Annotated in this window: 120 protein-coding genes and 1 tRNA gene (2 of these 121 cut by a window edge); 76 read left to right on the forward strand and 45 right to left on the reverse strand. The window is 58.7% G+C overall.

Annotated elements, in window-relative coordinates:
• Together ACR0LI_RS02495 and moaA are read right to left on the reverse strand one after the other, a co-directional pair.
• Positions 1-1,117, reverse strand: the 5' portion of a protein-coding gene (locus ACR0LI_RS02495) for a 3-deoxy-D-manno-octulosonic acid transferase (RefSeq protein WP_480490600.1). 182 nt of this gene lie to the left of the window's left edge; only the first 1,117 of its 1,299 coding nucleotides appear in the window; its start codon is at positions 1,115-1,117; its stop codon lies off the left edge, out of view.
• Position 1,118: 1 nt separating this feature from the next.
• On the reverse strand, positions 1,119-2,126 hold the full coding sequence (moaA, locus tag ACR0LI_RS02500; RefSeq protein ID WP_171631101.1) for a GTP 3',8-cyclase MoaA: 1,008 nt from the start codon (positions 2,124-2,126) through the stop codon (positions 1,119-1,121).
• A 91-nt stretch (positions 2,127-2,217) separates the two neighbouring features.
• Between moaA and ACR0LI_RS02505 the strand changes: the two genes are divergently transcribed.
• Positions 2,218-2,649, forward strand: coding sequence for a hypothetical protein (locus tag ACR0LI_RS02505; protein WP_171631103.1), 432 nt, complete (start codon positions 2,218-2,220; stop codon positions 2,647-2,649).
• On the opposite strand, the gene ACR0LI_RS02510 is transcribed toward ACR0LI_RS02505, so the two are convergent.
• From ACR0LI_RS02510 to glmU, 4 genes are read right to left on the reverse strand one after another with little or no spacing between them, the layout of a single operon-like run.
• A complete protein-coding gene (locus ACR0LI_RS02510; protein WP_171631105.1) occupies positions 2,637-3,323 on the reverse strand; it encodes a DNA alkylation repair protein in 687 nt (228 codons plus the stop codon). The two genes, ACR0LI_RS02505 and ACR0LI_RS02510, sit on opposite strands and share 13 nt — an antisense overlap.
• 5 nt (positions 3,324-3,328) lie before the next feature.
• A complete protein-coding gene (locus tag ACR0LI_RS02515; protein ID WP_171631107.1) occupies positions 3,329-3,871 on the reverse strand; it encodes a pyridoxamine 5'-phosphate oxidase family protein in 543 nt (180 codons plus the stop codon).
• Between the two features lie 3 nt (positions 3,872-3,874).
• A complete protein-coding gene (glmS, locus tag ACR0LI_RS02520; RefSeq protein ID WP_171722947.1) occupies positions 3,875-5,698 on the reverse strand; it encodes a glutamine--fructose-6-phosphate transaminase (isomerizing) in 1,824 nt (607 codons plus the stop codon).
• Positions 5,699-5,701: 3 nt separating this feature from the next.
• Positions 5,702-7,054, reverse strand: a complete 1,353-nt coding sequence (glmU, locus tag ACR0LI_RS02525) for a bifunctional UDP-N-acetylglucosamine diphosphorylase/glucosamine-1-phosphate N-acetyltransferase GlmU (RefSeq protein ID WP_480490594.1) — start codon at positions 7,052-7,054, stop codon at positions 5,702-5,704.
• A 134-nt stretch (positions 7,055-7,188) separates the two neighbouring features.
• On the opposite strand from glmU, the gene ACR0LI_RS02530 reads away from it, so the two are divergent.
• From ACR0LI_RS02530 to ACR0LI_RS02540, 3 genes are all read left to right on the forward strand, one after another.
• Entirely contained in the window at positions 7,189-7,860 is a 672-nt protein-coding gene (locus tag ACR0LI_RS02530; RefSeq protein WP_480717960.1) for an HAD-IA family hydrolase, read from the forward strand.
• A 39-nt stretch (positions 7,861-7,899) separates the two neighbouring features.
• The gene (locus tag ACR0LI_RS02535; RefSeq protein WP_480717961.1) at positions 7,900-9,090 is read left to right on the forward strand and encodes a DegT/DnrJ/EryC1/StrS family aminotransferase; all 1,191 of its coding nucleotides are present in this window, start codon (positions 7,900-7,902) and stop codon (positions 9,088-9,090) included.
• Between the two features lie 164 nt (positions 9,091-9,254).
• Positions 9,255-10,418 (forward strand): isovaleryl-CoA dehydrogenase, encoded by a 1,164-nt coding sequence (locus ACR0LI_RS02540; protein ID WP_171115013.1) that lies wholly within the window; start codon positions 9,255-9,257, stop codon positions 10,416-10,418.
• A gap of 52 nt (positions 10,419-10,470) precedes the next feature.
• Here ACR0LI_RS02540 and ACR0LI_RS02545 read toward each other — a convergent pair whose 3' ends face one another.
• Positions 10,471-11,073 carry an OmpW/AlkL family protein gene (locus ACR0LI_RS02545; protein WP_480717962.1) on the reverse strand — a complete coding sequence of 201 codons (603 nt, stop codon included), beginning with the start codon at positions 11,071-11,073 and terminating at the stop codon, positions 10,471-10,473.
• Between the two features lie 205 nt (positions 11,074-11,278).
• Between ACR0LI_RS02545 and ACR0LI_RS02550 the strand changes: the two genes are divergently transcribed.
• From ACR0LI_RS02550 to ACR0LI_RS02715, 34 genes are all read left to right on the forward strand, one after another.
• Complete coding sequence (locus ACR0LI_RS02550; protein ID WP_480717963.1) at positions 11,279-12,736, forward strand: AMP-binding protein; 1,458 nt, start codon at positions 11,279-11,281, stop codon at positions 12,734-12,736.
• Positions 12,733-13,650 carry a hypothetical protein gene (locus ACR0LI_RS02555; RefSeq protein ID WP_480717964.1) on the forward strand — a complete coding sequence of 306 codons (918 nt, stop codon included), beginning with the start codon at positions 12,733-12,735 and terminating at the stop codon, positions 13,648-13,650. The genes ACR0LI_RS02550 and ACR0LI_RS02555 overlap by 4 nt, the downstream gene beginning before the upstream one ends.
• Positions 13,647-15,251, forward strand: a complete 1,605-nt coding sequence (locus ACR0LI_RS02560) for a carboxyl transferase domain-containing protein (protein WP_480717965.1) — start codon at positions 13,647-13,649, stop codon at positions 15,249-15,251. The genes ACR0LI_RS02555 and ACR0LI_RS02560 overlap by 4 nt, the downstream gene beginning before the upstream one ends.
• A 1-nt stretch (position 15,252) precedes the next feature.
• Positions 15,253-15,678 (forward strand): ASCH domain-containing protein, encoded by a 426-nt coding sequence (locus tag ACR0LI_RS02565; protein WP_209832585.1) that lies wholly within the window; start codon positions 15,253-15,255, stop codon positions 15,676-15,678.
• Between the two features lie 5 nt (positions 15,679-15,683).
• Positions 15,684-17,618: an acetyl/propionyl/methylcrotonyl-CoA carboxylase subunit alpha gene (locus ACR0LI_RS02570; protein ID WP_480717966.1), complete on the forward strand. Its 1,935-nt coding sequence runs from the start codon at positions 15,684-15,686 to the stop codon at positions 17,616-17,618.
• 78 nt (positions 17,619-17,696) lie between these two features.
• Positions 17,697-18,548, forward strand: a complete 852-nt coding sequence (locus ACR0LI_RS02575) for a hydroxymethylglutaryl-CoA lyase (protein ID WP_480717967.1) — start codon at positions 17,697-17,699, stop codon at positions 18,546-18,548.
• 1 nt (position 18,549) lies between these two features.
• Entirely contained in the window at positions 18,550-19,332 is a 783-nt protein-coding gene (locus ACR0LI_RS02580) for a crotonase/enoyl-CoA hydratase family protein (protein WP_210092587.1), read from the forward strand.
• Between the two features lie 194 nt (positions 19,333-19,526).
• Positions 19,527-19,892 carry an NADH-quinone oxidoreductase subunit A gene (locus ACR0LI_RS02585; protein WP_050602775.1) on the forward strand — a complete coding sequence of 122 codons (366 nt, stop codon included), beginning with the start codon at positions 19,527-19,529 and terminating at the stop codon, positions 19,890-19,892.
• Positions 19,883-20,416: a NuoB/complex I 20 kDa subunit family protein gene (locus tag ACR0LI_RS02590; RefSeq protein WP_010442777.1), complete on the forward strand. Its 534-nt coding sequence runs from the start codon at positions 19,883-19,885 to the stop codon at positions 20,414-20,416. The genes ACR0LI_RS02585 and ACR0LI_RS02590 overlap by 10 nt, the downstream gene beginning before the upstream one ends.
• Before the next feature lie 11 nt (positions 20,417-20,427).
• Positions 20,428-21,033: an NADH-quinone oxidoreductase subunit C gene (locus ACR0LI_RS02595; RefSeq protein ID WP_480490583.1), complete on the forward strand. Its 606-nt coding sequence runs from the start codon at positions 20,428-20,430 to the stop codon at positions 21,031-21,033.
• Positions 21,033-21,206, forward strand: a complete 174-nt coding sequence (locus ACR0LI_RS02600; protein WP_010442775.1) for a hypothetical protein — start codon at positions 21,033-21,035, stop codon at positions 21,204-21,206. Before ACR0LI_RS02595 ends, ACR0LI_RS02600 begins: the two co-directional genes overlap by 1 nt.
• The gene (locus tag ACR0LI_RS02605; RefSeq protein ID WP_256368965.1) at positions 21,206-21,331 is read left to right on the forward strand and encodes a hypothetical protein; all 126 of its coding nucleotides are present in this window, start codon (positions 21,206-21,208) and stop codon (positions 21,329-21,331) included. Before ACR0LI_RS02600 ends, ACR0LI_RS02605 begins: the two co-directional genes overlap by 1 nt.
• The gene (locus ACR0LI_RS02610; RefSeq protein WP_171631140.1) at positions 21,331-22,554 is read left to right on the forward strand and encodes an NADH-quinone oxidoreductase subunit D; all 1,224 of its coding nucleotides are present in this window, start codon (positions 21,331-21,333) and stop codon (positions 22,552-22,554) included. Before ACR0LI_RS02605 ends, ACR0LI_RS02610 begins: the two co-directional genes overlap by 1 nt.
• Complete coding sequence (locus tag ACR0LI_RS02615; RefSeq protein WP_480717968.1) at positions 22,551-23,027, forward strand: hypothetical protein; 477 nt, start codon at positions 22,551-22,553, stop codon at positions 23,025-23,027. Before ACR0LI_RS02610 ends, ACR0LI_RS02615 begins: the two co-directional genes overlap by 4 nt.
• Positions 23,027-24,184, forward strand: a complete 1,158-nt coding sequence (locus ACR0LI_RS02620; RefSeq protein WP_480490580.1) for an NADH-quinone oxidoreductase subunit E — start codon at positions 23,027-23,029, stop codon at positions 24,182-24,184. The genes ACR0LI_RS02615 and ACR0LI_RS02620 overlap by 1 nt, the downstream gene beginning before the upstream one ends.
• 30 nt (positions 24,185-24,214) lie before the next feature.
• Positions 24,215-24,436 carry a DUF5337 domain-containing protein gene (locus ACR0LI_RS02625; protein ID WP_171115038.1) on the forward strand — a complete coding sequence of 74 codons (222 nt, stop codon included), beginning with the start codon at positions 24,215-24,217 and terminating at the stop codon, positions 24,434-24,436.
• A 12-nt stretch (positions 24,437-24,448) separates the two neighbouring features.
• Positions 24,449-25,747: an NADH-quinone oxidoreductase subunit NuoF gene (gene nuoF / locus ACR0LI_RS02630; protein WP_209832595.1), complete on the forward strand. Its 1,299-nt coding sequence runs from the start codon at positions 24,449-24,451 to the stop codon at positions 25,745-25,747.
• A gap of 5 nt (positions 25,748-25,752) precedes the next feature.
• A complete protein-coding gene (locus ACR0LI_RS02635) occupies positions 25,753-26,169 on the forward strand; it encodes an MAPEG family protein (protein WP_171115040.1) in 417 nt (138 codons plus the stop codon).
• Between the two features lie 37 nt (positions 26,170-26,206).
• On the forward strand, positions 26,207-26,557 hold the full coding sequence (locus ACR0LI_RS02640) for a hypothetical protein (protein ID WP_171631153.1): 351 nt from the start codon (positions 26,207-26,209) through the stop codon (positions 26,555-26,557).
• Between the two features lie 98 nt (positions 26,558-26,655).
• Positions 26,656-27,060: a DUF5333 domain-containing protein gene (locus tag ACR0LI_RS02645; RefSeq protein ID WP_480717969.1), complete on the forward strand. Its 405-nt coding sequence runs from the start codon at positions 26,656-26,658 to the stop codon at positions 27,058-27,060.
• Positions 27,061-27,065: 5 nt separating this feature from the next.
• Positions 27,066-29,087 (forward strand): NADH-quinone oxidoreductase subunit NuoG, encoded by a 2,022-nt coding sequence (gene nuoG, locus ACR0LI_RS02650; protein ID WP_480717970.1) that lies wholly within the window; start codon positions 27,066-27,068, stop codon positions 29,085-29,087.
• Positions 29,084-29,302 (forward strand): hypothetical protein, encoded by a 219-nt coding sequence (locus tag ACR0LI_RS02655; RefSeq protein ID WP_171631160.1) that lies wholly within the window; start codon positions 29,084-29,086, stop codon positions 29,300-29,302. The genes nuoG and ACR0LI_RS02655 overlap by 4 nt, the downstream gene beginning before the upstream one ends.
• On the forward strand, positions 29,295-30,332 hold the full coding sequence (gene nuoH / locus ACR0LI_RS02660; RefSeq protein WP_152458581.1) for an NADH-quinone oxidoreductase subunit NuoH: 1,038 nt from the start codon (positions 29,295-29,297) through the stop codon (positions 30,330-30,332). Before ACR0LI_RS02655 ends, nuoH begins: the two co-directional genes overlap by 8 nt.
• 1 nt (position 30,333) lies before the next feature.
• The gene (gene nuoI / locus ACR0LI_RS02665) at positions 30,334-30,828 is read left to right on the forward strand and encodes an NADH-quinone oxidoreductase subunit NuoI (RefSeq protein WP_039524264.1); all 495 of its coding nucleotides are present in this window, start codon (positions 30,334-30,336) and stop codon (positions 30,826-30,828) included.
• Positions 30,825-31,235 (forward strand): carboxymuconolactone decarboxylase family protein, encoded by a 411-nt coding sequence (locus ACR0LI_RS02670; protein ID WP_010442761.1) that lies wholly within the window; start codon positions 30,825-30,827, stop codon positions 31,233-31,235. Before nuoI ends, ACR0LI_RS02670 begins: the two co-directional genes overlap by 4 nt.
• Positions 31,232-31,834 carry an NADH-quinone oxidoreductase subunit J gene (locus ACR0LI_RS02675; protein ID WP_171722961.1) on the forward strand — a complete coding sequence of 201 codons (603 nt, stop codon included), beginning with the start codon at positions 31,232-31,234 and terminating at the stop codon, positions 31,832-31,834. The genes ACR0LI_RS02670 and ACR0LI_RS02675 overlap by 4 nt, the downstream gene beginning before the upstream one ends.
• Positions 31,831-32,319: a hypothetical protein gene (locus tag ACR0LI_RS02680; RefSeq protein ID WP_480619819.1), complete on the forward strand. Its 489-nt coding sequence runs from the start codon at positions 31,831-31,833 to the stop codon at positions 32,317-32,319. The genes ACR0LI_RS02675 and ACR0LI_RS02680 overlap by 4 nt, the downstream gene beginning before the upstream one ends.
• Before the next feature lie 4 nt (positions 32,320-32,323).
• Complete coding sequence (gene nuoK, locus ACR0LI_RS02685; protein ID WP_005984024.1) at positions 32,324-32,629, forward strand: NADH-quinone oxidoreductase subunit NuoK; 306 nt, start codon at positions 32,324-32,326, stop codon at positions 32,627-32,629.
• A gap of 6 nt (positions 32,630-32,635) precedes the next feature.
• Positions 32,636-34,786: an NADH-quinone oxidoreductase subunit L gene (gene nuoL, locus ACR0LI_RS02690; protein ID WP_480717971.1), complete on the forward strand. Its 2,151-nt coding sequence runs from the start codon at positions 32,636-32,638 to the stop codon at positions 34,784-34,786.
• Positions 34,786-36,330, forward strand: coding sequence for an NADH-quinone oxidoreductase subunit M (locus tag ACR0LI_RS02695; RefSeq protein ID WP_171167325.1), 1,545 nt, complete (start codon positions 34,786-34,788; stop codon positions 36,328-36,330). Before nuoL ends, ACR0LI_RS02695 begins: the two co-directional genes overlap by 1 nt.
• Positions 36,331-36,345: 15 nt before the next feature.
• On the forward strand, positions 36,346-37,788 hold the full coding sequence (gene nuoN, locus ACR0LI_RS02700; protein WP_480488050.1) for an NADH-quinone oxidoreductase subunit NuoN: 1,443 nt from the start codon (positions 36,346-36,348) through the stop codon (positions 37,786-37,788).
• A 54-nt stretch (positions 37,789-37,842) separates the two neighbouring features.
• Positions 37,843-38,592 (forward strand): biotin--[acetyl-CoA-carboxylase] ligase, encoded by a 750-nt coding sequence (locus ACR0LI_RS02705; RefSeq protein WP_480717972.1) that lies wholly within the window; start codon positions 37,843-37,845, stop codon positions 38,590-38,592.
• Between the two features lie 11 nt (positions 38,593-38,603).
• Positions 38,604-39,383, forward strand: a complete 780-nt coding sequence (locus tag ACR0LI_RS02710) for a type III pantothenate kinase (protein ID WP_171631173.1) — start codon at positions 38,604-38,606, stop codon at positions 39,381-39,383.
• Positions 39,380-41,047, forward strand: coding sequence for a ribonuclease J (locus ACR0LI_RS02715; RefSeq protein ID WP_171631175.1), 1,668 nt, complete (start codon positions 39,380-39,382; stop codon positions 41,045-41,047). The genes ACR0LI_RS02710 and ACR0LI_RS02715 overlap by 4 nt, the downstream gene beginning before the upstream one ends.
• A 10-nt stretch (positions 41,048-41,057) precedes the next feature.
• Here the strand turns inward: ACR0LI_RS02715 and ACR0LI_RS02720 are convergent, their stop codons facing one another.
• Positions 41,058-41,759 carry an NUDIX hydrolase gene (locus ACR0LI_RS02720; RefSeq protein ID WP_171633770.1) on the reverse strand — a complete coding sequence of 234 codons (702 nt, stop codon included), beginning with the start codon at positions 41,757-41,759 and terminating at the stop codon, positions 41,058-41,060.
• Between the two features lie 25 nt (positions 41,760-41,784).
• Positions 41,785-42,183, reverse strand: coding sequence for a DUF983 domain-containing protein (locus ACR0LI_RS02725; protein WP_171115058.1), 399 nt, complete (start codon positions 42,181-42,183; stop codon positions 41,785-41,787).
• Between the two features lie 219 nt (positions 42,184-42,402).
• On the opposite strand from ACR0LI_RS02725, the gene ACR0LI_RS02730 reads away from it, so the two are divergent.
• The 4 genes from ACR0LI_RS02730 to ACR0LI_RS02745 are packed head-to-tail and all read left to right on the forward strand — an operon-like array spanning position 42,403 to position 44,310.
• Positions 42,403-42,873, forward strand: a complete 471-nt coding sequence (locus ACR0LI_RS02730; RefSeq protein ID WP_171631177.1) for an EF-hand domain-containing protein — start codon at positions 42,403-42,405, stop codon at positions 42,871-42,873.
• 6 nt (positions 42,874-42,879) lie between these two features.
• On the forward strand, positions 42,880-43,497 hold the full coding sequence (locus tag ACR0LI_RS02735; RefSeq protein WP_480717973.1) for an RNA polymerase sigma factor: 618 nt from the start codon (positions 42,880-42,882) through the stop codon (positions 43,495-43,497).
• Entirely contained in the window at positions 43,487-43,840 is a 354-nt protein-coding gene (locus tag ACR0LI_RS02740) for a hypothetical protein (RefSeq protein WP_171631181.1), read from the forward strand. Before ACR0LI_RS02735 ends, ACR0LI_RS02740 begins: the two co-directional genes overlap by 11 nt.
• Complete coding sequence (locus ACR0LI_RS02745; RefSeq protein WP_480488042.1) at positions 43,837-44,310, forward strand: periplasmic heavy metal sensor; 474 nt, start codon at positions 43,837-43,839, stop codon at positions 44,308-44,310. Before ACR0LI_RS02740 ends, ACR0LI_RS02745 begins: the two co-directional genes overlap by 4 nt.
• Before the next feature lie 5 nt (positions 44,311-44,315).
• On the opposite strand, the gene ACR0LI_RS02750 is transcribed toward ACR0LI_RS02745, so the two are convergent.
• A complete protein-coding gene (locus tag ACR0LI_RS02750) occupies positions 44,316-45,716 on the reverse strand; it encodes a diguanylate cyclase (RefSeq protein ID WP_480717974.1) in 1,401 nt (466 codons plus the stop codon).
• An 88-nt stretch (positions 45,717-45,804) separates the two neighbouring features.
• On the opposite strand from ACR0LI_RS02750, the gene ACR0LI_RS02755 reads away from it, so the two are divergent.
• The 5 genes from ACR0LI_RS02755 (at position 45,805) to ACR0LI_RS02775 (ending at position 50,179) form a co-directional block, all read left to right on the forward strand.
• The gene (locus ACR0LI_RS02755; RefSeq protein ID WP_171631188.1) at positions 45,805-46,089 is read left to right on the forward strand and encodes a DUF3572 domain-containing protein; all 285 of its coding nucleotides are present in this window, start codon (positions 45,805-45,807) and stop codon (positions 46,087-46,089) included.
• A 24-nt stretch (positions 46,090-46,113) separates the two neighbouring features.
• Complete coding sequence (locus tag ACR0LI_RS02760; protein ID WP_171722967.1) at positions 46,114-46,806, forward strand: HAD family hydrolase; 693 nt, start codon at positions 46,114-46,116, stop codon at positions 46,804-46,806.
• A 118-nt stretch (positions 46,807-46,924) separates the two neighbouring features.
• Positions 46,925-48,484 carry a trimethylamine methyltransferase family protein gene (locus ACR0LI_RS02765; RefSeq protein WP_171722968.1) on the forward strand — a complete coding sequence of 520 codons (1,560 nt, stop codon included), beginning with the start codon at positions 46,925-46,927 and terminating at the stop codon, positions 48,482-48,484.
• A 118-nt stretch (positions 48,485-48,602) separates the two neighbouring features.
• Positions 48,603-49,190: a heme NO-binding domain-containing protein gene (locus ACR0LI_RS02770; protein WP_480717975.1), complete on the forward strand. Its 588-nt coding sequence runs from the start codon at positions 48,603-48,605 to the stop codon at positions 49,188-49,190.
• Positions 49,187-50,179, forward strand: coding sequence for a GGDEF domain-containing protein (locus ACR0LI_RS02775; protein ID WP_210092572.1), 993 nt, complete (start codon positions 49,187-49,189; stop codon positions 50,177-50,179). The genes ACR0LI_RS02770 and ACR0LI_RS02775 overlap by 4 nt, the downstream gene beginning before the upstream one ends.
• A gap of 37 nt (positions 50,180-50,216) precedes the next feature.
• On the opposite strand, the gene ACR0LI_RS02780 is transcribed toward ACR0LI_RS02775, so the two are convergent.
• The 8 genes from ACR0LI_RS02780 to ACR0LI_RS02815 all read right to left on the reverse strand — a co-directional run bounded on the left by ACR0LI_RS02780 (position 50,217) and on the right by ACR0LI_RS02815 (position 57,790).
• Complete coding sequence (locus ACR0LI_RS02780) at positions 50,217-50,915, reverse strand: CbiX/SirB N-terminal domain-containing protein (protein ID WP_171631209.1); 699 nt, start codon at positions 50,913-50,915, stop codon at positions 50,217-50,219.
• A 61-nt stretch (positions 50,916-50,976) separates the two neighbouring features.
• Complete coding sequence (locus ACR0LI_RS02785; protein WP_480488032.1) at positions 50,977-51,909, reverse strand: AEC family transporter; 933 nt, start codon at positions 51,907-51,909, stop codon at positions 50,977-50,979.
• Positions 51,910-51,963: 54 nt separating this feature from the next.
• Positions 51,964-52,761 carry an MBL fold metallo-hydrolase gene (locus ACR0LI_RS02790; protein ID WP_171631213.1) on the reverse strand — a complete coding sequence of 266 codons (798 nt, stop codon included), beginning with the start codon at positions 52,759-52,761 and terminating at the stop codon, positions 51,964-51,966.
• A complete protein-coding gene (locus ACR0LI_RS02795; protein WP_480717976.1) occupies positions 52,758-53,564 on the reverse strand; it encodes a TatD family hydrolase in 807 nt (268 codons plus the stop codon). Before ACR0LI_RS02795 ends, ACR0LI_RS02790 begins: the two co-directional genes overlap by 4 nt.
• Positions 53,561-54,682, reverse strand: coding sequence for a DNA polymerase III subunit delta' (locus tag ACR0LI_RS02800; RefSeq protein WP_209832624.1), 1,122 nt, complete (start codon positions 54,680-54,682; stop codon positions 53,561-53,563). Before ACR0LI_RS02800 ends, ACR0LI_RS02795 begins: the two co-directional genes overlap by 4 nt.
• 3 nt (positions 54,683-54,685) lie before the next feature.
• Positions 54,686-55,312: a dTMP kinase gene (tmk, locus tag ACR0LI_RS02805; protein ID WP_209832626.1), complete on the reverse strand. Its 627-nt coding sequence runs from the start codon at positions 55,310-55,312 to the stop codon at positions 54,686-54,688.
• Positions 55,309-56,475 carry a D-alanyl-D-alanine carboxypeptidase family protein gene (locus ACR0LI_RS02810; protein WP_480717977.1) on the reverse strand — a complete coding sequence of 389 codons (1,167 nt, stop codon included), beginning with the start codon at positions 56,473-56,475 and terminating at the stop codon, positions 55,309-55,311. Before ACR0LI_RS02810 ends, tmk begins: the two co-directional genes overlap by 4 nt.
• 16 nt (positions 56,476-56,491) lie before the next feature.
• Positions 56,492-57,790: an SPOR domain-containing protein gene (locus ACR0LI_RS02815; protein ID WP_480717978.1), complete on the reverse strand. Its 1,299-nt coding sequence runs from the start codon at positions 57,788-57,790 to the stop codon at positions 56,492-56,494.
• Between the two features lie 202 nt (positions 57,791-57,992).
• On the opposite strand from ACR0LI_RS02815, the gene ACR0LI_RS02820 reads away from it, so the two are divergent.
• Positions 57,993-58,082, forward strand: a tRNA-Ser gene (locus tag ACR0LI_RS02820).
• Between the two features lie 162 nt (positions 58,083-58,244).
• A complete protein-coding gene (locus ACR0LI_RS02825) occupies positions 58,245-58,370 on the forward strand; it encodes a hypothetical protein (RefSeq protein ID WP_256368966.1) in 126 nt (41 codons plus the stop codon).
• An 87-nt stretch (positions 58,371-58,457) separates the two neighbouring features.
• Here ACR0LI_RS02825 and ACR0LI_RS02830 read toward each other — a convergent pair whose 3' ends face one another.
• The 3 genes from ACR0LI_RS02830 to ACR0LI_RS02840 all read right to left on the reverse strand — a co-directional run bounded on the left by ACR0LI_RS02830 (position 58,458) and on the right by ACR0LI_RS02840 (position 60,851).
• On the reverse strand, positions 58,458-59,024 hold the full coding sequence (locus ACR0LI_RS02830; RefSeq protein WP_171631227.1) for a TetR/AcrR family transcriptional regulator: 567 nt from the start codon (positions 59,022-59,024) through the stop codon (positions 58,458-58,460).
• Entirely contained in the window at positions 59,015-60,091 is a 1,077-nt protein-coding gene (locus tag ACR0LI_RS02835; RefSeq protein WP_480717979.1) for a flavin monoamine oxidase family protein, read from the reverse strand. The genes ACR0LI_RS02830 and ACR0LI_RS02835 overlap by 10 nt, the downstream gene beginning before the upstream one ends.
• Before the next feature lie 91 nt (positions 60,092-60,182).
• Entirely contained in the window at positions 60,183-60,851 is a 669-nt protein-coding gene (locus ACR0LI_RS02840; RefSeq protein WP_480717980.1) for a cupin domain-containing protein, read from the reverse strand.
• Between the two features lie 600 nt (positions 60,852-61,451).
• On the opposite strand from ACR0LI_RS02840, the gene ACR0LI_RS02845 reads away from it, so the two are divergent.
• The 4 genes from ACR0LI_RS02845 to ACR0LI_RS02860 all read left to right on the forward strand — a co-directional run bounded on the left by ACR0LI_RS02845 (position 61,452) and on the right by ACR0LI_RS02860 (position 66,135).
• A complete protein-coding gene (locus ACR0LI_RS02845; RefSeq protein ID WP_480717981.1) occupies positions 61,452-62,402 on the forward strand; it encodes an ABC transporter substrate-binding protein in 951 nt (316 codons plus the stop codon).
• A gap of 78 nt (positions 62,403-62,480) precedes the next feature.
• Complete coding sequence (locus tag ACR0LI_RS02850; protein ID WP_480717982.1) at positions 62,481-63,518, forward strand: quaternary amine ABC transporter ATP-binding protein; 1,038 nt, start codon at positions 62,481-62,483, stop codon at positions 63,516-63,518.
• The gene (locus tag ACR0LI_RS02855; protein WP_171631236.1) at positions 63,511-65,100 is read left to right on the forward strand and encodes an ABC transporter permease; all 1,590 of its coding nucleotides are present in this window, start codon (positions 63,511-63,513) and stop codon (positions 65,098-65,100) included. Before ACR0LI_RS02850 ends, ACR0LI_RS02855 begins: the two co-directional genes overlap by 8 nt.
• Positions 65,101-65,154: 54 nt before the next feature.
• Positions 65,155-66,135: an arginase family protein gene (locus ACR0LI_RS02860; protein WP_480717983.1), complete on the forward strand. Its 981-nt coding sequence runs from the start codon at positions 65,155-65,157 to the stop codon at positions 66,133-66,135.
• Here the strand turns inward: ACR0LI_RS02860 and ACR0LI_RS02865 are convergent.
• Both ACR0LI_RS02865 and ACR0LI_RS02870 read right to left on the reverse strand, forming a co-directional pair.
• The gene (locus tag ACR0LI_RS02865) at positions 66,132-67,100 is read right to left on the reverse strand and encodes an agmatinase (RefSeq protein ID WP_480717984.1); all 969 of its coding nucleotides are present in this window, start codon (positions 67,098-67,100) and stop codon (positions 66,132-66,134) included. The two genes, ACR0LI_RS02860 and ACR0LI_RS02865, sit on opposite strands and share 4 nt — an antisense overlap.
• A gap of 73 nt (positions 67,101-67,173) precedes the next feature.
• On the reverse strand, positions 67,174-68,694 hold the full coding sequence (locus ACR0LI_RS02870) for a trimethylamine methyltransferase family protein (protein ID WP_480717985.1): 1,521 nt from the start codon (positions 68,692-68,694) through the stop codon (positions 67,174-67,176).
• Between the two features lie 181 nt (positions 68,695-68,875).
• Here ACR0LI_RS02870 and ACR0LI_RS02875 point away from each other — a divergent pair, with 181 nt between their 5' ends.
• The 5 genes from ACR0LI_RS02875 (at position 68,876) to ACR0LI_RS02895 (ending at position 75,867) form a co-directional block, all read left to right on the forward strand.
• Positions 68,876-71,311: a GcvT family protein gene (locus tag ACR0LI_RS02875; protein ID WP_480717986.1), complete on the forward strand. Its 2,436-nt coding sequence runs from the start codon at positions 68,876-68,878 to the stop codon at positions 71,309-71,311.
• A gap of 90 nt (positions 71,312-71,401) precedes the next feature.
• Positions 71,402-72,373: a LysR substrate-binding domain-containing protein gene (locus ACR0LI_RS02880; RefSeq protein WP_171631246.1), complete on the forward strand. Its 972-nt coding sequence runs from the start codon at positions 71,402-71,404 to the stop codon at positions 72,371-72,373.
• Positions 72,374-72,595: 222 nt separating this feature from the next.
• Positions 72,596-73,204: a carboxymuconolactone decarboxylase family protein gene (locus ACR0LI_RS02885; RefSeq protein ID WP_480619783.1), complete on the forward strand. Its 609-nt coding sequence runs from the start codon at positions 72,596-72,598 to the stop codon at positions 73,202-73,204.
• A 261-nt stretch (positions 73,205-73,465) separates the two neighbouring features.
• The gene (gene ppk2, locus ACR0LI_RS02890; RefSeq protein WP_171722987.1) at positions 73,466-74,389 is read left to right on the forward strand and encodes a polyphosphate kinase 2; all 924 of its coding nucleotides are present in this window, start codon (positions 73,466-73,468) and stop codon (positions 74,387-74,389) included.
• A 119-nt stretch (positions 74,390-74,508) separates the two neighbouring features.
• Entirely contained in the window at positions 74,509-75,867 is a 1,359-nt protein-coding gene (locus ACR0LI_RS02895) for an MATE family efflux transporter (protein ID WP_348539499.1), read from the forward strand.
• On the opposite strand, the gene ACR0LI_RS02900 is transcribed toward ACR0LI_RS02895, so the two are convergent.
• Together ACR0LI_RS02900 and ACR0LI_RS02905 are read right to left on the reverse strand one after the other, a co-directional pair.
• Positions 75,864-76,265, reverse strand: a complete 402-nt coding sequence (locus tag ACR0LI_RS02900; protein ID WP_171631253.1) for a hypothetical protein — start codon at positions 76,263-76,265, stop codon at positions 75,864-75,866. The genes ACR0LI_RS02895 and ACR0LI_RS02900 overlap by 4 nt on opposite strands.
• A gap of 2 nt (positions 76,266-76,267) precedes the next feature.
• Positions 76,268-77,470 carry a pyridoxal phosphate-dependent aminotransferase gene (locus tag ACR0LI_RS02905; RefSeq protein WP_480488004.1) on the reverse strand — a complete coding sequence of 401 codons (1,203 nt, stop codon included), beginning with the start codon at positions 77,468-77,470 and terminating at the stop codon, positions 76,268-76,270.
• A 92-nt stretch (positions 77,471-77,562) separates the two neighbouring features.
• On the opposite strand from ACR0LI_RS02905, the gene ACR0LI_RS02910 reads away from it, so the two are divergent.
• From ACR0LI_RS02910 to ACR0LI_RS02920, 3 genes are all read left to right on the forward strand, one after another.
• Entirely contained in the window at positions 77,563-77,955 is a 393-nt protein-coding gene (locus tag ACR0LI_RS02910) for a helix-turn-helix domain-containing protein (RefSeq protein WP_152458492.1), read from the forward strand.
• Positions 77,956-77,984: 29 nt separating this feature from the next.
• Positions 77,985-78,209 (forward strand): succinate dehydrogenase assembly factor 2, encoded by a 225-nt coding sequence (locus ACR0LI_RS02915; protein WP_170344713.1) that lies wholly within the window; start codon positions 77,985-77,987, stop codon positions 78,207-78,209.
• 77 nt (positions 78,210-78,286) lie between these two features.
• On the forward strand, positions 78,287-78,784 hold the full coding sequence (locus ACR0LI_RS02920; protein ID WP_209832653.1) for a MarR family winged helix-turn-helix transcriptional regulator: 498 nt from the start codon (positions 78,287-78,289) through the stop codon (positions 78,782-78,784).
• A gap of 117 nt (positions 78,785-78,901) precedes the next feature.
• Here the strand turns inward: ACR0LI_RS02920 and ACR0LI_RS02925 are convergent, their stop codons facing one another.
• Both ACR0LI_RS02925 and ACR0LI_RS02930 read right to left on the reverse strand, forming a co-directional pair.
• Positions 78,902-79,603: a DUF1194 domain-containing protein gene (locus tag ACR0LI_RS02925; RefSeq protein WP_171722991.1), complete on the reverse strand. Its 702-nt coding sequence runs from the start codon at positions 79,601-79,603 to the stop codon at positions 78,902-78,904.
• Positions 79,600-80,028 carry a VOC family protein gene (locus tag ACR0LI_RS02930; protein WP_171631261.1) on the reverse strand — a complete coding sequence of 143 codons (429 nt, stop codon included), beginning with the start codon at positions 80,026-80,028 and terminating at the stop codon, positions 79,600-79,602. Before ACR0LI_RS02930 ends, ACR0LI_RS02925 begins: the two co-directional genes overlap by 4 nt.
• A gap of 175 nt (positions 80,029-80,203) precedes the next feature.
• Here ACR0LI_RS02930 and thyX point away from each other — a divergent pair, with 175 nt between their 5' ends.
• A complete protein-coding gene (thyX, locus tag ACR0LI_RS02935; protein ID WP_152458489.1) occupies positions 80,204-81,112 on the forward strand; it encodes an FAD-dependent thymidylate synthase in 909 nt (302 codons plus the stop codon).
• Between the two features lie 366 nt (positions 81,113-81,478).
• Here thyX and ACR0LI_RS02940 read toward each other — a convergent pair whose 3' ends face one another.
• Positions 81,479-81,685, reverse strand: coding sequence for a cold-shock protein (locus ACR0LI_RS02940; protein ID WP_152458488.1), 207 nt, complete (start codon positions 81,683-81,685; stop codon positions 81,479-81,481).
• Between the two features lie 215 nt (positions 81,686-81,900).
• On the opposite strand from ACR0LI_RS02940, the gene ACR0LI_RS02945 reads away from it, so the two are divergent.
• Together ACR0LI_RS02945 and ACR0LI_RS02950 are read left to right on the forward strand one after the other, a co-directional pair.
• Positions 81,901-82,218 carry an ArsC/Spx/MgsR family protein gene (locus ACR0LI_RS02945; protein ID WP_171631264.1) on the forward strand — a complete coding sequence of 106 codons (318 nt, stop codon included), beginning with the start codon at positions 81,901-81,903 and terminating at the stop codon, positions 82,216-82,218.
• Between the two features lie 40 nt (positions 82,219-82,258).
• On the forward strand, positions 82,259-82,627 hold the full coding sequence (locus tag ACR0LI_RS02950) for a hypothetical protein (RefSeq protein ID WP_171631266.1): 369 nt from the start codon (positions 82,259-82,261) through the stop codon (positions 82,625-82,627).
• 1 nt (position 82,628) lies between these two features.
• Here the strand turns inward: ACR0LI_RS02950 and ACR0LI_RS02955 are convergent, their stop codons facing one another.
• The 5 genes from ACR0LI_RS02955 to thrS form a co-directional block, all read right to left on the reverse strand.
• Positions 82,629-83,147, reverse strand: a complete 519-nt coding sequence (locus ACR0LI_RS02955; protein ID WP_171631268.1) for a DoxX family protein — start codon at positions 83,145-83,147, stop codon at positions 82,629-82,631.
• Positions 83,144-83,905 carry an HvfC/BufC family peptide modification chaperone gene (locus ACR0LI_RS02960; RefSeq protein WP_480487998.1) on the reverse strand — a complete coding sequence of 254 codons (762 nt, stop codon included), beginning with the start codon at positions 83,903-83,905 and terminating at the stop codon, positions 83,144-83,146. The genes ACR0LI_RS02955 and ACR0LI_RS02960 overlap by 4 nt, the downstream gene beginning before the upstream one ends.
• Positions 83,902-84,759 (reverse strand): MNIO family bufferin maturase, encoded by an 858-nt coding sequence (gene bufB, locus ACR0LI_RS02965; RefSeq protein WP_171722993.1) that lies wholly within the window; start codon positions 84,757-84,759, stop codon positions 83,902-83,904. The genes ACR0LI_RS02960 and bufB overlap by 4 nt, the downstream gene beginning before the upstream one ends.
• A 71-nt stretch (positions 84,760-84,830) precedes the next feature.
• The gene (locus tag ACR0LI_RS02970) at positions 84,831-85,133 is read right to left on the reverse strand and encodes a BufA1 family periplasmic bufferin-type metallophore (protein WP_171631275.1); all 303 of its coding nucleotides are present in this window, start codon (positions 85,131-85,133) and stop codon (positions 84,831-84,833) included.
• A gap of 221 nt (positions 85,134-85,354) precedes the next feature.
• Complete coding sequence (thrS, locus tag ACR0LI_RS02975; RefSeq protein WP_171631277.1) at positions 85,355-87,313, reverse strand: threonine--tRNA ligase; 1,959 nt, start codon at positions 87,311-87,313, stop codon at positions 85,355-85,357.
• Positions 87,314-87,523: 210 nt separating this feature from the next.
• Here thrS and ACR0LI_RS02980 point away from each other — a divergent pair, with 210 nt between their 5' ends.
• From ACR0LI_RS02980 to ACR0LI_RS02995, 4 genes are all read left to right on the forward strand, one after another.
• A complete protein-coding gene (locus tag ACR0LI_RS02980) occupies positions 87,524-88,273 on the forward strand; it encodes an alpha/beta fold hydrolase (RefSeq protein WP_171722994.1) in 750 nt (249 codons plus the stop codon).
• Entirely contained in the window at positions 88,273-89,265 is a 993-nt protein-coding gene (locus ACR0LI_RS02985) for an alpha/beta hydrolase (RefSeq protein ID WP_171631282.1), read from the forward strand. Before ACR0LI_RS02980 ends, ACR0LI_RS02985 begins: the two co-directional genes overlap by 1 nt.
• Before the next feature lie 44 nt (positions 89,266-89,309).
• Positions 89,310-89,924 (forward strand): hypothetical protein, encoded by a 615-nt coding sequence (locus ACR0LI_RS02990; RefSeq protein WP_480490765.1) that lies wholly within the window; start codon positions 89,310-89,312, stop codon positions 89,922-89,924.
• 85 nt (positions 89,925-90,009) lie between these two features.
• A complete protein-coding gene (locus ACR0LI_RS02995) occupies positions 90,010-90,720 on the forward strand; it encodes an alpha/beta fold hydrolase (protein ID WP_480490529.1) in 711 nt (236 codons plus the stop codon).
• Here ACR0LI_RS02995 and ACR0LI_RS03000 read toward each other — a convergent pair.
• On the reverse strand, positions 90,717-91,304 hold the full coding sequence (locus ACR0LI_RS03000) for a DUF6151 family protein (protein ID WP_480717987.1): 588 nt from the start codon (positions 91,302-91,304) through the stop codon (positions 90,717-90,719). The two genes, ACR0LI_RS02995 and ACR0LI_RS03000, sit on opposite strands and share 4 nt — an antisense overlap.
• A 5-nt stretch (positions 91,305-91,309) precedes the next feature.
• The gene (gene phaZ, locus ACR0LI_RS03005; RefSeq protein ID WP_171631288.1) at positions 91,310-92,581 is read right to left on the reverse strand and encodes a polyhydroxyalkanoate depolymerase; all 1,272 of its coding nucleotides are present in this window, start codon (positions 92,579-92,581) and stop codon (positions 91,310-91,312) included.
• 111 nt (positions 92,582-92,692) lie between these two features.
• Between phaZ and ACR0LI_RS03010 the strand changes: the two genes are divergently transcribed.
• From ACR0LI_RS03010 to phaR, 3 genes are all read left to right on the forward strand, one after another.
• Positions 92,693-94,495: a PHA/PHB synthase family protein gene (locus ACR0LI_RS03010; protein WP_480490526.1), complete on the forward strand. Its 1,803-nt coding sequence runs from the start codon at positions 92,693-92,695 to the stop codon at positions 94,493-94,495.
• A gap of 130 nt (positions 94,496-94,625) precedes the next feature.
• Complete coding sequence (locus tag ACR0LI_RS03015; protein WP_171228035.1) at positions 94,626-95,072, forward strand: phasin family protein; 447 nt, start codon at positions 94,626-94,628, stop codon at positions 95,070-95,072.
• A gap of 135 nt (positions 95,073-95,207) precedes the next feature.
• A complete protein-coding gene (gene phaR, locus ACR0LI_RS03020) occupies positions 95,208-95,759 on the forward strand; it encodes a polyhydroxyalkanoate synthesis repressor PhaR (RefSeq protein ID WP_171631294.1) in 552 nt (183 codons plus the stop codon).
• Positions 95,760-95,823: 64 nt separating this feature from the next.
• Here the strand turns inward: phaR and ACR0LI_RS03025 are convergent, their stop codons facing one another.
• From ACR0LI_RS03025 to ACR0LI_RS03055, 7 genes are all read right to left on the reverse strand, one after another.
• Positions 95,824-97,038 carry a DegT/DnrJ/EryC1/StrS family aminotransferase gene (locus tag ACR0LI_RS03025; RefSeq protein ID WP_480487983.1) on the reverse strand — a complete coding sequence of 405 codons (1,215 nt, stop codon included), beginning with the start codon at positions 97,036-97,038 and terminating at the stop codon, positions 95,824-95,826.
• A 113-nt stretch (positions 97,039-97,151) separates the two neighbouring features.
• Positions 97,152-98,456, reverse strand: coding sequence for an NAD(P)/FAD-dependent oxidoreductase (locus tag ACR0LI_RS03030; protein WP_480717988.1), 1,305 nt, complete (start codon positions 98,454-98,456; stop codon positions 97,152-97,154).
• Between the two features lie 8 nt (positions 98,457-98,464).
• Positions 98,465-99,823, reverse strand: coding sequence for a glutamine synthetase family protein (locus ACR0LI_RS03035; protein ID WP_171631301.1), 1,359 nt, complete (start codon positions 99,821-99,823; stop codon positions 98,465-98,467).
• Positions 99,823-100,503 carry a type 1 glutamine amidotransferase gene (locus ACR0LI_RS03040; RefSeq protein WP_171723001.1) on the reverse strand — a complete coding sequence of 227 codons (681 nt, stop codon included), beginning with the start codon at positions 100,501-100,503 and terminating at the stop codon, positions 99,823-99,825. Before ACR0LI_RS03040 ends, ACR0LI_RS03035 begins: the two co-directional genes overlap by 1 nt.
• Positions 100,504-100,561: 58 nt before the next feature.
• A complete protein-coding gene (locus ACR0LI_RS03045) occupies positions 100,562-101,881 on the reverse strand; it encodes a glutamine synthetase family protein (RefSeq protein WP_171631306.1) in 1,320 nt (439 codons plus the stop codon).
• 133 nt (positions 101,882-102,014) lie between these two features.
• Positions 102,015-104,201 (reverse strand): xanthine dehydrogenase family protein molybdopterin-binding subunit, encoded by a 2,187-nt coding sequence (locus tag ACR0LI_RS03050; protein ID WP_171631308.1) that lies wholly within the window; start codon positions 104,199-104,201, stop codon positions 102,015-102,017.
• A 3-nt stretch (positions 104,202-104,204) separates the two neighbouring features.
• A complete protein-coding gene (locus ACR0LI_RS03055; RefSeq protein ID WP_171631310.1) occupies positions 104,205-104,669 on the reverse strand; it encodes a (2Fe-2S)-binding protein in 465 nt (154 codons plus the stop codon).
• Positions 104,670-104,810: 141 nt separating this feature from the next.
• Here ACR0LI_RS03055 and ACR0LI_RS03060 point away from each other — a divergent pair, with 141 nt between their 5' ends.
• The 5 genes from ACR0LI_RS03060 to ACR0LI_RS03080 all read left to right on the forward strand — a co-directional run bounded on the left by ACR0LI_RS03060 (position 104,811) and on the right by ACR0LI_RS03080 (position 108,931).
• A complete protein-coding gene (locus ACR0LI_RS03060) occupies positions 104,811-105,413 on the forward strand; it encodes a TetR/AcrR family transcriptional regulator (RefSeq protein WP_480717989.1) in 603 nt (200 codons plus the stop codon).
• Positions 105,414-105,551: 138 nt separating this feature from the next.
• Positions 105,552-106,547 carry a tRNA dihydrouridine(20/20a) synthase DusA gene (gene dusA, locus ACR0LI_RS03065; RefSeq protein WP_480717990.1) on the forward strand — a complete coding sequence of 332 codons (996 nt, stop codon included), beginning with the start codon at positions 105,552-105,554 and terminating at the stop codon, positions 106,545-106,547.
• 15 nt (positions 106,548-106,562) lie between these two features.
• Positions 106,563-107,387, forward strand: coding sequence for a sulfite exporter TauE/SafE family protein (locus ACR0LI_RS03070; protein ID WP_171723005.1), 825 nt, complete (start codon positions 106,563-106,565; stop codon positions 107,385-107,387).
• A gap of 23 nt (positions 107,388-107,410) precedes the next feature.
• A complete protein-coding gene (locus ACR0LI_RS03075; RefSeq protein ID WP_371732212.1) occupies positions 107,411-108,166 on the forward strand; it encodes a hypothetical protein in 756 nt (251 codons plus the stop codon).
• Between the two features lie 36 nt (positions 108,167-108,202).
• Positions 108,203-108,931, forward strand: coding sequence for a SpoIIAA family protein (locus tag ACR0LI_RS03080; RefSeq protein WP_480717991.1), 729 nt, complete (start codon positions 108,203-108,205; stop codon positions 108,929-108,931).
• A gap of 653 nt (positions 108,932-109,584) precedes the next feature.
• Here the strand turns inward: ACR0LI_RS03080 and ACR0LI_RS03085 are convergent.
• The 3 genes in view from ACR0LI_RS03085 to ccmI are tightly spaced (at most 17 nt apart) and all read right to left on the reverse strand, a layout consistent with a single transcriptional unit that may run on beyond the window.
• Positions 109,585-109,818, reverse strand: a complete 234-nt coding sequence (locus tag ACR0LI_RS03085) for a DUF1289 domain-containing protein (protein ID WP_152458393.1) — start codon at positions 109,816-109,818, stop codon at positions 109,585-109,587.
• Positions 109,819-109,835: 17 nt separating this feature from the next.
• Positions 109,836-110,300: a Holliday junction resolvase RuvX gene (gene ruvX, locus ACR0LI_RS03090; RefSeq protein WP_171631328.1), complete on the reverse strand. Its 465-nt coding sequence runs from the start codon at positions 110,298-110,300 to the stop codon at positions 109,836-109,838.
• On the reverse strand, positions 110,297-110,838 hold the 3' portion of the coding sequence (gene ccmI / locus ACR0LI_RS03095) for a c-type cytochrome biogenesis protein CcmI (protein ID WP_171631330.1). It continues 679 nt past the right edge of the window; the window shows 542 of its 1,221 coding nt (coding positions 680-1,221); its start codon lies off the right edge, out of view; the stop codon is at positions 110,297-110,299. The genes ruvX and ccmI overlap by 4 nt, the downstream gene beginning before the upstream one ends.

A 110,838-nucleotide genomic window follows, 5' to 3' on the forward strand; every position in this document is an offset into this window, starting at 1 on the left:
TGATCATCGGCGCGAAAGTTTCAGCAAAATTGAAGTATCCGGGGCCGGTTATCACGGCGGCTCCGGCCTGGGCGGGTTCGAAAGGGTTGTGGCCGCCGATGTTTTTCAGGGAACCGCCCAGGAACACGATGGGAGACAGAGCGTACCATGTGCCGGTCTCGCCCAATGTATCGGCGACATATACCTGGGTTTCGGTTTCGATCGGGGAACTATCTGATCGGAACGCGGCGCTAAGATCGGAGGCGTCCAGTAGTTTTGCGATATCGCAACGGCGCTCTGGGTGGCGGGGGATCAGCAGCAGCAGCAGATCGGGCCAGCGTTCCAGAAGTGATTGATGCGCGGCCAGAACGATTTCCTCTTCACCGGCATGGGTTGAACTGGCGATCCACACAGGTCTGCCAGAAACCTGAGAACCGATGTCATCCAGCGTGCCGTGGTCTATGGGAAGAGGGTCTGACATGGCCTTGAGATTGGTGCCGGGCCGGACGCGGCCGGCAGGGGCACCCATGGCTGTCAGGTTGGCTGCGGTTTTGTCGTTTTGCGTCAGGAACAGGTTGAACTTGTTCAAAACGAACCGCGCTGTTCTGGGGCGTTTTTTCCAACCGGCAACGGACTTGTCCGACAGTCGTGCATTCAGAAGGGCCAGCGGAACGCCGTGTCTGGCGCTTTCGACGATCAACCGCGGCCATATCTCACTCTCGACAAAAACTCCGCCCTCTGGTTGCCAATGGTTCAGAAAGCGCCGGACCGGGCCTGCCGTGTCAAGCGGCGGGAATTGATGCCGTGTACGGGGCGGCAGGCGTTTTCCGATCAGTGCCGCTGAAGTCGGGGTGCCGGAGGTGATCAGAAACTCGGCCTCGGGCAGGCGGTCTGCCAGCCGTCTGATCAGGCTGAGGACCGAAAGGCTTTCACCGACGCTGGCGGCGTGGAACCAGATCAAACGCCCATTTGGTCTGGGCAGGCTGGCATGGCCAAGGCGTTCTTGTTGCCGCTTATCAGGTACGTTTGCTGCACGCAGCTTGTTCCGAACGACCCGCCATATCAGAGGCGCGGCCAGAGACGTTAGGGCGCAGTACACATGGTACAACGCCGTGGGGCGGCCGTCATGATCCGGCATATCAGCCGCCTGTATGGCTCATGTGACGGCTCATCCGGCCATCGACGGCTTGGCGGGAATAGTCGAAGTCATGCCCTTTGGGTTTGAGATTGATCGCAGATCGGATTGCGTCTTCAAGTGGCTGTTCGGTATCGGGATGATCGCGCAGGGCGCCGCGCAGGTCGGCCATGTCTTCCTGACCCAGGCACATGTAAAGCTCGCCCGTGCAAGTCAGGCGAACCCTGTTGCAGCTTTCACAGAAATTGTGCGACAGCGGCGTTATGAAGCCAATTTTCTGGCCGGTTTCCTCGAGCCGCACGTAACGGGCCGGGCCACCGCTGCGTTCGGCCAGATCGGTGACCGAATAGTGGTTTTCGTATTCTTTCCGGACGTCCTTGAGCGACCAGTATTGATCCAGGCGGTCTTCGTTGCCAATATCACCCATGGGCATGACTTCGATCCAGGTCAGATCCATATCCCGCTGGGCGCACCATTCCGTGATTTTGGGAAGTTCGGGCTCGTTGAACCCTTTCAGGGCAACGGCGTTTATCTTGATCCGCAGGCCAGCTTTTTGCGCGGCGTCGATTCCGTTTAAAACCTGTTTCAGGCGACCCCAGCGCGTCACCTTGGCGAACTTGTCATCATCCAGAGTGTCCAGCGAGACATTCACCCGACGCACACCGGCCGCATACAGATCATCGGAAAATCGGTGCAGTTGCGAACCGTTGGTTGTCAGCGTCAGCTCCTTCAATGCACCGCTGTCCAGATGACGTGTCATCGAATTGAAGAACGTCATGATGTTGCGACGCACCAAAGGCTCACCACCCGTAATGCGCAGCTTTTCGACCCCCATTCTGACGAAGGTCGAACACATCCGGTCCAGTTCCTCCAAAGTCAGCAGGTCTTTCTTGGGCAGAAAGGTCATGTTCTCGGACATGCAATACACGCAGCGGAAGTCGCAGCGGTCCGTGACGGAGACGCGGAGATACGTGATGGCGCGGGCAAACGGGTCGATTAGCGGAGCTGTCATGCCATTATAGGTAAAGCTGGAACATGCTCGCGACAAGGGCGAACTGTGCTTTGCGCTGGAACAGCTGGGCGCAGGGTTGTAGGTTTCCGGCATGAAGAAAATACTTGTTTTGACATGCGTAATGACGGCCGGATGCGATGCCGTGCAGTCAACGACTGACCGAGTGTTCGGCGGGGGCGACGCGCCCGCCCAAACGGTGCCTGACACGGAAGCCGGCACCGCAGTTGCCGAAGAGGTGTTGCAGCCCGAACCGGTTTCCGCGCGCCCGAACTGGGTTGGGGCGAAAACCACCATCGCCGGGCTTGGGGATCCGACCACTCCGGGGCGTTGGATGCAGACACCGCTGGTGGACAGCGAAGTTACGGCACGTGTCGTCGTGCCACGAACCGGGGCGCAGGCCTATATTACGTTGGTCCCGGTTCCCGGTCCGGACAGCAGCGGCAGCCGCTTGTCACTGGACGCCATGAGGGCCCTGTTGGTGCCCTTCGACGAACTTGTCGAGCTTGAGGTCTATGTGGACTGATTTTTCAGGTATTTGCCTGCTTCACGGCGGGCAAACGGCTTCATGGCATCACCGTTCTGGTTCAGAAAGGCGATCACGCGTTCTGGGTCATGTTTGGACAGTTCGCGCAGCCACCAGGCTATGGATTTCTGGATGAACCAGTTGCGGTCCGAAACATATCCCGCAGCCCAGCCAAGGATGCGGTCACGGCGGTGCAGATCGTCAGGCTTGGGGTGGTTCTGTTTGGTCCAGGGCAGGGTTGCGACCAAGGCCGCGCGCCGGGTCCACATGTGATCGGACCGGGTCCACAGTTCAACCTCGTCCAACCGTTCGGGATCTGCTGAAAGCCGTTTTTGCATCGCCATGCACGCATGGTCCGCAACGGCCCAGGCATCGAAATCCGGCAGCCAGCTTTGAAGCAAATTCCAAACCGCCCCATCCGGTCGGATGCGTGCCTGAGTCAAAAGCTTGGATGCAGCAAGCCGCCCTTCGTGGATGTTGCTTTGCCATAGCCCGTCCGCCAATGCGACCCGCGCCGGTACGTCCAATTCTTTCCGCCACGCCTTGGTCAGGTCGTTGAGAACCGGGTTCGCGACGCCCAGATATATGCGATCCGCCTTGTGGTAGCTGGCCATCTGGGTCGCCCGCTCGGGGTCACCATGCGCTTTGATCTGATCTAGATATCCACTCAGCATCGGGCTCACATCGGTACGCCGGTTGGCTTTCCATCAATCGTATGGCTGTTCCTTTCCACCCAATACGAGCGGATGTCCTCGTCTGATTTTCCATCCACCCATTTCTGCATCGTATCGCGGTCGGATTGGAATTCCATGAAAGGCACGGCATAGCCGCAAGAGGTCTGCACCATGTCGATCGTCTGGTCATAGATCTGCCGTGCGCTTCGGTGATTTGGGAACAGGCCGGCAAAGTCGTCCCATCCATCATCCCCGACATGCAGGCAACGTGCCGTGCCATAGGTGCGCAGGATCATCGGGCGCGTGGTGAAGGAACACCACATCAGCGTCATCCTGTTGACCTGCAAAAGATGCCCCGCCGTTTCATTGCCACTGCCGGTCAGGTTCATCCAGACGATGCGGTTCGGCCCCAATATCCGCAGCGAATCCATTCCCTTGGGGGAAATATTGACACGACCTTCGGCCCCGGCGGTGCCGACGAAGAACATATGCTGATCTTCGATGAACTTTTGATGCGCTTCCTCAAGCTGCGGGAACTGCTTGGCCATAATTCACTCCACCGTGACCGACTTGGCCAGATTGCGCGGCTGATCCACATCGGTGCCCTTGGCAACCGCCGTGTGATAGGCCAGCAATTGCGCGGGAACCGAATACAGGATCGGTGCAAGACTGGTGTGAACATGCGGCATGCGGATGGTGCTCCAGACTCCGTCGCCGGCCTCGTCAATGCCGTCATCATCAGAGACCAGGATCACCTTGCCCTTGCGCGCCATCACTTCCTGCATGTTCGACACGGTCTTGTCGAACACGGTGTCACGGGGTGCCATGACAACCACGGGCATATGCTTGTCGATCAGGGCGATGGGGCCGTGTTTCAACTCTCCTGACGCATAACCTTCGGCGTGGATATAGCTGATTTCCTTGAGCTTCAGCGCTCCTTCCATTGCCAGCGGATACATCAGGCCACGGCCCAGAAACAGGACGTCGCGCGCCTCGGACAGGCGTTGGGCGGCTTTGCGGATTGCCCGATTCTGATCGAGAGCGGCGTTCAGCACGGTCGGCAACCCGCGCAGAGCGGCGGCATGATCGGCGATGTCCTCACCCGTCATCGTGCCCCGGTCTGCTGCGGCCTTGAGCGCCAGCATCAGCAGCACGCTCAGCTGACAGGTGAAGGCTTTGGTCGAAGCCACGCCGATTTCGACACCGGCATGGATCGGCAAGGCGATATCGCTTTCCCTTGCAATCGAGCTTTCGGGGACATTGACGACCGAAACGATCTTGTCTGCCTTGCCCTCACAGTACCGCAACGCGGCCAGCGTGTCGGCGGTTTCGCCCGACTGGCTGACGAAAAGCGCCAGTGTTCGATCCGTGATAGGAGGCTCGCGATAGCGGAACTCGCTGGCGATATCGACCTCGACCGGCATCTTGGCCAGTTGTTCGAACCAGTATTTCGCGGTCAGGCAGGCGTAAAACGCGGTGCCGCAGGCCACCATGGTCAGACGGTCCAGCTTGCTGAAATCCAGATCGGCATCGGGCAGTGCCACGCGGTCACCACCCGTGGGCAGGTAGGACCGGATCGCCTCTGCCACAACGATGGGCTGTTCAGCGATTTCCTTGGCCATGAAATGCTTGTGCTCGCCCTTGTCCGCGCGCGTATGATCCAGCTTGATCTTGCGCTTTTCCCGGTTGGCCAGCTCACCGGCTTCGTTGCGGATTTCAAGCGACGTTCGCGTCAGAACCGCGCGGTCGCCTTCTTCCAGATATGTGATCTGGTTGGTCAGAGGCGCCAGGGCGATGGCGTCAGAGCCCACATACATCTCACCATCCCCATGTCCGATGGCCAGCGGTGATCCCTTGCGGGCCGCCACGATCAGGTCGTCCTCTCCGTCGAACAGAAAGGCCAGCGCAAAGGCGCCTTCCAACTGGTCGATCGTCTTGAACGCGGCCTCAACCGGGGACAGGCCCGAGTTCAGGTGGTGTTCCGTCATGAGGGCGACCGTTTCCGTGTCGGTTTCGGTTTGGAAATCAACACCATGTTCGGCCAGTTCGGCCCTCAGGTCGCGATAGTTTTCGACGATGCCGTTATGAACGACGGCCACCGGGCCCGCCTTGTGCGGATGTGCATTGTTGACCGACGGGGCGCCATGCGTGGCCCAGCGGGTATGGCCGATGCCGGATTTTCCGGGAAGGGGATCATGCACCAGAAGATCGCTGAGGTTGACCAGCTTGCCAACCGCGCGCCGCCGGCCCAATGCGCCGTCGTTGACGGTTGCAATCCCGGCGCTGTCATAGCCGCGATATTCAAGCCGTTTCAGGGCTTCTACCAGAATAGGGGCGGCCTCGTGCTGCCCCAAAACACCTACTATTCCACACATATCTCAGGCCTTTTTATCGCGGCGAGCCTTTTTCGCCTTCAACATATCAAACAATTTACGTGCATATCCGGGCTTGTTTTCCTGCTTGGCCCGCGCAACAGCCAGCGCATCAGGGTCCACATCCCTGGTCACGACAGTGCCCGTCGCGGTCATCGCGCCGTCGCCCACTGTGACCGGCGCCACCAGCATGGTGTTCGAGCCGACAAAGACATTCTCCCCAATCGTGGTCTTGTGCTTCATCACGCCGTCATAGTTGCAGGTGATCGTGCCTGCGCCGATGTTGGTCGCAGCGCCAACCGAAGCGTCCCCGATATAGCTGAGGTGATTGACCTTCGCGCCTTCGGCGATTTCGGCATTCTTGATCTCGACAAAATTGCCGACCCGCGTGTTTTCGGCCAGTTCGGCACCAGGGCGCAGGCGCGCGTAGGGGCCGACGACAGCGCCCCGGCTGACATGGCAGCCCTCAAGATGCGAAAAGGCGCGGATCGTTGCGCCGCTTTCGACCGTGACGCCCGGTCCGAACACCACATTTGGCTCGATCACCGTATCGCGCCCGACCACCGTATCCGCGGCCAGATACACCGTGTCAGGCGCCATCAAGGTGACACCCAGGTCAAGCAGCTCGGCACGGGCGCGCGCCTGAAATACGGCATCGGCGGCCGCCAGATCAGCGCGAGAGTTCACGCCCAGCGTCTGCGCCTCGTCGCACGCGACTGCGGTCACGTTCAGCCCACGGCGGCGCGCAATTTCAACCACGTCGGTCAAATAGTATTCGCCCGAAGCGTTGTCGTTTCCGACCTCGTCGATCAGCGAAAACAGCAGCTGCGCATTGCAGGCCAAAAGCCCTGAGTTGCAAAATGTTATGGATCGTTCTTCATCCGACGCATCCTTGAATTCGACAATGCGTTCCAGCACGTCGCCATTCATGACCAGCCGGCCATAACGGGCAGGATCGGCTGCTTCAAAGCCAAGAATAACAAGGTCATTCCCGGACCGTGCCTCGATCATCCTCTCCAGCGTGTCGGGCTGCAGGAACGGGGTGTCGCCGTAAAGAACAACCACATCACCTTCGAACCCGCTCAATGCGCTTCGGGCCTGGGCGACCGCATGGGCCGTACCCAACTGGTCTTCCTGCACGGCGATCTGCGCCCCTTCATCCTCGGCCCGTGCAACCTTTGCCACAGCTTCGGACCCGTGGCCGGTGACGATCACGGTATGTTCGGGCGACAGGACAGATCCGGCGCGCATCGCATGGATCAGCATCGGAACCTGAGCGATGGGATGCAGAACTTTGGGAAGGTCCGAATTCATCCTGGTGCCTTTTCCGGCGGCAAGGATGACAAGGGCAGTGGTCATGAATTCGTTTTCTCTTTGTGTTTTGTTGCCGTCCGTTTTATCCGCTGAGGTCAAAGGCGCAAGCCGTTCGGCCATCAAACAAGATTGCCGATTGAAACAGGACACGGCGAAAACCTGCCGAGCAAGGGGGCGAAATGCGCACCGTCATCTTCGATCTGGACGGCACTTTGGCGGATACATCCGGCGATTTGCTGGCGGCCGCGAACCATTGTTTCCGCAAGATGGGGCACGGGGATGTACTGGTCCACGGGCCGGATTCCGGTGTGGCGCTGCGAGGTGGACGCATGATGCTGACCCACGGGCTGAAACGAGTCGGGGCCTATGACGAGGATACGGTGCAGGCCTATTACCCGGTTCTTCTTGAGGCCTACGCGCAGGACATCGACACCCACACCAGTTTCTATCCCGGCGCACTACGGGCGGTCGAGATGCTGAGTGACGCGGGTTACGGTGTGGGCATTTGCACGAACAAACCGGAACATCTGGCCGAATTGTTGCTGACACGCATGGGGGTGCGGGACCGTTTTGCATCTTTGGTCGGGGCAGATACGCTGCCGGTCCGCAAACCGGACCCGGCGCCGTTGCGTGAAGCCGCGCGCCGTGCCGGGGGCGATCCGGACTTGTGCGTGCTGGTCGGAGACTCGGATACTGACCGCAACACCGCCAGGGCGGCGGGCGTTCCTTCGGTGCTGGTTACCTTCGGGCCATCGGGGGATGACATGGCGGCGCTGGAACCCGAAGCCCTTCTGCATCATTTTGATGACTTGCCCGGCCTCGTGCCTGATCTGATCGGTGCGGCAGCCTGAAACCTTGACCGGAACCTTTCGGAGCCTCAGAACAAGACCATGACCGACGTATTCTCTGGCAGCTTTACGCAGCAGGAACCCCTTCCGGAAGAAGCAATCGAAGCGGCACTGGCCGTTCTGCGCCATGGACGTCTGCATCGTTACAATGTCGTCCCCGGAGAGTTGGGGGAAACGGCCCTGCTGGAGCAGGAATTTGCGGCGCAGATGGGGGCCAAATACTGTCTGGCGGTTTCGTCTGGCGGTTACGCTCTGGCCACGGCCCTGCGTGCGGTTGGCGTGCAGCCGGGCGACCCGGTTTTGACCAATGCGTTTACGCTGGCGCCGGTGCCGGGGTCGATTGCCTCGGTCGGAGGGCAGGCAATTTTTGTGGGAGTGACGGAAGAGCTGACCATCGATCTGGATGATCTAGAGGGCAAGCTGGATCAAGCGCGTGTTCTGATGCTCAGCCATATGCGTGGGCATCTGTGTGATATGGACCGGCTGATGCAGATGTGTGACGCGACCGGGGTGATCGTGATCGAGGATTGCGCACACACGATGGGTGCAGCCTGGCGCGGTCAGTTGTCAGGACGGCAGGGCGCGATCGGGTGTTATTCCTGCCAGACCTACAAGCATGTCAATTCGGGCGAAGGGGGCTTGCTGGTCACCGATGACGAGGAACTGGCGGCCAAGGCTACGATGTTGTCGGGGTCCTACATGCTGTACGAACGCCATCTTGCGGCGCCGGGGCCGGACGTGTTCGAACGGATCAAATACACCACGCCCAACGTCTCGGGCCGGATGGACAATTTGCGCGCCGCCATCCTGCGCCCGCAATTGCGGGATCTGGACCGGCAGGTGGAACGGTGGAACGAACGTTATCGCGAGATCGAAGCCGGGTTGCGGGGCACGCCGGGACTGACGATCGTCGAACGGCCCGAAGAAGAAACCTATGTCGGGTCTTCGATTCAGTTCTTGCTGCTGGATTGGGTGCCTGAACGGATAGCCGAAGTCATCAGCCGTTGCGCCGCGCGTGGGGTTGAGCTGAAGTGGTTCGGCGGTGCCGAACCGACAGGATTCACGTCGCGCTATGACAGTTGGCGATATTTCGATAGCGAGCGGATGCCTGAAAGTGACCGCGTTCTGGCCGGCGTTATGGATATGCGCGTGCCTTTGACGTTTTCCCTGGAGGATTGTCGATTGATCGCCCGGATCATCCGGGCTGAGGTGAGCGCGGTTTATCAGTCTTGACCAAGCGGAGTGCGCCTGCGGCGCACGCTCGATCTTTTGAAACGCCGCCCTTTTCGGGGCGGCGTTTTCTGTTTCGGACGCGCTGCCACAAAGATTGACCGGCGGCAGATTCGCTGCTAGAGATTTATTGAACACTTGTTCATTAAAGCGGAGGGAAGACGCAGATGTTCATGGCCACGATGAAATTCGATCTGGGTGAGGATGTGAATGCCCTGCGCGAGATGGTGCATCGCTGGGCGCAGGAGCGAGTCAAGCCGATGGCGGCCGAGATCGACGCCACCAATGCCTTTCCGAATGAGCTGTGGAAAGAGATGGGAGAGCTTGGTCTGCTGGGTGTTACCGTGCCGGAAGAGTACGGCGGTGCAGGCATGTCTTATCTGGCGCATACGATCGCCGTCGAAGAGGTCGCGCGCGCTTCAGCTTCGGTTTCTTTGTCATACGGGGCGCATTCGAACCTGTGCGTGAACCAGATCAAGCTGAACGGCAATGAAGAACAGAAGCAAAAGTACCTGCCGAGGCTTATCTCGGGCGAGCATGTGGGGGCGCTGGCCATGTCGGAACCTTCGGCCGGGTCGGATGTGGTGTCGATGAAGCTGCGCGCCGAAAAGCGGAACGACCATTACCGTCTGAACGGCAACAAATACTGGATCACCAACGGGCCGGATGCGGATACTCTGGTGGTTTATGCCAAGACGGACCCCGATGCCGGATCAAAGGGTATTACCGCATTTCTGATCGAAAAAGAGATGAAGGGTTTTTCAACCTCGCCCCATTTCGACAAGCTGGGTATGCGCGGGTCGAACACGGCTGAGCTGATCTTTGAAGATGTAGAGGTTCCGTTCGAGAACGTGTTGGGCGAAGAGGGCAAGGGTGTTGCCGTGCTCATGTCGGGGCTGGATTATGAACGGGTCGTGCTGGCAGGCATCGGGACCGGCATCATGGCCGCCTGTCTGGACGAAGTGATGCCTTATCTGGCTGAACGCAAGCAGTTCGGCAAACCCATCGGCAGCTTTCAGTTGATGCAGGGCAAGATTGCCGACATGTACACCGCGATGAACTCGGCGCGGGCCTATGTTTACGAAGTCGCCAAGGCGTGTGACCGCGGTGACGTGACCCGGCAGGATGCGGCAGCGTGTTGCCTTTACGCGTCGGAACAGGCGATGGTTCAGGCCCATCAGGCGGTTCAGGCGCTGGGCGGGGCGGGCTTCCTGTCGGATGCGCCGGTCAGCCGGATTTTCCGGGATGCCAAGCTGATGGAGATCGGTGCAGGCACCAGCGAGATTCGCCGGATGCTGATCGGCCGCGAAATGATGAATGAAATGCTCTGAAAGAAAAAACACCCTGCGGACGAGGTAACCGCAGGGCGCTTTGGAAACGGGATCAGAACCGATGGACGTAGGAAACACCGACCAGCCAGGGATCGATTTCCGCGGTGCCGATGGGGGCGCCGTTGAGCGAGACGTCCGAGTCAATGTCGAACCAGCGCACGTTCAGGCGGATCGCCCCGTTGTCGGTGACCATGTAATCCAGACCGGCCTGCAACGAGACGCCGAAGGAGTCATCGACCTTGATGTTGCCCAGGGGCGATTGCTCGTCGAAGAAGATCGTATAGTTGAGACCGGCGCCGACATAGGGTTTCCAGGCGCTGTTGGTCGGGAAGTGATAATTCAGCGACAGGGTGGGCGGCAGGTGCTTGACCGTGGCCGCGTCCGTACCGCCAAGGGCCACGGTGTGTTTGAACGGGGTCGCCGCCAGAAGCTCAATGCCCAGGTTGTCGCGAATAAAGTACTCGGCGGTGAAAATCGGGCGGGTGTCCGCGTCGATCGTCGCTGCCGCACCGGCCAGCGTGCCGTTGTCGGATTTCGGATCCAGATAGCCAACACCGATACCCAGCGTCCAGTCCCCTTGCGACTGGGCCAAAGTCGGAGCCGCCAGGGCGACCAGCGCGGTAGACAGTGTCAAAGCGGCGAGTTTCTTTGTCATATTCTTGCCTTTGGTTATGTTGATGCTCTTGGTTTCGCAAAGGCGGTGTCCGGCCACTCTGATCTGCATCAAGTTTGTGTGATGTGTCCGCCCAAGGTCAGGTCGCGAAGCATCAGGAAAACACGGGGAATTCGCGTTGTTGCACGCTGAGCGCATACCGGGTTTGCGCTCAGGAGGAGGCTGGGACATACCGGACCGGCTGAACATGGCGCAGCAATGTCTGAACCATCCGGGTGATCAGGTGGCGCTTATTGATCTGACCGGATCAGGGCAGCGGCTGACAACCTATGGGCAACTGGCGCAAATGGCTGATGGGATTGCCCGCGCCCTGCTGGCCCGCGTCCGGCCCGGTGATCGGGTCGGAGTGCTGCTGAGTCAGTCACCCTGGTGTGCGGCAGCTCATCTGGCGATCTGGAAGATCGGCGCGATTTCGGTGCCCTTGTTCAAGTTATTCAAACGGGATGCGCTGCGGTCGCGGGCGGGCGATGCAGGCGTTCAGATCGTGCTGACTGATGCTGAAGGGGTGGATTTGCTGGGCGATCTGGCTGAACCTCTGATCGCATCCGAAATTGGCGTGGCCGGTCCTGCGCTGCCCTATGCTGCGACAGGGCCCGAGGATCCTGCCGTATTGATCTACACCTCTGGTACAACCGGCAGCCCCAAAGGCGCACTGCACGGGCATCGGGTTCTGACCGGGCATGTGCCGGGTGTCTCGATCAGCCACAATCACCTGCGCGAAGGAGACTGCCTGTGGACCCCGGCGGATTGGGCGTGGATCGGCGGGTTGTTCGATGTGCTGATGCCGGGCCTTGCGCTGGGCATTCCTGTTGTCGCGGCACGGCTTGAGAAATTCACCCCCGAGGCCTGCGCTGACATCATCGCGCGTGGCGGGGTGCGGAACGTCTTTTTCCCACCAACGGCGCTGCGAATGCTCAAGGCAGCAGATCAGGTGATCCCCGGTCTGCGCTCGGTCGCGTCCGGGGGTGAACCGCTGGGTGCCGAAATGCTGGCATGGGGACAGAAGGCCTTTGGTCTGACGATCAACGAGTTTTACGGCCAGACCGAGTGCAACATGGTCGTATCTTCCTGCGCCGAAGATTTCCCTGTGCGCCCCGGCTGTATCGGCCAACCGGTGCCGGGGCATGAGGTTGCGGTGATTGATGAGGACGGAAACCCGACCGGGGACGAGGGCGACGTCGCCATCCGGCGCGGCTCGGCCTCGATGCTGCTGGAATACTGGAACCGCCCCGAAGCGACCTCCGACAAGTTCCGCGGCGATTGGCTGATCACCGGTGATCGCGGCGTGTGGGAGGGCGACTATCTGCGCTTTGTCGGTCGGGACGATGACGTGATCACGTCCGCTGGGTATCGCATCGGCCCCGCCGAGATCGAGGATTGCCTGCTGACCCACCCAGCTGTGGCGACTGTGGGTGTGGTCGGCAAACCCGACCCGCTGCGGACTGAGATCGTGAAGGCCTATGTGGTGTTGAAGCCGGGTGCTGAGGCGGCGGAGCAGGAGTTGCAGGACTGGGTCAAGGACCGTTTGGCGCACTATTCCTATCCGCGCGAGATAGAGTTTCTGGAGGAACTGCCGATGACCGTGACGGGGAAGGTTATTCGGAAGGAATTGAAGGCGCGGGCGGCAGGGGAGTCAGAGTCATGAAAATTGATGGTTCGGGCGAAGATATGCAGCGTTTTCTGAATGATGTAGATCAAAAGTTTTATTCAGAGTTTGATCCGTTTTATTTCTGGACCTTAGCTGAAAGCTTGAACAAAGCAGTTCCGAGTAACATGCGAATTCAGGATCTGGATTCTGGAGAAGTTCTAAATGAGCACCCCCTTCTCGAAGAGCTTCAGAAATCGCGCGCGCAGTATAAGGAATATGCTACTCACACCATTAGGGCGTTGCGCTATTTTTCTTCTGAAACATTGGTGTTGTTCATTTTATGCGGCTCGGACTTCGGGCCATTTGCTCGAATTGCGTCGGTCATACGAGAGAGGCAGTTGGCCGAGGTGTACAAGGCACTGAGAAATCAGAAAGTGCCCAACGGATTTGAGGTTGCATTGGACGGGCAATCGTTGCCGTTTGAAGATTGGTTGTCTTACCAACTGTTTGGTGCTCCGGAACAGTTGGATGCCGCAACCCTGAGAAACATCCAGAAGTTGATTGAGGAAGAAGTCAATCTGCTTTCGGAGCGTGGTGCAATAAATGCATTTAAGCATGGCAAACCCACGTATTTTGGCCCCGGTGTCGCATTAAGAGTTAAGAATGAAGTTGGTGCTTATAGTTCGCTTAACGAAGTGGTCGATGGGCTGAATTGGGTGGACTGGTGTGAAAGTAAAGACGGGGACTTCTCTGTGGCTTTCGGAACCGAAGAATTGAATTCAGAGCAGGACCTGAAGCGGCTCATGGCTGTCTCTTTACTGCTTCACTCGATTTGTCAGATCAGAATGGCAACTTTGAGAGGGGATACGCAAGTCAATGTGTCTCTCCCAAATGACTTTGAAACGGGGCTTTCTGTAAAAAGGCAGAAGTTCAAATTAGCATTCAGGAGAACGGGAGTGCAGGGCCAATGAAACTCACATCCAAAGCCATGCCCGCATCTGAGGGCTTCAAAGCCAATCGCGCGGCCCACCTCGACGCGCTGGCGCAAATCTCTGCCGCAGCCGAAGCAGCCCGCATGGGGGGCGGTGAGAAATCCCGAGCGCGGCATGAATCCCGAGGCAAGATGTTGCCGCGCAGGCGGGTGGCGAACCTGCTTGATCCGGGGTCGCCGTTCCTTGAAATCGGGGCGACAGCGGCACATGGGATGTATGGCGGTGCCGCGCCCTGTGCTGGGGTGATTGCGGGCATTGGCCTTGTGCAGGGGCAGCAGGTTATGGTTGTGTGCAATGATGCCACCGTGAAAGGCGGCACCTACTATCCGATGACGGTCAAAAAACACCTGCGGGCGCAGGAGATTGCCGAGGAAAACCATCTGCCCTGTATCTATCTGGTCGACAGCGGTGGCGCGAACCTGCCCAATCAGGATGAGGTCTTTCCCGACCGCGATCACTTTGGCCGCATTTTCTACAATCAGGCGCGGATGAGCGCGAAGGGGATCGCTCAGATCGCCGTGGTCATGGGGTCATGCACGGCCGGTGGCGCCTATGTGCCGGCGATGTCGGATGTGACGATCATCGTCAAGGAACAGGGCACGATCTTTCTGGCCGGCCCGCCGCTGGTCAAGGCAGCAACGGGAGAGGTCGTCAGCGCCGAAGATCTGGGCGGCGGCGATGTGCACACGCGCCTGTCCGGCGTGGCCGATTATCTGGCCGAGGATGATGCCCACGCGCTGGCCTTGGCCCGTCGGGCGGTTAAGTCACTCAACCGCCGCAAGCCGCAGACGGTGGACTGGGCCAGCCCCGAAGATCCGGCCTATGACCCCGAGGAAATCCTGGGCGTTATCCCTGCTGATCTGCGCACGCCCTATGACATCCGTGAAGTGATTGCGCGTCTGGTCGATGGGTCTCGGTTCGACGAATTCAAACCGCGCTTCGGCGAAACGCTGGTCACGGGGTTTGCCCATGTCAAAGGCTGTCCGGTTGGGATCATCGCCAATAACGGCGTGCTGTTTTCCGAAGCCGCGCAGAAGGGCGCCCATTTCGTCGAGCTGTGTTCGCAACGCAAAATCCCGCTTGTGTTCCTGCAAAACATCACCGGCTTCATGGTGGGCCGCAAATACGAGAACGAAGGCATCGCGCGCCACGGCGCCAAGATGGTGACGGCGGTGGCGACCACTTCGGTGCCCAAGATCACGATGCTGGTCGGCGGCTCGTTTGGTGCTGGAAACTACGGCATGGCTGGTCGTGCCTATCAGCCGCGCTTTCTGTGGACCTGGCCGAATTCGCGCATTTCTGTGATGGGCGGCGAGCAGGCCGCTGGCGTTCTGGCCACCGTCAAACGCGACGGGATAGAACGGCAGGGTGGCACGTGGTCCGCCGAAGAGGAGGCCGAGTTCAAACGCCCGACGCTGGATATGTTCGAGGAACAGTCGCATCCACTCTATGCCTCGGCCCGACTGTGGGATGACGGCATCATTGACCCGCGCAAGAGCCGCGATGTGCTGGCCCTGTCGCTCAGCGCCGCTCTGAATGCCTCGATCGAGGAGACACGTTTCGGCGTGTTCAGGATGTGAGATGAGCGAGAGTTTGAAAGACATATTAGCCCGTTATCCCGGTGCACAAACCTTCAAATTCGGCGACAACCCCGTGCTGAGTTCAGAGCTTCTGGCCTTGGTCCGTTCTGGCCGTAAAACAGCGACCTGCGACGCGCTCAGAAACTATCCTGATGACAGCCTTGAGATGCCCAAGTCCGGTCGCCGCGATATTGCGCTGAACTGGGATGACACTCCGGCGTTGGTCATTGAAACCGTTGATATTTCGATCCAGCGTTACTGCGATGTGACCGAGGAATTCGCCTTGGCGGAAGGTGAAAATGAAACGCTTGAAGGATGGCGGGAAGATCATCGTCGATATTTCCAACGAAACGGCGACTTTGATCCCGAGATGAAACTCGTGTGCGAACGGTTCCGTCTCGTCGAAGATCTGGCATTGGAAGGGTGAAGGCCATGTTCAACAAAATTCTGATTGCCAACCGGGGTGAGATCGCCTGCCGGGTGATGGAAACGGCTCAGAGCATGGGCGTGTCCTGCGTTGCTGTTTATTCCGATGCGGATGCAGCCGCAAAACATGTTCAGATGGCGGATGAGGCGGTTCATATTGGCGGCCCGGCCCCGGCGGACAGCTATTTGAAGGGTGATGTGATCATTCAGGCCGCGCTGGACACCGGCGCGCAGGCGATCCATCCGGGATACGGCTTTTTGTCCGAGAATCCCGATTTCGTGGATGCCGTGCAGGCGGCGGGGCTGACGTTCATCGGCCCCTCGGCGGATGCGATCCGCAAGATGGGCCTCAAGGACGCGGCCAAGGTTCTGATGGAGAAGGCCGGCGTTCCGGTCGTGCCAGGTTATCACGGCGACAATCAGGACCCCGAGCATCTGGCAGGTGCGGCGGATGCAATCGGCTATCCGGTTCTGATCAAGGCCGTTGCGGGCGGCGGCGGCAAGGGGATGCGCCTTGTCGAACGCCCCGAGGATTTCGCGACCGCGCTCGACAGCGCGCGGGGCGAGGCCCGGACCGCCTTCGGCAATGATGCCGTGCTGGTCGAAAAATTCGTGGCCAAACCCCGCCATATCGAAGTGCAGGTGTTCGGCGATGGTACTCATGCCGTGCATCTGTTCGAAAGGGACTGCTCGTTGCAGCGCCGCCATCAGAAGGTGATCGAAGAAGCCCCCGCCCCGGGCATGACGTCTGAGATGCGCGAGGCTATGGGTCAGGCCGGCGTGCGGGCCGCCGAGGCGATCGGCTATAAAGGCGCGGGCACGGTCGAATTCATCGTCGATGCCTCGGACGGGCTGCGCCCCGACAGATTCTGGTTCATGGAAATGAACACGCGCCTTCAGGTGGAGCACCCGGTGACAGAGGCGATCACGGGGATCGACCTGGTCGAGTGGCAGCTTCGCGTGGCCGCAGGCGAGAGCCTTCCCAAGAAACAGGATGATCTTGCGATCTCTGGCCATGCCTTCGAGGCTCGTCTGTATGCCGAGGATGTGCCGAAAGGGTTCCTGCCCGCGACGGGGACGCTGACTCATCTGGTTTTCCCCGGCACGTGTCGCGCCGATAGCGGCGTTCGCGCCGGGGACACGATCAGCCCGTGGTATGACCCGATGATCGCCAAGGTGGTGGTGCATGGATCGACGCGTGCCGTTGCACTTGAGACGTTAAACCGGGTGCTGCAACAGACCGAAGTTGCGGGTACCGTTACCAATCTGGCCTTTCTGGGCGCGTTGACGCGTCACGAAGGATTTGCCTCGGGCGATGTCGATACGGGGCTGATCGGGCGGGACCTTGAAATGTTGGTGCAGGAACCCGAGCCGTCGGATGTTACCGCGGTCGCGGCTGCGATGACAGCATTGGATCTGGTGGATGTCGATCCGGAAACCGGGTTTTCGCTGTGGGCGCCGCTGCATCGTGCCGTGCATTTGTCCCGTCGCGACGACGTGCTGGATCTGGATGTGCAGGTCGATGGGCCGGATCGCCAGATTTGGCAGATTGGCAAAAACCGCGTCGTTGCGGACCGCACCGCCGGGCGCTGGATGTTGAACGACACGCCGATGCCTCGCGTTGCTGCACAAAACGGGACCCTGACGGTTTTCACCGATTACGGTCAGAGCTTTGACGTCATCGATCCGCTGGACCGCGATACCAGCGCGACCGGCGACACCAATGTGATCGAGGCGCCTATGCCCGGTCTGGTCAAAGCCGTTTTTGCCACAGCGGGACAAACCGTACAGAAAGGCGATCGTCTGGCCATTTTGGAAGCGATGAAGATGGAGCATTCGCTGCTTGCGGCGCGGGACGGGATCGTTGCCGAAGTGCTGGTCGGGGATGGTTCGCAGGTCGAAGCCGGGGCTGCCTTGGTGAGGTTGGAGGAAGAAGCTTGATCTGTACCCGCGCAACGCGGCGTGCCAAGGTCAGACGATATTTGCTTGAAACGACGACAATCCAGAAGGGGGGCGGACATGGGTGAGCTGGTCGAAATCTATGAGGTCGGGCCGCGCGACGGGCTGCAAAACGAAAAACGCGAAATACCGGTCGCGGACAAGATCGCCTTGATCGACTGTCTCAGCCGGGCGGGGTTTCGCCGGATCGAAGTTGCAAGCTTCGTGTCCCCGAAATGGGTGCCGCAGATGGCGGGTTCCGCTCAGGTGCTGGGGGGGATCACGCGTGCGAATGGGGTGCGCTATGCCGCGCTGACGCCGAACATGCATGGCTATGGCGACGCGCTGGCGGCCAGGGCGGACGAGATTGCCGTGTTTGCCTCGGCCTCCGAAGGATTCTCGAAGGCCAATATCAATGCATCCATCGCCGAGTCGATTGAGCGGTTCACGCCGATTCTGGAGGCGGCGCGCCATATCGACCTGCCGGTTCGAGGCTATGTCTCATGCGTGACGGATTGCCCATATGACGGCCCGACGCCGCCCGAAAAAGTGGCTGAGGTTGCTGATCGGCTTTTTGCGCTGGGCTGTTACGAGGTTTCGCTGGGCGACACGATTGGGCAGGCAACTCCGGACAAGGTTGCACATATGCTTCTGGCGGTGCGCGAAAGGGTTCCGGTGACACGGCTGGCGGGGCATTTCCATGACACCAACGGGCGTGCGATCGACAACATCGATGCGGCATTGGCGCTGGGCGTGCGGGTGTTCGATGCAGCCGTGGGAGGGTTGGGCGGTTGCCCCTACGCCCCGGGTGCGGCCGGTAACGTGGCGACCGAGGAGGTTGCGGCACATTTGCATCGGCTGGGATACGAAACTGGCCTGGATATCGACGTTGTTGAAGAGGCCGCGCAGATGGCCAGGGCTTTGCGGGGCTGACATGTTTGAAACGATCACGATCTCGACGGATAGGCGTGGTGTCGCGACGCTCACCCTGAACCGGCCGGAAAAACACAATGCCATGTCGGGGCAGATGATCACGGAATTGACCGACGCCGCATCGCAACTTGGTCAGGATGACGCGGTCCGGGCGGTCGTTCTGGCCGCGGCGGGCAGGACGTTTTGTGCCGGCGGTGATCTGGGGTGGATGCAGGACCAGATGGCGGCTGACAAAAAGACGCGTTTTGTCGAGGCGCGCAAACTGGCCGAGATGTTGCAGGCTCTGAACACGATGCCAAAGCCTCTGATCGGGGCGTTGCAGGGCAATGCCTTTGGGGGCGGGGTGGGCATGGCGGCCGTGTGCGATGTCGCGATCGGGGTCGACAGTCTGATGATGGGGTTGACCGAAACGCGCCTGGGGCTGATCCCCGCAACAATTGGCCCCTATGTCATCGCCCGCATGGGCGAAGCCCGCGCGCGCCGGGTCTTCATGTCGGCCCGTCTGTTCGATGCGTCCGAGGCCGTTGATCTGGGCCTGCTGGCGAAAACCGTGTCGGCAGATCGGCTTTCGGAGGCCGTTGAGGACGAAATTCGCCCCTATTTGTCTTGCGCGCCCGGGGCGGTTGCCTCTGCCAAGGCGCTGGTGCGCGCTTTGGGGCCGCGCATCGACGATGCCGTGATCGATCAGACCATAGGCGAGTTGGTCGAGCGGTGGGAAACACACGAGGCACGCGAAGGGATCGCGGCGTTTTTTGAAAAACGAAAACCTGCATGGAATAAGTAGGTTTTACAAGGTTCCGCCATGCCAATGCCAAACGCCGGTGCTGCGATTCTATGCCGCGCTGTCAAGCGCAGGTTTGATCGCGAAGGGGGCTGTGTTCGGTTGACCCTCTGACCCCGCAGGGATAGAGAATGTCCAGTCAACACGCCAATTGACGGCGCACCCGACAAGACATGTGCGCAGGAAAGGAGCTATTCGTGGAAGACCTGCTGCGGGAGTACCTCCCGATTCTGGTGTTTCTGGCCGTTGCCGTTGGTCTTGGGATCGTCTTGATTCTGGCCGCCGTCGTACTGGCCGTCCGCAATCCCGACCCCGAAAAGGTCAGCGCATATGAATGTGGTTTCAATGCCTTCGACGATGCGCGGATGAAATTCGACGTCCGATTCTATCTGGTCTCGATTCTGTTCATCATCTTCGATCTTGAAATTGCCTTCCTGTTTCCCTGGGCCGTCGGCTTCAAGGACATCAGCGATGTTGGGTTCTGGTCCATGATGGTGTTCCTGGGCGTTCTGACCATCGGCTTTGCCTATGAATGGAAGAAAGGGGCGCTGGAATGGGAGTGATGACAGGTGCCAACACTGCCGGTGTCGACAAGGAAGTCGCCACCCAGGCCCTGAACGCCGAGTTGCAGGACAAAGGTTTCCTGCTGACCTCGACCGAGGACATCATCAACTGGGCCCGGACCGGATCGCTGCACTGGATGACCTTTGGTTTGGCCTGCTGCGCGGTTGAGATGATGCATACCTCGATGCCGCGTTATGATGCGGAACGGTTCGGCATTGCGCCTCGGGCGTCCCCGCGCCAGTCGGACGTGATGATCGTGGCGGGAACGCTGACCAACAAGATGGCGCCCGCGCTGCGCAAGGTCTATGACCAGATGCCCGAGCCGCGCTATGTGATCTCGATGGGGTCCTGCGCCAATGGCGGTGGGTATTACCACTATTCCTATTCCGTCGTGCGTGGCTGTGACCGGGTTGTTCCGGTGGACATCTATGTGCCCGGCTGCCCTCCGACTGCTGAGGCACTGCTTTACGGTCTGATGCAGTTGCAACGCAAAATCCGCCGTACCGGCACAATTGTCCGCTGAGGAGAGAGCTGATGAGCGAAGCACTCAAGGAACTCGGCACGCAGTTGGAAATCAAGCGGTCTGATTGTGTTCTGTCATGGGACGTGACCCACGGCGAGCTGAACGTGGATGTGGCGCCGTCAAACCTTGTGGAATTCGTCGAATTCCTGAAATCCGACCAGAGCTGCAAATTCTCGTCGCTGGTGGATATCACCGGTGTGGATTACCCCGAACGCGCCAAACGGTTCGATGTGGTCTATCACTTCCTGTCGATGTACCAGAACCAGCGCATCCGGCTGCGGGTGTCGATCCGCGAGGATGACATGGTGCCCTCGATCGTCGATGTTCACCCCTCGGCCAACTGGTTCGAGCGTGAGGTGTACGACATGTTCGGCATCCTGTTCTCGGGCCACCCAGATCTGCGCCGCATCCTGACCGACTACGGCTTTCGCGGTCATCCGCTGCGCAAGGATTTTCCGACCACTGGCTATACCGAGGTCCGCTATGACGAGGCGCAGAAACGCGTCGTCTACGAGCCGGTCAGTCTCGTGCAGGAGTACCGGCAGTTTGATTTCATGTCCCCATGGGAAGGTGCGAACTACATTCTGCCGGGGGATGAGAAACAGGAGACCGAATAATGGGTGGCATCTGGTGGCTGATCCTGTCTGCGCTGACCATCATTCCGATGGTGAAGATATTGCCGTTCTTCGGGATCAACAAATACTGGTGCCTGCTGTGTCTGGTTCCCTTTGGCACGATCGCCCTGCTGTGGTGGGTCGGGCTTAAACTGCAAGAGCTGGAGCGCCGCTGATGGGTCTGGGGGAACTGATCGCGTTGGGGGCGCTGGGGGTTCTGCTGGCCGGGGCTGCTGCCAAAGCGGCCGAGGCGGAAAAGGTTCGGGTTCGGGCCGATGCGAAAAAGAAACGAGGGCGTTGATGGACGGCTCAAGATACGATGACGGCAGCACGGACGCGCTGAGCGGAGAACAGAAGATCCGCAACTTTAACATTAACTTCGGCCCGCAACACCCTGCGGCGCACGGGGTTCTGCGTTTGGTGCTTGAACTGGACGGCGAGATTGTCGAGCGCTGCGACCCGCATATCGGCCTGCTGCACCGCGGCACCGAAAAGCTGATGGAAAGCCGAACGTATCTGCAAAACCTGCCCTATTTCGACCGTCTGGATTACGTGGCGCCGATGAACCAGGAACATGCCTGGTGTCTGGCCATCGAAAAGCTGACCGGGGTTGAAGTACCGCGTAGGGGTTCGCTGATCCGGGTTCTGTATTCCGAGATCGGCCGCATCCTCAACCACCTGCTGAACGTGACCACGCAGGCGATGGATGTGGGCGCGTTGACCCCGCCGCTCTGGGGCTTTGAAGAGCGCGAAAAGCTGATGGTGTTCTATGAGCGTGCCTGCGGGGCCCGCCTTCACGCGGCTTATTTCCGCCCCGGCGGTGTGCATCAGGACCTGCCGCCGGAACTGCTGGACGATATCGAGGCCTGGAGTCACGAGTTCCCAAGCGTCCTTGATGACATTGACGGGCTGCTGACCGAAAACCGCATCTTCAAGCAGCGCAACGCCGATATCGGCGTGGTGACCGAAGATGACATCCAGAAATACGGCTTCTCGGGCGTGATGGTGCGTGGATCGGGTCTGGCCTGGGACCTGCGTCGCGCGCAGCCCTACGAGTGCTACGACGAGTTCGAATTCCAGATCCCCGTCGGCAAGAACGGCGACTGCTATGACCGCTACCTTGTCCGCATGGAGGAAATGCGCCAGTCGCTGCTGATCATCCGTCAGGCCATCGCCAAAATCCGCGAGTGCCCCGGTGACGTTCTGGCGCGCGGCAAGATCACCCCGCCAAAACGCTCGGACATGAAGACCTCGATGGAAAGCCTGATCCATCACTTCAAACTGTATACCGAAGGCTTCCACGTGCCGGCTGGTGAGGTCTATGCCGCCGTCGAGGCCCCCAAGGGCGAGTTCGGCGTCTATCTGGTCGCCGACGGCACCAACAAGCCTTATCGCGCCAAACTGCGCGCGCCCGGTTTCCTGCACCTGCAAGCCATGGACCACGTTGCCAAAGGCCACCAACTGGCCGACGTCGCCGCCATCATCGGCACCATGGACGTTGTGTTTGGGGAGATTGATCGGTGAGATGCTTTGCCCTGATTCTGGCCCTCGTGGTTGCCCTACCGGCGCAGGCCGCATCGACTCACCCGACGGCAAAAGTGCTGGAGGTTATGCGGGAAAACGGCTGTCGGCTGGATATTTCGCAAACCGAGGAGGCTTTTTCTGCGCGTGACCTGCGCCCCGAGGATGTCAGCGCCGTGATCAATTCCTGGGCCGAACGGGGGTTGGCTGGTCTGGACGGTCCCGTATTCGAGATTGCGCCTGCGATTTGCGGTGCGCATGGACTTGCGCCCGAGGATACGGCAAGGCGTGCCGACGCCTTATTTGACTTCGTGCGTTTGAATGGGTGCCGTATGGTCGAAGAAGAAGCCGAGATAAAATTGCGTCCCGCCGGTTTTACACAGGCCGAAACGCCTGATCTGATTGCCTTCCTTGTCGAACAAGGTCGCGCGCATCAGAACGCCCCCTATATCATCGTGATCGGAGATGCCTGCTAATGCTGCGCCGTCTGCACCCCGAACAACCCGAAAGCTTTGCCTTCACCGCTGCCAACCAGCAATGGGCCAAAGCGCAGATTACCAAATACCCCGAGGGGCGTCAGGCCAGCGCGGTCATTCCGCTGCTGTGGCGCGCGCAGGAGCAGGAGGGCTGGCTGAGCCGTCCGGCGATTGAATCGGTCGCGGATATGCTGGGCATGGCCTATATCCGCGTGCTCGAGGTCGCCTCGTTCTACTTCATGTTCCAGCTGCAACCAGTAGGATCTGTGGCGCATATTCAGGTCTGCGGCACGACGTCCTGCATGATCTGCGGGGCCGAGGATCTGATCGCGGTCTGCAAGGAAAAGATCGCGGCGAAACCGCATGAACTTTCTGCCGATGGCAAGCTGAGCTGGGAAGAGGTCGAGTGCCTGGGATCCTGCACCAATGCGCCGATGGCGCAGATCGGCAAGGATTACTATGAGGACCTGACCGCCGAGAGCTTTGGCAGGATCCTCGACGATCTGGTGGCGGGCAAGGTGCCGACGCCCGGTCCTCAGAATGGGCGTTACGCGGCCGAGCCGTTGAAAGGGCTTTCCAGCCTGTCCGAATATGAAGCCAGCAAGCCGAAATACAACGCGAGTGTTGAACTGGCGACAGAGCTTGGGGACACGGTCAAGCGTATCGACGGAACCGAAGTTCCGATCCTGACTCCTTGGCTTGGTAAGGATGGCAAAGCCGAAGCTTCCGGTTCCGCTCCTCAACCGCCGAAAAAGCCGGAGCCCGGCAAGACGGCGGCACAACAGAGTGGAACCAAAAAATCTACCCATACCGAACCGGCATCTCCCGAGGGCGCTGCAGCAAAGACGGATGGCCCAGACGTTCAGGAGACCCAGCCTAACACTCTAACCGCGGCACGTGACGGCAAGGCGGATGACCTTAAATTGTTGAAAGGCGTCGGCCCCAAGCTGGAAGAAACGCTAAACGAGCTGGGTTTCTATCACTATGACCAGATCGCGGCCTGGACGCCCGAACATGTGGCCTGGGTCGATGCGCGATTGAAATTCAAAGGCCGGATCGAACGCGATGGCTGGATCGAGCAGGCGACCAAGCTTGCTGCCGGTGAGGAAACCGAATTCGCCAAACGTGCCAAATCCGAGGGCACATACGAAGACTAGACGGATGCCCGTTCCGGGCTTCGGGGGAAGATGGACAAGGACAAGGAACAGGCCATAGCCCGCAAGGGCCGACATATCGGGGTGGTCATCGCCGTGACCATGCTGATCTGGCTTGCGATGAACCTGTTCATTGGCCCCGCGCTGGGTTTGACAACCCGGCATGCGCTGCTGTTTGATTTCGCCGCTCTGGCGGGATTCATCTATGCGGGCGTCAACATTTTTCAACTCTGGCGCATGCGTCAGGACAGCTGAAGGTAACACGCGATGCTGAAGGATCAGGACCGGATCTTTACCAACATCTACGGGATGCATGAACGCACGCTGAAAGGTGCGCAGGCCCGCGGGCATTGGGACGGCACTGCTGGCCTGATTGATAAAGGGCGCGACTGGATCATCCAGACGATGAAGGATTCCGGGCTGCGCGGACGCGGCGGCGCGGGTTTCCCGACCGGTCTCAAATGGTCGTTCATGCCCAAGGAAAGCGACGGGCGCCCGTCCTATCTGGTGGTCAACGCGGACGAATCCGAACCCGGCACCTGCAAAGACCGCGAGATCATGCGCCATGATCCGCATACGCTGATCGAGGGCTGCCTGATCGCGTCTTTCGCCATGAATGCCCACACCTGCTACATCTACCTGCGTGGTGAGTACATCCGCGAACGCGAGGCGTTGCAGGCCGCGATTGACGAGGCCTATGACGCGGGTCTGCTGGGCAAGAATGCCGCGGGCTCGGGCTGGGATTTCGACCTATTTCTGCACCACGGGGCGGGCGCCTATATCTGTGGCGAGGAAACCGCGCTGATTGAAAGCCTCGAAGGTAAAAAGGGCATGCCGCGGATGAAGCCGCCGTTCCCGGCAGGTGCGGGTTTGTATGGCTGCCCGACGACCGTGAACAACGTCGAATCCATCGCCGTCGTACCTACGATCCTGCGCCGTGGGGCGGATTGGTTCGCAGGTTTCGGCCGCCAGAACAACGCGGGCACCAAGCTGTTTGCGATCTCGGGTCACGTCAACAACCCCTGCGTCGTGGAAGAGGCGATGTCAATTTCCTTCGAGGAGCTGATCGAGACCCATTGCGGCGGCATTCGCGGTGGCTGGGACAATCTGCTGGCCGTGATCCCCGGAGGATCCTCGGTTCCGTGTGTGCGCGGTGAGAACATGCGCGACGCGATCATGGATTTCGATTATCTGCGCAACGATCTGGGCTCGGGGCTTGGAACGGCGGCGGTGATCGTGATGGACAAGTCCACCGACATCATCAAGGCGATCTGGCGCCTGTCAAAATTCTACAAACACGAAAGCTGCGGCCAGTGCACGCCCTGCCGCGAAGGCACTGGCTGGATGATGCGGGTCATGGACCGCCTGGTGCGTGGCGAGGCCGAGCTGGAAGAGATTGACATGCTGTTTGATGTGACCAAACAGGTGGAAGGTCACACGATCTGCGCGCTCGGCGATGCGGCCGCCTGGCCGATCCAGGGCCTGATCCGGAATTTCCGTGAAGAAATCGAAGACCGCATCAAGGCTCAGAAATCGGGCCGTATGGGTGCGATGGCGGCGGAGTGATCGGGATGGACATGTTTGCAGAATACAGCCACGCGATTTCATCGGTTGTGCTTTTCACGCTGGTGGTTCTGTTCCTGGCCCCGTTTTCAGCGCTGGCCAAGCAGGGCAAAGGCCTCGCGCCTGGGGCGACCCCTGAGCAGGACTATTCCGACCAGGCCTATCGACTGAACCGGGCCTATCTGAACGGAACGGAAACGCTTCCGGCGTTTGTGGCTGTTGTGACTGCGGCGGTATTGCTGGGCGCCAGCCCGTTCTGGGTCAATCTGCTGGCGTCTGTCGCATTGGTTGCGCGGTTGGTGATGCTGGTGGTGCACATCAAAGGCATAGGCAAGCCGAACAGTGGCCTTCGGTCCGTGCTGTATGTATTGGGCTGGGCCTGCATGTTTGTGATTGGGCTTATGGCATTGGTGGCGGCGTTCTGATGGCGTCCCGGCAGATGAGAACACGAAGAGGGATAGTATGAAGGCCTCAAGAACCCTTGTAGTCCTGCTGGCACTGGCAAGCGTGTCCGCCTGCGGCATCATCAAGCCGTCGGAAGATCGTATTCTGTTCGATGGAAAAGCGTTCAAGGCAAAGGCGAAGGCGGTCGACAAGAAAGCATCGCCAACGGACTTTACCGTTGTGGTAAAGGGTGCGTCCGCATCGCTGGACGGCGCACGTGAGGCCGGCCGTCATGAAGGAACCAAGTTTTGCGTGCAGAATTTCGGGTCTTCGCGGATCGATTGGAAAGTGGGGCCGGACACCGAACCGCAAAACCTGCGCATCAGTGATGATCAATTGACCTTTGCGGGAAAATGCCAACGGCCATGACGCGCGGTTTTGCATATCACGACATGGATTGCCGGCCGCTATTGCCTAGCAAGACCGGACCGGTTCGTTTTGGTGCGTCCAAAACGAAGGGAAAATCCATGTCTATTGCCAAAACACTCGCGCTGGCTGCCTTGGTCACATTGCCTGCCGTTGCAAATGCGAAGCCGCCCTTGAGGGATGTCAAAGAGATCGACGACGAACTCTATTACATCGCCATCGCAAATGAAATTTCGGAATATTGCCCCTCGATCAGCGGGCGTCGATTGAAAGCGATCAGTGTGATGTGGGGGCTGCGCTCCAAGGCGAACAAACTGGGGTATTCGGACACCGAAATCCGCACTTACGTCGAATCGGATGCTGAAAAGGACCGGATGCGCGCCAAGGGCGAGGCGTATCTGGCTTCGAATGGCGTGACCTATGACAACCCCAACACATTCTGCACTCTGGGGCAGAAGGAAATCCAAAGAAACAGCGCCATTGGCGTTTATTTGAGGGCGAATTGAAAGCCATGTCTGACCTCCGCAAGATCAATATCGACGGACAGGAAATCGAAGTCGATGGCGCGATGACCCTGATCCAGGCTTGTGAACAAGCCGGGGTCGAAGTGCCGCGCTTTTGTTATCACGAGCGTCTGTCGATTGCTGGCAATTGCCGGATGTGCCTGGTCGAGGTCGTCGGCGGGCCGCCGAAACCTGCGGCCTCCTGCGCGATGCAGGTGCGTGACCTGCGTCCGGGGCCTGAAGGTCAACCCCCGGTGGTCAAGACGAACTCGCCCATGGTCAAAAAGGCCCGCGAAGGCGTGATGGAGTTCCTGCTGATCAACCATCCGCTGGATTGCCCGATCTGCGATCAGGGTGGCGAATGCGACCTTCAGGATCAGGCGATGGCCTATGGCATGTCCGGATCCCGCTTCAAGGAAGCAAAGCGGGCGGTCGATGATCTGGATCTTGGCCCGCTGGTTGGCACCGCAATGACCCGCTGCATCAGCTGCACGCGCTGCGTGCGCTTCACCACCGAAGTTGCCGGGATAACTCAGATGGGTCAGACCGGGCGCGGTGAGGATGCCGAGATCACCTCGTATCTGAACCAGACGCTGGATTCGAATTTGCAGGGCAACATCATCGATCTGTGCCCTGTCGGGGCGCTGACCTCCAAGCCCTACGCCTTTACTGCACGTCCGTGGGAATTGACCAAAACCGAAAGCATCGATGTGATGGATGCGTTGGGATCGAACATACGCGTCGATACCAAAGGCCGTGAAGTCATGCGTTTCCTGCCGCGCAATCATGACGGCGTGAACGAGGAATGGATCAGCGACAAGACCCGCTTTGTCTGGGATGGCCTGCGCCGTCAGCGTTTGGACAAGCCCTATGTCCGTAAAAACGGCAAGCTGCGCCCGGCCTCATGGTCCGAGGCGCTGACCAAGGCAGCAGAGGCGCTGAAAGGCGCCGAGAAACCCGCCGGTATCGTGGGCGATCTGGCTCCGGTCGAGGCGGCGTTTGCGCTGAAACAGATGATCGAAGGGCAGGGTGGTGTTGTCGAATGCCGTACCGATGGCGCAAAGCTTCCGGCGGGCAATCGTGGCGCTTACGCTGGCACCGCCGCGATTGAAGATATCGACACCGCGGAACGTATCCTGCTGATCGGTACCAACCCACGTGACGAAGCGCCTGTCCTGAACGCGCGCATCCGCAAGGCGTGGGCGCATGGGGCCGAAGTCGCTTTGGTCGGTCCTGCGGTCGATCTGACATATGAGTATCAGCATGTTGGCGATGATCGAACAGCGCTGCAAAAAGTTGTCGACATGGGCGGAGATGATGAGATCAAGGGAAAACGGTCGTTGGTCATCATCGGTCAGGGCGCTTTGCAGGAAGCGGACGGCGCCGCCGTGCTGGCTGCTGCGCAAGCCATCGCGGCCAATACAGAAAGTGGTCTGATCGTTTTGCACACTGCGGCATCGCGCGTTGGTGCGATGGATGTGGGTGCCACGAACGAAGGCGGAATGGACGCGATCAGCGCCGCCGACGTGATCTACAACCTTGGTGCGGATGAGGTCGAGATCGGCGAAGGCGCCTTTGTGATCTATCAGGGCAGCCATGGTGACCGGGGTGCACACCGCGCCGATGTGATCCTGCCAGGCGCGGCCTATACCGAGGAAAACGGCGTGTTCGTAAACACCGAAGGTCGCCCTCAACTGGCGATGCGGGCCGGTTTTGCGCCGGGTGAGGCGAAGGAAAACTGGGCCATCCTGCGCGCCTTGTCGGCCGAACTGGGTGCAACACTGCCCTACGACTCTCTGGCACAGTTGCGCAGGGCCTTGATCGAGGCGGTTCCGCATCTGGCCCGCATCGACGAAGTGATTGAGAACGAAGTGAAAGTTCTCGACGCCGGTACTCTGGGCAACGCAACTTTCCGCTATGCGATCAAGGACTTCTACCTGACCAACTCGATCGCACGGGCTTCACAGTTGATGGCCGAGCTTTCGGCACAGGCGCAGGCCCGCAAATCCGAGAAGATCGCGGCGGAATGACCCAGACCATTTTCATATCGCAGATCGGCGCATCCGGTGCCGGGCGGCAGTTGGCCGCGCCTGATTTGCGTGTGAAACCGAATATTAAGGGTGGCGCAATGGCGGCAGATGCTGTTTACACCAACGCGCCGACCCAGCCGCAGTTTGCGCAGGCTTCTGGCCTTTGCATCGCGCGCGGAAAACGGAATACCCACGGTGTGAGGACCAATGGCTGAATTCTTTAACACCCCAGGCGGAATAGCCATCATCATTCTGGCGCAAGTGCTTGCCGTTGTTGCCTTTGTGATGATTTCACTGTTGTTCCTTGTTTACGGGGACCGCAAGATCTGGGCCGCTGTCCAGATGCGCCGAGGCCCCAACGTGGTGGGCGTCTATGGCTTGCTGCAATCGGTGGCGGATGCCCTGAAATATGTGGTGAAAGAGGTCGTCATTCCTGCGGGCGCCGACCGGACGGTCTTTATCCTCGCACCGCTGACATCCTTCGTTCTGGCGATGATCGCCTGGGCGGTGATCCCGTTCAACGATGGCTGGGTTCTGTCGGATATCAACGTCGCGATCCTCTATGTATTCGCGGTGTCCTCGCTCGAGGTCTATGGCGTGATCATGGGCGGTTGGGCGTCGAACTCAAAGTACCCGTTCTTGGGCTCGCTGCGCTCGGCCGCGCAGATGATTTCGTACGAGGTTTCGATCGGCCTGATCATCATCGGTGTGATCATTTCGACCGGCTCGATGAATTTTGGCGACATCGTGCGCGCTCAGGACGGCTCGTTCGGCTTCTTCAGCTGGTACTGGCTGCCGCATTTCCCGATGGTGTTCCTGTTCTTCATCTCGGCCCTGGCCGAAACCAACCGACCACCGTTTGACTTGCCCGAGGCGGAATCGGAACTGGTCGCCGGTTATCAGGTCGAATATTCGGCCACGCCTTTCCTGCTGTTCATGGCAGGCGAATACATCGCCATCTTCCTGATGTGCGCGCTGACCTCTCTGCTGTTCTTCGGCGGCTGGCTGTCCCCGATCCCTGGCCTGCCGGACGGCGTTCTGTGGATGGTGGCCAAGATGGCGTTCTTCTTCTTCATCTTCGCAATGGTCAAGGCGATCACACCCCGCTACCGCTATGACCAGCTGATGCGGCTGGGCTGGAAAGTGTTCCTGCCATTCTCGCTGGCTTGGGTGGTTTTCGTGGCCTTTGCGGCGAAATTCGACTGGTTCTGGGGCGCATTTGCCCGTTGGAGCGTAGGAGGCTGATATGACCCAAATCGACTATACCCGCGCTGCCAAATACTTCCTTCTGCAAGACTTCTGGGTCGGCATGAAGCTGGGGCTGAAGTATTTCTTCGCGCCCAAGGCCACGGTGAACTATCCGCACGAAAAGGGGCCTCTGTCCCCACGTTTCCGCGGCGAACACGCTCTGCGCCGCTATCCGAATGGTGAAGAACGCTGCATCGCCTGCAAACTCTGCGAGGCGATCTGCCCGGCCCAAGCCATCACCATCGACGCTGAACCGCGTGAGGACGGCAGCCGCCGCACCACGCGGTACGACATCGACATGACCAAGTGCATCTATTGCGGCTTCTGCCAAGAGGCCTGCCCGGTCGATGCCATCGTCGAAGGCCCGAACTTTGAGTTCGCGACGGAAACCCGCGAAGAGCTGTTCTATGACAAAGAAAAACTGCTCGACAACGGTGAACGTTGGGAGGCCGAGATTGCCCGCAATCTGGAAATGGACGCGCCTTACCGATGAGTGACAGCCCGACAAATCCGTTCGAGCTGATGATGAAGCAGGCTCAGGACATGGCCAAGGCGATGAACCCGGCGATGGAGAATTTCTCGCCCAAGGGGTTCGAGGCGTTGTGGCCGACCATGCCGAAAGAGGTCATGGAGATGATGTTCGGCAACACCGTCAACAAGGACGGGCTGGATGCCAAAACCCGCCTTCTGCTGACGCTGGCCGGGCTGACCTGCCAGGGCGCGCAGGCGGATTCGGCGGTGCGTCAGACCGTGCGCCACGCTTTGGAGGCGGGTGCCAAGAAACAAGAGATCGTGGAAACGATCGGTCAGATGTCGGTCTTTGCCGGCATCCCGGCCATGACCCGCGCGCTGGATCTGGCGCAAGAGGTCATGGGCGACAACGAGGATGAGGATCAATGACCGTCTTTGCCTTCTACCTGTTTGCCATCAGCGCCATCACCGGCGGGCTGTTCACGGTGATCAGCCGTCAGCCAGTGCACTCGGTGCTGTGGCTGATCCTGTCCTTCCTGTCTGCGGCGGGGCTGTTCGTGCTGCTGGGGGCCGAGTTCGTGGCGATGCTGTTGATCATCGTCTACGTGGGCGCGGTCGCTGTGCTTTTCCTCTTCGTTGTGATGATGTTGGATGTGGACTTTGCCGAGCTAAAGGCCGAGATGGCGCGCTATATGCCGCTGGCCCTGCTGATCGGTCTGGTCATCCTGATGCAATTTGTCATGGCTTTCGGCGCCTGGGACAGCGCGCAGGGTGCTGCCGAAAATCTGGCGCAGCCGGTCCCGACTGACCGCCACAACACCGAGGCGCTGGGTGTCATCCTTTACGATCAGTACTTTCTTCTGTTCCAACTTGCGGGCCTGATCCTGCTGGTGGCTATGATCGGCGCCATCGTTTTGACGCTGCGCCACCGTCAGGATATCAAGCGTCAGGACATCGTCGGCCAGATGATGCGCGATCCGGCCAAGGCGATGGAATTGAAGGACGTGAAACCGGGGCAGGGGTTGTGAGGTTCAAAGCCGTGATATCTGGGCTAAGTTTCGCTTTTTTCCCCGCGACTGTTTTCGCAGCGGGTATCGAAGCTTGCGAAGCTCTTCCGATTATGTCGCATCACGTGTTCGAGACGAACCACAGAATCGTTGGCAACGGCGTTGTCTCTTACTCTGAGATTGGCTCTATCTGCACCGACGAATTGGGATGCACACATACTGAGTTTGTTTTGTTTGCGGCTTGTGAAAGCGGTCAAACGATGCGCGTCGTAGCGAATCTTGAACGGGACTTCGACGGTACTCATTTGGATCGCGTCGATGAAGCAAATGAAGTTGTCCAAGTACTAGCATCTGCTGAAACAAGTTATTCGTGGACTTCGGCAACAAAAGCCTTTGAGCGAAAGGCATTCCAGATCGACGACTACATTGAATCGAAAGAAAACTGCGCCTGTGCAATGGCGTTTCCCGAGCTTCGCAACGGGAAAGAGAAATTCGAGGGACTCTAAGACGATGATCGGACTTGAACACTATCTTACGGTCGCGGCGACGCTGTTCGTCATCGGCATCTTCGGTCTCTTCCTGAACCGCAAGAACGTCATCATCCTGCTGATGAGCATCGAGCTGATGCTGCTGGCGGTGAATATCAACCTCGTGGCGTTTTCCAGCTTCCTTGGCGATCTGGTCGGGCAGGTGTTCACGCTGTTCGTGCTGACCGTTGCGGCGGCCGAGGCGGCGATTGGTCTGGCCATTCTGGTCTGCTTCTTCCGCAACCGCGGCACCATCGCGGTTGAAGACGTCAATATGATGAAGGGGTAAGAGAACATGGAAACCACCATCCTCTTTGCCCCGCTGGTGGGCGCGCTGCTCTGCGGGTTTGGCTGGAGATTCATTGGCGAGAAGGCCGCCATGTGGACGGCCACGGGCCTGCTGTTTCTGGCTTGTCTGCTGTCATGGCTCGTGTTCTTCTCGTTCGACGGGCACACACAACAGATCGAGATCATGCGCTGGATCGAAAGCGGTTCGCTCTCGACCTCGTGGGCCATCCGTCTGGACCGGCTGACCGCCATCATGCTGATCGTGGTCACCACGGTTTCCGCGCTCGTGCATCTCTACAGCTTTGGCTACATGGATCACGACCCGCAATGGCGCGAAGGCGAAAGCTATAAGCCGCGTTTCTTTGCCTATCTGTCCTTCTTTACCTTCGCGATGCTGATGCTGGTGACGGCGGACAACCTTGTGCAGATGTTCTTTGGCTGGGAAGGCGTGGGTGTTGCCTCGTATCTGCTGATCGGCTTCTACTATCGCAAGCCGTCGGCAAATGCTGCGGCGATGAAAGCGTTCATCGTCAACCGTGTGGGCGATTTTGGCTTTGCTCTGGGCATCTTCGCGCTGTTCTTCCTGACCGACAGCATCAACTTTTCGGACATTTTCGCATCGGCACCCGCGCTTGCAGAAGAAAAGCTACATTTCCTGTGGGGCGAATGGACCGCGGTCGAGGTGATCTGTGTTCTGCTGTTCATCGGTGCGATGGGTAAATCCGCGCAGCTGATCCTGCACACCTGGTTGCCGGACGCGATGGAAGGCCCGACGCCGGTGTCGGCCCTGATCCACGCGGCCACCATGGTGACAGCGGGCGTGTTCCTTGTCTGCCGCATGTCGCCGCTGATGGAGTTCGCGCCGGGCGCGACCGGGTTCATCACCTTCCTTGGGGCCTCGACAGCGTTCTTCGCGGCGACCGTGGGTCTGGTACAGACCGACATCAAGCGCGTCATTGCGTATTCGACCTGTTCCCAGCTGGGATACATGTTCGTGGCCGCGGGCGTCGGCATGTATTCGGCGGCGATGTTCCACCTGTTCACGCACGCTTTCTTCAAGGCGCTGCTGTTCCTCGGTGCGGGGTCCGTGATCCACGCTATGCATCACGAGCAGGAGATGACGGAATATGGCGGTCTGCGCAAAAAGATCCCTTACACCTTCTGGGCGATGATGATCGGAACGCTGGCCATCACGGGTGTCGGCATTCCGCTTACCACAATCGGTTTTGCCGGGTTCCTGTCTAAAGACGCGATCATCGAAAGCGCCTATGCGGGCGGAACCGGCTACGCCTTCTGGATGCTGGTGATCGCGGCGATGTTCACCTCGTTCTATAGCTGGCGTCTGATTTTCCTGACCTTCTATGGCAAACCGCGTGGCGACAAGCATACGCATGACCACGCACATGAAAGCCCGATGACCATGCTGGTGCCGCTTGGCGTTCTGTCGCTGGGTGCGGTGTTTGCCGGGATGATCTGGTATGGCAATTTCTTTGGCCATGCGGACAAGGTCGGCAAGTTCTACGGTATTCCGGTTGCCGAAGCGTCAGAACATGCCGAGGCCGGTGATCATGCGGCGGCGGATGCTTCGCACGGTGAAGACAGCCATGCGGATGAAAGCCACGCGGCTGACAGTCATGCCGATGAAGGTCATGGTGAGAAGGATGCAAAGGGTGGCGATCATCACTATGTCTTTGCGGGCCAGCCCGGCGAGGGCGCGCTTTACATGGCGCCGGACAACCATGTTCTGGACGATGCGCATGCGGCTCCGAAATGGGTCAAGGTTTCACCCTTCGTCGCCATGTTGCTTGGCTTTGTCGTGGCCTATTGGTTCTACATCGTGAATACGTCGCTGCCGGCACGTCTGGCTGCAAATCAGCGTCCGCTGTACCTGTTCCTTCTGAACAAGTGGTATTTCGACGAAATCTACGATGCGGTCTTCGTAAAACCCACTGTGGCGCTTGGCCGCTTCCTGTGGAAACGCGGTGACGGCAATACAATCGATGGCTTCCTGAACGGAGTAGCAATGGGCGTTGTTCCCTTCTTCACCCGCCTCGCCGGCAAGGCGCAGACCGGGTACATCTTTACCTATGCCTTCTGGATGGTGCTGGGCATCGCGGCCCTTGTCACCTGGATGTCGATCGGCGGAGGGGCCCAGTAATGGATTATATCCTTTCGATCGTCACGTTTATCCCCGCCATCGCCGCAGGCATTCTTGCCTTGTTCCTGCAAGGTGACGATGCGGCGGCACAGCGGAACGCCAAGTGGATTGCTCTGCTGGCCACCACTGTGACCTTCCTGGTTTCCATCGGCATCTATACAGGCTTTGACCCGTCGAACCCCGGTTTCCAGATGGTGGAAGAGGGTGAGTGGCTGATGGGCCTCAAATACAAGATGGGTGTTGATGGCATCAGTGTCCTGTTCGTTCTGCTGACGACCTTCATCATGCCGCTGACCATTCTGGCCAGCTGGAATGTCACGGACCGTGTCAAGGAATACATGGTTGCCTTCCTGCTGCTGGAAACGCTGATGCTGGGCGTCTTCATGGCGCTTGATCTGGTACTGTTCTACCTGTTCTTCGAAGCGGGTCTTATTCCGATGTTCCTGATCATCGGGATATGGGGCGGCAAGGATCGGATCTACGCCAGCTTCAAGTTCTTCCTCTACACCTTCCTCGGCTCGGTCTTGATGCTGGTCGCCATGGTTGCAATGTATGCGGATGCGGGCACCACGGACATTGCCGCGCTGATGACGCACCAGTTCTCGTCCGAGGGCTTCAGCGTGCTGGGCATCTATGTTGTCGGTGGCATGCAGACCCTGATGTTCCTGGCCTTCTTTGCCTCGTTCGCGGTGAAAATGCCGATGTGGCCGGTGCATACCTGGTTGCCGGACGCCCACGTTCAGGCGCCCACGGCGGGATCGGTCGTACTGGCCGCGATCCTTCTGAAGATGGGCGGCTATGGCTTCCTGCGGTTCAGCCTGCCGATGTTCCCGGTGGGTTCGGCCGTGATGACCGATCTGGTGCTGTGGATGTCTGCCATCGCGGTTGTCTATACCTCTTTGGTGGCGCTGGTGCAGGAGGATATGAAGAAACTGATCGCCTATTCCTCGGTCGCGCATATGGGCTTTGTGACCATGGGTATTTTCGCGGCAAACCAGCAGGGCATCGATGGCGCGATCTTCCAGATGCTCAGCCACGGGTTCATCTCGGCCGCGCTGTTCCTGTGCGTTGGCGTGATCTATGACCGGATGCACACCCGCGATATCGAGGCTTATGGCGGTCTGGTGATCCGGATGCCAGCCTACGCGCTGGTCTTTATGTTGTTTACCATGGCCAATGTGGGCCTGCCGGGCACCAGTGGCTTCATCGGTGAATTCCTGACCCTGATGGGCGCGTTTCAGGTCAACACCTGGGTAACGGCTGTGGCAGCGACCGGTGTGATCTTCTCGGCGGCTTATGCGCTGTGGCTCTACCGCCGGGTCGTGTTTGGCGATCTGATCAAGGAAAGCCTTAAGGCGATGACCGACATGAGCTCGCGCGAGCGATTGATCTTCGCCCCGCTGATCGTGATGACCATCCTGCTGGGTGTCTACCCGTCGCTGGTGACCGATGTAATCGGGCAATCCACAGCGGCTCTGATTTCGAACTATGACACGGCTCTGGCCGCGGCTGAGGCTGCGACCCAGACAGCCGCTTCGCATTAAGGGAACTTTGGAGACATGATCCAGGCTGATCTGACAATCATCCTGCCGGAAATCGTTCTGGCGCTTTATGCGATGGCGGCGCTGCTGGGGGCTGTCTACACGACAAAGGACGGACTGGCGCCTTTGCTGGTCTGGACCACGGCAGGTCTTATGGCCCTTCTGGCAATCTGGATTGCAACTCAGGGCGGGGGTACAAACGTGGCCTTCAACGGCATGTTCGTCGATGACGGCTTTGCCCGCTTTGCCAAGGTTGCTATCCTTTTGTCGGCGGGTGCAGTACTGGTCATGAGCCAGGAATACATGGCGCGCCGCGATCTGCTGCGTTTTGAATATCCTTTGCTGGTGGCACTGGCCGCCGTGGGGATGATGATGATGGTCAGCGCAGGCGATCTGATGTCGCTTTACATGGGGCTCGAGCTGCAATCGCTGTCGCTCTATGTCGTGGCCGCTCTGCGTCGTGACAGCGCGAAATCGACCGAGGCAGGTCTGAAGTATTTTGTGCTGGGTGCGCTGAGCTCGGGTCTGCTGCTTTATGGCGCGTCGCTGGTCTATGGCTTCACCGGCACCACGTTGTTCTCGGGCATCATCCAGACAGTTCACCATGGCGATGTTTCGTTGGGGCTGCTGTTTGGCCTGATCTTCCTGATCTCAGGTCTGGCCTTCAAGGTCTCGGCCGTACCGTTCCATATGTGGACGCCGGACGTTTACGAGGGGTCTCCGACACCGATCACGGCTTTCTTTGCCACGGCGCCCAAGGTTGCGGCGATGGCGTTGTTCGCGCGCCTGTTGCATGACGCGTTCGGCGGCATTGTCAAAGACTGGCAGCAAGTGATTGTCCTGCTGTCCGTGCTGTCGATGTTGCTGGGGGCCGTGGCCGCGATCGGGCAGCGCGACATCAAGCGACTGATGGCGTTTTCGTCGATTGCCCATATGGGCTATGCGCTGATTGGCCTGGCCGCTGGTACCGAGCTGGGTATCAAGGCCATGCTCATGTATCTGGCCATCTACGTGACCATGAATATCGGCACATTCGCCTTCATTCTGATGATGGAACGTGACGGCAAACCCATCACCGACATTGACGCTCTGCGGCAATACTCCAAGCGTGATCCGGGCAAGGCGCTGGCGGTGCTGATCCTGATGTTCAGTCTGGCGGGCGTGCCTCCGATGCTTGGTTTCTTTGCGAAATTCGGCGTCTGGCAGGCGGGCGTCAGTGCGGGTCTGACCGGTCTGGTCGTCGTCTCGGCCATCGCTTCGGTCATCGGTGCCTTCTATTACCTGCGGATCGTGTTCTACATGTATTTCGGGGCCGAGAACGAAGAGCCGATCGAAACCCGGTCGACCCCTGTTCTGTGGGTGGCATTGATGGGGTCTGCGGCCCTAATGCTGGTCGGCATCTTCTATCAGTTCGGCGTCGAGGGCGCGGCAGCAGCCGCGGCGGCCACGCTTGTCAATTGATCGTTTCACACATCCGGAAAGAGGGGCTCGGTCGCGCGACCGGGCCTTTTTGATATGACAAAATGGCCCCAAGGCTATGGCCTGCACGAGGTGCAGGAAGTCGACAGCACGCTGAATGAAGCGGCGCGGATTGCTCCGAATGCGCGTGGTCCCGTCTGGATCATGGCGCATCACCAGACGGCGGCGCGCGGGCGGCGCGGACGAAGCTGGGCCAACCCGATGGGCAACCTGGCGGCGACCTTGCTGATGCGTCCTCAGGGCGCGCCGGAACAGGCGGCTTTGCGCAGTTTCGTGGCGGCGCTGGCCCTTTTTGACGCGTGTGTCGCCGTGTCCGGGCGGGCTGCCGGACTGTCGCTGAAATGGCCCAATGACGTGCTGCTGAACGGCGGCAAGCTTGCCGGTATCCTGCTGGAAAGCACGGGGCAGGGGCATGGCGTGGCGCATCTGTCCATCGGCATCGGAGTGAATCTGGCCAATGCCCCGGATGCGGACGCGGTAGAGCCCGGCGCGGTTCGTCCCGTCTCACTTCTTTCGGAAACCGGGGCACATGTCTCGCCCGAGGATTTTCTGACCGAACTGGCCGCGGCCTATGCCGGGTATGAAACCCAATTCGTCACCTATGGGTTCGAACCGATCCGCACTGCCTGGCTGTCCCGCGCGGCCCGGTTGGGCGAGGTCATCACTGCGCGGACCGGTACGTCGGAAACGGTTGGAACCTTCGAAACGGTGGACGCAGGTGGTAACCTTGTCTTAAACACCGCCAAAGGCCGCGTGAGCATTCCTGCGGCGGATGTCTATTTCTGAGAGGGGCGCGGATGCTTCTGGCCATCGATTGCGGCAATACCAATACCGTCTTCTCGATCTGGGACGGTGAGGAATTTCTGTGCACCCTGCGCACCTCGACCCACCATGCGCGCACGGCAGACGCGTATTTCACCTGGTATTCGACGCTGGTGAAACATTATGGGATCGAGGCGAATATCTCGGATGTCATCATTGCCTCGACCGTGCCACGTGTCGTGTTCAACCTGCGCATCTTTGCCGATCGCTTTTTTGGTTGCAGACCATTGGTTGTGGGCAAGCCCGATTGCCTGTTGCCTGTCCCTCCGCGTGTGGATGAAGGCACGGTGCCCGGCCCGGATCGACTGGCCAATGCAGTGGGCGCTTTTGACCGCCATGGTGGCAATGTGGTTGTCGTGGACTTTGGTACCGCAACAAATTTCGACGTTGTCGCCGCGGACGGTGCCTATGTGGGGGGCGTTATCGCTCCGGGTGTGAACCTCAGCCTTGAGGCTTTGCATCAGGGCGCAGCCGCACTGCCGCATATCGACATCACGCGTCCCGAGAAGGTGATCGGCACAAATACGGTTGGTTGTATTCAATCGGGCGTGTATTGGGGATATTCCGGTTTGATCGAGGGGCTGATCGCCCGGATCAAGGCCGAGTATGGAATGCCGATGAAAGTCGTTGGAACCGGAGGGCTGGCCCCCTTGTTCGATCAGGCCGACGTGGGGTTCGACGCAATCGAAGATGATCTGACGATGCACGGCCTGACCGTGATCCATCGCTACAACAAGGATAATGGCTCCGTATGAGCAGTGAAAGATTGATCTACCTGCCGCTGGGTGGCGCGGGCGAAATTGGCATGAACGCCTATGTGTACGGCTACGGTGAACCGGGAAAGGAACGCCTGATCCTTGTGGATCTGGGCGTCACTTTTCCTGATATGGACACAACGCCGGGCGTTGACCTCATCCATGCCGATATCTTTTGGCTGAAAGAGCGTGCCGACCGGCTGGATGGTGTTTTCATTACGCACGCCCATGAAGACCACGTCGGTGCCGTGGCCCATTGTTATGAAGCTTTGGGCGCGCCGGTCTATGCGCGCGCCTTCACGGCCAATATCGCGCGCCGCAAGATGGAAGAACACGCGCACCCGACCGAGGCGGTCACGACTGTTTCCGCCTGGCCTGAACAGGTGTCCGTCGGGCCGTTCACGGTTGGCTTCCTTCCTGTTTCGCACTCGATTCCCGAAAGTGCCGCACTGGTCATCGACACACCCGCAGGGCGTGTCGTGCATTCGGGCGACTTCAAGCTGGATGCTGCACCCGTCGTTGGAGAGGCCTTTGACCCTGACCTGTGGGCCGAGGTTGCCAAGCCCGGCATCAAGGCGCTGGTCTGTGACAGTACGAATGTGTTTTCGACTCATCCGGGGCGTTCAGAATCCGAAGTTGGCCCCGAGATTGTCAAGCTGGTCGAAGGCGCGGAAGGTATGGTCGTGGCGACCACCTTTGCGTCAAACGTCGCGCGGGTCAAAACGCTGGCCGAAGCAGGTGCGCGGGCCGGGCGTTCCGTCGTTCTGCTGGGGCGCGCGATGCGTCGGATGATCGAAGCAGCGACCGAAACCGGTATTCTTGCGGATTTTCCAAAGGTGATCAGCGCCGAAGAGGCTCTGGACCTTCCGCGCCAGAACCTGATGCTGATCGTGACCGGCAGCCAGGGGGAACGACGGGCCGCAAGCGCCCAACTGGCCCGTGGCAAGTACCGTGGTCTGGAACTGGCCGAGGGCGATCTGTTCCTGTTTTCCTCGAAGACCATTCCCGGGAACGAGCGGGGCGTGATCTTCATCATGAACCAGCTCAGCGAAAAGGGCGTGGATGTCGTTGATGACAGTTCGGGCCTTTATCATGTCTCGGGCCATGCGAACCGGCCGGACCTCGAGAAAGTGCACGCACTGACTGATCCGCAATTCGTGATCCCGATGCACGGCGAACACCGGCACCTGCGCGAGCATGTCAAACTGGCAGAGCAGGGCGGCAGAACCGGAGTGCTGGCGGTGAACGGCACCATGCTGGATCTCAGCGGCAATGCGCCTGTGGTCGTTGATTATGTTGAAACCGGTCGCACATATCTGGACGGCACCGTGAAGATTGGTGCCCTTGACGGCGTGGTGCGGGACCGTATCCGCATGGCTTTGAACGGCCATGTTACAGTGACGGTGGTTCTGGACGAAGAAGACGAACCGCTGGGCGAGCCGTGGTGCGATACCATGGGACTGCCCGAAACCGGCACGTCCCGTGCCGCGTTGGTCGAAGTGCTGGAAGAGGATCTGAACCAGTTCCTGATGCGGGCCGCTGCCAAGACCCTGCGCGATGACGACAAGCTGGAAGATGAAATGCGCCGCATCGTGCGGCAGACAGCCAAAGCGGAAATTGGCAAAAAGCCCGAAGTGACGGTGGTGGTCAGCCGGATGCGGTGAAACCGATCCGTCAGTCGTGGGTTGGCATCGGATAGCCCCTGAGACGCAGGAACAGGTTGGCCTCTTCGTTGTTTTTGTAGAATGGAACTGACGATGGCGGCTCGGGGGACGTAACCCGGGCCGCTATTTCCGCCAGAACGACCTCGGTGATAAACGGCAGATCCAGATCCCGTGCCCGATCTAGTGGCACCCATTGCAGGTGCGACAGCTCATCCGAGGCGTGACTGAAATCATCCACATCACCTTGCAGAGCGTCGGCGTCGACCAGAAAGAACCGCGCATCGAACCGGCGGGGACGGCCCGGTGGAGTTACCGCGCGAAAGACGAACTGAAGCGCAGCCGCAGTTGGCAGGTAACCCAACGCGGCAAAGCTCTGCCAATCGCCAGGTACCTGACCGGGCCATGTGCCCGGCTGGCCGAGAACAAGACCGGTTTCTTCCCAAAGCTCGCGTATGGCGGCCGCGGCGAGGGCGTGTTGAATCCCCGGCTCGGCCTGTTCGCCCAAACGTTCAAAGCACAGATCCGGCAAATCCGTTGCCAATGGAACATCCGCGTCAGCCGGATCAACCGCGCCACCGGGAAAGACGAACTTGTTCGGCATGAAGGCCGCTTTGGACCCGCGCTGCCCCATAAGGATCGAGGGGTTTGTCCATCTGTCCCGCAGCACGATAACCGTCGCTGCGTCCCGGATGGCGGTTTTGTCGGGTGTCATGTCCAAACTGGTCAACTGGGTCGGGTCACGCGGTTTTTCCAAAGCCATGCATGCGGCGTGCCCACTGATAGGCCACCACTGCACCTTTCAGGCGTGGCAACAGGTACAGGGACAGGGCGACGCAGGCGACGGAAAAGCCGATGGCCATCGTCCACGGATCGGGCCGCCAATGCACGTACGACACGTGCAGAGCAGGCGCCAGCAGGTGGCCGACCAGCAGGATTGTCAGGTAGGCGGGCCCATCATCTGCGCGATGGTGAAACAACTCCTGCCCGCAGTTCGAGCAGGAGTCATTGACCTTGAGATAGCTGTGCAACAGCTTGCCTTCCCCGCAGTTGGGGCATTTGCAGCGAAACCCCTTGACCAGGGCTGGCCATGTCTCACGCTCATCTTCAGAGGTCGTCTCGATCGTCTGATCCGTCATAATGTAACTCGCGCAGTAATCTTTTGCGGATAATGGGCCTGATCGTGGAAATTTAAAAGGGGGGTGCGTCGCTTTGCAACGTCTGCCCGGCACCTCGTCTTGGGGCGGTCCCGAACCTTTTAAAAATAATATCGAATTCAGCGACGGAATTCCTGGCGCGGCCCGTTTGAATGGGTATGAGCGGCGGCACTCGGGCCGCGTCAACAAAAGGAAACGGAAATGAAAAACGTTACATTCATCTCGGCCATTGTCATGTCGGCGGTTGCGATTACCGGTACTTCTGTTTTGGCCGCTGGCTCGGGTGGCCGCGAGCCGGTGTCCTTTCAGGAATTGGACGCCGATGGGGATGGTCAGGTGACGCAACAAGAGATGGAGGCGCACCGCACCGCTCGTTTCACCGAGGCGGACACCAATGGGGATGGAAAGCTGAGCCAGGAAGAAATGCAGGCTGCCGCCCAGAAGAAAGCCAGTGATCGGGTTGCCAGGATGTTCGAAAACAACGACGCGAACAAAGATGGCTTCCTCAGCCAGGATGAGTTGCCGAAACCGCGCCGGGCTGACAAGATGTTTGATCGGATGGATGCGGACAACAGTGGCGGAATCTCAGAACAGGAATTTGCCGATGCCAAAGATCGGATGGGACGGCACCATAAGAAAAAGCATCAAAAATCGGATACAAGCGATAACTGATGCAGGATGGAGGATCTGACCTCCCACCAACAAGATGTTCGCGGCGCGGATTGCGCCGCAAACACACTCAGCGACGATGCGTTGCTGAGGCAATTCGCTGATGGTGAGGCGGGGGCGGCACGGATCCTGACCGATCGTTTGGGGCCACGCTGTTACTCGGTTGCTTTGCGCATGTTGGGCAATCGGGCCGAGGCGGAAGACGTGACGCAGGATGCGATGATGCGGTTGTGGCAGATGGCGCCGAATTGGGTTTGGGGTCAGGCCAAGGTATCGACCTGGCTGTATCGGGTGACGCTGAACCTGTGCGTGGACATCAGGCGCAAGAAGACACCCGACAGGTTGTCGGACGTTCCCGAACCCGAAGATGGCAAGGCCAGCGTTGTTGACCGCATGCAGGATGAGGCGCGCAAGGATGCCTTGCAGTTGGCTTTGGCTGAGCTGCCCGAGCGGCAGCGACAAGCGGTCGTGCTGCGCCATATTGAAGAGCTGCCCAACCCCGAGATTGCCGGGATAATGGGCATTTCGGTAGAAGCAGTTGAAAGCCTGACCGCAAGAGGCAAGCGCAGCCTGACCGCGATCTTGGCCGGACGACGCGAAGAACTGGGGTATGACAATGGCGGATGAAGACCTGGAACTTGATCATTTGTTTGCACAGGCACAGCGGCAGCGACCGGCACTGCCGGACGATCTTGCCGTGCGCATCCAGACGGATGCTGAAACTGTTCGCCTCGGTCGTCTTGCGCCTGCACCGCAGCCGATGCCTTCGATATGGAACAGGTTGATAAGCAATGTAGGAGGATGGCAGGGCCTTGGCGGGCTTGTCGCCGCAAGCGCTGCCGGGGTCTGGATCGGGTTTTCCGCACCGGCCTTTCTGCCGGACCCGGCCAGCCTGTTGACGTCAGAGGAGACATCCTTCCTCGTGGCCGACCTTGGATTTGACTCGAGTTTTTTGGAGAGCACGGAATGAACGCTGATCCCAAGCCCAAACGCAAGTGGGTGCCTGTCGTCCTGGCCTTGTCACTGGCGCTGAACCTGCTGGTTGTCGGTGTCGCTGTGGGCACCGTATTGCGCCTCAAAGGTGGGGATCATGCCAAATCACCGCCCGGCTTCGGCCCCGCGTTGTACCGGGCCCTGCCCAAGGATGATCGAAAGGCGATGCGGGGCGAGCTGACGGGCCTGCACAAAAAAGGATCAAAGGGTCGTACTCAGGATTTTGAAGCGCTCAGTCAGGCTTTGCGCGCAACGCCCTTCGACCCGGTCGCCGTTCAGGTTCTGTTGCAACAACAAGCACAGGCCACCGCCGATTTGCAGCAGGCCTTGCAAACGCAATGGCTGGCACGTGTGACCGCCATGAGCAATGATGAACGGCAGGCTTATGCAGACCGATTGCAGGAAGTCGTCAAACGCGGGCCGCATGGGCACAAGAAAAGAGACTGAACAGATCAGGCCGCACTTTGCCTGATACTCACCTGATTGCGCCCTGCCTTCTTCGCAGCATACAGCGCTTTATCCGCGGATTTGATCAGGTTTTCCACGCTTTCAGCCGCATAGTCTTGCCGGGCGAAACCGACCTGAGACAACTTCAACCCGATACTGACCGTCACATCAACTTGTGCCCCATGGTCCGGTAACAGGAACGGGGACTGACAGATGCTGTCACAAACGGTTTCGGCCAGGTTCAACGCCTGTTTGGGCGATACATCGGGCACGCCGATCATGAACTCTTCCCCCCCGATGCGGGCGACAAATCCACGGGATCCCAAGGCATGTTGCATACGTTCCGCCGCTTGCGTCAAAACGTAATCGCCGCTTGCATGGCCATGGCCATCATTGATTGCCTTGAAGTGATCCAGATCGGCCAGCATGATCGCAAAACTGCGCCCCGTTCTGGCGGATTGGCGCGCGATTTGATCCAGCGCGCGCATGGCGTAGCGGCGATTGTGCAGCCCGGTCAACGGGTCGATCCAGGATTCCGCGATGCCTCTTTTGAGAGAGACCCGCATCTGATCCAGTCGCGCTTTGCGGGCAATCTGGTTTTCAAGCCGCAGCAGGATCTCCTGTGCGCAGAACCCGCCCAGACAGACAGCATCAGCCCCTCGGTCCAGAGCTTCCGAAGCCTGTCCGGCGTCTTCGTCTTTCAGCACCCCGATCAAAACCGTGTGCCGGGTCACGCCGCGTGATCTCAGGTCGGCAAGGATATTCAGGCCGGCCGGGTTCGAGCCCAGTTCAACCACGATCGCATCGGGAACAGAGCCGGACAACACACCCCGCAGGTTCGACTGAAGATGCCAGTTCAAATCAAATTGACGTTGATCTTCCAGAGCCTTTTGCCAAAGCGTGCCGTTTCGGGCCGTGTGGGTCAGGATATCAACCCGCGCCGCTTTGGACGGTCTGATTATGGGTTGGACCGGCTCTGCGAAGCCAATCGATTGCGATCCGTTGCTGACCTGCAAATCCTGAGTGGCCGCACGAGCACGCAAAAGGCTGCGAATGCGCGCCAATAATAAGGTGTCTTTGAACGGGTGCGTCAGAACATCATCCAGCCCGTCCTTTAACTCCCGCAGCCGGGCGTCCCGGTCATTTTGCGCGGCAATCGCCACGACCGGAACGTCGTCAAGGCCGGGTTCCTTCACAATCGCCTTCTTCACATCCGCAGCCGTTCCATCCGGCAACGTCTGAGCCGTCAGAACCAGATCCGGTTGCGTACGCCGCACGAGCGCGGGCAACCCTTCAAGCTTTTCGCCCTGCACCACGTGATACCAGGCCGCCGTCAGCTGTACCTTCAGCATGATGCGATTGGTCGATACCCCGTCGAGGACAAGGATGGTTCCCTGCACAGACATAGTTGTTCACCGTTGATTGCATGCGTGAACAAAGTGTTTATGACTCTGGTTAACAAACCCTTTCCAAGACCGGATCTGACCCAAGTTTATGCCGATATCCTCTGATTCCGCCCAAACTCTTGCGCTGACGGCCCTGGCCTGGCTGGTCAGCAATGACGAGCTTTTGCCTGTTTTTCTGGGCTCTACGGGCGCATCGATCGAGGATGTCCGCGATCGGGCAAGCGATCCCGAGTTTCTGGCGTCGGTTCTTGATTTTCTGGTGCTTGACGATTCGTGGGTCATGGCGTTTTGTGATGCCAATTCACTTGCCTATGACCTTCCCGCCCAGGCAAGGGCGGTATTGTCTGGCGGCGCTGAGATACACTGGACATAGCCATATTTTCCGCAGGAGCACCGGATGCCGATAGATGCGATCATCTTTGACAAAGATGGCACGCTGTTTGACTTTGCAAATACGTGGGGAGGGTTCGGGCGCTCCATGCTGTTGCGCCTGTCCAACGGGGACGAAGATCGCGCCACCGAGCTTGGCCGTGTCATCGGATATGATTTCGAGCAAGGGAGATATACCGAAGACAGCATTGTAATCGCCGCCACGGTCGAGGAAATCGCGGAGGTTCTGATTGCCCATGTCGATGGCGTGACCTTACATGAGATCATCGATTTGATGAACTCCGAGGCCGCCTCGGCCCCGCAGGTGCCCGCTGTTCCATTGGTTCCGTTCCTGGAAGGTCTGCAAAATTCCGGAATCAAGCTGGGCGTTGCGACGAATGACAGTGAACATCCCGCTTTGCAGCATCTCGAATCTGTCGGGGTAAGGGGGCATTTCGATTTCGTCGCCGGGTATGACAGTGGTCACGGGTTCAAGCCGGGACCGGGCCAGTTGCTGGCCTTTGCCGCCCATATCGGGGTCGAGCCATCTCGTATCGCGATGGTGGGTGACAGTCTTCATGACTTGCAGGCCGGGCGCGCGGCGGGGATGACCACGATCGGTGTTTTGACCGGTTTGGCCGAGGCCGATGCTTTGGCTCCGATGGCGGATGTGATTTTGCCGGATATCGGTCATATTCCCGAATGGTTGGCCAAAATCTGATTTTCAAATCCGGGATTCGACAAAACGGAATGAAAAACCGACATATTCTGTCGCATACGGAGCGGCCATAGGCGTCCCTTCGGGGCTTGCTTGACGAAAGCAAGAACAGGAGGCACCGATGGCCGAGACTAAAACACGCAAGCGCCGCGGAGGAGGGCGCGCAGGGGCGGCTGCGCGCAGGGGCAGTGCAGCGATTGACCAGATGCCCTGGGATCCGCCGGTCAACATCGATCGACCCACAGAACCTTTGGATCAGGCCGGCATCGAAGCGATCCATGAAGGGGCGATGCGCATCCTCGAAGAGATCGGGATCGAGTTTTACAACGAAGAGGCAATAGGCATCCTGCGCGAAGCCGGTTGCACCATCAACGGCGACAATGTCCGCATGGGGCGGGACTTTGTCATGGAGATGATCGCCAAGGCTCCCAGCCGGTTTTCGATCACCCCTCGCAATCCGGATCGCAAGATCGAAATCGGCGGGAAGAACATCCTGTTCGGCAACGTCTCTTCCCCGCCGAATTACTGGGACATGGAGATCGGGAAAAAAGTACCGGGCAATCGCGAGATGTGTCGGAACCTTCTGAAGCTGACGCAATACTTCAACTGCATCCATTTCGCGGGCGGATACCCGGTCGAGCCGGTCGATATCCACGCCAGCGTTCGCCATCTGGATGTGCTGTACGACAAGCTGACCCTGACCGACAAGGCCATGCACGCCTATTCACTGGGCAAGGAACGCGTCGAAGATGTCATGGAAATGGTGCGCATCGCAGGAGGGTTGAGCCATGAGGAGTTCGAGGCCGCGCCGCGCATGTATACCAATATCAACTCTACCTCGCCGCTGAAACACGATCACCCGATGATCGACGGGTGTCTGCGCCTGGCGCGGCGCGGTCAAGCGATTGTTGTCACGCCCTTTACGCTGGCGGGTGCGATGGCCCCCGTAACCATGGCAGGCGCCGTGGCGCAATCCTTGGCCGAGGCGCTGTGCGCCATTGCGCTGTTCCAATACGTGCGCCCCGGTATTCCCTGTGTGATCGGTACATTCACGTCGAATGTGGATATGAAATCCGGCGCGCCCGCCTTTGGAACACCGGAATACATGCGTTCGACCCAGATGACCGGCCAGATGGCGCGGTTCTATGGTTTGCCCATGCGGTCTTCGGGTGTTTGTGCGGCAAATGTGCCGGACGGGCAGTCTGTGTGGGAGACTTCGAACTCGCTTTGGGCCGCCGTGCAATCGGGCACCAATATGGTCTACCACGCAGCCGGTTGGCTTGAGGGCGGTCTGATCGCCAGCCCGGAAAAGTTTATCATGGATTGCGAAATCCTACAGCAAATTCAACGCTATATGAACCCCGAGTTGACCGCCACAGGGCCGGACGAGATTGCACTGGATGCGATCCGGGCAGTCGGCAATGACGGTCATTTCTTTGGCATTCAGCATACGCAGGATCGCTATACCACGGCCTTCTATCAACCCTTCCTGAGTGATTGGAAAAACTATGAAGGATGGGAGGTCGCCGGCGGCATCTGGACGGCAGAACGCGCGCATCACATGTTCAAGGAGATTATCTCGAGCTTTGACGCCCCCCCGATCGATGAAGGCATTCGCGAGGAACTGGCCGCTTTTGTCGAACGCCGCAAAGCGGAAGGCGGCGCGCCCACGGATTTCTGATCGGACAGGTGGTCTCGAGCTGATACTCGGTTGAATTTGCTACAACTCAGGGTGGATTTTGGCTATTTGTTAAGGTTTTTCCGGCCACAGTGCACAGGACACCAAACTGGGGCATCTGATGCATGGTCTGATCAATCGGGCGATACAGTCCTTTGTCTGTGCGACCTACGGGCGATCCTGCTGGTTGCGCGTGACCGAAGCCGCGCGGCTGGGGTTTGTCGAGTTCGAGGCCATGCTCGTCTATGACGATGACATGACGTCCAAGGTAATGGAGGCGCTGAGCGCCGACCTTGATCGACCGCCAGCCGAAGTCTTTGAGGACCTGGGAACGTACCTCGTATCTCATCCGAATATGGAAGGGCTGCGCCGCCTTCTCAGGTTCGGCGGCGTAAGCTACGTGGAATTTCTTCATTCGCTCGACGATCTGGCGGACCGCGTGCGGCTGGCCGTGTCTGATTTGACCCTGCCGGCCTTGGAACTGAGAGAGCTGTCAGCCACGGAATTTCAGCTGAGTTGCTCTCCGGGCCTGCCAGGGTATTCCAATGTCATGGTTGGGATCCTGCGCGCAATGGCGGATGACTATGGTGCGCTGGTGATGCTGTCACACGAGGGGCAGCAGCAAGGCAGTGATGTCATTTCCATCATGTTGGTTGAAAGCGCTTTTGCCGAGGGGCGGCATTTTGATCTGGGGGCTCGGAACGGATGACAGACACCCAAGAACTGGCTGGTCTGCTGGAAACGCTTTGCCCGATGTTCCTGTTGGTGGACCAAAATGGGCATATTCGGCAGGCAGGTCCGACCCTGCAAAAGTTGCGACCTGAACTGCCGCTGGTGGGGCAGGGATTTCTGGATGTGTTTGAACTGATCCGCCCCAGAACGATCACCACCATTCCCGCCCTGATGTCAATGGCGGGGGCGAAGCTGCATCTGAGGTTTCATGATGAACCCCGCACAACCCTGAAAGGCTTGGTCGCTCCTTTGCCGCATTCCGGTGGTGCGGTCATCAATCTGTCATTTGGTATCTCGATTTTGGATGCGGTGCGGGACTATGCGCTGACAAGTGCTGATTTCTCGGGCACGGATCTGGCGATTGAGCTATTGTATCTGGTCGAAGCCAAATCCGCCGCGATGGAGGCATCCCGCTCTCTCAACCTTCGGCTGCAGGGTGCGATGCTTGCAGCCGAAGAGCAGGCCTTTACCGACACATTGACCGGACTGAAGAACCGCAGGGCGATGGATCACTTGCTCGAGCATTTGATTTCGGGAAATTCCACCTTCGCGCTCATGCATCTGGATCTGGATTTTTTCAAATCTGTAAATGACAAGCTGGGCCATGCCGCGGGTGATTTCGTCTTGCAGCAGGCCGCCCGCATCATGCAACAGGAGACACGAAGCAACGACACTGTGGCCCGGGTCGGCGGGGATGAATTCGTCATTGTTTTCAAGGATCTGACTCGGGAAGATACTCTGGCCTGCATTGCTGGGCGTCTGATATCAAGGTTGAATGAACCGATGACGTTTCAGAATCAGAGTTGTTCGATCTCGGCCAGTATTGGCACTGCCTTGTCCACGCAGTTCGACTGCCCCAACGCCGCCGACATTCTTCACGCAGCAGACTTGGCCCTTTATCAGGCCAAGCGCGACGGCCGGTCTTGCCATCGCATGTATTCAGCGTTGAGCAAGGCGCAAACCTGAATTCGTTCAGAAGACACGATGGGCACGTATCGGGGCTTCAGGCTGAATCGAATGCCGCATTTATCTTTTTCGCAATCTGTTGCCGGATCGGAGGCAACTCTCCCACCACCGGCAGGACCACGCCTGAAAACCCCGCGCGATCCAGCTCTTGCGGGACGTCTTCCTGCACATGCCCTCCGGCACAGGCAAAGAACGGAAGGCACAGCGCCTGATCTTCGGTACCGTTTGCAGCGTCAGATATGGAAGGTGGCTCTTCGACGAAACCGACGCGAACGGATTTGAACGCCACCAGTCCCGCAAGCTGTTTCGCAAACTGCAACGCCACGGTCGACGGGTTCCGGCTGCGCCCGGAACCATGCGCGGCAATGACCAGATCGGTGGACCGAGCAGCCCAGTGTTTGTCGGACAATTCCGATCGCAGGGCCTCTGCGGTCAGGGCCGGCAGGTCCGGGTCAATTCCAAGCGGGTCCAAAATCCGTGCCGGATGGTGCCCAAGCCGTTTGGGTAGAGCGCTGGTGACAAACCACCCTTTTGCCATGAAAAGTGGATAGATGACCGAGTTTTCGGGCGCGCGGTCAAGCTTCGACTCCAACGCACCCGGCGCTGCCAGAGTGGCCGAATCCACCGCTATGTGCCCGGTAAGCGCGTTGACCTTGGCGGCGAATGCCGCAAGTGCAGCTTCGGCCGGTTCCGGGTCTGACGGTTGGCCATGAGCGACAATTATGGCATGTGACATGCGGATCTCCTGCAGCGTTGCGCGATAGGTGTTTCACATCAACCTGAAGTCAACACCTCAGTTAGCCCAAAAGTGTCAGCCATAGCCAGACGGTCAGAATGGACGAGGCCGTTCCGATAAGTACCGCCGACGCTGCGACCCGTTTTGCGCGACCATACATGTTGGCGAAGATATAGGCGTTGAAACCCGGAGCCATGGCGGCATTCAAAACCCCCGACCGAAACAGATCCTGCGGCAGGCCCGTGGATTTGCCGAACACCCACACCAGGCTGGGATGCAGCATCAAAGAGATACAGCAAACATACGCAATGGTGCGCAGGTCGCCCTCGGGCTTGTATTTGACCAGCACACCGCCCAAGGCAAACAACGCCCCGGGCAGGGCAGCACGGGTGATCAACCCCAGTGCTTCGTCGACCACCGCAGGGATTGCCAGGCCGGACAGGTTGACTAGAAACCCAAGGGCGATACCAAGGATCAGCGCGTTCTTGAACATTGCAGACAACACAGACCGTGCCATGCGCATGCCACCATGACCGCGATTTCGCACGACCTCCATCACCGTGATCCCGACGCCGTAACAAAACGGAGAATGGAAGGCGATGATCGCGTAGTTGCCGGTCAGGTTCTCGGGCCCATATGCGCGTTCGGTTATCGGCAAACCCAACAGGACAGAGTTTGAGAACAGGCAACAAAACCCGATGGCAACGCAATCTTCCCAATCGCGCCCGAAAATGATGCGTGCGCCGAACAGACCTGTTGTGAAACACAGGGCGGCAGCGGAATAGAAACTGGCCAAAAGCCGGGGGTCGAAACTGGCGCTGAGGTCCAGATGCGCGATGGCCAGGAACAAAAGGCAGGGAATCGCAAAGCCTTGGGTGAACTTCATCAGCCCATCGACATGCGCTTCTTTGAAGTACCCCGTGCGTGTTGCCGTATACCCGGCCCCGATTACAAGGAAAACCGGAAGAATGACGTCGATCAGGCTTTGCAGCATGTGGCCCCCGTGCGACGGGCCTGCTGCGATATCATGCGGGCGACGGGCAGCGGCCTACTGCGACTGATGGATCACCATCCCGTCGAAGGCGGGGGTGATGTGGTCGGGGGTTTCAGCATCGACGGTGGCATAATCGAGATCGATATGCATGTTGGTCAGAACCGCGCGCTTCGGTTGGAGTTCTTCGATCCACCCAAGCGTCTTTTCCAGATGCGCATGCGTTGGATGAGGCGAGCGGCGCAGGGCATCGATGACAAGGCAGTCCAGCCCTTTCATTTCGGGCCAGGCGTCGTCGTAGATCTCGGCGACATCCGGAAGATAGGCGAGTTGCCCTATGCGGAATCCAAGGGAATCGATCGAACCGTGATTCACTTTGAAAGGACGCAACGGAATCGGGCCGCCGGGGCCGTCGATTTCAAATGGACCGTCGATAGACTTGAGCTCCAGTATTGGAGGATAAGGGGAGCCTTCCGGCTGAATGAACGCGTATCCAAACCGCCCCAACAAGGCGTTCTGGGTGTCGCCATCCGCCCAAACGGGAACGCGGGTTTTCATGTTGAACACGATCATGCGCAAGTCATCGATTCCATGCACATGGTCTGCGTGAGAGTGCGTATAGACGACCCCGTCCAACCGCCCTGTACCTGTATCCAGCAACTGGCTGCGCATATCTGGCGTTGTGTCGATCAGAACCGAGGTTGTCCCATCTGGCCCGTCGCGTTCGACCAGCATCGAACAGCGGCGCCGGATGTTCTTGGGGTTTGCAGGGTCACAATCGCCCCACTGACCGCCCAGCCGCGGCACGCCGCCAGAGGACCCGCAGCCTAGAATTGTAAATCGGAAGCCGGTCATGCGGCGGCCTTGTCTGATGCCGCTTTGGTAAACAGCCGGTCGAAGTTCGCCTGTGTCTGGTCAGCAAAGGCGGCATAGTCCATGCCAAAGATTTCAGCCCCCTTTTGGGCCGTGTGCACAGTATAGGCCGGCTCGTTTCGTTTGCCGCGATAGGGCGGCGGGGCCAGATAGGGCGCGTCAGTTTCCACCAGAATGCGGTCCACCGGGGCGTTTGCGAAGATATCGCGCAACTCCTGGCTTTTGGGAAAGGCTGCGATGCCGGACATGGACAGATAAAACCCCAGCTCCAGCGCGGCCTTGGCCAATTGAGCAGACGATGAGAAGCAGTGCATGACGCAGGAATAGGGTGCGTTGCGATATTCTTCAGCCAGAATGCGGGCCATATCTTCATCAGCTGCGCGGGCGTGAATGATCAGGGGCAGCCCGGTGCGCTGGGCCGCTTCGATATGGATGCGCAGTGACTGTTTCTGCACTTCGGCACTGTCGGCGGTATAGTGGTAGTCCAAGCCGGTTTCACCGATACCGACGAATTTGGGATGCCGTGTCAGGGCGACCAGATCATCGACCGAGGCCAATGGCTCGTCCGCGGCGCTCATCGGATGTGTGCCGGCGGCATAGAAGACCGGCGCGTGGGCTTCGGCAATCGCACGGACGGCGGGTTCGTTGCGCAGTTTGGTGCAGATCGTCACCATCCGGGTCACGCCAGCCTGGGCAGCACGCGCGATGATGTCGTCCAACTGGTCTTCGAAATCCGGGAAGTCCAGATGGCAATGGCTGTCGGTAATCTGGGGGGTGTCGCTCATCTGTTCTGACCGGCAGTTTCCTGTATCTTGAACACCGTATCTAGGACCAGAGCGGCAGGGTCAAGGTTGACTGCCTGACCATGTCGCGCTCGGGCTGTGATCGTTGCGGCGACCTCGGCCCAGCGACGGGCTTGATTTGGCGATGCTGACAGACGCGCCAGTGTTTCACCCTCGTTGGGGGCGGCTTCAGGCAGCGGGGGCGTGCCCGTTGCCCCGGTCAGTGCCAGCCGTGACAGAGCGATGTCGATCAGGGTAAGCAAAAGTTCGAACCGGTCCGCCGCACCGCGCTGTGCTGCCGCTTCGGCCAGGGCCAGCGCGCGCTGGCGATCCATGCGGGGCAGGGTTCCCAGAATGGCGATCAGTTCGGTATAGATGTCCAGACCACCCAGATTGATCAAACGCACGGCGTCTCCGACTGAACCCGCTGCAAGCGCGGCAAGGTGTTCTGTCTGCGCGGGAATTTCGGTTTCCGTTTGTGACAGGGCGGCTTGCATGTCTTGCGCGTTCAGCGGGCCGAGGCGCAGCGTGCGACAGCGTGAACGGATGGTTGGCAACAGGCGCGAGGGTTGATGCGATACCAGCAAAAGGGTGGTGCGGGCAGGCGGCTCTTCCAGCATTTTCAGCAACGCGTTGGCGGCGCTGACGTTCATTTCGTCTGCTGAATCCACGATCACGACGCGGCGGCCGCCGTCCGCAGAGGACAGGCCAAAAAACTTTCCAAGCTTGCGGATGTCATCCACGACGATCTCACCGCGCAGCCGTCCCTGATCGTTCAGTGACCGGGTTATTGCCGCCAAACCCGGTTCCGCCCCGGCCTGAATGCGATGGGCCACCGGGTGATCGGGATCGATATCGAGCGTCTCGGGCGGAGGCGGCGCGCCGAACAACCCGCCATCCTCGGTCGGCGGAGTGGAAAGCAGAAACCTTGCAATTCGCCAGGCGAGGGTCGCCTTGCCGACACCGCGTGGCCCAGTCAGCAGCCAACCGTGATGCAAACGGTCCGAGGTGTAGGCGGTCAGGAATGCCTGTTCAGCCGCGTCCTGGCCAAAAAGCCGAACGGTTTCGCGCGGATGTGGTGCGCCCTGCACCTGATCCGGAGAAGGGATATCGTCGCTCATCGTCTACCGCAGTGCTGCCTGGACGATTTCTGTCACATCCTGCGCAACGCTGTCCATGTCCCTGTTGCCATCCACGATGTGAAACCTGTCGGGGAACTCATCGGCCAGCGCCAGAAAACCGGCACGCATCTTCTTTTGTAAATCCGGGCCAAAGTCCTCGAAACGTTCTTCGGTGCCTTGTCGCCCCTTGGCGCGTGCCAGGCCCGTTTCGGGGTCCATGTCGATCAGCAGCGTCATGTCCGGTTCGCGCCCGATCATCAGGCTGTGCAACTGATCCACCAGATTTCGCAGGTCACCCCGGGACAAGCCCTGATACATACGTGTGCTGTCAGCAAAGCGGTCGCAGATCACAACCTTCCCTGCCTCCAGAGCTGGCTCGATTGTACGCTCCAAATGGTCGCGGCGGGCTGCTGTGAACAGCAGAATCTCGGTCTCGGCCGACCAGCGATCCGGGTCGCCCTCCAAAACCAAACTGCGAATTTCCTCGGCCCCCGCGGAACCGCCGGGTTCGCGCGTCAGTACCACCTCGTGACCCTGCGCGCGCAGATGTTCCGCCAGCATCCGTGCCTGTGTTGACTTGCCTGAACCGTCAATGCCTTCGAAGGTCAGAAATAACCCCGCTTTCGTCACATCGACTCCAGCGGGTTGTTGATCACGTCTTTCAATACGATACCGCCGACGGTCAGCATGCGCACCACAAACCCGCCAATCGCAACATCTTCGGCTGCCACCAGCGGGCGCCGGATTTCCGGCAGCCCTTCGGGCTTGATAACCAGTTCGGCCAGCTGCTGACCTTTTTTGACGGGCGCGTTGATCGGGCCGTCATAGACCACTTCGGCCTCGACATTCTGAGTGCCCAGAACCGGGAACAGCACATTCAGATCACCTTCGGGAACAAGGCCCACGGTCTTTTTCTCGCCCATCCACAGTTTGGCTTCGGCTATCGGCGTTTCCGCAGTGGCAACTGTCCTCTCGACAAAATTTCGAAACGACCAGTTAACCACGGCCTCAGCCTCCTCTGCCCGTTGGCCGGTGCTGTCGAGCCCCGTCAGCACAAAGATCACACGCCTGTCGCCTTGTTTGGCGGACCCGACAAGGCCATAGCCCGCTTCTTGCGTGTGGCCGGTTTTCAGGCCATCTGCGCCGATATCCAGCCGCAGCAACGGGTTGCGGTTGCGGGCGTTCGAGGGCGCGCGGCCATCGAATTCGAAAACTTCTTCGGCGAAAAGGGGATAGTATTCCGGAAAGTCAGTGATCAGCCGGTCTGCAAGAACGGCCAGATCATGAACTGACATCATATGCCCGGCGGCGGGCCAGCCGTTTGAATTTGCGAAGTTCGAATTGTTCATGCCCATCTGCTTGGCCCGCTGGGTCATGTATCGCGCAAACCCTGTTTCGGTGCCATCCGGGCTGAGCGCTTCGGCAATGACGACGCAGGCGTCATTGCCCGACAAAACGATAATGCCGCGCAGCAGATCTTCGACACGTACGCGATCCTGCGTATTCAGGAACATCGTCGAGCCGCCATAGCTCATCGCGTGTTCCGAAACAGGCAGAGTTTCGTCCAGCGTCAAGCGCCCGTCCCGCAATGCTTCGAACGCAACATAAAGCGTCATGAGCTTGGACATCGACGCAGGCGGCAACGGTTGGTCGGCTTCTTTCGACAGCAGCACGGTACCGGTGGTTTGGTCGATCACGTAAGCCGCGCGGGCGGATGTATCAAAAGCCTGGGCCGGTATCGCCAGAACGGCAAGCCCAAGAGCCAGAACAGATGTTCGTATTGAGGACAGCATGTTAAGCCTCCCTGAATTAGTCGGTTACCGTGAACGCATCTTTGAAGCCAAGGTCTTTCACGTCCTTTTGAAAGGCTTTGCGCTCGGCCCTTGTTGCGGCGGGGCCTACCAGCACGCGCCACACTGTACTATTCGCTGTTTTCAGTTCCCGAACAACCGTGGGCATTCCGTTGCGACGCGCCTTTTGGGCTGCTGACTTGGCGTTCGCCTCAACGCTGAAGGTTCCAATCTGAACATACGGCTTACTCAAAGATGTCGCCGACGTTGTGGCTGCTGCAACAGGCGTGGCGTCTGACGCATCTATTGCTGCTGCGGCCCCTTCTACCGGGTCCAGCGGTGTTTCGGTGATCGCGGCAGGGTCTTTCTTTTGCCACCATTTCCGCTTGGCAGGTTTTTCGGCAGGGGGTGTGACCGGTGCATCCGACAAAGAGGGCGACGCCACGGCCGCAGCGGCTTCGGCGGCTACGTCTGCGCTGTCGGTCGCTGTATCTGCCGCCGCCACGGCAGTTCCCGCAGCCGCAGCTGTGGGGGCTTTCTTCTGCCACCATTTCCGCTTGGCGGGTTTATCGGCAGGTGCTTCGACCTGATCGTCGGCTGATGTAGGCGTCTCGGCATCTTCGCTTGCGGGCTCGACGTCCTCAGCCGTTTCATCGGATGAACTGGCTGCACCGGCTGCAACCGCAGTCGTACCAGCCGCGGCGGCGGCTGGTTCCTTTTTCTGCCACCACTTCCGTTTGACCGGTTTTTCCGGCTCTGCGGACGCTTGCGTGTCGGAAGCTCCATCAGCAACCGCAGCCGTGGTTTCGGCGGCCGATTCTTCTGCTTCTGGCGCATCTTCCGACGACGGTTCTTCCAGCTTTTCCCGGCGCAGTGCGACGACACTGACTTTTGTCGGCGCACCCGCAAGCATTCCCAGCTCTTTCGCGGCAGCGGACGAGACCTGAAGCGCAGGCCCGGGCAGGTTGCGCTCGCGCCGGAACAGGGCGCCGGTCACCGATTTGTTGTTGGACGTGTTTTTGATCACGACACGTTCAGGTTGGGACGCATCCGGGTGCGCAACCCATATCCCGCCAAGAGAAGGCCGGCCATCCCAAAGCCCTGCTTCGGTTGTCTGAAAAACCTCAGGGGCCTCGACATCACGCTGAGAGCCGGTGGCCACCTCGGGCAGGAGTTCCGTCTTGCCCGAATTGTCTTCCGGTTTTTCAGCCGAGTCAGAAGTTGAAAAAACCTCTTCGCATCCGGCCAGTATCGTCAAAGTCAACGCCAGATACGCCAGCCGTTTAGGCCCCGGGCGTGTCTCGATCGCTCGCTTCATCTGCTTTTCCCTTGCCTGAAGGGGTTTCGTTTTCCGAACCCCACTGCCGGTCTGCTGGTTCTGGATGCCAGCCTGTTGCGGTCTTTCCTGCGGATCATAACGTGGCTGAAGTGTCATGGAAAGACCGCTGCACAGGCTTCGGCAAGATTTCCCGATTTCGACTTGCCTCTGGTCGAACTTCGCCTTAGACCCTGCTTTCGACGGGGAGGTGGCAGAGTGGTCGAATGCGGCGGTCTTGAAAACCGTTGGGCGTGAGAGCGTCCCCAGGGTTCGAATCCCTGTCTCCCCGCCACAAAAATGGCAAATCCGACCACACGCTGACCACGTCCCGTATTTTACGAACCTACGGTTTCTTCAGAAAATTCCCATGTCTGGTTCGTGTTCTAGTCCCCGCTTGGTCTGAGCATGCTTTGCGAGTCGCTTTTGGCCGGCACCTTTCGAGTGTTCTTGAGCCATGGAGAAATTTTTTTATGACCTGTGGTGGACGCAATCTGGTGGTCAGTACATCCAGCCTCGGCCAATTCGCTTGCTGCGCTGTATCGCAGGCAATATCGACATCTACAAAGACCGCCCCGAATGATCACCCGAAATGGGGCTGGGGCAGGGGAGGCGGGCAGGCGCCTCAACAATCGACGCGGCCATTCTGTATGCGCAAGCTTGGGCCGTGTCACAAACATCGCGCAGTTAGAACCTCCACGGCGTCGTCAAAGGTTTGGGTGCTCTTCTCGACCCGAGCCGTCAGATGAGCGCCTTCCAGCAAGGCCAATGCCGCGCGTGCTTCTGCTTTCGGATCCTCAACGCCCGTGATCGAATGATCTGTTTTGCCAAGCGCAAAGACATTCTCGATCCACCGGGTCAACATGCGCCGGAACTCGCGGATTTTGTCGGTGACCTCATTTGACAAGCTTTCCCGGCTGATGATCAGCGACACACATAAGCATAGGGTTTTTCCGTCGTTCAAAGCCGCGCGATACAGCGCGATCAGTGCACGCATGCGCGCGCCCGCCGTTTCGCAAGTTTCCTCGATCTCGACGCAGCGTCCGGTAAGCTCGGTATGGTAGCGTGTCATCAAAGCTGCAGAAAGCGCGGCTTTGGTCGGGAAGTGATAGTGGATCGATGCCTTGCGGATGCCCACATCATTGGCAAGGTCGGCATAGCTGAAGCCGTCGAAGCCTTTGCTGCGTACGGCAAATTCGGCAGAATTCAGCAAAGCGGTTTTTGTGTCTATTTCCATGCCACGTTCATCCTATTTGCGCTCAACAATGCCGCGGTGTTTTCTGCCGCTTCCAATGCACCTTCCAGATATCCCCCAAATTGCGCGGCTGTTTCGGTGCCACTGAAGATGATCCGGTCTTCCCAGATCCGCGTCATGGCCCTGGGCATGCCGTATTGCGGATGGGCATGTACGGGCTGAAGATCCAGGTTGGTTGCTGTGAAGCGATCAAACGCCCAGTCTTTTAACAAAAGCGCATTGGGGCTGGTCGCCTTGCGCCCGAACAATCGCCCCAGCTGAGCCAGAACCTGCTGCCGCAACGCCCCTTCATCCCGGCGAGCTTGCGCAGGGATGCCGATGAAACCGAACAGCGCGAAAGGACCACCGCTGGCAGGCGACGCGTCGTGGATTTCCACCATGGGACCGCGCCGGCTCATAGCATCCCCTGACAATCCGTCTTTGCGCCAGAACGGAGTGTCATAGACCGCAACTGCTTTGGCCTGACCGGCCATCCAGGTCGCGATGTGCCGCATGGCTGACAACGTGCCATCGGGCAGGGCGGGCTCATAGGTCAACTCGGCCGCGATACGTGGGGGCATGGCAAGTACCACACGGCTTGCCCAAATATGCTGTCCAGATTGCGAGGTGACCCGAACTCCGCCTTTGGTGCGGGCCAAGGCGGTGATCTGCGTGGACAGGTGAATTGCTCCATCCGGCAACCGTGCCGACAGCGCATCCGTCAAAGCAGCGAGCCCCCCGACCAGGCGATAAGACCCTTCCATGGATGAAAACCCACGGCCCCGCACAACACGGCCCTGTTCATCTTCGAAGCTCAGCGCGCCGGAGCTGAATTGGTCAAACCGGTGCAGGCCCAGTCGGTCTGTCAGCGCTGCGATACGTGGCTGCCCGGGCCAGAACCAAGCCGGACCCATGTCCAGATGGGCGCGCCCCTGAACCTCGGTCAGAATGCGCCCGCCCAGACGGCTGCGCGCCTCAGCAACCAGCACCTCCTGACCCTGATCCACAAGCTGTGTCGCCAGGCCAAGCCCTGAAAGTCCGCCACCGATGATGAGCGTATCAGTGCGCATGGGTCAAACCCCCTCAGTTGAAGGACGCAGGTCCAGCTTTTGGGCCCAACTCGACCGGGGTTGTTGCGCCAGGGTTTTGTTCAGACATCGGTTACACCGCCGGCGGTTGGGCGTAAGGCAGGTGGCCTGTCTTCATCCAGATCTTGGCCCCGTCCGCCCCAGCAACGGCCGTCAGGCTGTGGCCTTCAGGCAGGCGCAGCCAATCGTTTTTGACCAGTTCGTCCCCGCCTTCGGTGACCGACCCGTCGATGATCAGAACCTCGATCCCGCCGGGGGCGTCCGAGCGCAGCGTCGCGCCCGCGTCCAGATGGGCGTAGGTCACGATCTCGCGAGCATCCTCATGTAGGACTGCGGTGGCGATACCGTTTGCGGGTGCGCGCAGCTCATCCACCATGTTTTTGCGAAACTGGGTTCGGTCGTTCAGGTCGAACTGCCAAAGCTTGACGAAGATCGTGCATCCCGGTTCCGACCCCGGTGTGTGTTGCGAGGTTGGCGGGTTGCGCACATAGGTCCCCGCCGGATAGTCACCATGTTCATCCTGAAATACACCGTCAAGGACAATGAACTCCTCGCCACCCGTATGGGTATGGGCAGAGAAATGACTGCCCGGCTCATAACGTACGATAGTGGTGGCCCGTGCGACCTCGCCTCCGATCCTGTCCAGCATCCTGCGATCCACACCCTTCATGGGTGAGGCCTGCCATTCCAGCTGGTCCGAGTGAACGACAACGCGGTCAGAGAAGTCCGAATTGATTTCCATGGGGTCAGTTCTCTTCCTTGGTTGCAGCAAGGATGACTATCTACCAGTAGGTAGGCAAATGCCAACTGAAATGTTGGTATAGGCGACACCTTACACAGAGTGTTGAACGGTTTCTTGTCAGTGTGGCTTGGTTCCACGGTTAGGTGACGCAATTGCCGGGAAGAAGTGCCGCGCCTTTTTTGGGGGCGGGTGCGATACGCAAGATCAGGCGCATTAAGTATCTGAATGATATTAATTGCTTCGTGCGAAAGGACAGCTTCACCACCCGTTTCGAAACTGGTTGTGCCTTCTGCACGGGGCATTTCGGTGCTCAAGAAACCAGCGGGTATTTTCGGATTCTGAGGTTTCGGAGGGGCAATGTTGAATTGCAGGAAGTCGAAACAAACTTTCGAAAATACCGCATTCAAGAGGTATAGAAACGTATTCCTTGAAGGGCAGCGCATCCGCATGCTTCACTTTTGGAGCCATGTAAGCCTGTGATTTTGCTGGCCCAAAAAAACCCGAAAGGCACGGCCTTTCCACACAAAAAAAACTTAGCGCACCACTACCCGAGAGGGTGAGAAAAACAAGCGCGGAAACGACCCAACACGGAGATATCAGATGAAAAAAACTGCAACGCTACTTGGAAGCGCGTCTTTCGCGATTGCCGGGCCGGTCATGGCCGCGGATATCGTGATCGGTGTGCCCAACTGGGCCTCGGTGAACGCCACGGCACATATTCTTGAGGTCGTGATCGAAGAGAACCTCGGCCTGGACGTGGAATTGCAAAACGGCACCAACCCGATTGTCTTCGAGGCCATGGACAGCGGTTCGATGCATGTCCATCCGGAAGTGTGGATGCCCAATCAGCAAAACCTTCACGATACCTATGTCAAGGAAAACGGCACCGTCGTCATGAACCAAAACCCGGTTCAGGCGGAACAGGGCATGTGCGTGCCGACCTATATCGCGGAACAGTACGACATCAAGTCGATCGATGACCTGAGCGACCCCGACAAGGTTGCGATTTTCGATACCGATGGCAACGGAACACCCGAGGTATGGATCGGTGCGCCGGGTTGGGCGTCGACCGTTGTCGAGAAGATCCGGGCCAAGTCCTATGGCTATGACCAGATCTTCGATTTGACGGAATACGAGGAAACCATCGCCTATGCCAATCTGGCAAATGCGACCAAAGCGGGCGACCCGTGGATCGGGTTTTGCTACAGCCCCCACTATATCTTCGTGACACAGGATTTGACGGTTCTGGAAGAACCGCCTCATGATCCGGCCACCTGGACAATCGTTCAGCCCACGGATGATCCAGATTGGTTGTCCAAGTCCGAGGCGTCCTCGGCCTGGAACGGGGCAACGCTTCACTTGCATTACGCAAAGGAGCTGGAAGAGAGCTATCCCGAAGTGGCCGCCCTGTTCAACAACTACCAGATGACAGGCGACGATCTGAGCGCGATGGGTAAGGCGCTGGCCGTCGACAACATCGAAGCTGCGGATTTCGCCAAGGAATGGGTGGATGCGAATGAAGACACCGTCATCGGCTGGCTGACCAACTAAATCACCACTCTTTGGGCCGTCGCGCAAAACCGCGGCGGCCTTTTTCTGTCGGGCAGGGCATCGCCCTGTGGGAGATAAATGGACGAACCTGTCGTAAAATTAGAAAACGTTTGGAAGATCTTCGGCTCGCGTGCCGAAGAGGCAATGGAAGCGGTCAGAAACGAAGGCATAGGCAAGCCGGAGGTTCTGGAGCGGTTCAACTGTGTTGTCGGCGTTCAGGGCGCCACGTTCGAAGTGCCGAGGGGTGAGATTTTCTGTATCATGGGGCTGTCCGGCTCGGGCAAGTCCACATTGGTGCGACATGTGAATCGATTGATCGAACCCACGGCGGGTCGGATCGAGATTCTGGGCCACGATGTTTCGAAACTGTCGGAATCCGAGTTGCGCCGCATTCGCGCCCAGCAAATCGGGATGGTCTTTCAGCACATGGCGCTGATGCCGCATCGTTCCGTGCGCGATAATGTGGCCTATCCATTGGAGATCCGAAAGGTGTCCAAGTCAAAGCGCTGGGCCGTCTCGGATCACGCGCTGAGCCTGGTGAATCTGACAGGTTACGAGGACCGCCTGCCCAAAGAGCTTTCGGGCGGGATGCAGCAACGCGTGGGGATCGCGCGGGCGCTGGCCTCGGACCCGGAAATCCTGTTGATGGATGAACCATTTTCTGCGCTCGATCCGCTGATCCGCCTGCAGTTGCAGGACCAGTTCAAAGCACTTGTGGCGCAGCTCAAAAAGACCACGCTGTTCATCACCCACGATCTGGACGAAGCCATTCGGATCGGCCACCGGATTGCGATCATGAAGGATGGCGTCATCGTACAGATCGGAACCCCCGAAGACATCGTCATGAACCCGTCCGACGATTACGTGCGCGAATTTGTTCAGGGCATCTCAAAACTCAAACTGGTCAAGGCGCATTCCATCATGGAGCCTTTGGACAGTTATTCAGGGCCACTTGACGGTGCGCTCCGAGCCGACGAGGGCGCGGATCTGGATCAGCTGATCGACCTGGCCGTGAATTCTGATCTGCCGGTCGTCATCACGGATGCGGGTATCGATGTGGGTGTCGTGACCAAGCCGCGCCTGTTGCGCGGTATCCAGGGGGGCAAAAATGACTGATGCTGCAACAGAGATGAAAGTAACGGCCGCCTCTGATATCGAGGTCGATCGCGAGGCCTTGGACCTTTCCATCAAAGAGTTCGCGGGTCCGAACGGTGACTACTATGTCAATGCGTTCCACAAGATTCATGATGCGACCAGCGCGATTCCCAACACGTTCAACACGTGGGCCGCGGTGCTGGGGCCATTCTGGTCTGCGTCACGCGCCATTTGGGGCATGTTCTGGACCTTTCTGATCCTTGAGATCATCGCGTGGGTCCAGATCGGCAGGGGCGCGTGGGGCAATCCCGGCGCGGATTTCGCCGAGCGCGCTGCGCGTCAGCAGGAACGTGCGGCCGAACTGTTGGCGCGCGCAGCGGATGCCACGGAACAGGCCGATATCGATCGTTTCACCAAACTGGCCGAGAACATACAAAAAGCAGCGGCCACAAGTCTGGAAAGGGCCGCCGCTGCTCAGTCCGAGGCGGCAGGAATCCTGATTACCGGGTTGTTGATGTTGCTGGTATTCAAATTGGTTCAAGGGTTCTATGCCGACCGCGTCTATGAAAAACAGTACTCGAACTGGCGTATCGATCCGGACAGCACGGAAAGCGGGCGTTCGACCCGTAATATTGTCATGGGTGCGATCCTTGTCGCAGCAATCGGACCTTTGATTGTGTACAAGTTCACCGTGAACGCATCCCTTCCATTGTTGGACGCGTTCCCGGAACAGCAAGTGTCTGCGATATTTCTTGGCGAAGGCAACGGCACGCTGTTTTCGAGCTTGGCAAACTGGATGGAGGCCAGGATTGATGCCGCGGCGGCGGCAGGCGGCGACATCTTTGACGGGATCGTGGCGGGCGTGCGATCGGTGCTTGATGCGCTGACGATTGCACTGATCGGGTCGCCCTGGCCGGTGGTCATGCTGGTCATCTGTGTGACGGCCTGGCGTGCGGCAGGACCAAGGGTTGCCATCTTCACCGCGTCTTCTCTGGCTTATATCGCATTGCTGGGGTATTGGGACGTGGCGATGGAAACGGTGGCTCTGGTCGGTGCGGCGGTGCTGCTGTGCGTCGTCTTCGGCATTCCACTGGGTATCTGGTTCGGCAAATCGCAGCGCGCGTATCGCGCGGCGGAACCGGTCCTGGACCTGATGCAGACGCTTCCCGCCTTCGTCTACCTGATCCCGATCATCGCCTTCTTCGGCACCGGCAACCCGCCGGGGATTCTGGCCACCATCATCTTTGGCATGCCGCCGGTGATCCGCCTGACGGCACTGGGAATGCGGGGCGTGCCTGAAAGCATCAAAGAAGCTGCCGTCGCCTTTGGCGCGTCGAAATGGCAACTGTTGAAGGATGTTGAAATCCCGCTGGCGCTGCCATCGATCATGACCGGTGTGAACCAGACGATCCTGATGTGCCTGTCCATGGTCGTGATCATCTCACTGATTGGCGGGGGCGGTTTGGGCAAGGAAATCCTCGAGGCGCTGCAATACGCGGCCAAGGGGCCGGGCCTGCTGGGGGGCTTTGCGATCCTGTTCCTTGCCATGGTCATGGACCGGATCGTGCAGGGCGCGTTCCGACGAGAAGACGAAAAACTCTGAACGCAAACGCCCCCGGTTCTGATCGAGGGCGCTTTTCTTTGATCCGAGGAAACCATGACAGATCCGTATGAACAATCGATGATGGACAACCTGTATTGGTGGGGCGTGCCCACACTGTTCCGGTGTCCCAATGTCGGGCCCGAAGGGCAGGATATCGCACTGGCGGGCGTGCCGCATTCGACGGGCAACGGCACGACCGAAAGGGACCAGCACCTGGGACCACGCGCGTTGCGGCATGTCTCGGCCGTACAACGCAGGGTGCATTCGGTCTTTGAAATTGATCCCTGGCAGAGTGCGCGGATCGCGGATGTTGGTGATGTGCCTTTTCCAAAGGCCAACGACAACGAAGACTGCATCGAACGCATCACTGAATTCTACAAGACCATAGACGCGGCCGGAGCGCGCCCCGTTTCCGTCGGAGGCGACCATTCCATTACCGGAGGCATTGTTCAGGCCCTGGGTGGCGGCAAGCTTGCAGGCGGGCAGCCGGTCAGCTTTCTGCATCTGGACGCGCATACGGATGTCTTCACCAAGGTTGATCACTTTCTGGGGGCCAAGAAATCCGCGGCTCACTGGGGGGCCTATCTGGCTGATCAGGGGCAGGTGGATCCAACCCGGTCGATGCAGATCGGTCTGCGCGGCCATCCACGCAGTCTGGACTGGCTGCAACCGTCTTACGATTACGGGTACAATATCGTCACCATGCGAGAGTTCCGACAGCGCGGATTGCAGGACGTCGTGGCGCAGACCAAAGAGGTTTTGGGTGACCGCCCGGTTTACATCACCTTCGATCTGGATTGTCTTGACCCAACCGTCGCGCCGGCCGTGTCAAATCTGGAACCGGGTGAGAAGGGGTTTGACATCGATGAGGCGGTCGGCATCCTGCGTGCGGCGCGCGGTTTGAACATCATCGGCGGCGATGTCGTCTGCATGATGCCCACCAAGGACAACCCCAACAACATCACCGCGCTGACGGCGGCGGCCGTGATGTTCGAGATGATTTCGATGATTGCCGAGAACGTCGCGCGGGCCTAGCGCCGCGCGTCGATCGCCTGTGCCAGAACGCAAAGCAGCTCGAACATCAGCGAGATGCCAAGCCACGCCGTTCCACCTTGGGGGTCGAATGGCGGCGACACTTCGACAAGATCGGCGCCAACAAGGTTCAGGCCGGACATCCTGCGAATGACCTGCTGGGCCTGAAAGCTGTTGGGCCCGCCGATTTCAGGTGTTCCCGTGCCGGGGGCGTAAGTTGGATCGACAAAGTCGATGTCATAGGTGCAATAGGTCGGCTGCATGCCGACGATATCGCGTACCTCGTTCATGACGTCGTCTATGCCCCGGTCGAACAGCTCTTCGACGCGAATGATGCGGATGCCCTGCGCCTCGCCCCATTCGATATCTTCAGTGTTGTAGGCCGTGCCACGGATTCCGACTTGTACAAAACGCTTCGGGTCCACCATCCCTTCCTCGACCGCACGGCGGAACGGGGTGCCGTGGGTGAATTTGTGACCTCCGAAATAAGTGTCGAACAAGTCGGTGTGACTGTCGAACTGGATCAGACCAACCGGACCCGAAGCGGCCAGGGCTCGCAGGACGGGCAGGGTGGTCAGGTGATCCCCTCCTGCGGTCAATGGTGTGATGTTGCGGGTTCGAAGATCAGTGTAGAAACGCGTGACCCGATCCAGCGTGTCTTCTATGTCGACGGGATTGGGGGCGACGTCTCCTAGATCTGCGCAGTTCACCATTGAAAACGGTGCCACACCCGTAACCGGGTTCATCGCCCTGATCATGGTGGAATAATCTCTTAATTGCCGCGGACCATGCCGGGCGCCGGGGCGATTGGTGGTTCCGCCGTCCCAAGGGATACCGACGATGCCCAGTTCGACTTCCGAGATACGTTCGTGCGCCAGATCCAACATGGGCAGGCGCATGAATGCGGGTATGCCGGCAAATCGGGCCAGTTCCATGGCGGATACCGGTTGAAAAAATGAATCGGCCATGATGCCCCATCCTCTGCAAGTTTCCTCAGCGACCCTAACGGTTCAGGACCAGGCAGGAAATGCCCGCGGCTCTTCAAGACAGGATATGAAAACGCCGGCGGATTTCGGCGTCTTGTTCCGGGGTGAGATATTCGGGGTAATGCGTGCGCAACACCTCTTGAGCGGCGCGCCGTGCGGATGACCACGCATCCATCGCGCCATCGGTTTGCCAGGTGCGGGGCTCCTGACGATCGGCGAGTTTCGGATAGAAATAGTCTCGTTCCATGGCTTCATATGTTTGCTCGCTGCCCAGAAAATGCCCATCGCCCAAAACCGAATGGCATATGGCGTCAAAGCCAAGATTGGCTTCGGTGACCTCGATCCCGCGCAAGACACGATACGTGTGCGAGTGCATTTCGTTGTCGAGAACGAAGGCCTCGAAGCTGACCCCGAGCAGAGATGCCGTCATGCCCGAGCTTTCATAGATCAGATTGCCTCCTGCCAGCGCTGCCGCCAGCGATGTGATGCCTTTTTCTGCCCCATGCTGGGCGTCGATGGCCTTGGCATCCGCCATCGAGGCGGCCACACCCGACGGCAAACCCAGCCAGTTCGTGATTTGCGCCGACGCCGCATTCAGGATTGCGGTCTCACCGCTGCCCCCTGCGAAAGAGCCGGTCCTGAGATCTACGATGAAGGGCCAGTTGGAAAAGACCATCGGAAAGCCGGGTTTGATCGCATTGACCATCACGAGACTGGCCAGCGTTTCGGCCAGTGACTGCGCCAGAAATCCGGCCAGAGTTGCCGGGGCGGTTGCGCCCGCCTGCGCGGCCGTGATGCAGGACATCGGCATGTTATGGGCGATGCATTCATAAACCACATCCACGGCATCCTCGCCGTATCGCATTGGTGAAATGATCGGACTTATATGCGCTTTGAGGAAGGGGCGTTTGGCGAATTCCCCGGCCCCTCCGGCGACGATGTCCAGCATCTCGACGATCGGGCCGACATGTTCCGCCAACGTGAAAGAGGTTGCCATTGGCTTGGTTGTGTTGCGTACCAAAGCGTAAACGGTGTTGACGTCCAGATCGAACACATCCGGGACATCGGTTGCCACGCAGCATCGGGTGAACCAACTGACATTGGCCAGCGTGTCCTGTAGCCGGGTGAAATCATGCAGATCGGCCAGGGTGGAGGGGCGATAAAGCCCACTGTTGATATCAAGGGTCTGAACCGCAGCACCGCCGGTGCCAAAATACACGCGGTCGCCACCCACCTCGATGGATCGTTTTTCATCCCGGCCATGAAAGGTAAAGCTCTTCGCGGCCGAGGCGATGGCCTGTTCGACCATTGAACGGGGAAAAACCAGCCGGTTCTGTTCCCGATCCTGGGCACCCGCCGCCCTGAGGTCGAAGGCCAGCCTGTCCGGCACGTCTCCCACCCCCAGCTTTTCCAGCAAACGCAGCGCCGTGTCATAGATCTTCTCGATTTCCGATATGCTCAAGGGCTTGAATGCCCCGCCTTTCTGACCGGGGGGGCAAGGATCAATGACGGGCTTGGCCGCACGCTGTGCATGCCGTGCTTTGCGTCCGCTTCGTTTGATGCTGTCGGATGGCATGTGTTTTCGTCACCTAGCGTTTTCCTGCACCGTAGGACCCAAGTTGTCCCGGTATCAAAGAAGAAGTGCCGTTTTCAGAATCCGAAATCGCGGTTTCGATTTTCCGGCACCCGTATCTGCCCTGTTGTCTGCGCATCCCGTTATTCAGCAAGACTGGTGCCGAAGTTGAAGGAGCAATGCCATGAAGTCGCGTACCAAAGCCGTTGTGATAGGGGGCGGGATCGCCGGATGTTCGACGCTCTACCACCTGACCCGGGAAGGGTGGACCGACGTGGTTTTGGTCGAACGGAATGAACTGACCTCGGGCACGACTTGGCATTCGGCGGCGCAGGTCACCAATTTCGGCATGAACCAGACGATCGTCGGCCTGAAATCGCATTCGATCCGTCTGTACAAGGAGCTGGCTGACGATCCGGATTACCCGATCAACTATCATCACGCAGACGGTGGGATCCGTCTGGCCAACACCGAAGGGCAGATGCAGGGCTATCGTCACTTTGCGTCCATGGCGCGGGGGATGGACGTACATTTCGAGGTGATAGACGCGGATGAATGTGCCCGGAGACACCCGTTGATTTCGACCGACAATCTCATCGGTGGGCTTTGGGATCCGCTGGACGGCGACATCGATCCGGCGCAATTGTGCCAGTCCCTTGCGCGCCGGGCACGCAAGGCGGGCGCCGAGGTGTATCGAAATACGCCGGTGACCGCGCTGACACAGCACAGCGATGACACCTGGACCGTGCATACCGAGCACGGGGATATCGACTGTGATGTCGTCGTCAACGCCTGCGGCTACAGGGTCAACGAGGTCGGCGCCATGATGGGTGTTCATCATCCCGTGTCGTCCATGGAACATCAGTATTTCCTGACCGAAGAAATCGAGGCCATCCGGGATGCCGGACACCGGATGCCGCTGCTGCGCTGCCCGATCAGCGATTACTATTGCCGGCAGGAAAAGAACGGCCTGTTGCTAGGGTTCTACGAGCAGGGGTGCAAAACCTGGGGTATGGACGGGATTGATCCGAACTTCGTGAACGCATTGTGCCCGGATGATCTGGACCGCGTGACCGATGTGCTGGAAGGGGCCTTTGCGCGCATGCCCGCCTTGATGGAAGTTGGTATTCACACCGTGGTCAACGGACCGATCACCTATACCATTGATGGTGCCCCATTGGTCGGTCCGATTCCGGGCAAGCGCAACGCGTACTGCATCATTGGACTGCGGGCCGGGCTGGGTGAAGGTGGCGGTCACGGGTGGTTGCTGGCACAGCAGATCGTGCATGGCGATGCATGTTATGACACATGGTGCCTCGACCCGCGGAGGTTTTCGGGTCATGCCAATGTGGAACTCACCGCGCTCAAGGCGATTGAAGATTATCAGAACGAATTCAGGTTCCACTTTCCGCATGAACATCGCCCCGCGGGCCGACCCGCCAAAACGACCCCTCTGACGCCTGTTCTGGCATCCGAAGGGGCCGAGTTCACTGTGGTCAACGGATGGGAAAGGGTGGACTATTTCAAACCCGATCCCGATTTCTCGCCAACGCTCAGTTTCGATTTTGACGAAACCTTCGATTTGGTGGCCGCCGAAGTCGAAAGCATTCGAACCGGCGTCGGGCTTGCAGAGGTAAACGGGTTCAACCGTATCGAGATCACGGGACCGGACAGGCACGCATTCCTGGATCGGTTGTTTTGCGGGCTTGTTCCTCGGCGTGAGGGGCGTGTCGGGTTGGGATACCTGTTGAACGACCAAGGTATGATCAAGGCAGAGGCAACGGTTGCCAATCTGCCCGCCAGCCACAGGGGGGGGGCCCGCGTTTGGTATGGTTCCGCCGCGGCAAGCGAGTTTCACGACATGGATTGGTTGCGCCTGCATCTGCGCAGCGATGAGGACGTTCAGTTGCGCAGCCTGACAAATGATCAAACCATTCTGGTTCTGGCTGGCCCGAAGTCGCGTTCTGTCTTGTCAGCCTGCGCCAGAGGAGATTGGTCGGCAGATGCGTTCCCGTGGCTCAGCGTGCGCGAGTGCTTTGTCGGTATTGCTCCGGCGACAGTCATGAACCTGAGTTACTCGGGCGAGCTGGCCTATGAAATCCATGTTCCAAATGCCTCGCTCTATGCGGCCTATCTTGCCCTGCGCGAGGTCGGCGAAACGTACGGGTTGAAACTGTTCGGTGCCAGGGCCGTTGAATCCATGCGCATGGAGAAGAGCTTTTTGCACTGGAAAGCCGATCTGATCACCGAATTTGATCCTTTTGAAACCGGGCTGGATCGGTTTGTCCGACTGGACAAGGGCGTCTTCGTGGGGCGTGATGCCCTGTTGAGACGGAAGTCCGAAGGACAACGACGCAAGCTGGTCCCCTTGCGCATCGATTCAACCCTTGGCCCGGCGCATCCCGGCGCATCACTGATGCAGGATGATACTGTCGTTGGCACCATCACGTCGGGCGAATGGGGGTATCGCACGGAGCTGAATCTGGCGCACGCTTTCATTCATCCATCCCTGGCGCAGCTTGGCCGCGAAATGGAGCTGGACAGCTGCGGGAAACGGATTGGTGCGACGGTTATCAGCCCAAGCCCGTACGACCCGGATTTTATGCGAATGAAAGCCTAGAATCGACCGTTTTGATCAACTTCTTCATTGCCGCATGGGCAAAACTTTGCTTCGCTAGTTTCGAACAAATCGAAACAATGGTCGGTTGCCGTGTCCAAATCTCTGAGTCTTCGATGGCTGGAAGTGTTTCAGTTGATCGCCAAATCCGGATCGATTCAGCAAGTCGCATCAGAAACAGACTTGTCGATCAGCACGGTTTCAAACCACCTGCGCAGCCTTGAACGCGCGTTGGGGATTGAATTGGTCGACCATGGGCGTCGCCCGATGGGCCTGACGCCGGCGGGCGAGGTGTTTGCCCGCTATGTGCGTGAGGGTCTGACTGTGCTGAAGCGCGGTGAGGCCGAGATACGAACGGGAAACTGGCAGCATGCGACGGATCTGCGGCTGGCTTTGATCGATGACTTCGACAACCAGATCGCGCCCGACCTTGTTCGTTTTCTGGCGCAGGCTCTGCCGCGGTGCAATTTCCGCCATTTCACGCGCCCAAGCCACGAAATTCTTGCCAAACTTCAGGAACACAAGCTTGACGTGGGCGTCGCCACACGACCGCTGGGTCGTACCGAGGGGCTGATCGAATACCCGTTGATGAGAGACCCCTTCATCGTCGTGGTTCCCAACAAGTTCGAAGGATCCCCGGACGAGCTGTTCAACCCGGATGCCGATTTGCCATTGTTGAGGTATTCGCGTGACTATGTGATCGGCAAGCAGATTGAAACTCAACTGGCCCGAAGCAAGTTCAGCCTGCCCAACCGGTTTGAACTGGAGTGCAACCAATCCATCATCGGCCTGGTCGCGCAGGGCAGTGGCTGGGCAATCACTACCGCGGCGTGCTTTCACCGAACGCAGAGGTTTCACAACAGCGTAAAGGCCATGCCCTTTCCCGGCAGCAACTTCGTTCGCACAGTGTCGCTGTTTACAACCGAAGTATACCCGGCAACGACGTCGGAGCTGATCCAGAAGGCCATGAGCAAATTGATACGTCAGCATTTCACAAGACCGATGTGTGCCCGGCACAATTGGCTGAAGAATGAGTTCCGCACCATGGAGATAGAGGGCGTCTAGCCCAATCTGACCGGGTTGCCGAACAGCTGGTGGTTGAGGACGAATGCTCGGACGGCTTTGACTGGGCAGGCCGTGCAGGTGTTTCGGAAAACCGGGCCGATGTTCAAATTGCGGTCTGCGCTGGTTCGGGTTCTTTCTGACGGAGTGTCGAATTCGTCTCGCCTCGGGCTCAAAGCGCTTCTAGTCTCTGAACGACAGGCAATCACGTCAACAGGAAGCCAAATGAGCTGGATCAGAACCATCCCCTTCGAGCAAGCCACAGGCAGGCTTAAGAAACTCTATGACCGCGTCACGGGCCCGGGCAACAATGTGGACAATATCATGATGGCGCATTCGTTGCGCCCGCATTCGATGGAAGGGCACATGGCGATCTACAAGGCGGTGCTGCATCACTCGGGCAACAAGATACCGAAATGGTTTCTTGAGGTGCTGGGCGTGTGGGTCAGCTCTCTGAACCGATGCGGATATTGCGTCGAACACCATTTCGCAGGGTTGCAGCGGTTGCTGGCCAACGAAGAACGGGGAAACGCGATCCGGGCGGCGATCGAAGCCCGCGATCCGGCGGCCGCGCCATTGGATGCAGCGCAGGTGGCGGCCATGACCTATGCGCGTAAACTGACCGAGGATCCGGGCGATCTGGTCGAAGCGGATGTGATCGCGCTGCGCACGGCAGGGTGGGATGATGGAGAAATCCTCGAGATCAATCAGGTCTGTTCCTACTTCTCTTATGCAAACCGCACGGTTCTGGGGCTGGGATGCTCGACAGAAGGCGACGAATTGGGTCTGTCGCCCAACAACTCTGATAACCCTGACGATTGGGGGCATAGATGAAGCCTGAAACAAGGGGATCAGCGATCCGGTGCGCCAAACGGGCGCCAGCTTTGGCCATGTTGGCCGAGGTCGATTAGACGATCCAATTGAGGATTCAGGCAAGGTCCGCTCGGGCATAGCTTGAAAAACGACGTTTGTATCGGACCCTTGTATCCAGTGCGGAATTTGTGGGTTTTTGAGGCATCAATTTGACCCCAATCAAAGCGCATCCATGGCCTTTCTGCTAGCTCCTTTCCGGGACAACAGAAAAGGAAAGATTTCATGGAAGCCATTGCTCGGGTCGAAACAAATTCAACTCAGGTCAAGACCGGGCCGACGCCGGTTGCAGACGTCGCAGAGCCCAGCCCTGAAAAGATCCGGCAGGCGTTTGAAAGCGGCAAGTACCCCTATGGCCGCAAGATGGCGCGGTCGGTGTACGAAGAACAGAAGGCCAAGCTTCAGGCAGAGTTGCTGAAGGTTCAGTTGTGGGCGCAGGAAACCGGGCAGCGTTTCGTTCTGCTGTTCGAAGGGCGCGATGCTGCCGGCAAGGGCGGTACGATAAAGCGCTTCATGGAGCACCTCAATCCGCGTCAGGCCAGGGTCGTGGCCTTGAATAAACCCACTTGGGAGGAAAAGGGGCAATGGTATTACCAGCGCTATATTCAGGAACTGCCAACAGTTGGCGAAATGGTGTTCTACGACCGGTCCTGGTACAACCGCGCGGGTGTCGAGCGGGTGATGGGCTTCTGCTCTCCCAATGAATATCTGGAGTTCATGCGGCAGACGCCAGAGTTGGAGCGGATGCTGGTACGTTCGGGCATCCAGCTTTACAAATACTGGTTCTCGGTCACGCAGGAAGAACAGCAGCGTCGTTTCAAAAGTCGCGAGACGGATCCTCTGAAACAGTGGAAATTGTCACCGATTGACAAGGCCAGCCTCAGCAAGTGGGACGATTACACCGAAGCTAAAGAGGCCATGTTCTTTTACACCGATACCGCGGACGCGCCGTGGACGATCATCAAGTCGAATGACAAAAAACGCGCGCGGCTGAATTGTATGCGCCATTTCCTGTCGACGCTGGACTATCCGGGCAAGGATCACGACATTGTGGGTGAACCCGATCCGTTGATCGTGGGGCAGGCGCATCACGTGATTCACCGCTCCGAGCATATTCTGGGTACGACACTGCATCCGGACGCTCGTTAATCACGCCGGTGCCCGCCTGGACCGTGCAAGCGGGCACCGAGGTATCATGTTGACATTTTAGCGATCATCTCTTGTCTCGCGCCAAGCCCGCGCATATGGCTGGTGCGATGACAAAAGTGATGACATATCCGGCCCACTTTCGGGCAATTGCCGTGCTTGGCCTGCCGTTGATCGGCGGCCATCTGGCGCAGTTTGCCATCGGCCTGACCGACACCGTCATGCTGGGCTGGTACGGGGTCGAGGCGCTGGCAGCGGTTACCCTGGCCAGCAGCTATTATTTCGTTCTGTTTTTGTTTGGTGCGGGGTTTGGCTGGGCTGTCATGCCGATGGTTGCCACCGCAGCGGCAGAAGGGGACGAAACCAGCATTCGCCGCTCGACCCGCATGGGGCTGTGGTTGTCACTGCTATACGCTGCGGTGGTCATGCCGTTGTTGTGGTGGTCCTATCCGATCCTGATCGCCATGAAACAAGAGCCGCATATCGCCGAAACCGCGTCGGAATATTTGCGCATTGCCGGTTGGGGATTGTTTCCGGCTCTCATCGTTATGGTGTTAAAATCCTACCTTGCGGCCTTGGAGCGAACCCAGATCGTGCTGTGGATCACGGTTACGGCGGCGGTTGTGAACGGGTTTACCAACTATGCGCTGATCTTTGGCAACTGGGGCGCGCCGGAACTGGGTGTGATGGGCGCTGCGATCGCTTCGATCGCGACACAGGTCGTTTCACTGGTCGCGGTTGTCGTCTATGTCGTCCGGACCTTGCCGGAACACAGCCTGTTCCAGCGCTTCTGGCGTCCGGATTGGGAAATGTTCATCAGCGTGTGGAAACTGGGCGTGCCCATTGGCCTGACAACCCTGGCCGAGGTGTCGCTGTTTGCAACATCCGCCGTGATGATGGGCTGGTTGGGTCAGGTCCCGCTGGCCGCGCACGGGATCGCCCTGAATTTGGCGTCGGCCACATTCATGGTGCATCTGGGGCTGTCAAATGCGGCCACCATCCGGGCCGGCAACGCGTTGGGCCGCCGTGACAAGGCGCATCTGGAGAAAGGTGCGATTGCCGTGACAGGCATGTCGCTGGTCATGTCCGTCGTGACCGTCATCCTGTTCCTGACATATGCCGAGCCGCTGATTTCCCTGTTCATGGAGGCCGATGATCCGCAGCGCGGACAAATTCTGGCTATCGGGACAGGATTGCTGGCCATGGCTGCCCTGTTCCAACTGGTCGACGGGGCGCAGGTGATTGCGCTGGGACTGCTGCGTGGTTTGCAGGATGCCAAGATACCGATGGTTATGGCGGCGCTCAGCTATTGGGTGGTGGGAATTCCGGCGTCCTACTATTTCGGCTTCGTCCGTCAGATGGACGGCATCGGTGTCTGGCTGGGGCTGGTGCTTGGCCTGGCATTCGCGGCGGTGCTGCTGATGGCCCGGTTCTGGATGCATTCGGTGCGGCAGATGCAGGCGCCGGCGGAACCGGCCTAGTCTTTGCTCAACCGGTCGGCTTTTTTCCGAACCAGAACCGTGCGCAGATCGTGCATCGCCATCAGCAATCTGTCGGTTACATCCTCAAGCTGTTCGTCGCTTGCCTTGGACTGCGCCCATTGCGTTGTCAGATTCAGATAGTCGACAGCGCGGTGAATGTCGTCAATGTCGCGCTGGGCCAATATGGCCCGGCGCTCGTCCATCCATTGGGCGATCTCTGCCTGATCCCGTTCGGACAAAACCCGTTGCCCGTGTGGCTTGACCTCACCGTTGCGGATGTTGATGACGGCGATCTGGTCCATCTCGATCCGGCGCTGGCGGTTTTCCGTATCGATCCGAAACACCGCGGCCCCGTTTTCACGGATGCGAAAATAGTATTCGGGCAGGTCGGCAGACATGTTTACCTCAGCGATGCACAAAAGCGCTGTATACGAGCGCAGGCTTCGGTCAGGGCTGCGTCGGACGTCGCGTAGCTGACCCGGAAGTTGGGTGACAGGCCGAAGGCCGCGCCAAACACGACGGCGACATCCGCCTCTTCCAGCAGGGCCGTGGCAAAGGCTTCATCGTTTTCGATGACGGTTCCCGCGGGTGTCGTTTTGCCAATCAGCCCGGCGATCGAGGGGTAGACATAAAACGCGCCCTCGGGTGTCGGGCAGGTTATGCCGTCAATCTCGTCCAACATGCGCACCACCAGATCACGGCGGCGTTTGAACGTTTCATTGTTCGGGGCCAGAAAATCCTGTGTTCCGTTCAGCGCTTCCACCGCCGCCCACTGGCTGATCGAGCAGGGGTTCGAGGTGGATTGCGACTGGATCTTGCGCATCGCCGAGATAAGTTCGACCGGACCGGCAGCATAACCGATGCGCCAGCCGGTCATGGCGTAGGCTTTCGAAACACCGTTGCAGGTAAGCGTCCTGTCATACAGGCCGGGCTCCACCTCGGCAGGCGTGCAGAATTCAAATCCGTCATAGGCCAGGTGTTCATACATGTCGTCCGACATGATCCAGACATGCGGATGGCGCATCAGAACATCGGTGAGGGCCTTGAGCTCATCCCGGCTGTACCCTGCGCCTGTCGGGTTCGAGGGCGAGTTGAAGATGAACCACTTTGTCCTTGGGGTGATGGCGGCTTCCAGTTGTTCTGCCGTCAGCTTGAAGCTGTTGGCCAGCGTCGTTTCAACAACAACAGGCTTTCCACCTGCCAGCAAAACCATGTCGGGGTAGCTTACCCAATATGGCGCGGGGATGATCACCTCATCACCATCATTCATTGTTGCCATCAAGGCGTTGTACAGCGTCTGCTTGCCGCCCGTTCCAACCGAGATCTGCGCGGGCGTGTAGTCAAGCCCATGATCGCGCTTCATCTTGGCGCAAACCGCCTGCTTCAGTTCCGGAATGCCGTCCGGTGCGGTGTACTTGGTTTTTCCGGCTGCAATCGCTGCAACAGCGGCGTCCTTGATGTTTTGGGGGGTGTCGAAATCCGGCTCACCCGCGCTCAGGCCGATCACGTCGCGCCCGGCAACTTTCAACTCGGCGGCCTTGGCTGTCATGGCGATCGTGGGCGATGGTTTGACGCGTGACAGTGTCGCAGACAGGAAACTCATGGATGGCCTCGGTTTGTATGTTCAACCCGACTGTCATAGGGTGCGCCGGAATGACGATCAAGCCGTATGGACAAAGTGAATTGGAGACCCCGATGAATGATGAAAAAGACTGGTATGGACCTGAGTCTGCGACATTCGGGGACCGTTTGGCAGGCGCGCGCGAAGCGGCCGGAATGACCCAGGCAGAGCTGGCGCGCCGCCTTGGCGTCAAGAAGACGACGATTGTCGATTGGGAAAACGATCTGTCCGAGCCGCGTGCGAACCGGTTGTCGATGATGGCGGGGCTGGTCAATGTCTCGATCATGTGGCTGCTGACCGGTGAGGGCGAAGGCATGGATGCCCCGGTGGAAGAGGGCGAAGGTGGAATGGAACTGTCGACCGCGGTGGCCGAACTGCGCGCCATCCGAGGAGAGATGCGGGTTTGCGCTGAACGTGCGGCGCGACTGGAAAAGAAAATGCGTCTGATGCTGGAGCAGAAAAATTGAGTGAACCCCGGGACGTACGCATCAAGCGAATGAAAATGCGATCCATGCGGCGCGGGATCAAAGAGATGGACATCATCCTTTCCGCTTATGCCGATCGCAACCTGGCCGATATGGATGCCGCCGGGCTGGATGTCTTTGACGCGCTGCTGCACGAAAACGATCAGGACCTGTATCAATGGGTCACAGGTCAGGTGCAGCCGCCGGCGCAGTTTGCCAGTTTGATTTCAAACATCGCGCAGACCTTTCAGAAATAAGACAATACCGGCTTAACCGATTTTTCGGACTTTCAGGTCATCGTGTCTCAAACAGCACGACTGAATCGGAGGGTCGGATGAGTATCGAAATGCAGGTCTCCGGGCTGGGAGCCAAGGGGTTCATGACCAGCTATCTTGAGGCGCTGGCCCTGGTGGAGCGGCTGCACCGGTTGCTGCTGGACGTCATCAAGGATGAATTCGAGCGCGTCGGCGTGCTGGAAATCAACGCGGTTCAGGCGTTGCTGCTGTTCAATATCGGCGATCACGAAGTGACGGCGGGTGAGCTGAAAAGCCGCGGCTACTATCAGGGCAGCAATGTCAGCTACAACCTCAAGAAGCTGGTTGAGATGGGGTATATGCACCACCAGAGATGCGAGATTGACCGCCGCTCTGTCCGCGTGCGTCTGACTCCACGAGGCGGGGAAATCCGCAATATCGTGTCCGACCTGTTTGCGCGTCACGCCGAAGGATTGCAAAGCAGAGGCGTGTTGGAGTTGGAAGGTATCGAAGACATCACCACGTCGCTGCGCCGGGTGGAGCGATATTGGACCGACCAGATCCGATACATCTACTGACCGCAGCTGTGCGTCGCGCAGAACCAAATCCGTCCTGCACTGATGCACAGGCCTGGCGGCCTTGTTCAAATGCGGGTCCAGAGAGCAGGCCCGCAAAAGCAGCACTCAGGCGCGGATTTATTGCGGGTCTTCATCAAGCGCACCAATCTGCAAACCGCTCAATTCCCGTTTCAGCTTTTTCCGCATGGCCCGTTCGAAATCTTCGAACCCCTGAGCGACCTCCAAAAAGGCACCGGGACCATGCAGGACGTTGTTTTCAAAAAACGGGATCAGAAAAAGTTCGCCTTCAAAATCCGCCGCGTTGATTACGAGGCCATTGACCACCACATTCTGAAAAGCGAAGTGCCGATAGGCTATCCGTGGTCCGTAGCCATCATTGTTGGAACCATCTCCGGACAGGTCAATCGTTTGAAACAAGCAGTCGGGTGCCTGGTTCATCAAGGTTGACCCGTAAGCCAGGGCATAGCCCATGGCGGTCGCTGATCCGGTATCTGATCTCACAGAGGCACTTATCCGACCGGAGGCGAAAAGCAGGTCGGCAACATCTTCTATCAGCATCCAATTCAAAATGACGTGCTGGGTGGAACGACCGCTCCATTCGTAAACAGCCAAAGCAACCGGCATGGGAGAGGAAAAAAAGGCCTCCTGCACTTCGGGTGCGATCAGCGCAGCCGCCAAACCCTGCCGTTGCAGCACGTCCTCGGCCTCATCGACCGACACTGAAATGTCCATGGCCAATGCAAGGGCCAAACGACACGTTTCGGCCTTGATCGGGCTGGCCAGCGCGGCCAGCCCAAGCGTTATGACCCACCGGATCACCAGTGGCCAACGCTTTCCATGCTGGCCCAGGGTTCCTTCGGCTCCAGAGCATCGCCGTTTTGCAAAAGCTCGATCGAGATATTGTCGGGTGAGCGTACAAATGCCATGCGACCGTCACGCGGAGGGCGATTGATCGTGACGCCATTGTCCTGAAGGTGCTGGCAAACCTCGTAGATGTTGTCGACGCCATATGCGAGGTGACCGAAATGGCGGCTGTCGCTGGGAAGGCCGTCATCACCGTCCCAGTTGTAGGTCAGCTCGATCGGCGCATCCTCCTGCCCCGGAGGGGCCATGAAAATCAGTGAAAACCGCCCGGCGTCGCTGTCATAGCGGCGTGTTTCCTTCAAGCCCAGAAGCTTGTAAAACGCCATGGATTTTTCCAGATCCTTCACGCGGACCATGGTGTGAAGATATGTCAGCGCCATTTTGGCCATCCTTTTCGACTCAGTTTGCATTGAGCTTAGCGCGCCGACCTAATGTGTCGAGACCGCCGGGTCTGGCGAATTGAAATTTGCGTGGGTTGCGGCATATATCGCGGTTTCGATGTTGCGGCTGGCGAGATATAGTAGGGGGCGACTCATTGCCAGAAAGGAAAACCTGATGCCGCTGTCCGCTGACCAACAGGCCGAGATCGAAGCGCAACGTGCGCAATCGCATCCCACTCGTCGCGTCGTTTCAGCGGGAATGGAAGATCACCTGTACACCGCGCATCAGGTTCTGGATCACGGCTTTGTCCGCGTGATTGATTACATGGGCGATGATGCGGCCATCTGTCAGGCCGCGCGTGTGTCCTACGGCAAAGGAACCAAATCGGTTCAGAATGACGAAGGTCTGATCCGGTACCTGATGCGGCACTGGCATTCGACCCCTTTCGAAATGTGCGAGGTCAAACTGCATGTAAAGCTGCCGGTCTTCGTGGCGCGGCAGTGGATTCGGCACCGTACGGCCAATGTGAATGAATACTCGGCGCGATATTCAATTCTGGATCGTGAATTCTATATTCCCGCACCCGAACATGTGGCCGCCCAATCAGAGGTGAACAATCAGGGCCGTGGTTCTGCTCTGGAAGGTGAAGAGGCCGCGCGTGTTCTGGACATCCTCAAGGCTGACAGCGCCCGGTGCTATGACAATTACGAGTCGATGATCAGCCAGGACGGGCAACAGGGGCTGGCACGAGAATTGGCCCGGATGAACCTGCCCGCAAACATCTATACGCAGTGGTATTGGAAGGTCGACCTGCACAACCTGTTCCATTTTCTGCGGCTGCGCGCTGACCCTCATGCTCAATATGAGATCCGCGTCTACGCTGATACGATGTGCAAGATCGTCGCCGACTGGGTGCCCTTTGCCTATAAAGCCTTCGAGGATTACCGTCTTGGGGCCGTCAACCTGTCGGCTCAGATGGTTGAAAGCCTGCGCCGCATGCTGGCGGGTGAGGACGTCACGCAGGAAAGCTCGGGCATGACGGCTCGGGAGTGGCGCGAGTTCGAAGAGATCATTCGCAAATAGAATTCGAATTACCGGGCGCCTATTTTTTTTCGGATTGTCATGCCAAGCGATCCATCGCCTAAGCAGAGTGTGGGCTTTTGCGACGCATGCACGATGACCTGAAACCGGAACGAAGGGCGTCGCAACGTGCCAGCGTCGCCCCGAGCGCACAATGAAAGCCTGGGAAATCCGGTTTGCGGGCGGGGCTGGGATCTGGTTGCGGGAAACCGGGGTATCCGACACCACTGCAACGGATATACACCATTGACGCCGCGCAAATGAACAATCCGCGCGCGGGTAATGGAACAGGCCCGGTAGGGGGTGGTTGACGGCCGGAAATTGGCCGCCAACCTTAATGGATTCATCCCGCAATCAGCGGGGATGTCGTTACAACGGCTTCAATTCCGCAGCCATTTGTCGGCCGTCGCGCCCGTCCTGCAACTCGTACGAGACTTTCTGATTGTCTGCGAGTCCGGTGAGGCCGGACCGTTCTACGGCCGAGATATGTACAAACACATCTTTGCCCCCTTCATCAGGGGCAATAAAACCATAACCTTTAGTGGTATTGAACCATTTCACGGTGCCGGTTGGCATGTCCCGTGTCTCCTTCTACTTGCGCATTGTCCCACAAATTGGTGGGGGCTGTGGTCAGCGTCGCCACAAAAAAAGACTGTTTGGCACTTTCTGAACAGTCCGTTTCGTGTGTTTCGCCTTTTTCAACATTGCACGGTGAAGTAAAAAATCAAGAATAACCGCCGGAAACTGGCAAGTTTGCCTAAAATGCAATCAAATGCAGGAGCAGTAAAAACATGCGCCTTTATGGATTGAAAACCTGTGACACCTGTCGCAAAGCATTGAAAACGTTACCAGATGCAGAGTTTGTGGATGTCCGCAGTGATGGCGTGCCGGATGCTGTGCTGTCGCAGGCTCTTGCTGGCTTCGGCGAGGCTTTGCTCAACACCAGGTCAACGACATGGCGCGGATTGGATGACAACCAGCGCGCGAAAGCACCTTTAGAGCTTTTGAAACAGCATCCCACCCTGATGAAGCGCCCGTTGATCGAGAAAGACGGAGAGCTGTTTCTTGGCTGGACCGCGGAAACTCGCACGCAGCTTGGTATTTCTTAAGGAATGCTTATGTGCCTGCAAGCAACAGTGAGGACGTTCAATGCGTAATGCCGCCATGATCTTGGGCGTGATTGCCGGGCTGATCGGGATGATCGTCGGGTTTTTCGGGTATGCAAAGGTGGTCGTCATCGATCACGTCGGCGAGATAGACGGCGTTCTGAGGCAGGTAGACAACCCTGACCTGATTCAGGCTGTGTCGATCATCGCGCCTTTGTTGGCCATTGCCGGGGGCGCGATGGCGCCCGCGCGCGCTCTTGTTGCGGGGATCCTGCTGCTGATTTCGGCGGGGGCGATGTATTATGCATTTGGATTCGGTGTGTTCACCATGTTCCCGATCGCGTTTGCCGGGGTTGCCGGGGTGCTTGGGCTGGCAGCAGGTAAACCGGACCAGCCCAAAGCGCATTTCTAGGTCACTTCAGGCGCAGGATCCGATCAAGTGAGATGGGGCCCGCGCCGTTGATCACGATCACCAGCATCAGGAACGTCCACATCGTGCGCTGATCCATAATGGATGGCGCCGCGTCGAACAGGCTGCCCAGTTTCACGCCATGGCCGGTGACATCGACCAGGGTCTGCACCCAGATGAAACCGATCATACCCAAGGCCGCCAGGCGGGTGAACAGACCGACCAGCAGCAGCGCAGGCAGGACGAATTCTGCAACCGTGCCAAAGAAAATGACGACCCGTTGAAAGAGCGTCATTTGGGATACGTCGTAAAGGACGGCTTCGGCTGCTTTGGGGAAAATCTGACCGAAGGCACCGGCCGAAGGTGAAAAGATCGAGCCGTCGATCTTCAGCATCGCCGAGTTCCAGTAATAGACCAGAAGAACCGCGACAAAGACCAGTCGCGCCAGCGTGGGTGTAAGCCAGTTGGACGCCAGGTCCACTTTTCCCAGAACGTTGTTGTGAAGTGAGATCAGGGCAGTCATGTCTCCAGCCTTTCGATAGTCACAGAAGTTATTGCACCGCCCTGCAAAAGCAGTGCCAGAGTGGTTCCAAGGTCAAATTCCGGTTGCGCCGCAGCGGTTTTTTCAAATGCTTCGCCGATCGTGTCGCCGCCTTGCATATTAGCGATCCAATCGGCGCCGCCGGCTGGCAGCAACTGGGCAACCGGGTCGAATTCCGGGCGTGTGATCAAAACATCCTCAGCTCGCGCATCTGGTTTCGGCGCGTTGGTTTCGGTGTTGAAACGCCAGATCGCGTGAATGGGCCAGTCCGAGCGTACCACCCGCATGGCCGGGGCAAAACGCAGCCGGGTTCGCATGACCTGTTCGGGGTCTACTGCCAGCGCGTCTGCCGGGGCGGGTTGGCTGTCGGCGGCGTGGTACGACTTGCGCAACGCAAGTTCCAGCTGCGCCACATCCGGCAGGTAACCAAGATGGGAAAGCTGCGGCATTTCGGCCAAAAATTCGGGAAAGGCTTCACCGTAGAACATCATCAGCGGTGATGATGGCGGATGCTGGCGCAGAAATATCCCGGCCAGCCCGTCCATGTTCTGTGGCCCCAGCAACTTGGTGATGACTGGGAACGCCTGATGCATCGCTTCGGTCAAGGACACGGCGACATTGTTGCGATAGACGCTGAACCGACGACCGGCTGGCTGCGCCTGGGCGTCCAGCAAACCTTCGGGGACAGGGGTTGACGCATCCATCATGGCCGCGCGAAATTCGGATTGCGAAACGCTCATGCCGGGATCCGTTCCAGGGCGGTCTGCGCGCGAACGGCTTCTTCCCGCAAAATGGACCAGTCCGGTACGTCGGTATCCCACTCGATCAGGACGGGTTTCGGCCCCGTACGTTCCAGCACGTAATCCAACAGCGCCCAGACCGGATCGACGACTTCACGCCCGTGGCTGTCGATCAGCAGCGGGTGGCCGTGATCGTCTTCATCCTCGTCATGGCCCCCAAGGTGAATTTCTTCAACTTTTTCAATTGGATAGGCGTCAATGTAACCCTGAGGAGAGAAATCCAGATTGGTGGCAGAGACAAAGACGTTATTGACATCCAGCAACAAGCCACTTCCGGTGCGACGTGCAATTTCGCGCAGAAAGTCCGGCTCGGACCAGGTGCTTTCTTCAAAAGCCAAATAGCTTGAGGGGTTTTCCAACAGCATCTGCCGTCCGACGGTGTCCTGAACCTGATCGATATGATCGCAAACGCGCGCCAGTGTTGCGTCGGTATAGGGTAAGGGCAGCAGGTCGTTGTAGAAATGGGTGTCATGTGTGGACCAGGCTAGGTGCTCGGAAAAGCTGGCGGGATTCAGCCAGCCCACCAGATGTTTCAGCCGGGCCAGATGATCAGGGTCCAGCGCGCCTTCGCCGCCGATGGACAGGCCAACGCCATGGACCGAGATCGGAAATTGTTCGGAAAGGTGGCGCAGCTGCGCCAGAGGCCGCCCGCCGTCGCCCATGTAGTTCTCGGCATGGATTTCCAACCATGCGACGGGCTGTGCGTGTTCAAGTATCTGAGCGAAGTGTTGCGGCTTGTAACCAACGCCCGGCGCTGCGGGCAGACGGTTCGACCGGTGGGCATCATCCAGCATGGGTCAGTTCCTTGATCACGAAAGGGAAGGGGCGGGCGATGGTGCCCGCCCCTGAATTCGTCAGGCCGTTCTTATGCGGGCAGATCGCGATCCAGGGCTTCCAGCGAGCCTTTGCGCGGGCTGCCGTCTGCCTGCGCGGGCAGTTCGATATCCGCGCAGGTGCCTGCGTCAACCAGGGTCCATGCATTGCCCTGATAATCAACGGTCGAGGTGCCCGCGCAGGTGGTGCCGGGGCCCGCGGCGCAGTCGTTCTGACCGGCCAGCGATACGCCATAGCATTTTTCCTTTGCCTGAGCGGATGCAGTGGTTGCGGCGCCCGATACGGCGGCTGCGACTGCGGTTGCAATAACCAGGGACTTGGCTGTGTTCGACATCTCGGTAATCCTCTTGATGACTGGGTATGTCTGCTTGTGACAATGACAAAGGTAGTAGCTTGGTAGACAGAGTTGAATTCACGAGCCCGTGTCTCACAAGCACGTCAAAGGGCGGCGTGCCCTCTTGCAGCGTAAAGCATTGTTTTTGATGAAGAAAGAGTGAATTGTTTCAATCTGGCCCCAATTCGGGGGCCAGATTCCCAGCAATATGCTGCCGATTGTTACAGCAAATCCGGTGGGGTGGCTGCCTGCGACAGCTCGTTTGTTACAACGTCAAGCGGTTGAACCTGCGTCTGTTTTTCACCCAGACGTCGGACGCTGACGGTGCGCTCTTCAACCTCGCGGTGGCCGACGGCCAGAATGACCGGCACCTTGCCGACCGAATGCTCGCGGACCTTGTAGTTGATCTTCTCGTTGCGGATATCCGCCTCGGCGCGGACACCCGCAGCTTTGAGCGTTTCAACCACTTCCAGAACATACTCATCCGCTTCGGAGGTGATCGAGGCCACGACGACCTGACGCGGGGCCAGCCAGAACGGCAGTTTGCCCGCGTGTTCTTCGATCAGGATACCGATGAACCGTTCGAAGGATCCCAGCGTCGCGCGGTGCAGCATGACGGGGCGGTGTTTGCCGCCGTCGGCGCCAATATAGGTGGCGTCCAGGCGTTCAGGCAGAACGAAGTCCACCTGGAAGGTGCCGCACTGCCAGTCGCGACCGATGGCATCTGTCAGGACGAACTCCAGCTTTGGACCGTAGAAGGCGCCTTCACCCGGGTTCAGTTCGGGTTCGATCCCGGCTGCTCGGGTTGCAGAGAGCAGGGCGGATTCTGCCTTGTCCCAGACCTCATCTGAACCAGCCCGCGTTTCAGGACGGTCCGAGAATTTCACCGCAAACTTTTCGAATCCCAGATCCTTGTAGATCACGCTGAGGAAACGGATGAACTCGGCGGTTTCGGCCTCGATCTGTTCCTCGGTCGAAAAGATGTGGGCGTCGTCTTGCGTAAAACCGCGCACGCGCATGATGCCGTGCAATGCGCCCGAGGGTTCGTACCGGTTGCACGACCCGAATTCGGCCATACGCAACGGCAGATCGCGATAGGATTTCAGGCCCTGTTTGAAGATTTCAACATGGCAGGGGCAGTTCATCGGCTTGAGCGCGTTAACGGCTTTCTCGCGGGCATGTTCTTCGTCCACTTCGACGATGAACATATTCTCCTGATACTTGTCCCAGTGGCCGGACCGTTCCCACAGCTTGCGGTCAACGACCTGCGGCGTGTTCACCTCGACATAACCGCCCTTGCGCTGCTGTCGGCGCATGTAGTCCTGCAGCAGGGTGTAGATGGTCCAGCCGTTGGGATGCCAGAAGATCTGACCGGGCGCTTCCTCCTGCATGTGGAACAGGTCCATCTCGCGGCCCAGCTTGCGGTGGTCGCGTTTGGCGGCTTCTTCCAGCATATGCAGGTAGGCTTTCAACTTTTCCTTGCCGGTAAAGGCCACGCCGTAGATGCGCTGCAACATCGCGCGATCGCTGTCGCCGCGCCAATAGGCACCCGCGATGGACATCAGCTTGAACGCATCCCCCGGAACCTGCCCGGTATGTTGCAGGTGCGGACCTCGGCAAAGATCCTGCCAATGGCCGTGCCAGTACATGCGCAGCGGCTCGTCGCCGGGAATAGCCTCGATCAGCTCGACCTTGTAGGGCTCGTTATTGGCCTTGTAGAACTCGATCGCGCGCTCGCGGTCCCAGACCTCGGTGGTGACGGGATCACGCTTGTTTATGATCTCTTTCATCTTTTTCTCGATGAGGCCGAGATCTTCGGGCGTGAACGGCTCTTCGCGGTCGAAGTCATAATACCAGCCGTTTTCGATGACGGGGCCGATGGTGACCTTGGTGGCGGGCCAGATCTCCTGAACCGCGCGCGCCATGATATGGGCCAGATCGTGGCGGATCAGCTCATTGGCCTGGGCCTCATCCTTCATAGTGTGGATGGCGATCTGTGCGTCGGATTCGATGGGCCATTGCAGGTCCCAGTGCTGGCCGTCAACGGTGGCCGAGATGGCCTTTTTGGCCAGCGAGGTTGAGATGTCGGCAGCCACCTGCGCGGGCGTGACGCCTGCGGCGAAGGTGCGTGCATTGCCATCGGGAAAGGTAAGAGAGACGGATTGAGAATCCAGGGCCATATCGGCTCTCCTCGTCGGTTTGGCGCCCACTGAACGCCCGGTTGCGGGTTATGTGTGTTCGGCCCATGTGGCAGGTGGATGGGCCTGTGTCAAGAGTGGGGCGAGGGGCCAGCCTCTCGCGCTCCCCGGAGTAATTGGAAAAAGATGAAGTGGGCGGAATTGCACTCGGGGGTGGGGCGTGCATGATGCTGGAAAAGGAAAGAGGGTTTCATGGCAGCGACGGATTTTCTGGAGACGCCGCAGGGGCGGCGACTGGCTTATCACAAGACCGAAGGGGCAGGACCGACCATCGTTTTTCTGGGCGGGCTCAAATCGGACATGGAAGGCACCAAGGCCGTGCATCTGGAAGCCTGGGCACAGGCGCGTGGGCAATCGTTCTTGCGGTTCGATTATTCCGGCCACGGGGAAAGCTCGGGCGCGTTCACCGAGGGCTGTATCGGTGACTGGCATCAGGACACATTGGCTGCGGTAAAGGCATTGACGGACGGACCTTTGATCGTGGTTGGCTCATCAATGGGAGGATGGCAGGCATTGCTGCTGGCCAAGGTCATGCCCGAGCGAATTGCGGGCATGGTCACAATCGCCGCCGCGCCGGATTTCACCGAGGACGGGTACTGGGCTTCGTTCAGCGACGAACAAAAAGCTGCGCTGGACTCTGTCGGCCATGTCGAGCTGCCGTCCGACTATATGGAACCCTATATCATCACCAAGCGCATGATCGAAGACGGACGCCAGAATTTGGTTCTGCGGGACGCTCTGGATCTGCCGTTCCCGGTTCGTTTCCTGCAAGGTACCACAGACACGGCGGTTTCGACCGAAACAGCCGTGCGGCTGCTGGAACATGCTGCGGGTCCTGACATGCGGCTGTTGTTGGTCAAGGGGGCTGATCATCGCTTCTCGGACGAGATGTGCCTGGGTTTGATCGAGACCGCGGTTCTTGATGTGTTGGGAGAAGCCTGATGCGGCGCTTTGGTTGGTTTCTGGGGCGCGCTCTTCTGGCGCTGGTTGTTCTTGGCGGCCTGGTCTACTGGTTCGGCCCGCGCGAGGAAGTGAACCTGCACCCGACCTTTGATCCTCGGAAATTTGGTGAAGGTGTTCAGGTTTTTTTTGAAAGCACCGAGTCTGCCTATGATGACATCGTTCCGGGTGTCGAAAAGCGCGTGATCTGGCAGGACGGGTTCAAGGAACAGCGCACGCCGTATTCTGTTCTGTACATCCACGGTTTTTCAGCAAGTTCCGAGGAAATCCGCCCTGTTCCTGATCTGGTGGCTGACGCTTTGGGCGCCAATCTGGTCTACACGCGGTTGCAGGGTCACGGTCGGGATGGGCCGGCGATGGCCGAGGGTACGGCCTCGGGCTGGATGCAGGACACCGCCGAAGGGCTGGCAGCGGCGCGTGCGGTCGGGGAAAAGGTGATCGTCATTTCCACCTCGACCGGAGGAACGCTGGCGGCGGCCGCTGCGTTGGATCCCGACCTCAGCCAGGATGTGGTCGGCATGGTTTTTGTCTCGCCGAACTTTGGTGTGAATACCGTCGCGGCGTGGGTGCCTTCGTTGCCTTGGGCCAGAAGTTGGTTGCCCGTTCTCATGGGGCAAGAACGCGATGTGTCAGGGCCGGACCCCGAGAAGAACAGGTACTGGACGTCGGTCTACCCGTGGGAAGCCGTCGTGCCGATGTCCGTGCTGGTGGATACGGTCTATGCGCTGGATTTCTCTGACGCCCTAATACCCGCCTTGTTCTGGTTTTCGGATGATGATCAGGTTGTGCGGCCGGACCGGACGCACAAGGTTGCCGAGGCCTGGGGCGCTCCGGCAACGGTCAGGCTGGTGACGATGGGGCCGGGTGACGATCCGTCTTCACATGTTATCGCGGGGCGGTTGATGTCGCCGGGTCAAACCGATGCCACCGTTGCTGGTATTCTGGAGTGGCTCAAGGGCTTGGGGGTGGAATAAACCCTGATCGGAAAAAAGGATGCAAGATGCGTAAGCCGGGCAGTATGTGGAGCCTTGAGACCTTGGGTCGTGTCCGCTTGTCCCGGCACTTCTTCATGCGCGATTTTCTGTATTCGGAAATCGGCAACTTCCACCAAAAGCAGAATATTCCGGACAACCCGGATCTGGCGATCGAAACAGGCCGCGCCTTTTGCGAAACTCTTCTTGACCCTTTGGAGGAGACATTTGGCCGGGTCGCGGTCAGGTCGGGTTATCGTTCATCGTCCTTGAACCGGTTTGGCAATGAAAACAAGCTGAACTGCGCCCGAAACGATCACCCGCTGGAATGCCACATCTGGGATCGCGGGGAAGGGGATGCGCGGATCGCCGGGGCATCCCTCGTCATCCCGTGGTTCGCGGATCAATATGCGCAGGGCAGGGACTGGCGGGATCTGGCGTGGTGGATGCACGATTATCTGGAGTATTCCGAAATCTGGTTCTTTCCCAAGCTCTGTGCGTTCAACCTTGTGTGGCGGCCCAGGCCGCAACGCCGGATCGACAGCTATATTGCTCCGCGTGGGTGTCTGTTGAGGCCCGGCGCTGAGCCCGGTGAAGACCTTGCGGCCCGGCAATCCCGTTACGCCGATTTCCCGGCATTTCGGGCCATCGCCTACCCGTGAAGTTTTCCTTGCCCGGTTGCGGCAAAACTTTCATCCTGACAACAACTGGAAGGACTCGGAAAACCGAGCAGATGGAGACCCCCGCGTGATCGAGCCGCTGGTGTTGTTGCCTGGATTGATGTGTGATGCCCGGCTGTTTCGACCTCAGATCGAGGTGTTGTCACGGTCACGGCCTGTCACTGTTGCACCTGTTTCCGGAGGCGAGCGCATTGAAGAGATCGCCTCGGGGCTGTTGGATCAGCTTCCCCATCGGTTTGCCCTGGTCGGCCTGAGCATGGGCGGTGTGGTGGCGTTGGAGTTGATCCGGCGGGCACCGGAACGGGTGTCGCGCCTGTGCCTGATGTCGACGGACGCTCAGGCCGATACACCTCAGATCGCGGCCAGTCGCGAGGACCTGATCATTGGTGCCCTGGGTGGGCGGCTGGAAGAGGTCATGCGCCAACTGGTCGGCACCGATACTTTGGCGCCGGGGCCCAGGCGAATCCCAATTCTGAATGATCTTTTGGCAATGGCGAATGATCTGGGCGCCGAGATATTCGTGCGTCAAATGCGTGCCTTGCAGCGCCGCCCAGACCAACAGGGAACGTTGCGCCGCATCAAGGTTCCCACTTTGATCATGTGCGGCGCCCATGACACGCTAACCCCGGTCAGACGGCATTCTTTCATGTCAGACCTGATACCAGAGGCAGCGTTGGAGGTCGTCGAAAATGCCGGACATCTTCTGCCGCTTGAAGCGCCCGATGCCGTGAACAAAGCCTTGGAAACCTGGCTGAACATCCCGCAAAGGTTTGTCTAGGGGTAAAGCGCCGCCCGTTCGTCTTTCGAAATGACTTTCGGTACGACCGCGGGCTTGCCGGTCTCAGGGTCGAAAAACGGCGTATTCTTCCAGCGTCCTGACAGGCGCGATTGCAGGGCGCGGCGCAAAAGGCCAAACGCCGCAAACCTGACCTTTTCGTGTTTTTGTTTTCCATCGGGCCGAGGGACAAACCCACGGGTCGTCACCGGCCCCAATGCGGAAACATCACCGGTAATCCTGCCGACGATAAACCCTGCAAAGGGCAAACGTGCAGTCTGTGGCGTTGTCGCCAGCGGGGCGTTGCAGCAGCTGGCATACCATCGCAGCATACCATTTGGGCTGAGTTTCATGGCCGAAAGGAATTGGCTTCCGGCGGTGATTTCGATTTCATCCGGTGCCATCTGGAAAATGTCGACCGGGCCGGGCGCCGGGTCGGGCTGCCCGAAATACAGTTGCGCCGCACGGCAGTCATGACAAAAACACTCGACATGGGTTCCAAGCCGAACGCCCCGGTCCGAGATTTGACCCTTCAACTGGCCGCAACAGCAGGAAAAGGCGAGGCCACCATGTAATGGCCCGCCCATGTTCATCAGGCTACCTTGTTGGTGTTCGCAGCGCGGCGACGTTTCTTGCGGCTGTTTTCGTTCATGAAATCAATCACAAGCGGGCGAATGTTATCGCGCCAGCTGCGGCCCGCGAAAATGCCGTAATGGCCCGCGCCGGGTTCTACGTGGCTGGCCTTTTTGCTGTCTGGCAAACCGGTGCACAGGTCCAGTGCAGCAATACATTGTCCGGGCGCCGAGATATCGTCATTCGCACCTTCGACCGATTTCACGGCAACATCGGTGATTTTGCCGATATCCACCTTGTGGCCGGCGACAACAAATTCGTTGCGTGCGATCTCGCGGTTCTTGAACACGCGTTCGACCGTCGACAGATAGAACTCGGCCGTCATGTCCATCACCGCAAGATATTCGTCATAGAAACGGTTATGGGCATCCAGGTCCGAGGCTTCGTTGCGGATAACACGCTGAATCTGATCGGAAAACGCCTTGGAGTGGCGATCGGCGTTCATCGACATGAACGACGCCAGTTGCAGCAGGCCGGGATAGACCATACGCCCGACACCTTTGTACTTAAATCCGACCCGTTGAATCATGGTTTCTTCCAGCTGACCCATCGTAACACGTCGTCCAAAGTCGGTGACGTCGGTCGGGGTCGCGTCCGGGTCCACCGGCCCGCCAATCAGTGTCAGAGTGCTGGGTTGAGCCTTGGGTTCGACTTCGGCAAGATAGGCGGTCGCTGCCAATGTCAGCGGGGCAGGCTGACAAACCGCCACGACATGCGTGTCGGGCCCCAGTTCCTTCATGAAATCTACAAGGTAGAGCGTGTAGTCTTCGACATCGAACTTGCCGGCAGACACAGGAATATCGCGCGCATTATGCCAATCGGTGATGTAAACTTCGCAATTGACCAGCAGGCTTTTGACAGTCGAACGCAGCAGCGTGGCGTAATGGCCGGACATGGGCGCAACCAGCAGGACCTTGCGCGGTTGTTCTTCCCGGCCGTTGACACGGAAATGAACCAGATCGCCGAAGGGGCGTTCCAGAACGGTCGTAATCTCGACCAGATGGTCTTTGCCGTCCTCGCAGGTGAAGGTTCGAATGCCCCAGTCAGGTTTGACGACCATTCGCTGGAAGGTCCGTTCGGTGACTTCACCCCATGCGGCCATCCAGCTGAACGCCGGGTTAGGTGTCATGGAAAACAGGGGGTAGGACGCCATCGCGCTTGCGGTTGCACCAAGCCATTGGTTGGTGTTACGCATGGACTCCATAAGGTCGTAGGTCATCATGTAGCGCATAAATGGGGCCTCCTGAGTGTCAGCCTGAGAGTTCGGACCATTCGCCGCTTTGCCCCCCAGCACCCACGACGTTATTCTGCATGGCAGCGAGGTTAGGGTGGAATTGTTAAAATGACAACAAGTGAAGACCAAATGCCGGACGTGTCCGAAGAACATATTGAACGCATTAAAGAAAATATGGAAAGGGTCGAGCAGCTCGCGAAGCGCCTGGTCGAGATCATGGCGTCAAAAAAGTCGCACACGCCCGCGCTGGACGGCCCGAATCAAGAGCTTTTTGCACGAGCAGCAACAGCCTATTGGGCCGAGGCATGGCAAAATCCCGCCAAGTTGTTGGAGCAACAGATAGAATTCTGGGGCAAGTCGGTTCTCAACTTTGCCGAAGCGCAGAAAGCGCTGACGACCGGAGAGGTGGAAACCGAGGAAACCAAGCCCGGTGACAAGCGTTTTTCCAATCCCCTTTGGGAGACAAACCCTTATTTCCGACTGATCCGGCAGCAATACCTGACGAACGCGGAAGCGATTGCGCAGGCTGTCTCGTCGGTTGATGATCTGGATGCCAAAGACAAACGACGCCTACAGTATTTCTCGCAGCAGATCATCGACATGATGGCGCCCACGAATTTTCTGGCGACTAACCCGGATGCCCTGCAAAAAGCGGTCGAGACCGAAGGTCAGTCGCTGATAAAAGGGTTGGAGAACCTTGTTTCAGACCTCGAAGCCAATGATGGCGAGTTGGTCGTCAAACTGGCGGATGAAAGCGCGTTCGAGGTTGGTGGAAACCTGGCGACAACGCCGGGCGAGGTCATATATCGCAACCGGATGATGGAGCTGATCCAATACAAGCCGGTGACTGAAACGGTTTATGAGGCGCCCATCGTTCTGTTCCCGCCCTGGATCAACAAGTTTTATATTCTGGATCTGAAAGCCCAGAACAGCATGATCAAATGGATCACCGAACAGGGCTATACCCTGTTTGTCGTAAGCTGGGTGAACCCGGATGAAAGCTATGCCGAAACCGGCATGGAAGACTATATTCAGGACGGTTTCCTGACCGCAATCGAAACGGCCAAGAAGATCTGCAAGGTCAAACAGGTCAACGCTGTGGGTTATTGCATCGCGGGCACGACGCTGAGTCTGACCCTGTCCTTGCTGAAACAGCGTGGCGACAAATCGGTGAAATCCGCAACGCTGTTCACGGCACTGACGGATTTTTCTGATCAGGGTGAGTTTACGCCATTCCTGCAAAACGACTTCATCGACGGGATCGAAGAGGAAGTAAATAAGGAAGGCGTTCTGCGGTCGTGGATCATGGCGCGCACCATGTCGTTTCTGCGATCACGCGACCTGATTTATGGTCCGGCCATTCGCAGCTATATGATGGGGGAAGTGCCTCCGGCCTTTGATCTGCTCTACTGGAACGGCGATGGTGCAAACCTGCCAGCAAAAATGGCCGTGGAATATCTGCGAGGCCTCTGCCAGCGCAACGAGTTCGCGACCGACGGTTTCGAGTTGATGGGGCACAAGTTGAAACTCGAAGACGTGGATGTGCCGCTGATGGCCATAACCTGCGAAACCGATCACATCGCGGCATGGAAAGACTGTTACCGCGGCGTGCAGAAAATGGGCTCGCGGTCCAAAACCTTCGTGGTTTCAGAATCGGGTCATATTGCGGGTATCGTGAACCCGCCCAGCAAGAAGAAATATGGCCACTACACCAACCCGGATATGAAGTCGGATGCCAGCACCTGGCTGAAAGAAGCTGATTTTCACGAAGGATCCTGGTGGCCCATGTGGGACGCGTGGTTGAAGAAGCGGTCTGGCAAGCAGGTTCCGGCCCGTGAGCCGGGTGATTCGAAGCACCCAAGCCTTGCATCCGCACCCGGGACTTACGTTGTGGCGAAACCAAACGACTGATTTCATTTTGAAACTTAAAAATTCTGCGCCGCAGCAAGAAAAAACTTGCAATGCTGCGGTGCAGCAATCATATTGTCCTCAAGCTGATGAAACCCGGGGTGGGCCCGGACCGGCTAAAAGGATTAGGACAATGGCAAAGACCCAAGACTTTACCGCGATCATGAAAGACATGATGGGTGCATTTCCGGTGGACACCACCGCAATGGAAGGCGCATTCAAATCGACCGCTTCGCTGAACGAGAAGCTGTCGGGCGTTGCTCTGGACGCTGCTGAGAAATCGGCCGAGATCTCGAACAAATGGACCAAGGACACCCTGGCCAAGCTGAGCGAGATGTCGAAAGCCAAGGCAGAGCCTGCTGACTACGCAAAAGCCGCAACCGACTTCGCAAGCGCATCGGCTGAAGTTGCAGCCGAAAACCTGGCCGCTTTCGCCGAAATCGCGAAAAAAGTTCAGACCGAAACCGTCGAGCTGCTGATGGCTGCCGGCAAAGACGCCGCGGAAGAAGCAACCGCTGCCGTCAAAAAGGCGACCAACGAGGTCACCACCGCAGCCAAGAAAGCTGCAACTGCAAAGTAAGAAACGTCCGCGAAGCGCACCCAACCCTCCCATTAGGTGCAATCGCGTTGGGCAGGTCCATTGACCTGCCCTTTCTTTTTGTGCTGCACTCGCATAACCTGTGCTGCAACGCATCATCCTTGGGGAGGGAACCCGGTGTCGGACCAAGAAAAACCGCTGCTTATCAAGCGCTATGCCAGCCGTCGACTATACAATACCGAGACCAGCGATTACGTGACGCTCGAAGATATCGCGGGCTTCATCCGCGACGGGCGAGAAGTGCAGATCATTGATCTGAAAACCGGCGATGACCTGACTCGCCAGTATCTTCTGCAAATCATTGCCGAACATGAAAGCCGGGGTGAAAATGTGCTGCCGGTGAATGTACTGAATGATCTGGTGCGCAGTTACATGCTGCCGGGCGGGGGGGTGATGCCCCAGTTTCTGCAAAGCTCGTTCGAGATGCTGCGCGAAAGCCAAAACAAGATGATGGAAAATATGAGCGCGATGAATCCGATGTCTCAGATGCCGGGTTTTGACGCGTTGCAGGCGCAGCAACAGGCTTTCCTGAAGGCGATGACCAGCGGGCTGTCCAGCGGATGGTCCAGCCCGGAAAAGGAAGAGGACAAGTCCGAACCGAAAGAGGATCTGGACGACATCAAGAAACAGCTGGCCGAGTTGCAGCAAAAACTGTCCAAGCTGAACTGATCCGTTCCGAACAAAGAATCAGGCCCGCATCGTGCGGGCCTTTCTTGTTCAAAGTGCCGCTGTCTTAAGTGCCATAAACCGGCATCGGACCGGTCACTTCGCCAACCGATGCCAGCAGGATGTCTGCAATCACGTCCAGCTCTTCGCGGGTCAGGCGGACTGGCAGGCGCACGTCACAGGCCTTCATCAGCATGTCGCGCGTCTTGGGCAGGTCGAAAGTTTCCGGAAGGAATTGCCAGTTCCAGAAAGCGCGGGCGTTGTCTTCGCTCAGACCAAAAACCTGAACCTTGACGCCGCGTGCTTCGGACGCTGCGGCAAAGGCGCGGATCTCATGTTCCTGCATTCCGACAAGATTGAACTGGATTGAATCCGGCGCACGCTGCTCGGGGGGCAGGGGGGCGGGGACCTCGATATGAGACGAGGTGTTCAGGCGACCGGCCACGTAATCGTGGTTTGCCAGGCCATCGCGGACACGGCGTGGCAGTTCCGGAAGTTGAGGGCGGATCACGGCGGCGCTGAGGTTGCTTAGGCGAAGGTTGTACAGCGGCAGCTTGTTCTGCCAGCGGGCAAAGGCCTCTTCCAATTCGGGTGAGTTGTCGCCCTGCGGACCTTTGTGCTTCTTCCAATTGTGTTCATACGCGCCCGACATGATGACGGCACGCGCGACAAGATCTGCATCATTCGTGATCAGGATGCCACCTTCGCCGGCATTGATCATCTTGTAGGATTGGAACGAGAAACATCCGACCTTTCCGATCGTACCGATATTGCGGCCATGCCATGTGGTGCCCAGCGAATGCGCGGCATCCTCGATCACCGGAATGTTTCGTGCGTCGCACAAGGCCATGATCGCATCCATGTCGGATGTATGCCCGCGCATGTGGCTGATGATGACTGCCTGAACGTTGTCCAGCTTGGCCTCGAAATCGGCCATGTCGATGCGATAGTTTTCACCCACTTCGCACAGAACCGGAATGCAGTCGGCGTGGACGACCGATGACGGCACGGCCGCGAAGGTGAAGCCGGGGATCAGAACACGCGCATCGCGGGGCAGGCCCAGTGCTTTGAGCGACAGAAACAGCGCGGCCGAGCAGGACGATACCGCCAAGGCGTATTTCGTGCCCAACAGTTCCGCGAACTCGGCTTCCAGCAGGGCCACCGGGGCATCCTGCGGTGCGGTATATCGGAACAGGTCACCTGATTGCATCAGGGCCTCGATCGCGTCCTTGGCGGCGGCAGGGATGGGTTCGGCGTCGTGAACGTTGGGGGGCAGCGTCATATTTGGAATTCCCGAATTCTATCTTTGGGAAAGATAAAGATAATCAGGAGGCAATCCAAGCCCCCAATCGCCGGGCAGGCGAAAATTCACCAATCTGTCGCAATTTACGTGGATCAGACCCCAAGCCGGTCGCGCAGTGCGAACCATGTCATGGCCAGCACCAGAAGCGGGCTGCGCAGGGCAGGGCCGCCTGGAAAAGACAGCGCGGGCACCCGTGCCATCGTGTCAAACCCTTCGGCCTGACCCTGAATCGCCATCGCCATGAGTTGTCCGGCATGGGTCGCAGTGCCGACACCGTGACCGGAATATCCCGAAGCCGAAAGAATATTGGGTGCGACACGGGCCAGATACGGCATCCGCCGCATGGTGATGGCCAGCGTTCCGCCCCAGGCATAGTCGATCTTCACATCCCGCAAATGCGGGAAAATCTCGGTCATGGGTTTGCGGACCTTGGCGGCGACATCTGATGGAAAGCGATAGCCATAGCTTTCGCCGCCTCCGAACAAGAGGCGACCATCGGCGCTGAGGCGAAAATAGTTCACCACGAATTTCGTGTCCGCCACCGCAACATCCCGGGTCAAAACCTGGGCGGTGTCCTCTCCAAGGGGTTCGGTGGCCGCAATGAAATTGTTGATGGGCATGACCCTGGCGGCGACGGAACGATTGAGGTCGCCCAGATACCCGTTGCAGGCCAGAATGACGTGCTTGGCCCGAACGTTGCCGTGTGCAGTTCGGATCACAGCCGTCTGGCCCTCGTCAATCCCGGTCACTTCGGTGCTTTCATGGACGCGAACGCCCGCTTTGGCCGCGGCTTGCGCCAATCCCAACGCAAAGTTCAGAGGGTGCAGATGCGCCGCACCCATATCCAGATACCCCCCTTGATAGGCTGGTGACGGGCACAGCGAATGACCCGCGTTTTCGTCCAACAGCTCGATCTGGTCGTATCCGTACCGCTCGGAAAGATGACCGGCGTGGTCATGCAGTTCTTTTTGCTCGGATTTGCTCAGGCCCAGAACGGCGACACCGGGTTTCAGGTCACAGGCGATCTGGTGTTTTGCAATCAGGGATTTGACCAGATCCTTGGCGTCTTCAGCCAGTTCCCAAAGCCTGGCGGCGTCGGCATCGCCTACAAGACGCTCGAGGTCTTCCTGGTCCACCCGCTGCGCGCTGCCCAACTGCCCGCCGTTTCGGCCCGACGCGCCAAAGCCGACGCGGTGCGCTTCAAGCAGCACGACGTCGAACCCGGCTTCGGCCAGATGAAGGGCCGCGGACAGCCCCGTATAGCCGCCACCGACAACGCATACATCCGCCCTGGTGTCTTCTGACAACGCGGGAAAGCGATCCATCGGATGCGCCGTCGCGGCATACCAGCTGTCAGGGTACTCGCCCTTGCGGTCATTGGAATAGAGCAGGTTCACGGAAGGTCTCAGACGTTGATCAGCAGATGTTCACGTTCCCACGGAGAGATCACCTGTAGGAACTCCTCATACTCGGCCCGTTTGACGATGCCGTAAACGCGGGCGAATTCGGGGCCCAGAACCTCGTGCAGGGCGGTGGCTTCGTCGAACAGATCCAGCGCTTCGCCCATGACCTGCGGGATATCGCCCTCGCCTTCATAAGCGTCGCCATAGAACTGACGACGTGGGCGTTCCTGCTCGACCAGGCCAAGATAGCCGCAGGCCAGCGACAACGCGATGCCCAGATACGGGTTGCAATCCATCCCGGCGATGCGGTTCTCGACGCGCCGCGATTCCGGGCCGGACAGGGGCACGCGAATGCCGGTGGTGCGGTTGTCACGGGCCCATTCCAGGTTGATCGGTGCCGCGTGATCCTTCACATAGCGCCGGTAGGAATTCACATAAGGCGCCATGACCGCCAGACCGGAGGGCAGGTGGTTCTGCAAACCGGCGATAAAGTGGTAAAACGCGTCCGTCTCACCCCCTTGAGGACCAGAGAAAATGTTCTGGCCGGTTTCCATGTCGATGATCGAGTGATGGATATGCATGGCCGAGCCCGGCTCTTCCTCGATCGGTTTTGCCATGAAGGTGGCAAAACAATTGTGGCGCAGCGCGGCCTCGCGGATCAGGCGTTTGAAATAGAAGACTTCATCGGCCAGTTTCACCGGATTGCCATGGCGCAGGTTGATTTCCAACTGCCCGGCGCCGCCTTCCTGGGTGATGCCGTCGATCTCGAACCCCTGATGCTCGGCGAAATCATAGATGTCGTCGATCACCGGGCCAAACTCGTCCACGGCCGTCATGGAATAGGCCTGTCGCGCCGCGGCCGGACGGCCGGAACGCCCCATCATGGGTTTGATGCCCTGCGCCGGGTCCACATTGGGGGCAACCAGAAAGAACTCCATCTCTGGTGCAACAACCGGCTTCCATCCCTTGTCATGATAAAGCTGCACAACACGCTTGAGTACGTTGCGCGGGCTGTAAGGGATCGGATTGTCATCCCGGTCGTAGGCGTCGTGGATCACCTGCAATGTCCAATCCCCCGTCCACGGCGCAGCGGAAGTGGTCGAGAAATCGGGCTTCAGGATCATATCCTTTTCGATGAACCCGTCATCGCCGGCAGCTTCGCCCCAGCCCCCTGTGATGGTCTGGTAGAAGATGCTGTCGGGCAGGTGGAAATAGGATTGCTTTGCGAATTTTGATGCAGGCACCGCCTTGCCGCGCGCAATACCCGGCAGGTCCGAAATGATGCATTCAACTTCGTCCAGTCGTTGCCCATGGAAATATGCCTTTGCGGCTTCCGGCAGTTTATCAGTCCAATCAGCCATCAGGCTCTCTCTTTCTTTAGAAACTCGGCCATGTGGCGCGCAATTTTGGCGTTGTCGTCCGGGGCCGTCTCGCGATTTGCGGCTTCGCGCATCAGGTCTTCGGGTACCACGCCCTTGCCCCGTGTCCGCATCAGGCCTGCCACGAATCCGTTGTTGAATTCCGGGTGGGCCTGAACTGTCCAGATTGTATCCCCATAAGCCAGCATCGCGTTTTTGCAGAAGGCATTCCGGCCCAGAACCCGCGCTTCTTTCGGCAATTCGACAACCTGATCCTGGTGCCAGGCATTCAGCCATAGTCTGTTGCCGTCATATTCGTATTCCGTACGACCTACGGCCCATCCTTTCGAGAATTTCTCGACCTTGCCACCCAGTGCCTGAGCAATGATCTGATGGCCAAAGCAAACGCCGATCAGGGGTTTTCCACTTTCCCAGATCTCGCGCACCAACGCTTCCAGCGGGGCGATCCAGGGAAGGTCCTCGTAAACCCCGTGGCGCGATCCGGTAATGATCCATCCATCCGCATCATCCGCACCATCGGGGAAGGTGCCGTCCACGACGGCGAAGGTCACGAACTCGAACCCGTTGTCACGCAGCAACGCGGGGAAAAGTTCGTTATAATCCCCGAATTCTTCCTGTAGCACTTCGGGGGTGTGGCCGGTTTGTAGGATACCGATTTTCATGTGTCACCAAATTTGATCAAATTAATCCTAGCCGAGACTGGTTGACGCGGCAAGGGGGTCAAACCGTCTCGAGATAGCTCAACCAGTGATCCTCGGGCGGGATGTTCGCAAATCGGGTGATCTCTTGTCGTTTGGTCATGGTCAGATAGCGGATCAGGTCAGCGGGGAACAGCCGGGCCACCAAAGGATCCGTGGAGAACCTGTCAATCGCGCTCGACCAATCCGGCATCAGTTGAGGCAGGTCCGCGATGTCATAGGCGTTCCCCGTAATCGGGGCAGGGGGGATCAAGCCGTCCTCGATGCCGACAAGTGCCGCGCCCAGAACCGCGGTCAACATCAGATACGGGTTTATGTCCCCGCCGGCGACACGGTGTTCGATGCGCCGTGCGGCCGGGGCCCCGCCCGGGATGCGAATGGCAGCGGTTCGGTTTTCATAGGCCCAGCAGGCGCCCGTGGGCGCATGTGCACCCGGTATGAGCCGTGTGTAGGAGTTGCCGTGGGGTGCAAATATCAGCGAGCTGCCCGGCATGGCTGCGACACAGCCAGCTACGGCAGACCGCAATATCTCGGTGCCTTCCGGCCCGTTGTTGTCGAACACATTGTGCCCGTTCTGGTCCACCACCGAGAAATGCACATGCATTCCGTTGCCTGCGTCATCGGCATAAGGTTTGGACATGAAGGTGGCCGCAAATCCGTGCCTGCGCGCCAACCCACGCGTCAATGCCTTGAAAAACCACGTATCATCGGCACAGCGCATGGCGTCCTGATGGTTCAGGTTGATCTCGAACTGGCCGATGCCGCTTTCGGAAATCGCCGTCTGCGCGGGGATGCCCATTGCGGCGCAGCCATCGTACAGGTCGGTAAAGAACGCCTCGAACGCGTCCATTTCGGCAACCGACAGAACGGCCTCATCCGCAAGGCGCCGCCCTGTGATCGGATTCACCGGTGGTTGCGGCTGCGCGCCAGAAGCGTCAACGAGTGTGAACTCCAACTCTGTCGCGGCAACAACGGACCAGCCGCGTTGCGCATAGCGGTCGAGTATGGCGGACAGGGCATGCCGCGGGTCGCCCGGGAAGGGCACTCCGTCATCATCATACAGACACATCGGAACCAGCGCTGTTTCCGTATCCAGCCAGGGCACGGGGACCGGGCCGCGTTCGGTCGGGCGCAGCACCCCATCTGCGTCGCCGGTTTCAAAGACCAGCGGGCTTCCTTCGATATCAGCGCCCCACAAGTCTACGTTCAGTGCCGAAAACGGCATTCGCACGGCGCCTTTTCCCAGTTTGTCGGCATAGCCAGGGGGCACGCGTTTGCCACGCATTTGACCGTTCAGGTCACATGCGGCGACGCGAAAATTGTGCAGGGCTCTCAGATCCATTGGGGGCTCCGTCGGTGAAACTCCCCAGTGATTTACTTCAATGGATGTGCTTTGTCACCAAATTTGATCAAATTTTGGCTTGGGTTTTCAAGGAACGCCCCGCGCCGGTATAGACCGGCGCGGAGAGCTGTTTTCAGGCAAAGCTTACGCCATGTTCTTCCATGGGCAATTGCGCCACATGCAAACCTGACAGGGCTTTGATCGCATTGGCCAAAGCCGGTGCTGACGGTGGCGTGCCGGGTTCTCCGACGCCGGTCGGTGCTTCGGCCGATGGCACGATATGCACGTCGATTGCGGCAATATCCCCGATGCGCAGCGGTTCGTAATCCGGGAAGTTGTATTGATCCACCGCCCCACTTGTCAGGGTGATCTGGTCACGCATCACATGGCCAATGCCATAGCCGATGCCGCCTTCCATCTGGGCCCGCACGATATCGGGGTTCACGGCGATACCGCAATCCACGGCACACGTGACCTTTTCAATCCTGATGCCATTTTCCGGATCGCCCGAGATTTCGACCACTTCAGCCGCGTAAGACCCAAAGGACTTGTGAACGGCAATCCCCTGCGACCGGCCCTCTGGCGCATTGCCCCAGTTTGCCTTTTCGGCCGCCAGCTTCAAAACAGCTGCTTTGCGCTGCTGGTCCAGGTTGCTGCTGTCGGAAAGATGGGCCAGACGGAATTCCACCGGATCACGACCGGCGGCCTCGGCCACCAGATCCATCATGGTTTCCATCGTATAGGCGGTGTGGGTGTGCCCGACCGAGCGCCACCACAGAACCGTCGTCGCCTTTGGCGTGTCTGTCAGACCCACCGCCATGCCGGGGATGCTGTAGGGGCTGTCCGAAACGCCTTCGACCGAGCTGTGGTCGATGCCGTCATGAACCAGAACAGCCTCGAACGGGGTGCCCTTGATCACGGATTGGCCGGCAATCTGGTGCTGCCACCCGACGATGTTGCCTTCGGCGTCCAGACCCACACGAACCTTGTGGCCAAAGGCCGGTCGGTAATACCCGCTGCGAATGTCGTCTTCGCGCGTCCAGACCAGTTTCACCGGGCGAGAGCGGTCAGTGACGACAAAGGCCAGGGCGGCCTCGACCTGATAATCCGCATCCGGGGTGGCGCGGCGCCCGAAAGACCCGCCTGCCAGCATGGTTTTGATGTGGATCTTCTCGGCGGGCAGGCCAAAGATTTGCTGGTAGGCCATATGAGGACCCGTCGGCATCTGTGCCCCGTCATGCAGAACGATGTCTCCGTCTGCGGTCTGCTCGATGGTGCAGTTCAGCGGTTCCATAGGGGCATGGGCCAGCAGTGGGAAGTAGAACGTTTTTTCGACGACCTTGTCCGCTCCGTCGATGGCGGCTGCCACAGCGGCAAAATCCGCCTTGTTGACATTATACGTGGGCTCAGCCTCCAGCGCGTCCATGATCTCGGCCTTGATCTGGTCCGAGTTGCGGGTTTCCGCGCCGGACATGTCCCATTCGACCTCAAGCGCATCGCGTGCCTGAATCGCGGCCCAGGTGTTCTCGGCGTACACCGCGACGCCCGCCTGATTGGGCAGAACAGCGGCGCTGATATAGCCTTTGACCTCTTTCGATGCGCTGTCATCAAAGCCCAGCGCGATGCCGCCCTTCGCTTCGGGGCGTTTGATCATGGCGATCATCTGGTTGGGCAGGTGAACGTCCATGGCAAACATCGCCTGGCCGTTGCTTTTGATTGCCGTATCCTTGCGGCGCACCGTTTCATTTCCGATCAGACGGAATTCGGACGGGTCCTTCAGGCGTGGCTCTGCCGGAGCGTCCAGTTGCGACGCAGCAGACACAAATTCAGCGATCGGAGCCGACTTGTCGCCTGCCTTCACGATGCCGTCTTCGATGGTGATGCCAGATGAATCCACGCCCCAGCTTTGCGCGGCGGCGTTGATCAGCATTTCGCGCGCGGCAGCACCGGCCTGACGGTATTGCAGCCACGAATTCGCCATCGCGGTCGAACCGCCGGTGCCCTGGAACGGGCCGAACAGCAGGTTGTTGTAGACATTCGGATCCGAGGGGGCGAACTCGTACTCGATCTGATCCATGGTCAGGCCGATTTCTTCGGCAATCAGCGTCGGCAGTCCGGTCGCCGGGCCCTGACCTTTTTCAAAATGTTTGACGATGGCGGTCACGGTGCCATCGGCATCGATCTTCACAAATGGATTGAACTGCGCGGTCTCGGACGAGGCCGCGGCCAGCACACCATCAGGGCGGGCGCCAACCAGCAGGACGGCACCGGCAGCGGCGGCGCCTTTCAGAAACCAACGGCGAGAGGTGTTGATGGTCATGGATCAGGCCTCCAGAATTTCAGACGCGCGTTGGATGCCGGCGCGGATGCGTTGATAGGTGGCGCAGCGGCAGGCATTGCCGGACATGTACTCGTCAATCTCCTGGACCGACGGCTTCGGGTTCTCGGACAACAGCCCGACAGCCGACATCACCTGACCCGACTGGCAATAGCCGCACTGGACGACATCCAGTTCGACCCAGGCCTGTTGTACGGCAGCACCGATCTTGTCGTCACCGACAGCTTCGATAGTCGTGACTTCGGCGTCTTCGACGTCTTCAATGAATGTCTGACAGGAACGGACGGGCTCACCATTCACGTGCACGGTGCAGGCCCCGCAGGATGCCACGCCGCAGCCGAATTTTGTGCCGGTCAGTTTCAGTTCGTCTCGGATCACCCAGAGAAGAGGCGTTCCGGGTTCGGCATCAACCTCGAGGGTCGTGCCGTTCAGGTTCAATTTAAGAGCCATGATGAGGGGGTCTCCTGTTGGTGCTGGTTTCCGTAATTGGTAAACTCGCAGGTTTACTTATGGCATATGGTTTTGCCTCTGTAAACTCCTGCGTTTACCTGGTGTTTGACCAGGGCACGTCAATAGGTCTATAGCTCTGACATGAACGAATGCAGCGCACAGAATGCGTCCAAGCGCGCACAGATCATCGAAGCTGCCGTGGCCGAGTTCCAGGAAAAGGGCTTTGCCGCGGCCAGTATGGATCGCATTTCAGCAAGGGCCGAAGTGTCCAAGCGTACGCTGTACAAGTACTTTGAAAGTAAAGAAAACCTGTTCCGCTCCATCGTGGTCGAATTGTCCAGCCGCTTTGCTGAAGTGCTGGAAATTCGGTATGAAAAAGGTCGCGATATTCGTACACAACTGACTGAACTGGCCTGGGCTGAAGGGCACATTCTGATGCGGCCCGATGTTATCGCGATGGCCCGGATGGTGATCAGCGAAACCTTGCGCAACCCGACGCTTGCGGCGGAAGCGCAGGGCAAGCTGGACAAGACAGCGACATTCATTGCCATGCTCAAAGATGCGGCAGAGGATGGGCAGCTTCGGATCGATGATCCGGAACGGGCCGGGCGCGAATTCATCGGCCTGATCAAGGCGCGCGCCTTCTGGCCACTGCTGTTTACGGGTGGGGCGCTCAGCGAAGCCGAGATGACGGAAACGATCGAAAGCAGTGTCCAGATGGTGATGAGCCGATATGGTGTCTAATCGATAGCAACTCACTGATGATGGTCGCAGTCGGGACGTCGCCAGAGGAATGTGTTAGGGCTTTTCGACTTGATTCGGGTGGGCAAAGCCACTGACAGTCCATCGGATTTCGAAGCATAGCAGGACGGAGGCGTTGCTGTGACATGCAAGGCAACACAGGCTGCGCGTTTAAGCGTGGCACCCATGATGGATTGGACAGACCGCCACTGCCGCTATTTTCATCGGCTCCTCAGCGCGGAAACGTTGCTGTATACCGAGATGGTGACGGCGCCGGCGCTCGTGCGGGGCGGGGCGTTGCATCTGTTGGACTACTCTCCCGAGGAACACCCGGTTGCTTTGCAACTCGGCGGCTCCGACCCGGAAGAACTGGCGCAGGCCGCGAGACTGGGGGCTGAGGCCGGGTATGATGAGATCAATCTGAACTGCGGCTGTCCGTCGGATCGGGTGCAATCCGGCACTTTTGGCGCGGTCTTGATGAAAGACCCGGCCCGCGTTGCCGACTGCGTGACTGCCATGCGCGAAGCGGTGAATGTGGATGTCACCGTTAAATGCCGCATCGGAGTCGATGATCAGGAGCCCGAAGATGTATTGCCCGCGTTTCTTGAGCACATCAGCGCGGCAGGTTGCCAAAGGGTGACAATCCATGCCCGCAAGGCGTGGCTGCAAGGGCTGAGCCCAAAGGAAAACCGGGATATCCCACCTTTGGACTATGACCTTGTGCATCGGATGAAGGATGAGTTTTCGGATCTTCACATATCGATCAATGGCGGCATCAACACTCTGGACGAGGCAGCCGCACATCTGGAAGCCGGTCTGGATGGGGTGATGATCGGCCGGGCCGCTTATCATCAGCCGGGCGATGTCCTGTCGGATGCTGACCGACGCATCTTTGGTACCGGAACGACGCGTGATCCGTTCGCGATCGTTCAACATATGGTACCTTATGTGGAACGGCACCTTGCCAATGGCGGGCGTCTGCACCAGATCACGCGTCATATGTTGGGCCTTTTCGCAGGTCGTCCCGGAGCCCGCGCATGGCGGCGCGCCTTGTCGGAAGGGGCTGTGCAGGATGGGGCCGGACCCGAGGTGATGCTGCGGGCGCTGGATCATGTGGCGCCCATGGCAGAAGTTTAAGCGGCAGGGGGAACTATGCCCGAGACGATGTTGCTGGCCCAGATGCTGGGCCTTTTGCTTGCGATCGGAGCGCTGGCCGGCGTGCTTGCCGGATTGCTGGGGGTCGGCGGTGGAATCGTCTTGGTGCCTGCCTTTTTCTATGCGTTTCAAACTCTTGGCTATGGCGGCCCGCAGTTGATGCAGCTGTGTCTGGCCACGTCGCTGGCCACGATCATCGTGACATCGGTCCGATCCGTTCTGGCGCACAATAAAAAGGGTGCGGTGGATTGGGGTATTCTGCGCGGTTGGGGGCCGGGGATCGTCGTCGGTGCGATCATCGGAGTTCTGGTTGCCTCGGCCCTGCGGACCGAAGCCTTGCAGGCGCTGTTCGGCATATTGGGAATGGTGATCGGGGCCTATCTGGGGCTGGGTCGTTCGGAATGGCGGCTGGGTGATGTCATGCCCGGTGGAATAAAGCGGGCCATCCTGTCTCCTGCGGTCGGGTTTCTTTCGGTTCTGATGGGAATCGGCGGCGGCAGTTTTGGTGTGCCGCTGATGAGCCTCTACAACACGCCGATCCATCGTGCCGTCGCAACCGCCGCCGGGTTTGGTGTGATTATCGCCGTGCCCTCGGTCATCGGGTTTTTGTTTCTGGATATCGCACCGGAACACCGGCCTCCGCTGACCATTGGGGCGGTCAATCTGGTGGCCTTCGGTATCGTCGTGGCAATGACGATGATCACCGCGCCCTGGGGGGTGAAGCTGGCCCATGCGATGGATCCGAAACCCTTGAAGCGCGTATTCGCAGTGTTCCTTACGCTGGTGGCGCTCAATATGCTGCGCAAGGCGGTGGGTTTGTGAAGGATTTTGACGTCAGGGGGTGGGTGAAATTCCCGTATGATCCAGTGCTTGCGGCCTGGGTGGGACATGCGCTGCCTGCCGCACGGGCCGCGGTATCGGACCCGGCCCATGCTGACTGGCTGGATTGTGACGGGACGTGGTTCATCGGTGTTGACGCGTTGCCCAATGACGCGCAGGGCAGGGTTGGCCAATCGGGGCCTTTGGCCGGAACCGCCATGTCATTCATTGCAGGGCGTTACGGGCAGTTGCCACTTCACAAAGGCCAAGTCTCGGTCACGCATCCTGGGTATCCACGCCCGCGTCGGGGGGAAAACGAAGCCGCCGCGCGGTATCGCAGAAATCGGGACGCGGCCCATGTGGACGGTTTGCGCCCGGTGGGGCCGGATCGTCGCCGCCGGGTGGATGAACCGCATGCGTGGGTTTTGGGCATACCGCTGACCGAGGCCAGCCCGGATGCGTCGCCCATGGTGTTGTGGGAAGGCAGCCATCATATCCTGGGTGCGGCTTTCAGGCGCGCCCTTGCGGGGACGCCACAAGAGCGCCTGCATGAAGTCGATGTTACGGATATCTACCAATCCGTCCGTCGCGAGGTTTTCGAAACCTGCCCGCGAATCGAATTGCCTGCAAAACCGGGCGAGGCTTACGTGCTGCACCGCCACTGCCTGCACGGGGTTGCCCCCTGGGCGGAAACGGCAAGCGCAGGGCCGGATGGACGGATGATTGCCTATTTCCGCCCGGAATGCGCCGGGGGTGTGGCGGAATGGATCGAATCCACTTAACCTCCTGTCATTGTTTGGCTTTGGAGGTTTTGACCGATGATTACGGTCCATACGAATTCTGATGGTGCGTTGATAGAAGTGGAGTTGTCGGGGCAAGTCACCAGCGCCGACTATGCCGATGTCCTGGTTCCTGCAATCGAAGCAGCGCTGACCGAACATGATTCCGTTCGGCTTTTGGCCATCGTGCAGCCCGAGTTCAAGGGGTATGATTTGGGCGCGGCCTGGTCCGACACCAAGCTGGGGCTCAGCCACTGGCGGGGGTTTGACCGGATCGCGGTTGTTGCCGATCAGGGCTGGGTGCAAACCATCATCCGATTGGCCGCCCCGATCCTGCCATGCCCCGTTCAGGTCTTTGAACTGGCCGAGCTTGAGGCCGCCCGGCGCTGGATGCGCGAGTCGCTGGGATCCATTCACGTGACCGATCTTGAGGGCCCATGTGTGCAGATCAGCCTTTTGGGAAAACTGGACCCCGAGGAGTACAAGCAAGCCGAACGCGACCTGGACACTTTGTTGCATGATCGATCCGGATTTCGGTTGCTGATCGACCTGCGGGAATTCGACGGCTGGCAGGGGTTGTCCGCTCTTGCAGCACATTTTCGTCTGGCCAGCCGCCACATCGGACAACTGGATCGCGCGGCCATCGTCGGGGACAAAAGCTGGCAGCACATGGCACAACGTGTCGCCAGTCATGTATTGGGCACACGGACTCAGTTCTTTCCGTCCGAGGAAATCGAAAACGCCAAAATCTGGCTGGCTGCCGGGTAAGGATCTGCTCTGCGTGCCAACCTGCATCTTGTGATCTTGCTGCCAACAGGCGGCTTGCGTGCTTTGTTCTCTGGTCAGAACAAAGCACCCTTGAGCGCGAATTGACCAAATCTGATTGGCTTATTTCGCGGAACGACACGCATCACATGTCTTGAAACCGGTCTTGATACCGTGCCGGTCAAGAATTGTGACGTAAGGGAACTGGTGGGTTTTTCCGTGGAATTTCTGACCTTAAGGTCAACACGGACCAAAAACCGTGTGTTTTCCCCCTAAATTTGACCGGAAATACCCTTACCTACGCCGTGTCGCTGCGGGCCTCCACTCACGTTGAACAGATGCGTTCATGAGCTGGCCCCTTTTAGGAGCTCGAACTCGGCCCGCGGCGGCACAGTTATTGGAAGCGGGAAGTTTGCGATGACACTTAGGTTATTGATGGAAAGATTTGCGGCACGCAAGACGCCAGTATTCAAGGCGGACAAGACCGGCACGAAGCGTGTCCGACGTGCAGCGAAAAAATACGGGACTGCAAAAACAAGCAGATCCGAAATCGCAGCTCTGTTCGAGTCAGAGCTGCGCGGGCAAGACACAAACAGGTCGGCCCGCGACGAATCCAATGACCACAGGGATACGTCCCCAAAGCAGGCTGGCTGACTTCAGGAACCGTTTATGCGCGCTGCACGCCCGCCTCGGCGTTTGCTGAGGCGCGGCTTTCTGGTTGGTAGATCTTCCATGATTTCGGCGCGTTCGCTGCTGTCCATCTTGGACCAACGGGTGATTTCGTCAATCGTGCGATAGCAGCCGGTACAGATGCGTTCAGTCGGGTGAACGACACAGATCTGGACACAAGGGCTTTCGACCTCATTCCTTTTCCAAACCATATTCGTCATCACTGGTCTCCGACCCGTTACAAAAAGCGGAGCCTGTCCAGCGCCCCTTGCAAAATATAGCTGGCCGCAACGTGATCAATAACCTGTCCGCGACGTTTTCGTGTCGTATCCGCCTCAAGTAGTGCTTTTTCTGCCGCAACGGTACTGAGCCGTTCGTCCCAAAACCCGATGGGCAGATCGGTCAGGCGGGACAAATTGCGCGCAAATGCCCGCGTTGACTGGCATCTTGGCCCTTCGCTGCCATCCATGTTCTTGGGCAGGCCCAGCAAGATGCCCCCGATCTCGCGATCGGTGACAATTTCGATCAGGCGCGCGGAATCGAGCGTGAATTTCTTGCGCCGTACCGTTTCCAGCGGGCTGGCGACACCGCGCATCCGGTCGGACACGGCGACGCCGATTGTCTTTTCCCCAAGGTCCAGCCCCATCAGGGCACTCATCGGTTGCAAGGCTGCTGCAAATTCTTCGATAGCGTCATGGATCATTGAGCGATCCCGGCTTGAAGGGCCGCCGCATCGATGATCTGCAACGCCTCTGAATCGCCGGCAAAGACTTCCATGGCCTCATCGCGAATATCGATGGCGCGCTGACCCTGGCCAAGAACGCCCAAGGCCGCGATCAGGCGGGCCCATTCCTCGGGGGATCCGCCCTCTGCCGCCAGCCGATCAGACAGCTGGTCCACCATGCCCTGAATCATCTGCTGCCGCTCTTCGGGGCTCAGCTCTGCGGCGGCGGCCATGTCTTCCTGGCTGGGGCCGGGTGCGGTGCTCAAATCCGGTGCATTGAAAACGCCGGCCCTAAAGGCCAGTTCATCGATCTGAGCCCGAATTGCTTCGGCCCAGGGCGCACCTGCGGGGGAATCCTGCAACGTTTCGACCCACATGCGATAGGCAAGGTCCGGCCGCCCGATCTGGGCAAGCATCTGCCCCCAATAATAGCGCGCCGGGCCGTGACGGGGGTCACGGTTCAGCGCTTCGATCAGCGCCTGTTCCGCTTCGGGTGAGACATACCCACCTGCGGCCA

The sequence above is a fragment of the Ruegeria sp. CL7 genome (genome assembly GCF_056536445.1).

Bases quoted from the DNA above. Each gene is read 5' to 3' on its own strand.
- moaA (WP_171631101.1), bottom strand. From the start codon at position 2,126: ATGACAGCTCCGCTAATCGACCCGTTTGCCCGCGCCATCACGTATCTC.
- ACR0LI_RS02505 (WP_171631103.1), top strand. From the start codon at position 2,218: ATGAAGAAAATACTTGTTTTGACATGCGTAATGACGGCCGGATGCGAT.
- ACR0LI_RS02510 (WP_171631105.1), bottom strand. From the start codon at position 3,323: ATGCTGAGTGGATATCTAGATCAGATCAAAGCGCATGGTGACCCCGAG.
- ACR0LI_RS02515 (WP_171631107.1), bottom strand. From the start codon at position 3,871: ATGGCCAAGCAGTTCCCGCAGCTTGAGGAAGCGCATCAAAAGTTCATC.
- glmS (WP_171722947.1), bottom strand. From the start codon at position 5,698: ATGTGTGGAATAGTAGGTGTTTTGGGGCAGCACGAGGCCGCCCCTATT.
- glmU (WP_480490594.1), bottom strand. From the start codon at position 7,054: ATGACCACTGCCCTTGTCATCCTTGCCGCCGGAAAAGGCACCAGGATG.
- ACR0LI_RS02530 (WP_480717960.1), top strand. From the start codon at position 7,189: ATGCGCACCGTCATCTTCGATCTGGACGGCACTTTGGCGGATACATCC.
- ACR0LI_RS02535 (WP_480717961.1), top strand. From the start codon at position 7,900: ATGACCGACGTATTCTCTGGCAGCTTTACGCAGCAGGAACCCCTTCCG.
- ACR0LI_RS02540 (WP_171115013.1), top strand. From the start codon at position 9,255: ATGTTCATGGCCACGATGAAATTCGATCTGGGTGAGGATGTGAATGCC.
- ACR0LI_RS02545 (WP_480717962.1), bottom strand. From the start codon at position 11,073: ATGACAAAGAAACTCGCCGCTTTGACACTGTCTACCGCGCTGGTCGCC.
- ACR0LI_RS02550 (WP_480717963.1), top strand. From the start codon at position 11,279: ATGGCGCAGCAATGTCTGAACCATCCGGGTGATCAGGTGGCGCTTATT.
- ACR0LI_RS02555 (WP_480717964.1), top strand. From the start codon at position 12,733: ATGAAAATTGATGGTTCGGGCGAAGATATGCAGCGTTTTCTGAATGAT.
- ACR0LI_RS02560 (WP_480717965.1), top strand. From the start codon at position 13,647: ATGAAACTCACATCCAAAGCCATGCCCGCATCTGAGGGCTTCAAAGCC.
- ACR0LI_RS02565 (WP_209832585.1), top strand. From the start codon at position 15,253: ATGAGCGAGAGTTTGAAAGACATATTAGCCCGTTATCCCGGTGCACAA.
- ACR0LI_RS02570 (WP_480717966.1), top strand. From the start codon at position 15,684: ATGTTCAACAAAATTCTGATTGCCAACCGGGGTGAGATCGCCTGCCGG.
- ACR0LI_RS02575 (WP_480717967.1), top strand. From the start codon at position 17,697: ATGGGTGAGCTGGTCGAAATCTATGAGGTCGGGCCGCGCGACGGGCTG.
- ACR0LI_RS02580 (WP_210092587.1), top strand. From the start codon at position 18,550: ATGTTTGAAACGATCACGATCTCGACGGATAGGCGTGGTGTCGCGACG.
- ACR0LI_RS02590 (WP_010442777.1), top strand. From the start codon at position 19,883: ATGGGAGTGATGACAGGTGCCAACACTGCCGGTGTCGACAAGGAAGTC.
- ACR0LI_RS02595 (WP_480490583.1), top strand. From the start codon at position 20,428: ATGAGCGAAGCACTCAAGGAACTCGGCACGCAGTTGGAAATCAAGCGG.
- ACR0LI_RS02600 (WP_010442775.1), top strand. From the start codon at position 21,033: ATGGGTGGCATCTGGTGGCTGATCCTGTCTGCGCTGACCATCATTCCG.
- ACR0LI_RS02605 (WP_256368965.1), top strand. From the start codon at position 21,206: ATGGGTCTGGGGGAACTGATCGCGTTGGGGGCGCTGGGGGTTCTGCTG.
- ACR0LI_RS02610 (WP_171631140.1), top strand. From the start codon at position 21,331: ATGGACGGCTCAAGATACGATGACGGCAGCACGGACGCGCTGAGCGGA.
- ACR0LI_RS02620 (WP_480490580.1), top strand. From the start codon at position 23,027: ATGCTGCGCCGTCTGCACCCCGAACAACCCGAAAGCTTTGCCTTCACC.
- ACR0LI_RS02625 (WP_171115038.1), top strand. From the start codon at position 24,215: ATGGACAAGGACAAGGAACAGGCCATAGCCCGCAAGGGCCGACATATC.
- nuoF (WP_209832595.1), top strand. From the start codon at position 24,449: ATGCTGAAGGATCAGGACCGGATCTTTACCAACATCTACGGGATGCAT.
- ACR0LI_RS02635 (WP_171115040.1), top strand. From the start codon at position 25,753: ATGGACATGTTTGCAGAATACAGCCACGCGATTTCATCGGTTGTGCTT.
- ACR0LI_RS02640 (WP_171631153.1), top strand. From the start codon at position 26,207: ATGAAGGCCTCAAGAACCCTTGTAGTCCTGCTGGCACTGGCAAGCGTG.
- ACR0LI_RS02645 (WP_480717969.1), top strand. From the start codon at position 26,656: ATGTCTATTGCCAAAACACTCGCGCTGGCTGCCTTGGTCACATTGCCT.
- nuoG (WP_480717970.1), top strand. From the start codon at position 27,066: ATGTCTGACCTCCGCAAGATCAATATCGACGGACAGGAAATCGAAGTC.
- ACR0LI_RS02655 (WP_171631160.1), top strand. From the start codon at position 29,084: ATGACCCAGACCATTTTCATATCGCAGATCGGCGCATCCGGTGCCGGG.
- nuoH (WP_152458581.1), top strand. From the start codon at position 29,295: ATGGCTGAATTCTTTAACACCCCAGGCGGAATAGCCATCATCATTCTG.
- nuoI (WP_039524264.1), top strand. From the start codon at position 30,334: ATGACCCAAATCGACTATACCCGCGCTGCCAAATACTTCCTTCTGCAA.
- ACR0LI_RS02670 (WP_010442761.1), top strand. From the start codon at position 30,825: ATGAGTGACAGCCCGACAAATCCGTTCGAGCTGATGATGAAGCAGGCT.
- ACR0LI_RS02675 (WP_171722961.1), top strand. From the start codon at position 31,232: ATGACCGTCTTTGCCTTCTACCTGTTTGCCATCAGCGCCATCACCGGC.
- nuoK (WP_005984024.1), top strand. From the start codon at position 32,324: ATGATCGGACTTGAACACTATCTTACGGTCGCGGCGACGCTGTTCGTC.
- nuoL (WP_480717971.1), top strand. From the start codon at position 32,636: ATGGAAACCACCATCCTCTTTGCCCCGCTGGTGGGCGCGCTGCTCTGC.
- ACR0LI_RS02695 (WP_171167325.1), top strand. From the start codon at position 34,786: ATGGATTATATCCTTTCGATCGTCACGTTTATCCCCGCCATCGCCGCA.
- nuoN (WP_480488050.1), top strand. From the start codon at position 36,346: ATGATCCAGGCTGATCTGACAATCATCCTGCCGGAAATCGTTCTGGCG.
- ACR0LI_RS02705 (WP_480717972.1), top strand. From the start codon at position 37,843: ATGACAAAATGGCCCCAAGGCTATGGCCTGCACGAGGTGCAGGAAGTC.
- ACR0LI_RS02710 (WP_171631173.1), top strand. From the start codon at position 38,604: ATGCTTCTGGCCATCGATTGCGGCAATACCAATACCGTCTTCTCGATC.
- ACR0LI_RS02715 (WP_171631175.1), top strand. From the start codon at position 39,380: ATGAGCAGTGAAAGATTGATCTACCTGCCGCTGGGTGGCGCGGGCGAA.
- ACR0LI_RS02720 (WP_171633770.1), bottom strand. From the start codon at position 41,759: ATGACACCCGACAAAACCGCCATCCGGGACGCAGCGACGGTTATCGTG.
- ACR0LI_RS02725 (WP_171115058.1), bottom strand. From the start codon at position 42,183: ATGACGGATCAGACGATCGAGACGACCTCTGAAGATGAGCGTGAGACA.
- ACR0LI_RS02730 (WP_171631177.1), top strand. From the start codon at position 42,403: ATGAAAAACGTTACATTCATCTCGGCCATTGTCATGTCGGCGGTTGCG.
- ACR0LI_RS02735 (WP_480717973.1), top strand. From the start codon at position 42,880: ATGGAGGATCTGACCTCCCACCAACAAGATGTTCGCGGCGCGGATTGC.
- ACR0LI_RS02740 (WP_171631181.1), top strand. From the start codon at position 43,487: ATGGCGGATGAAGACCTGGAACTTGATCATTTGTTTGCACAGGCACAG.
- ACR0LI_RS02745 (WP_480488042.1), top strand. From the start codon at position 43,837: ATGAACGCTGATCCCAAGCCCAAACGCAAGTGGGTGCCTGTCGTCCTG.
- ACR0LI_RS02750 (WP_480717974.1), bottom strand. From the start codon at position 45,716: ATGTCTGTGCAGGGAACCATCCTTGTCCTCGACGGGGTATCGACCAAT.
- ACR0LI_RS02755 (WP_171631188.1), top strand. From the start codon at position 45,805: ATGCCGATATCCTCTGATTCCGCCCAAACTCTTGCGCTGACGGCCCTG.
- ACR0LI_RS02760 (WP_171722967.1), top strand. From the start codon at position 46,114: ATGCCGATAGATGCGATCATCTTTGACAAAGATGGCACGCTGTTTGAC.
- ACR0LI_RS02765 (WP_171722968.1), top strand. From the start codon at position 46,925: ATGGCCGAGACTAAAACACGCAAGCGCCGCGGAGGAGGGCGCGCAGGG.
- ACR0LI_RS02770 (WP_480717975.1), top strand. From the start codon at position 48,603: ATGCATGGTCTGATCAATCGGGCGATACAGTCCTTTGTCTGTGCGACC.
- ACR0LI_RS02775 (WP_210092572.1), top strand. From the start codon at position 49,187: ATGACAGACACCCAAGAACTGGCTGGTCTGCTGGAAACGCTTTGCCCG.
- ACR0LI_RS02780 (WP_171631209.1), bottom strand. From the start codon at position 50,915: ATGTCACATGCCATAATTGTCGCTCATGGCCAACCGTCAGACCCGGAA.
- ACR0LI_RS02785 (WP_480488032.1), bottom strand. From the start codon at position 51,909: ATGCTGCAAAGCCTGATCGACGTCATTCTTCCGGTTTTCCTTGTAATC.
- ACR0LI_RS02790 (WP_171631213.1), bottom strand. From the start codon at position 52,761: ATGACCGGCTTCCGATTTACAATTCTAGGCTGCGGGTCCTCTGGCGGC.
- ACR0LI_RS02795 (WP_480717976.1), bottom strand. From the start codon at position 53,564: ATGAGCGACACCCCCCAGATTACCGACAGCCATTGCCATCTGGACTTC.
- ACR0LI_RS02800 (WP_209832624.1), bottom strand. From the start codon at position 54,682: ATGAGCGACGATATCCCTTCTCCGGATCAGGTGCAGGGCGCACCACAT.
- ACR0LI_RS02810 (WP_480717977.1), bottom strand. From the start codon at position 56,475: ATGCTGTCCTCAATACGAACATCTGTTCTGGCTCTTGGGCTTGCCGTT.
- ACR0LI_RS02815 (WP_480717978.1), bottom strand. From the start codon at position 57,790: ATGAAGCGAGCGATCGAGACACGCCCGGGGCCTAAACGGCTGGCGTAT.
- ACR0LI_RS02825 (WP_256368966.1), top strand. From the start codon at position 58,245: ATGGAGAAATTTTTTTATGACCTGTGGTGGACGCAATCTGGTGGTCAG.
- ACR0LI_RS02830 (WP_171631227.1), bottom strand. From the start codon at position 59,024: ATGGAAATAGACACAAAAACCGCTTTGCTGAATTCTGCCGAATTTGCC.
- ACR0LI_RS02835 (WP_480717979.1), bottom strand. From the start codon at position 60,091: ATGCGCACTGATACGCTCATCATCGGTGGCGGACTTTCAGGGCTTGGC.
- ACR0LI_RS02840 (WP_480717980.1), bottom strand. From the start codon at position 60,851: ATGGAAATCAATTCGGACTTCTCTGACCGCGTTGTCGTTCACTCGGAC.
- ACR0LI_RS02845 (WP_480717981.1), top strand. From the start codon at position 61,452: ATGAAAAAAACTGCAACGCTACTTGGAAGCGCGTCTTTCGCGATTGCC.
- ACR0LI_RS02850 (WP_480717982.1), top strand. From the start codon at position 62,481: ATGGACGAACCTGTCGTAAAATTAGAAAACGTTTGGAAGATCTTCGGC.
- ACR0LI_RS02855 (WP_171631236.1), top strand. From the start codon at position 63,511: ATGACTGATGCTGCAACAGAGATGAAAGTAACGGCCGCCTCTGATATC.
- ACR0LI_RS02860 (WP_480717983.1), top strand. From the start codon at position 65,155: ATGACAGATCCGTATGAACAATCGATGATGGACAACCTGTATTGGTGG.
- ACR0LI_RS02865 (WP_480717984.1), bottom strand. From the start codon at position 67,100: ATGGCCGATTCATTTTTTCAACCGGTATCCGCCATGGAACTGGCCCGA.
- ACR0LI_RS02870 (WP_480717985.1), bottom strand. From the start codon at position 68,694: ATGCCATCCGACAGCATCAAACGAAGCGGACGCAAAGCACGGCATGCA.
- ACR0LI_RS02875 (WP_480717986.1), top strand. From the start codon at position 68,876: ATGAAGTCGCGTACCAAAGCCGTTGTGATAGGGGGCGGGATCGCCGGA.
- ACR0LI_RS02885 (WP_480619783.1), top strand. From the start codon at position 72,596: ATGAGCTGGATCAGAACCATCCCCTTCGAGCAAGCCACAGGCAGGCTT.
- ppk2 (WP_171722987.1), top strand. From the start codon at position 73,466: ATGGAAGCCATTGCTCGGGTCGAAACAAATTCAACTCAGGTCAAGACC.
- ACR0LI_RS02895 (WP_348539499.1), top strand. From the start codon at position 74,509: ATGACATATCCGGCCCACTTTCGGGCAATTGCCGTGCTTGGCCTGCCG.
- ACR0LI_RS02900 (WP_171631253.1), bottom strand. From the start codon at position 76,265: ATGTCTGCCGACCTGCCCGAATACTATTTTCGCATCCGTGAAAACGGG.
- ACR0LI_RS02905 (WP_480488004.1), bottom strand. From the start codon at position 77,470: ATGAGTTTCCTGTCTGCGACACTGTCACGCGTCAAACCATCGCCCACG.
- ACR0LI_RS02910 (WP_152458492.1), top strand. From the start codon at position 77,563: ATGAATGATGAAAAAGACTGGTATGGACCTGAGTCTGCGACATTCGGG.
- ACR0LI_RS02915 (WP_170344713.1), top strand. From the start codon at position 77,985: ATGAAAATGCGATCCATGCGGCGCGGGATCAAAGAGATGGACATCATC.
- ACR0LI_RS02920 (WP_209832653.1), top strand. From the start codon at position 78,287: ATGAGTATCGAAATGCAGGTCTCCGGGCTGGGAGCCAAGGGGTTCATG.
- ACR0LI_RS02930 (WP_171631261.1), bottom strand. From the start codon at position 80,028: ATGGCGCTGACATATCTTCACACCATGGTCCGCGTGAAGGATCTGGAA.
- thyX (WP_152458489.1), top strand. From the start codon at position 80,204: ATGCCGCTGTCCGCTGACCAACAGGCCGAGATCGAAGCGCAACGTGCG.
- ACR0LI_RS02940 (WP_152458488.1), bottom strand. From the start codon at position 81,685: ATGCCAACCGGCACCGTGAAATGGTTCAATACCACTAAAGGTTATGGT.
- ACR0LI_RS02945 (WP_171631264.1), top strand. From the start codon at position 81,901: ATGCGCCTTTATGGATTGAAAACCTGTGACACCTGTCGCAAAGCATTG.
- ACR0LI_RS02950 (WP_171631266.1), top strand. From the start codon at position 82,259: ATGCGTAATGCCGCCATGATCTTGGGCGTGATTGCCGGGCTGATCGGG.
- ACR0LI_RS02955 (WP_171631268.1), bottom strand. From the start codon at position 83,147: ATGACTGCCCTGATCTCACTTCACAACAACGTTCTGGGAAAAGTGGAC.
- ACR0LI_RS02960 (WP_480487998.1), bottom strand. From the start codon at position 83,905: ATGAGCGTTTCGCAATCCGAATTTCGCGCGGCCATGATGGATGCGTCA.
- bufB (WP_171722993.1), bottom strand. From the start codon at position 84,759: ATGCTGGATGATGCCCACCGGTCGAACCGTCTGCCCGCAGCGCCGGGC.
- ACR0LI_RS02970 (WP_171631275.1), bottom strand. From the start codon at position 85,133: ATGTCGAACACAGCCAAGTCCCTGGTTATTGCAACCGCAGTCGCAGCC.
- thrS (WP_171631277.1), bottom strand. From the start codon at position 87,313: ATGGCCCTGGATTCTCAATCCGTCTCTCTTACCTTTCCCGATGGCAAT.
- ACR0LI_RS02980 (WP_171722994.1), top strand. From the start codon at position 87,524: ATGGCAGCGACGGATTTTCTGGAGACGCCGCAGGGGCGGCGACTGGCT.
- ACR0LI_RS02985 (WP_171631282.1), top strand. From the start codon at position 88,273: ATGCGGCGCTTTGGTTGGTTTCTGGGGCGCGCTCTTCTGGCGCTGGTT.
- ACR0LI_RS02990 (WP_480490765.1), top strand. From the start codon at position 89,310: ATGTGGAGCCTTGAGACCTTGGGTCGTGTCCGCTTGTCCCGGCACTTC.
- ACR0LI_RS03000 (WP_480717987.1), bottom strand. From the start codon at position 91,304: ATGGGCGGGCCATTACATGGTGGCCTCGCCTTTTCCTGCTGTTGCGGC.
- phaZ (WP_171631288.1), bottom strand. From the start codon at position 92,581: ATGCGCTACATGATGACCTACGACCTTATGGAGTCCATGCGTAACACC.
- ACR0LI_RS03010 (WP_480490526.1), top strand. From the start codon at position 92,693: ATGACAACAAGTGAAGACCAAATGCCGGACGTGTCCGAAGAACATATT.
- ACR0LI_RS03015 (WP_171228035.1), top strand. From the start codon at position 94,626: ATGGCAAAGACCCAAGACTTTACCGCGATCATGAAAGACATGATGGGT.
- ACR0LI_RS03025 (WP_480487983.1), bottom strand. From the start codon at position 97,038: ATGACGCTGCCCCCCAACGTTCACGACGCCGAACCCATCCCTGCCGCC.
- ACR0LI_RS03035 (WP_171631301.1), bottom strand. From the start codon at position 99,823: ATGGCTGATTGGACTGATAAACTGCCGGAAGCCGCAAAGGCATATTTC.
- ACR0LI_RS03040 (WP_171723001.1), bottom strand. From the start codon at position 100,503: ATGAAAATCGGTATCCTACAAACCGGCCACACCCCCGAAGTGCTACAG.
- ACR0LI_RS03045 (WP_171631306.1), bottom strand. From the start codon at position 101,881: ATGGATCTGAGAGCCCTGCACAATTTTCGCGTCGCCGCATGTGACCTG.
- ACR0LI_RS03050 (WP_171631308.1), bottom strand. From the start codon at position 104,201: ATGACCATCAACACCTCTCGCCGTTGGTTTCTGAAAGGCGCCGCCGCT.
- ACR0LI_RS03055 (WP_171631310.1), bottom strand. From the start codon at position 104,669: ATGGCTCTTAAATTGAACCTGAACGGCACGACCCTCGAGGTTGATGCC.
- ACR0LI_RS03060 (WP_480717989.1), top strand. From the start codon at position 104,811: ATGAACGAATGCAGCGCACAGAATGCGTCCAAGCGCGCACAGATCATC.
- ACR0LI_RS03070 (WP_171723005.1), top strand. From the start codon at position 106,563: ATGCCCGAGACGATGTTGCTGGCCCAGATGCTGGGCCTTTTGCTTGCG.
- ACR0LI_RS03080 (WP_480717991.1), top strand. From the start codon at position 108,203: ATGATTACGGTCCATACGAATTCTGATGGTGCGTTGATAGAAGTGGAG.
- ACR0LI_RS03085 (WP_152458393.1), bottom strand. From the start codon at position 109,818: ATGACGAATATGGTTTGGAAAAGGAATGAGGTCGAAAGCCCTTGTGTC.
- ruvX (WP_171631328.1), bottom strand. From the start codon at position 110,300: ATGATCCATGACGCTATCGAAGAATTTGCAGCAGCCTTGCAACCGATG.